We start from the raw sequence: 112964 nt of genomic DNA on the forward strand, positions 1-112964 counted from the left end.
CCTTTCGGCCGCCTTCTCCGAGTCCCCGGATCAGCGTTCGAGCGTTTCGCTGGAAGCCTCGCTGCGACGCGATATCGATCGGGGTTTCGCCGCCCAGATGGGGGCCCGCCTCTCGATCTTGCGGCCATAGGGCCAAACGGGCCGCCTCGCACGCCGGCTCAAATCGCTGCCGTCTCTCAGTCCTCATCCCATGGGGGCGGCAGTCGGCCAGATTTGAACAGGATCAGCGGGTGCTCGTCATAGTCGCCCATTTCCACGTCTGCGGTCACGGAAAAGGCGACCACGCCGAGCCGAAGCGGCGCCAGCCGCTCCGCCTTTCGCCGCGCTTCCTCCGCCGTCTTGCAGCCCACCTGGGGCTCCGCCTTCAGGCTCTGGCCGCGGCCGGCGACATAGGCCTGAAGGATATGAACGGTCTCGCTCGGCATGGTGTGGCAAAGACCACATCCGGCGCCAGATAGCCATCCCAGCCAACCGCTCGCGCCTGAATCGGACCCGGCCGCTTCCCGGCTCCCGTCGCCCGAGATGTCCGCTGTCGAGCGCCCCCAATATTTCAGTTGGCCACCTGCAGCGGCCGCTCATCGCGATCCCACGACCGAACGGACACGGCCTAGGATCGCCGCTTGGCTTTTTCGGCGGCGGCTACGGCGAAGAGCCCGCCCAGCGCGAAGTCGACCAGGTGCTCGATCAGGTCCTGGTCGCCGCGGCCTTGCGGGTCCGAGGCCGGCAGCAGATGCGCCATCAGGTCTCGAGGGGCGATGAGCATTACCTGACATGGCGTGATCACGCTGAGGCAGCTGCGCGCCACGGCGGGATGGTCGGGCGGGAGCTCCATGATCTGGCCTATGATCGATCGCAGGATGGCCAGCTTGGGCAGACCCTCGGCCTCGACGAGCAAGCGCTCAAAAGTCGGCGACAGCGAAAGGGCTTCACGCCCTATCAGCCGCAGAACCCAGCTGCGCGAGGCCGGGCCCGACAAGGCGGTGATCGCCAGCTGCATGATCGCCCGCAGCTTGGACCGCGGATCAGTGTCCGCCGCCGCGATCGCCGCCAGATCGCCGATCCTGGGCAACCGGTCGCGCGCTTCGATCAGCACCGCCTCATAAAGGCCGTCCATGCCGCCGAAATAATAGTTGATCGCCGCCGGGTTCATCCCGGCCTGCGCGCAGATGTCAGCCCCCCGCGCGCCGTCGAATCCCTTGTCGGCGAAAACCTCTCCTGCGGCGTCGAGCAGCCGCGTGCGTGCGCTCGGCCGATCGGTCGCCGGCCCGGGATCCGCCCTGTGCGCGCTCCGTTTGATAGGCGTCCTCATGACTCATCATACGACAGCTTTGATCATCGTTCAAAATTCAATTTAAAATTTGAATTTGACAACACGCGGCCGGGGTAGACTATCGTCGCGCTCGAGGTGACGCATGAAACGAACTCCGGTGGTCATCGCCGTGTCGGCGCTCCTGCTAATGGGCGGCTTCTTCTGGTGGCGAAACCTCGATCACAAGCCGGCCAGCGAAATCACCCTCTATGGCAACCTCGACCTGAGGCAGGTCGAACTGGCTTTCAACGGCGCCGAACGCATCGACGAGGTTCTTGTCAGCGAAGGCGACCATGTCCATCGCGGCCAGATCCTGGCTCGGCTCGATACGGGCCGCCTGGCGCCGCAGGCCGCCCAGGCCCAGGCCCAGGTCGCGACCCAGCAACAGGTCGTCGATCGGCTGCGCCACGGCAGCCGCCCTGAGGAGATCGCGCAGGCGCGCGCCAACCTCGTCCAGGCCGAAGCCGAAGCCGTCAGCGCCAAGGCGCGCTACGAGCGCATGCGGGACCTGGCTCAGAACTCGAATGGGCGGGCGCTCAGCCGCCAGGACCTGGACGACGCCAAGGCCGCCGCCGACGCCGCCGCCGCTCGCGCCGAGGCCAGCCGCCAGGCGCTTCGCCTCCAGGTGATCGGCCCGCGCCGCGAGGATATCGCCCAGGCCCAGGCCCAGTTGGCGGCGAGCAAGGCCCAGGCCGCGCTGCTGCGCAAGCAACTGGCCGACGCTCAGCTGGCAGCGCCGCTGGACGCTGTAGTCCGCTCTCGCCTGGCCGAGCCGGGCGAGATGGCCTCACCGCAGAAGCCCGTCTTCTCCCTGGCGATCACCGACCCCAAATGGGTCCGCGCCTATGTCAGCGAGACCGACCTTGGCCATGTGCATCCGGGCATGGCCGCCACGGTCACCGTCGACGCCTTCCCGAAGCAGGCTTTCAAAGGGTGGGTCGGCTTCATTTCGCCGGTGGCCGAGTTCACGCCCAAGACCGTCCAGACGCCCGACCTGCGCACGAGCCTGGTCTACGAAATCCGGGTGTTCGTGAAGGATCCGCATGACGACCTCCGGCTCGGCATGCCCGCCACCGTCCATTTGCCTTTGCACGCGGGGGACACGGCGCGATGACCGCCCCCGCCCCGGGCTTGCCGGTCGTTGTCGGCCGCGATCTGCGCAAGCGCTTCCAGCAGGACAAGACCGAGGCTGTTCAAGCCCTCGCCGGCGTGTCGCTGGAAGTCGCGGCCGCAGGTGTCTCGGCCCTGGTGGGCCCCGACGGCGCCGGCAAGACCACCCTGATCCGCATGATCGCCGGCCTGGTCACGGTCGAAGAGGGCCAGTTGACCGTGCTCGGGCTCGATGTGGCCAAGAACCCGCAGGCGATCCAGGACCAGATCGGCTACATGCCGCAGCGCTTCGGCCTCTATGAGGATCTTAGCGTAAGGGAGAACCTGGACCTCTATGCCGATCTGCACGGCGTATCCGCTGCGGAACGGGCGGAGAAATATCCGCGACTGATGGAGATGACCGCGCTGGGCCCCTTCACCCGGCGGCTCGCGGGCAAGCTTTCCGGCGGCATGAAGCAGAAGCTGGGCCTGGCCTGCACCCTGGTCCGCTCGCCCCGGCTGCTGCTGCTGGACGAGCCCACCGTGGGGGTCGACCCGCTGTCGCGGCGCGAGCTCTGGGAAATCATCGCCGCCCTGGTTCGCGACGAGCAGGTCCCGGTGCTGGTCAGCACCTCCTATCTCGACGAGGCCGAGCGCTGCGACCACGTGGTGGTCATGCACAGGGGCGCCGTGCTCGCCCATGGCCGTCCGAGCGAGGTGACAGCGATGGCTCAGGGCCACACCTTCGCCGCCGCTCCGCCCCGGGATGAAGCGCCGCGCCGGCTGCAGGCGCGCCTGCTCGGCGATCCAGGCGTGACCGACGCATCTCCCGACGGCGGGCGGGTTCGGGTCGTGCGTAGCGCCCACCCCGGCGGTCCAGCCCTCGCCGAGCTTGATCTCGCCGCGGTCCGGGCAAGGTTCGAAGACGCCTTCATGATCCTGCAGCAGTCCGCCGATGCGCCGGCGGCGGATGGCGACGCTGCGCCGGCAGCGTCTCTGCGGCTGGAGCGGACGGTGACCGGAGCCAGGGACGAGGTGGTGGTCGAGGTCAGGGACCTGGTCAGGCGCTTCGGCGACTTCGTGGCCGTCAATCACATCGACTTCCAGGTGCGGCGCGGCGAGATCTTCGGGCTCCTGGGCCCCAACGGCGCCGGCAAGACCACCACCTTTCGCATGCTGTGCGGCCTGCTCACCGCCACCGCCGGCAGCCTGCATGTCGCCGGGGCCGACCTTCGCCGCAGCGGGGCCCGCGCACGGCGCAAGCTCGGTTATGTGGCGCAGAAGTTCTCGCTCTATGGCCAGCTGACCGTGGACGAGAACCTGGACTTCTTCGCGGCCGCCTATGGCCTGCACGGCGCCGAGCGGCGCCGTCGGATCGACTGGGCGATCGAAGAATTCGCCCTGCGCCCGATGCTCGACATGCTCGCTGGCAAGCTTCCCGGTGGGTTCAAGCAGCGACTGGCCATGGCCGCGGCCCTGCTGCATGAGCCGGAGATCCTGTTTCTCGACGAAGCCACCAGCGGCGCCGATCCCGTCGCCCGCCGCGAGTTCTGGCGGCGGATCAGCATGCTGGCCGACCAGGGCGTGACCGTGATCGTCACCACCCATTTCATGGCCGAGGCGGAATATTGCGACCGTATCGCCATCCTGGATTCGGGCCGGGTGCTGGTTCAGGGACCGCCCGCCCAAATTCGGGCGCTCGGAAAATCCGCAGGCACCCCTGACCCGACCATGGACGACGCCTTCATCGCCGTCATTGAAAAGGCGCGCGCCGAAGCCCCGCGGGAGCACGCCGCATGACTGCCCCCGGTGGTGCTCGCCTGACCGCCAAGGGGCGGCGGATCTGGGCGCTGGTGCGCAAGGAAGGCCGGCAGGTCGTGCGCGACCCGTCCAGCTTCGCCATCGGCGTGGTGCTGCCGTTGATGCTGATCCTGCTGTTCGGCTACGCCATGTCGCTGGACGTCAAGCATGTGCCGATCGCGCTGGTGATTGAGGACCGCTCGACCGAAGCCGCCGAGATCGCCGCCAGCTTCCAGCTCTCCCCCTATTTCGATGTCCATCGCGCCGGGTCGACGATAGAGGCCCGAGAGATGATGCTGGCCCAGAAGGTCGATGGCATCGTCGATGTGCCGGCCGACTTCACCCGCCGAGCCGCCAACGGCGACGCCAGCGTCCAGATCCTGGTGCACGGCGTCGACGGCAACCGCGCCCGGATCATCGAGGCCTACGCCGCCGCCGCCGTCGCCCAGACCAACGCCCGGCGCGCGGCCGAAGGCGAAGCGGGCGGGCCCGGCGGCGGTCGGGCGGTGGTCGAAAGCCAGCTGTGGTTCAACGCCGCCAACGACACCCGCTATTTCCTGGTGCCCGGCCTCATCGTGCTGATCATCACCCTGATCGGCGCCTTCATGACCTCGATGGTGGTCGCCCGCGAATGGGAGCGAGGTACTTTCGAAGCCCTGTTCGTCAGCCCGGTGCGCACGGACGAGATCCTGATCGGCAAGACCATCCCCTATTTCCTGCTGGGCATGGGCGGCCTGGCCCTGTGCATGCTGTCGGCGCGGTATCTGTTCGACGTACCGTTTCGCGGCTCGCTGTTGACCTTGATCGGCGCCTCGATGCTCTACCTGCTGGTCTCGGTGGCGACCGGCCTTTTGATCTCCTCGACCTTCAAGAGCCAGTTCCTGTCGAGCCAGGTCACCCTGGTCGCCACCTTCATGCCGGCCTTGATGCTGTCCGGCTTCATCTACGACCTGCACAGCGTGCCGACCGCGGTGCGGCTGATCAGCTATGGCGTGCCGGCGCGCTACTATGTCAGCCTGCTGCAGACCCTGTTCCTGGCGGGCGACGTGTGGAGCGTGGTGCTGCCGAACGCCGCCGTCCTGGCGGTCGTCGCAGCCGTCATGCTGGGCCTGACCCGCCGCGCCACGCGCAAGCAGCTGGGCTGAGCGGTCATGTGGGATTCAGTCCGCCGCGTCTTCGCCCTGATCCGCAAGGAGCTTCTCGCCGTCCTCAAGGACGCGCGCACCCGCAATATGCTGATGCTTCAGCCCGTGCTCCAGTGCCTACTGTTCGGCTACGCCGCAACCCTCGACCTGAGCAATGTCCCCTACGCCGCCTTCGACCGCGACCACAGCGAAGCCTCCGCCGCTCTTCTGGCCAAGCTCGACGGCTCAGGCGCCTTCCACCGCATCGCCAACCTGACCGAAGCGGCGCAGATGGCGCGGCTGATCGACAATCGGCGGGTGCTGATCGTGGTTCAGATCGATCCGAACTTTCAGCGCCGGCTCTCCGCCGGCGAGGATGCGCCCGTGCAGGTGATCGCCGATGGGCGCAATTCCAGCACCGCCGGCACGGCCATGGGCTATGTCAACACCGCGGTCGAGAGCTTCAACGCCGACTGGCTCCGCGACCACGGCCTGCCGCCGCCGCCCGTGCAGCTCGTCGCGCGCGCCTGGTACAACGCCAATCTGGAGACCCGCTGGAACCTGGTGCCGGCCCTTGTGGGCACCATCACCATGATGTCGACCCTTATGCTGGCGGCCCTGTCGGTGGCCCGCGAGCGCGAGGAAGGCACCTTCGACCAGCTGCTGGTCGCGCCCTACAGCCCCACCGAAATCATGGTCGGCAAGGCCATTCCCGCCATGCTGATCGGGGTCGTCCAGGCGACCAACGCCTTGCTGGTGGCGCAACTGTGGTTCCGCATCCCCTTCGCCGGCTCCTACGTCACCCTCTATGTCGGCCTGGTGCTGTTCCTGCTGGCGGCGGTAGGAATCGGCCTGTTCGTCTCGTCGATCGCGGCCACCATGCAGCAGGCCATGCTGTTCGCCTTTGTCGTGATGATGCCCTTCGCGCTGCTGTCGGGCATGACCACGCCGATCAGCTCCATGCCGCCGATCATCCAGAACTTCACCCTGATCAATCCGCTGCGCTACGCCATCGATCTGGTCCACCGGGTCTATCTCGAGGGCGTGGGCCTGGACCGTCTGGTTCCCGACCTTTGGCCGATGGCGATCATCGCCAGCGTGACCCTGGCGGGCGCGGCCTGGATGTTTCGCAATCGGCTCGAGTAATCGCCATGAGCAAGCCCGCCCTCCGCCGTCTCCTTTTCACCCTGCCGCCGATCGCGCTGCTGGCCGGCTGCGCGGTCGGGCCGGATTTCAAGGCGCCGAGGCCGGATGTCCCAGCGACCTGGAGCGCCAGCGCTTCCGCCGCTGGGGTCACAACCGCGCGGGCCGATGCGGCCGCCGCCTGGTGGACCAGCTTCAACGACGCCGAGCTGACCTCGCTGGTCAGCCGCGCCCGCGCCGCCAACCTCGACGCCCGTCAGGCCATGCTGCGCATCGCCGAGGCGCGCGCCCAGCGCGAGATCGCCGGCTCCGCCCAGTGGCCCCGCCTGACGGCCAACGCCTCGGCGCAGGACAACCGGTTGAGCGAATCGACCCCGACAGGCGGCCTGTTCAGCAAGATCGGCCAGTTTCCCGGGCTCAAGGGCGTCAGCATCCCCAACCCCTACAGCCAGTACCAGCTCGGCTTCGACGCCTCGTGGGAGATCGACCTGTTCGGGCGCGTGCGCCGCTCGGTCGAGGCCGCTAAGGCCGACACCAGGGCCTCGATCGAGGATAGCCGCGCCGTCATGGTCTCGACCCTGGGCGAAGTCGGCCGCGCCTACGTCGACCTGCGCGGCGCCCAGGCCAAGCGCGCGGTGCTTGAAGAGAGCGTCATTACCGCCGCTGACCTCGCCGCCCTGGCCGGCCAGCGCAACGCCGCCGGCCTTTCCAGCGACATCGATCTGTCTCAGGCCCAGGCCCAAGCCAAACTCGCCGAAGCGCAGATTCCGCTGCTCGACCGTCAGATCACCCAGGACATCAACCGGCTCAGCCTGCTCCTGGCCCTGCAGCCCGGGGCCTTGCGCGCCGAGCTGGACGCTGCGGCCCCGGTCCCGCCGGCCCCGCCGTCGGCGCCCATCGGCCTGCCGGGCGATCTGGCCCGCCGCCGACCCGATATCGGCGCGGCCGAAGCGCGGCTGCACGCCGCCACAGCCCGAATGGGCGTGGCCGTGGCCGATCTCTATCCACGGGTCACCTTGGGGGTTCAGGGCGGCTTTCAGTCCGAGGAGGCTTCCAGCCTGACCGACTGGGCCAGCCGCTTCTTCAGCGCCGGCCCCCAGGTCCAGTTGCCGATCTTCGACGGCGGCCAGCGGCGCGGCGCGGTCCGGCTGGCTGACATCCACGCCCAGGAGGCCGCGCTGGATTATCGCCGCACGGTGCTGGACGCTCTGCACGAGGTCGGCAACGCCCTGGCCGCCTGCGCCGCCGATCAGAGCCGCGACGCCCTGCTCGCCGCCACCGTCGCCCGCAACCGCGACGCGCTCGACCTCTCGCGCCAGCGCTACGCCAGCGGCCTGGCGAGTTTCATCGAGGTGCTCGACGCCGAACGGACCCTGCAACAGAACCAGCTTTCCCTCGCCGACGCGACCACAGCGGTCTCGACCGACCTGATCGGGCTCTACAAGGCGCTGGGCGGCGGCTGGTCATAGGATCACCCCTGGCCCAGGTCCCCGCCGAGCGCCTTGTAGATCGAGACCACGTCGACATTGGCGTTGACCTGGGCCTGGGTCAGGGCGTCCTCGGCCTCGAGGCGGCTGCGTTCGGCGTCCAGCACGCGCAGGAAGTCGATACGGCCCTCCTTGTAGCGGATGTGGGCCAAGTCGGCGGCCCGGCGGGCGGCGTCGACCTGCTGCGACAGGCTGACCACCTGCAGCTGGCGTTCGCGATAGGCGACGATTGCGTTCTGCAGGTCCTCGACCGCGCGCAGCACGGCCTGCTGATAGGCGGCCGCGGCCTCATCCTGGCGCGCTTTCTGGGCCCTCAGGCGTGCTCGGACCGTGCCGAGGTCGAGCCCGGGCCAGGACACCGCCGGGCTGACCGACCAGGCCTGGGAGCCCTTGCGGAACAGCGACGAGACGTCGCCCGACAGGAAGCCGACGAAGCCGGTGACAGTGATGCGGGGAAAGAGGTCCGCCGTCGCCGACCCGGTCCGCGCCGTCTCGGCCGCTAGCCGCCGCTCGGCCGCGCGCACGTCCGGCCGCCGGCGCAGGAACTGCGAGGCCTCGCCGATCGGCACGGCCGCCGGCGCGGCGGGCCCGACCGCCGACGCGGCCAGTTCCGCATCCAGCGCGCCCGGGCGCACCCCGGTCAGCACCGCGAGCCGCTGAGCGGCTTCGGATTCGGCGGCGCGCAATTCCGGTATCGTCGCCTCGGTAGCGTTCAGCCGGGCGCGGGCGCTCTCCATGTCCACCGGATCGCCGGTCCCGACATCCATACGCACCTGGGTCAGGCGCAAGGTGTCGCGTGAGGTCTCTGCGTTCTCTTCAGCCACCGCCCGCCGCGCCTGGGCGCCCCGCAGAAGGAGGTAGTTGCGGGCGATCTCGGCGGCGACGATCACCTGCGTATCGCGCAGGTCTTCTGCCGAAGCCTGGGCGTCGGCCCTGGCGGCCTCGACCTGATGCCGGACCCTGCCAAAGAGGTCGATCTCCCACGCGGCATCCAGGCCCAGCTGGGCCTGCTCGCCGTCGACCGGCTTGGTGATGAAGCCTGGAACCTGCTCGCGGCTGCGAGCATAGGCGCTGTCCGTGGTCACGTGCGGCGCCAGGTCCAGCTCGGCGCCGCCGAACAGGGCCCGCGCCTCGCGCACATGGTCTAACGCAACGCGGATGTCGAGGTTGGAAGCGAGGCCGCGGGCGATCAGCGAGTCCAGCTCCGGATCGCCGAAGGCGCGCCACCAGCCGCCGGCGGGCGCGGCGGCGGCCGTCAGGCGCGGGTCCGCCGGCGCCAGCGCCACCGGCGCTTCCTGCGGCGCATGATAGGTCGGCCCCACGCTGAAGGGCGCGGCGCCGGCCGGCGATGCGGCCAGGCTCGCAGCCAGGGCGGCGGCCGGGAAGAAACGGCCAGATCGGTTCATGGACAAAGCTCCTTGCATGGCCCGGCTCATTCGGCCGGAACCAGGACGTCGGACTTGGGCGCGCTAGCCTTGGTTCCACCATGGGTCTTGTGGCGGGAGCGGGTCAGGCGGCGGACGGTCCAGTAGAAGACGGGGGTCAGGGCGAGGCCGAACAGGGTCACCCCCAACATGCCGGAGAACACTGCCACGCCCATGGCCCGGCGCATCTCCGCCCCCGCGCCGGTGGAGACCGCCAGCGGGGCCACGCCCATGATGAAGGCCATCGAGGTCATCAGGATCGGCCGCAGGCGCAGGCGGCAGGCGTCGAGGATCGCCTGCAGCAGCGGCTCGCCCTCCTTCTCGCGCTCGCGGGCGAATTCGACGATCAGGATGGCGTTCTTGCAGGCCAGGCCCACCAGCACGATCAGGCCGATCTGGGTGAAGATGTTGTTGTCCCCGTGGCTCAGCTGGACCCCGACCAGGGCGCATAGCAGGCACATCGGCACGATCAGGATCACCACCAGCGGCAGCGTCCAGCTCTCGTACTGGGCGACCAGCACCAGGAAGGCCAGGAGCACGCAGAGCGGGAAGACGAACACCGCCGTATTGCCCGCCAGAATCTGCTGGTAGGTCAGTTCGGTCCATTCGAAGCCCATGCCGGGCGGCAGGTCGCGCTGGACGATCGCCTCCAGGGCCTTCTGCGCCTGGCCGGTGGAATGACCGACCGAGGGGCCGCCGCTGATCTCCGCGGTGAGCAGGCCGTTATAGTGCGCGGTCCGTTCCGGCCCCGTCGCCTCATGGGTGGTGACGAAGGCGCCCAGGGGGATCATCTGGCCGGCGGCGTTGCGCGTCTGCAGGCTGAGGATGTCCTCCGGCTGCAGGCGGAAGCGCTGGTCGGCTTGCACGTTGACTGGATAGGTGCGGCCGAAGCGGTTGAAGTCGTTGACATAGAGCGATCCCAGATAGACCTGCATGGTCTCGAACAGGTCGGTCAGGGAGACGCCCTGCGCCCTCGCCTTCTCCCGGTCGATATCGGCGCGGATCTTCGGCACGCCGATCTGGTAGGAGGAGAAAACCCCGGCCAGGTTTGGGTCCTTGGCCGCGTCGGCCGTCACCTTCTGCGTCGCCTGGAACACCGCCTCCGGCCCGAGGCCCGAACGGTCCTCGATCTGCAGGCGGAAGCCGCCCAGCGTACCCAACCCCTGCACCGGCGGCGGCGGGAAGACCGCGATCTGAGCCTCGGGTATGGCCGAGAGCTTCTGGTTCAGCTGGGCGGCGATGGCCGTGGCCGACAGGTCCTTTGATCTGCGCCTGTCGAAGCTCTCCAGCGGGAAGAACACCGCGCCGGCGTTGGGGCTGTTGACCAGGCCGTTGACCGAAAGGCCCGGGAAGGCCACCGCGTGGGTGATCCCCGGGGTCTTCAGGCCGATATCGCTGATCTTGCGCACCACCGCCTCGGTGCGGTCGATGCTGGCCGCGTCCGGCAACTGGGCGATGGCGACCAGGTAGAGCTTGTCCTGCTGCGGCACGAAGCCGCCGGGAGTACGGGCGAAGGCCAGCACCGTCAGGCCGATCAGGCCGGCATAGAGCACCAGCGCGATCGAGCTCTTCCCCAGAAGCCGCGAGACGCCGCCGACATAGCAATGGGACAGCCAGGCGAAGCCGCGGTTGAACGGCCGGAACAGCCAGCCGAAGCCGCGCTCGATCAGGCGTTCCAGACGGTCCTTGGGCGCATGGTGCGGGCGCAGCAGCACCGCCGCCAGGGCCGGCGACAGGGTCAGGGAGTTGAAGGCCGAGATCACCGTGGAGATCGCGATGGTCAGGGCGAACTGGCGGAAGAACTGGCCGCTGAGCCCGGTGATGAAGGCGGTCGGCACGAACACGGCGCAGAGGACGAGCGCGGTCGAAATGATCGGGCCGGTCACCTCCTTCATCGCTTGGCGCGTGGCGTCGGGCGGGGAGAGGCCGAGGGCGATGTTCCGCTCGACGTTCTCGACCACCACGATGGCGTCGTCGACCACAATGCCGATGGCCAGCACCAGGCCGAACAGGGTCAGGGCGTTCAGCCCAAAGCCCAGCATCAAAAGGACCGCGAAGGTCCCGACCAGGCTGACCGGCACGGCGGCCAGCGGTATCAGCGAGGCGCGCCAGTTCTGCAGAAACAGGATCACCACCAGCACCACCAGGGCCAGGGCTTCGAACAGGGTGTGCACGACCGCGTTGATCGACTCGTGCACGAAGCCGGTGGTGTCGTAGACGATGTGGTAGCGGACCCCTTGGGGGAAGTCCTTGGCCAGCCCGTCCATGGTCTTCTTGACGCCATCGGCCATCTGCAGGGCGTTGGTGCCCGGCCGCTGGAAGATCGGCAGGGCGACCGCCGGCTTGCCGTCCAGCAGCGAGCGCAGGGCGTAGCTGTCGGATCCCAGCTCGATGCGGGCCACGTCGCGCAGGTGGCTGATCTCGCCGTGGGGCCCGGCGCGGACGATGATGTCGCCGAACTGCTGCTCGGTCTCCAGCCGCCCCTGGGCATTGATCGAGATCTGGAAGTCGGCCTGGCCGGGCGCCGGCGGGGCGCCGACCTGACCGGCGGCGACCTGCACGTTCTGCTCGCGCAGGGCGGCGACCACGTCGCCCGGCGTCATAGAGCGGGAAGCCAGCTTTTCCGGATCCAGCCAGATCCGCATCGAGTACGGGCCCTGGCCGAACATCTGCACGTCGCCCACGCCATAGCTGCGGGCCAGGGCGTCCTTGACATGCAGCTGGGCGTAGCTGGCCAGGTAGCCCATGTCGTAGCGGGTATCGTCCGAGGTCAGGTGCACCACCTCGACTAGGGTCGGCGAGGCCTTTGTGGTAGTCACGCCCACCCGCTGCACCTCGTCCGGCAGCTTGGACAGCACCTGGGCGACGCGGTTCTGCACCAGGACCTGGTCCTTGTCCGGGTCGGTGCCCAGGGCGAAGGTGATGGTCAGGGCCATGGCCCCGTCGGGGGTCGACTGCGAAGACTGGTAGAGCATGCCCTCGACGCCGTTGATCGACTGCTCGAGCGGGGCGGCGACGGTGTCGGCGATGACCTTGGTGTCGGCGCCGGCATAGGCTGTGCGCACCACCACGGTCGGCGGCACGACTTCCGGATATTCGGCGATCGGCAGGATCGGCAGGGCGATCAGGCCGGCGACGAAGATGACGATCGACAGCACCGCGGCGAAGCGGGGCCGGCCGATGAAGAAGCTGGAAAAGTTCATGGAATTGGCCCCGTCAGGGTGAGCGGAAGGCTCCGGCCGCTGAAAGGCGGCCGGCGCTGGGCGTTCAGAAGAAGAGGTTTGATCAGCCGGCGGCGGCGAGGCTGCCCAGATCGGCGGTGTTGAAGCGGACCGTGCTGGGCTGGGGTTGAACCTCGTCGCCGGGCTTCACCTTCTGCAGGCCGGAGACGATGATCCGGTCGCCGGGGTTCAGGCCGGCCGTCACGATGCGATACTCCCCAACGGCGCGGCCCAGGGTCACCGGCCGGTACTCGACATGGTTCCCCTGCCCCACCACCAGCACGAAACGCTTGCCGAGGTCGGTGCCAAGCGCCTGTTCGGGCGCCAGGGCCACGGATTGCGTCTTCTGGCTCATCAGGCGAATGCGGGCGAACAGGCCCGGGGTGAAGGCGCCGTCGGCATTGTCGAACACCGCCCGGCCGCTGATCGTGCCGCTCTTGGCGTCGACCGCATTGTCCAGGAAGCGCAGCTTGCCGGCGTGCGGATAGCCGGTCTCGGTCATCAGGCCCATATAGACCGGCGCCGCTTCGCCGCGCTGCGCGGCGGCGTACTTCAGATAGGTCTGCTCGTCGGTGGTGAAGGCCGCATAGATCGGCGTGTCGGAGACCACCGTGGTCAGGAGGTCGGCGGGCGTGACCAGGTTACCGCGGGTGATCAGGGCCTTGGACACCCGCCCGTCGATCGGCGCCACGACACGGGTGAAGGAGAGGTTCAGCTGGGCGGCGCGCAAGGCGGCCTCCGCAGCGCCGACGTCGGCCCGGGCTGCGCGGGCCTCGGAAGCCAAGCGCTCGGCCTCCTCCCGGGCGATAGCGTTTTGTGCCAGAAGCCGCTGGCCGCGCTGGTCGTCGGCGGCGGCCAGTTCGGCCTGAGCCCTGGCCCGCTGGGCCGCGGCGGTCAGCCGGTCGACCTCAGCCTGGAACGGTCGGGGATCGATCTGGAACAAGAGCTGGCCCTTGCTGACCCTCGCGCCCTCGGCGAAGGGCGTGGCGATGACCTCGCCCGAGACGCGCGGGCGCAGGTCGACCGTATCGACGGCTTCGAGCCGGCCGGTGAAGTCGTCCCACTGCGGCAAGGCGCGGAACTCGACCGGCGCGATCGAGACGACCGGAGGTGGAGCCGCCTTCGGTGGGGCTTCCGCCGCCGCGCCGCAACCGGCGAGCAGGAGCAAAGACAAAAACGCGAGCGCGCGGCCGGAAGAGGCGCTATTGGACATCGATGTTCCCCGGAGATTATAAGGGGCGGCGTCGCCAGCCCCATTACGTACCTATCGGTATAGATTGGGGTCGCAACCCAGCCTTTCAAGGCCTTCCATATCGATCGATAGAAAAATTCTCGGTTGAGCCTAGCGGCCCGGCCAGAGATCCAGCGTGGTCTCGACCAGGCTGTGCAGTTGTTCCGGCGTGGCGTCGGCCCCGGCCTGCAGGCAGAGCCCCTGGATCACCGCGGTCAGGTAGCGGACCATGCCGTCGGCGCTCACGTGGTCCGGCAAATCGCCCTCGGCCTTTGCCCGCTCCATGCGAGCCAACAGGGCTGCATCGGACGAGGCGCGGCGCGCGATAACCTCGGCCCGCACGCTCTCGGCCTCGGTCCCGCAGGCGACGGAGCTGATCACCCCCAGGCAGCCCTTAGGATCGGAGCGCGACAGCTGCATGTCCAGGGCCCCGCGCAGCAGGCGCTCGGCCACGCCCCGCGCCGTCGGCGCTTTCAGCGCCTCGGTCACATAGGCCAGCTTGTCACGCTCGTAGAGGTCCAGCGCCTTGCGGAACAGGGCCTCCTTGTTGCCGAAGGCGGCGTAGAGGCTTGGCCGGGTGATCCCCATCGCCTCGGTCAGATCGGTCAGCGAAGCGCCTTCATAGCCCTTGCTCCAGAACACGCGCAAAGCCGCCGCGAGCGCCTGTTCGGCGTCGAATTCGCGCGGTCGGCCGCGATGGGCGATGGAGAAATGCTCATTCATACCGATCGATATGTAATGTGCGCTCCGCTCCTAACAATGGCTTGCGCGCAAGCCAGCCTCAGAAATGCTCGTCGCACCTCCAAACGGGGACCACAGCAGCCCATGCGGGGCGACACCGATCGTTGGCGGCGACAAGTCCGGCTTTTTTGGCGCGCCTGTCCAGCGCGTGGGAACGAGCCAGAGCGACGAGGGCGCCGGGAGTTGTCGACCGCGCAGGCTCGACTTGGCGGTGGACCATTCGCCTGCGATCGTGATGGAGTATCGTCTGGTTTCATAGCGAGGCGCCGGTGAGCCATTCAAAGCCATACGATGTTGAAGCCGCCCGCGCGCAGTTTCCGGCCCTGGCGCAAAAGGATAGTCCCGCGCCGCGGGTCTATTTCGACAACCCCGCCGGCACACAGGTCCCGCATCAGGTGATCGCCCGCACGGTCGAGTGCCTGGCAACAAAGAACGCCAACCTGGGTGGATATTTCGCCACCACCATTCAGGTGGGCGAGCTTGTCGACGCCGCCCATCAGGCCTGCGCCGACTTCTACAACGCCGCATCGCCGGACGAGATCGTCTTCGGCCAGAACATGACGACGCTGACCCTGCACATGTCGCGCTGCCTGGGCAGGCGATTCCAGCGCGGCGACGAGATCGTCCTTTCAGGCATGGACCACGACGCCAATGTCGCGCCGTGGCTGTTGCTCGCCGAGGACCTCGGGCTCGAGGTGCGCTGGATGGAGTTCGATCCGGAAACCTACGAGTTTCCCGACGACGCGCTGGAAAAGGTCCTGACGGACAAAACCAGGCTGGTCGCCCTGGGCTATGCCTCGAACTGCACGGGCACCGTCAATCCGATCAAACATTTCGCCGCCCAGGCGCGGGCCGCCGGCGCGATCGTCTATGTCGACGCGGTCCAGTTCGCCCCGCACTACGCGATCGACGTGCAGGATCTCGGCGCCGACATCCTGGTCTCGTCGGCGTACAAATGGTTCGGTCCTCACCAGGGCGTATTATGGGGCCGCGGCGATCTGCTGGCCGAGACCTTCAGCTACAAGGTTCGCCCGGCCGGTGACGAATTGCCCCACAGGTTCGAGACGGGCACCCTCAGTCACGAAGGCATGGCCGGAACGCTCGGCGCAGTGGAATACCTCGAACAGTTCGGCGACGGCGCCTCGCGTAGCGCCCGTCTGAAATCGGCATGGGACGCGATCGCCGCGTATGAGCAGTCCATCACTCGCCGGCTGATCGAGGGCCTGAGCGGTTTCAAGGGGCTGACCATCCGGGGGATAACCTCGGCCAACGCCATGCACCGGCGGGTTCCCACAGTCTCTTTCACCATCGATGGCCGCCATCCCGACGATCTCGCCAAGGCCTTCGCCGCCGACAACATCTTTGTCTGGTCGGGGCATAACTATGCGATCGAACCGATCAGGCGCATGGGCCTGCAGGACCGTGGCGGCGTGCTCCGAGTGGGGCTGGCGCATTACAACACGGCGCAGGAGGTCGACGCTCTGCTGGCGTCCCTCGCGCGGCAGGTCGGGGCCGGATAGGTCGCGGCCACGATTCCGCCGCTTGGCCGCTGTCGGGGGGCTGCACGAGGCGACGTATGGCCGACAGGCTCATCCCAAAAGCTGAGGGACCGGCTGGGAGGCTGGAGTCCCGCGCAACTTTTGAAAGCTGGCATGCACCGTCGCATCGAGGCTGACCAAGCGCTTCGAGCCCCAGTCAGTCCCTCAGGGCGATTTTCCAGGTGTCGAGCGTGGCGCCCAGCTGCTGATCGAGTGTGGTCAGGGCGTCGAGATAGCTGATTTCGGCCGACAAGGCCTGGGTTTCGGCCACGCGCAGATTGGACACATAGGTTAGCACCTCGAAGTTGGAGGTCCGCCCCGCCTGCAGCCGCTCGCGCTCCATCTGCAGAGTCTGGGCCGCCAGGCCGCGCGCGATTTCAGCCGCCTCCACCTGGCGCCAGCTGAGCTCGACCCCCTGGACCGCGTCGCGCACCTCCGCTTCGACCCGCTCTCGCAGGTCGGCCAGCTGCATCTCCTGACTGCGCAAGGCGGTGGCGGCGGTCACCTCTCCCTGCTGTAGGGTGTAGTCGCCCAGCGGAATGCGCAGCTCCAGGCCGAGAGCGCCGCTGGTCCCGGGCAGGCCCGCGACGCCGGTCAGCGGCGTCCCCGGAGCCGGACTGACCACCACCCCACCGCCGCGCTCGGTCTGGCGCTGCACCCCGCCGGTCACCGACAGGGTCCACAGCCGGTCGTTCCTGGCCACGATCAACCCCTGGCGCGCTTGCTCGACGGCCGCTCGCTGCGACAAGTAGTCGGGCCGGGCGTCCAGCGCCATCGACACCGCCCTGTCGACGTCGATGGCCACATGCTCGGCCTTCAGTGAATCGGCGGCGACGATATTGACGTGCAGATCCATGGCCAGCAGGCCAAGAAGGGCCAATTGCGCGCTGTTGCGCTGCTGCTCGGCCTGCAGCAGGGCCACCTGTTGGCTGGCGATGTCGGCGCGGGTCTGCACCAGGTCCGCCGCCGCCATCCGGCCGGCGTCGACCAGGGCCTGGTCCGTCTGCATCTGATCCTGGGCGCGCTGCAGCGACTGGCGGGCGATGCCCAGCTGCTCCTGCGCCTGCAGCAGGTTGCGATAGGCCAGGATGATGGTGCTGACCGTGTCGGTGACGGTCGATTTCAGCTGCAGCCGGTTGATCCGCTCCTGCAACTGCGCCTGCTTGATCGGGGCGGCGTTGACCGCCAACCCGCCGCCGCGCAGCAAGGGCTGGGTGAAGCTGACGCCGGCCACGTCGCTGACCGCGTCCGCGCCGCCGCCGCGGGTCTGCAGCCTGGACCAGGAGAACTGGAACTGGGCCCCGGTGGGCGTGAGCCAGGAGACGGTCGGGTTGAGCGTGGTCGCCGTCCCGGTCACCCCGCCCTGCCGCGTGGCCTCGATGCTGGCCGACAACAGAGCCGTGGGCCGGAAGCGCTGTTCGGCGACGAACAGGTCGAATTTCTGCGCCACCCGCTCGATATAGGCCGACTTGATGGTGCGGTTGTCGCGCAGGCCCAGGAACACGGCCTCGACGAGGCTCATTTTCACCGGCGGCCCGATAGCCGAGGCCTTGGGGGCCGGCGGCGACGCGACCGGCGGATGCAGCGTCTGCCCCTTCACGGCGCCGCCGCCAAGGGCCAGGATCAGCGCCAGGGCCAGGCTGGCCCACGGTTGGAAGGCGAGGTGGCGATGCGCCGAGGACCGAAGTTTCGTGAACTGTCGCTGGCCCTCGCGATCGCGGGCCTTTGGCTCAGCGCCTGCGCGACGCCGCAAGTCCTGCGCCGTCCGCCGGCCGGTCCGGTGATGGCGCCGCCCACAGAGGCCAATCCGCCGCCCACCTATGCTCCGCCAGCCCCTAGCAACCACGCGCCGCCTCAAGAAGATTGAAGCGCGCGCCGGACTGGGCCCCTGATGATCCGAAAGGACGCTGCACGCGCATGGCCCGGCCTCCCCGCCGACACCTGATCGAAACGCCAGTCCGATAACGCTCAAGCCAGGCTTTGGTGCGGCCGATATTTGCGATTATTGAGCGAGCCTTCTACGGGAACGGCCGACGGCCCCGGCGTGTTGTGCAAGCGTGGCCGCCCAATGCGCTCGAGGGCCGCCCGGCGGGCGATCGCATGCTGCAATTGCAGGACGTGACCAAATCCTACGGGGCCGAACGGCCGACGCCGGTGCTGCGCGGGGTCAGCTTCACCCTCCAGGCCGGCGGCTTCTGCGCCCTCTTGGGTCCGTCCGGCTCCGGGAAGAGCACTCTTTTGCAGATCGCCGGCCTGCTCGACCGGCCGTCGGCGGGCCATGTGCGACTGGACGGCGAGCCGGTGGAAGCGGTCTCGCCCGAGGCCGCGGCGCGACTGCGCAACCGCGCCCTGGGCTTCGTGTTCCAGGCCTTCCACCTGCTGCCGCGGCTCAGGGCCTGGGAGAATGTCGCCCTGCCCCTGCTCTATGCCGGGACCCCACGCGCCGAGCGGCGGCCGATGGCCTTGGCGATGCTGGCCCAGGTGGGCCTGGCCGCCCGGGCCGAACACCGGCCGGCGGAGCTGTCCGGAGGCGAGCGCCAGCGGGTGGCGATCGCCCGCGCCCTGGTCCGGCGCCCCAAGCTGATCCTGGCCGACGAGCCGACCGGCAGTCTCGACAGCGCCAACGCCGCCGAGGTCATGGCCCTGCTGCGCCGGCTGAATCAGCAGATCGGCGTGACCGTCCTGATGGTGACCCACGACCGCGACCTCGCCGGCCAGTGCGACCGGCGCATCGAGCTTCTGGACGGCCGCATCGCCGCAGACTCCGCCCCCGCATGACGCTGCGCCGACCGCCGCTGTCCAACTTGCCATTGGGCGAAACCGTGGCCGAAGCCATGGCCAACCTGTTCGTCCAGCGCGAGCGCTCGGCCCTGGCCCTCCTGGGCATTGTCATCGGCGCCGCGGCGATCGTCGCCATGCTGACCATCGGCCACATGGCCCAGCGCGAGACGCTGAAGCTGTTCAGCCACATGGGCGCGGACATGGTGCAGATCCACGCCACCCCGGCGGGCGACGCCAATCCCGTGCTCGACCTCGCGACCGTCGAGCGCCTGCCGCGCAGGGACCCGGACGTGCTGGCGGCCGCGCCCATGGCCATCGACCGGGCAACCGTCGCCGCCGGCGGCCAGACCGCCGACCTGGGCCTCGCCGCGGTGACCCCCGCCCTGGTCAGCCTGATCGGCCTGCAGCCCAGCCAAGGCCGCCTGTTCGGGCCGCTCGACGACAGCGGCCTGGTGGCGATCCTTGGCTCGGATGCGGCCAGCAAGCTGTCGGCTCCCGGGGCCCCGGCCGCGCCGGGCAGCGAGGTCCGGGTCAAGGGCTATGTCTATCGGGTGGTCGGGATCCTGGCGCCGGCCCCGAACACCGCCCTCGATCCGACAGACTTCAACAGCGCCGTGCTGATCCCCCTGGCCGGGGCCCGACGGGTGGTCAATCCACCGGATCCGGTGACCGCCCTGTTCCGCCTCCGGCCCGGCGCCGACACCCCGGCGGCGGCGCAGCGGATCCAGGCCGAGCTCGCCAACCCTACCGCAGCCCTGCAGGTGATCAGCGCGCAGGAACTGATCCGCGGCCTGAACGCCCAGAAGGCGATCCACAGCCGCCTGCTGACGGCGATCGGCGCCATCTCGCTTCTGGTCGGGGGCATCGGGGTGATGAACGTGATGCTGATGGCGGTGATGGAGCGCCGCCGCGAGATCGGGCTGCGCGCGGCCATTGGCGCCAGCCCTCGCGACCTGCAGCTGATGTTCCTGGTCGAGGCCGGGACCCTGGGCGCGGTCGGCGGCCTGGCCGGCCTGGTCCTGGGCCTCACAGCCGCTTTCGCCGCTGCCAGAGCATCCGGCTGGAGCTTCAGCCTGCCGCTCTACGTCCTGCTGCTCGGGCCCGGCCTCGCCGCCGCGGTCGGCCTGGCCTTCGGCCTCTATCCGGCGATCAAGGCCTCCCAGCTCGACCCGATCGAAGCTTTGCGCGCCGAATAGCGGACCCATGCAGCCAAGCTGCCGCTGCTGCGTTTGATCGGTGCTGACATTCTTGTAGATTTGGGCTGTCGAATTTGTCCGGTCTTTCGCCGCTGGAACTGGAGCCATGCACGCCCGGCTGACGACCCTTCAACGGCTGCGGGCGCGGCCCCGTACGATGGCAGCCGTCGGGGGCGGCCTGCTGGTCGTGATCGCCTTGCTGGGGCTCGCCCTCAAGCGCCCCGACACGGCAGAAGCCGACCGGACGCCCCTGCAGAGTCAGGAGGTCGAGCCGCGGCCGTTCGCCTCCACCCTCACCGTGGTCGGCGCCGTCACGCCCGGCGACACCGCGGACGTCGCCGCACCATTCGAGGGCGTGGTCAAGTCGGTCTCGTTCGCCTATGGCGATCACGTGACCCAGGGCCAGGTCCTGGCCGAGATCGACACCACCGACCTTTCCCAACGCCGCGCCGAGGCCCTGGCCGCCTATCTGAAGGCGGCGCAGAGCGCGGCGGAGATGGCGGACTGGTCCAAGGGGCCCGACATGTCCCGCGCCCGGCGGGCGGTGTCGGCGGCCACGTCCGAGCTCGAAGACACCCGCCGCAAGACCCAGGAGACCAAGGCGCTCCTCGATCGCGGTCTCGTCGCCCGGGCCGAATACGAGGGCCTGATCCAGCAGCAGCGCAGCGAAGAAATGAGCCTGGCAGCGGCGCAGCAGGATTTGTCCGTCACCCTCGCCCAGGGCCGCGGCCCCAATCGCCGGGTGGCCGAACTCGAGCTTGCCGGCGCCCGCGCCCAGTTGGCCGCGCTCGACGCCGCCCTGGCCGGGGCGGTGCTGCGCGCGCCGGCGACCGGCGTGATCGTTCGCCCGCCCTCGGACAAGGCCGGCGAGGGCGAGGGCGGCGGCGGGGTTCACGCTGGCCAGCAGTTGTCCAAGGGCCAGCTGATCGGCCAGGTGGCCAGGCCCGGCGGCCTCGCGGTCGCCTTCCGGCTCGGCGAGACCGACGCCGACCAGGTGCGGCCCGGTGACCCGGTCACCGTCAGTGGGCCAGGCTTCGGCGACCTCCAGGTCAAGGGCCACATTGCCTCGGTGGCGGGCGAGGCCTCGCCGTCCTCGGCCAACAGCGGCCCCCTGGCCAGCTTCGCCGCCACGGCCCGGCTGGATCCCCTGCCCCCGCAGCAGGCCGCCACCATCCGTATCGGCATGACCGCCAACATCGCCATCGATCTCTACAGCAATCCCCGGGCGCTGGTCGCGCCGCCGGGAGCGATCGAGGGATCGGGCGCCTCGGCGACGGTCACTCTGCGCCAGGCTGGGACGGGACGGCTGGTCCGCACCCAGGTGCGCCTGGGCCACGTCGCGCCGGATGGGGTGGAAATCGTCTCGGGCCTGAAGCCGGGCGACGTGATCGTCTGGCATGAGCGACCTGCGAACGCCGGCGCCGCACCCGGTTCATAAGCGCAAGACGCAAAAAAGCCCCGGCGAGCGGATGGGGCTCGGCCGGGGCAGATGCAGGCCGTCCGCAGCGCGAGGCGGACGGCCGTGCGAGAGGTCAGGGGCTGACGATCGTCACGTGCGGGGTGGTCTGGACGTTGCCGCTGACCACGCAGTTCGGTTTCAGGGTCGCATTGCTGAAGGTGATCACGCCGGTGCTGCTGACGGTCACCGGCACGTTGCTGGGGCCACAGGTCCCGAAGATCGAGGCGGTGACCTCGGCGTTGTAGACCGTAGCGCCGTGCAGGCTGGTCGCCAGCGCGTGCCAGGGCAGAGCCGCCGCACGGATCGCCGAGCAGGCCGAGCTGCCGCTGAAGCTGGCGGCGGTGATGTAGCCCTTGCCCAGCGAGTCGGTGTGGCCGGTGAAGTGTGCGGTGCAGGGAACCGACAGCAGGCCCTTGGTCAGTTTGGTCGAGCCGACGCCGGTGAAGCTGGTGCTGCGCGGATGGAAGGAATAGGCCGAAGCGGTGGCCGCGAAGCCGAACGAGACCAGCGCCGTAGCGGCGATCGTGGCGAGAACTCTCATGGCGTTTCCTCTTGGGATGTTGAGACGCTTGCAAGCAGGGCGACCAACACGCCAGTCTCTGGTTCGCGGAAGTCACCTATTCAGAAAGACGCCCGCATTGGGCGAAAGGGGGGATCAACAACTCGAATTTTTGAAAATAATTCGATGATCCCGGTACGGATACTTCGATAGATGTTGCGCCCAACGCGCAACGCGCCTCTTGGTTTCTTGAGATAGCTTGAATTCCAAAAAAATTTTGCCGCGGAATGGCGCTAGACCATGACGAGGAGCGCTCGAGCCCGTCATGGCTCGGGGCAGGCCGCCAAGGATGCGCAATCGACGGCCTGCTAGGCCTCCACCCGCAGCACGTCGCTCACACGGTCGCTCGCCCGCCGTAGCAACTCCTTCACCGACTCCCGCGAGATGCCCATCCGGTCGGCGATGGCCGCATAGGTCAGCTCTTCGAAGCGGTGCAGACGGAAGGCCGAGCGGGCCCTCGGCGGCAGATCGACGACGGCGCGGATGGCCCGGGCATAGTCCTGTCGGCCGACCAGAATGCGCTCTGGCGACAGGTGGCTGACCGGCTCCGGCGCCTCCTCCAGCGCGGCGTGCCGCGCCGGGCTCTTGCGCCGCCGACTGGCCAGGACATGCCGCGCGACGGTGAACAGGTAGCGCTGGGCGTCGGCGATGGGCGCGCCGAACCTTGCGGACTGCAGCCTGAGGAACACATCCTGCACCAGGTCGTCGGCTTCGCTCGCCGGCGCCCGGCGGGCGAAATAGCGGCGCAGTTCGCCGCCATAGGCGCCCATCCAGGCCGCCAGGTCGGGCGCGGCCTCACCGGGTCCCTGTGCGGAAGCGATCTGCGCGACGGTCATCGGGCAACCTCCCAAAGAAGCGCCGCCGGACCCCTGCCCCGAGGCCCAGGCGGCCTTAGGGTCAGAATTTCTTGCTGACGCTGAATCCGATCAGGCGTGGGTCGAGGGTGAAGACATTGGTGGTCAGCGCCGTGTCGTCGCTGTTGATGAAGGCGCCGGTGATCGGCGTGTCGTCGAGGAGGTTCTTGACATAGACCTCCATCTCCAGCCCGGCGTCGGGCTTGGCGACGGTCAGGCGCAGATTGACGTTGTACCAGCCGTGCAGCTTGTCGATCGGGTCCTGATAGACCCGCGCCCAGGACTGAGACTGATGATAGACGTCGCCGCGCAGCGTGGCGATCCATCCCCCGCCCACCTCGCGGGTGTATTCGGCGCCCAGCGACTGGGTGAAGTTCGGCGCATTGGGCAGGCTGTGGCCGGTGAGATCGGCGTAGAAGCCGCGCCCGCCGTTCGGGAAATCGGACGCGGCCGGCTGGAACGGCAGGCCCAGGCTGAAGATAGTCCCGGGGCAGATCGCCGCCAGATTGGCGTCGTCGGTCAGGCCGTTGGCGCGGTTATAGGCGAGGATGCTCTCGACGAAGCTCTTCGAAACCACACAATTGGAGGGCAGGAATTCGTTGCCCTTCATTGTCACATAGGCCGGATTGCCCTGGGTGCGGTTCTCCACGTCGATGGAGCGCGAGCCCTTGGCCAGCTGGCTGTGCTGATAGCCGAGAGCAAGGTTGAAACGCAGGTTGTGGGTCGCCTGCCAGACGGATTCGAGCTCGGCGCCCCAGATCTTGGTGTTGAAGTTCTCGTTGATCGCCGTGCGATCTTCGATCTGCGAGACCTGATAGCCGCTATAGTCGTAGTAGAACGCATTGGCGTTGACGATCAGCGTCCCGCCCATCAGCGCATTCTTGGTCCCCACCTCGAAGGCGTTGACATATTCGGGCTTGAAGGTGGTCGGATAGGACAGCAGCTGCACCGTCGGCGGCAGCCCGGGAATGCTGGACTGGCTGCTGTAGCCGATCGGGGGCGGATTGGCGCCGCCGGCCTTGTAGCCGCGATTGTAGAAGGCATAGACCAGGGTCTGGTTGGTGAAGGACAGCTTGGGCTGCCAGTCGATACCGAAGCGGCCGGTGACCGCCCCCCAGCTCTGCTTGATGTCGGGCGAGACGGGATAGCCGCCGTCGACTGTGCCGCCATTGGCCGAGGACAGCAGCACCTGGGACGGGACCGGAGTGAAGGTCTTGGTGTCGGCGGTATAGCGCAGGCCGGCGGTCAGCTTCAGGTCGGGGGTGAGCTTGTAGTAGAGCTCGCCGAACGCTGCCGCCGAGCTCAGCTTGTAGGGGTTTTCGCTGCGGAAGTAGTTGTGCCCCAGGCCGTTGATTTTGCTGAGCTTGTTCGGGTCTATGTAGATGCAGCCGCTGGTCCCGTTGGGTGTCACCGGCCGTGGCGGGCCGTTGCCGTCGTCGCAGAAATTGTAGGCGGCGTTGTTGTTGCCGACCGGGCCGGTGCTCTGGGCGATAGCGCTGATGACATTGAAGAAGACGAAATAGTCCTCGACCGTCTTGTAGGTGACGTAGTTGCCGCCGACGCTGAAATTGAACGGGCCGGCGAACGAGGACTGCAGGCGCAGCTCCTGCGAGAACTGCCGGCTGGTGGCCCGCGACATGTCGAGGCCGACGATGGTGTTGGAGCAGCCCAGCTGCGGGTCGCAATAGACCCCGCCGGGCGTGATGTTCGGCGCGGCGCCCGAGCTGATCGCGTTCAGGAGCCCGGTGGAGTCGTTGAACACGCCGGGCACGGTGTTGAACCGGTTGTAGTCCTCGGTCGAGAAGTAGCGGTCTTCATCGAACGCGGTCTGCGAGGTCAGGGTCAGGTGCGGGGTCAGGTCGAAGTCGGCGTTCAGTTCGATGACGTCGGCCTTCGCGCGATAACGAGGGTCGAACAGCGAGGCGATCTTGCGCAAGTCCGGCGACTGCATCTGGCCGCCATAGGGATCCATCACCTTCAACAGCTGCACCGCATTGAAGGTGTTGGGGTCATAGCCGAGAAACTGGGTGTTCTGGGCCCCGGCCAGGACGAAAGGAATCGACAGGCCGTTAGGCGTGCCATAGGCCGTGGGCGAGTAGAGCGAGGCGTCCTTGCAGCCCTGACTGAAGAAGGCGCCGGCCAGGGGGCTCAGGTCCTGGATCGATCCCAATGACGTCAGGCCAGGGTCGCGGGTGCAGAGCTGTTTGGTGCTGCGTGCGCGGCTGTCGTTCTCGTTGAAGTGCTCCCAGATCAGGTCGGCGCGCAGGTGCTCTGTCGGCTTGAAGCCGATGGTCACCCGGGTCGAATAGAGGTCGCGCCCGTCGATCTTGTCGCCGGTGGTGGTGTTCTCGGCGAACCCGCTGCGGCTGGTCGAGGCGCCGGCGATACGCAGGTCGAGCTTGTCGCCGATCACCGGGATGTTCAGAAACCCGCTGATCCGGCGCGTGTCGTAGTTGCCGACCTCGCCTTTGATGTCGCCCTCGAACACGCCGGTAGGCTTGGCCGAGATCACGTTGACCGCGCCGGCGGTGGCGTTGCGGCCGTACAGGGTGCCCTGCGGACCGCGCAGCACCTCAACCCGCTCGATATCGAAGAATTCCTGTTCGAACAGGCGATTTCGGATCAGGGCGGTGCTGTTGAAATTGACCGAGACGCCAGGATCTGTGGCGACGGAGATCGCCTGGGTGCCGATGCCGCGGATGGTCAGGTTGTAGCCGGCGAAATTGGTCTTGGTGAAGCTGACATTGGGCACCGCCTTCAGAAGGTCAGGCCCGCCCTCGATTTTTTCCGCCTGCAGGGTCTTAGCGGAGAAGGCCGAGATGGCGATCGGCACATGCTGGGCCATTTCCTGGCGCCGCTGGGCCGTCACCACGACCTCGGTCACCGCGCTGGGGCCGGGGGCGGTCTTGCTCTGTTGAGCCAGGGCAGGTCCGGCGCTCAGGGCCAGCGCGACAGCCGAACTCCCAACCAGCAGGCAAGCTCTCACCGTCGGTTGATGCCCCATGGCGCCCTCCGTTTCGACCGGACCTAGGCCCGGCGCCTGTCGTTTCCATGCCGCTCGATGGTCGTGCGAGCCCGCCGGCGGCTGGGACGTGCTCCTCGGCTAACCATGCCACTATTCACTTGCATGTCAATAGCTATTAACGACAATGTCGATTGTCAGAGGAAGGTGGGCAAAAGATGGATCGCGATGCGCCGCACGGAATCGCGATCACGGCCCAGCATGTCGCGCAAAGGCCCGCCGATAATGGCGTCGCCGAAGGCGCACAAAGAGATCAACAACAGAGCCGAGGAAATGTGCCGTGGGGGATCGTCCGGCGTGGCGCGGACCTGCTCGTCCAGGGCGCTGACAAGGTCGCGAACCGCGTCGCGAACCGGCTCCAGATGTTCGTAGCGATTGGACAGGGCGATCCAGGCTGCAAGCTGAGCTGCACCGCCCTGGTTGAACGCGTCGAACACGATTTCCACTACAGACTTGGCCGCATCGCCGTCTGAGCGAAGGCGCGCCACCGCCACCTGCAACGCTGAGGCGAGATCACGGACCATCACCCCCATCAAGGCCGACTGTAACTGAGCCGCTGAACCGAAGTGATGTATCAAATTACCGTGAGTTACGCCGATATCGCCCGCCACCGCCTGCAGGGTGACCCCGCGCGGGCCGTAGGCGATCAGCCGCCGCCGGGCGCAAACCAGCGCCTGGGCCCTCGCCTCTTCCGGCGACCGGCGCCGCCGACGCGGCGCAGGGTCGGCCTGCGGATCAGAGTTCGCCGTCATGGCGGCCGCACATATTTATATTGATGTTAATGGCAACATGGCGCGGTTCGCGCCGCGGCGCAATCGCAACTGCGAGACCCGGCCGCCGGCGACCGGCTTCAGGCTAATAGAGGAAAGTCGGCAGCAGCCGCGCGACCATTCGCCGGGCGCTGTCCTGGTCGCGGCCGAGCATATCGCGCAAGGGCGGTCCGATCACCGCGTCGCCGAAGGCCGAAAGGGCGATGAACAGCACCGCGGCGGTGATCCGGTGGCGGGCCTGTTCGCCCTCGGCCTGGAATTTCTGATAGATCGCCTCGACAAGGTCGTGGACGGCCCCACGCACCGGCTCCAGAAGCTCCAGGTCGCCGGACATGACGATCCAGGCCGCCAGCCGGCCGGCGCCGCCCTCGTCGAAAGCATCGAACACCTGGTCGACCAGCGCCCGCGGCGCTCCGGCGTCGGAGCGCAGATGCGCGACGGCGGCGTCCAGGGCCTGGATCAGGTCGCGCACCATCGACTCCATCAAGGCCGACTGCAGGCCCGCCGCAGAGCCGAAGTGATGGATCAGATTGGCGTGGGTCACGCCGATCTCGTCCCCCACCGCCTTCAGCGTTATCGCGTCCGGCCCGGACTCGAGCAGCAGCCTTCGCGCCGAGACCAGAGCCTCCTTGCGAGCCTCATCGGGCGCGCGACGGCGGCGCGTCAGCCGCACTGCGGTATCGGGGTCCGGTATTGACATCACAGTAACTTACATTTATGTAGATAGCGCAAGCGAAGCCCTCAGCGAAGCTTTTTCAGGCCCAGCTTGAGCCGATCCCACCCCCGTATTGACAGGGGAGTCTACAAGATGCCGCAAACTTGGCCCAGCCTCCTTGCGGCGCAAGCAGCGAAACGCCCGGATCGGGGCGTCGCCGGCGACAATATCCACGCCCTTTCAAACCGGGAGCTGCTCCATGCGCACGGCCACGCCCAGTGACCTGACCATCACCCCGCGCGACCTGAGCTTCGCCGCCAGCGCCCCCACAAGCCGCTGGTGGTTGGGCGGCGATCCGGTGGCGACCGCCTTTTTCGACGCCCTCTCGGCGACCTTTCCTTATGGGGAGCGCTATTTCATCGAGTGCGTCCGCCGCTATCGGGGCGCTGCGGAGCCGCCGCTTCAACAGCAGATCGCCGCCTTCGTCGCTCAGGAGGCGATGCACACCCGCGAGCACGTGCGCCTGAACGGCCAGATTGCGGCGCATGGCTTCGACGTGGCGGCCATGGAGGCACGCACCAAGCTGCGGCTGGACTATGCGCGCGCCCAACCGCCGCTGAAACAGCTGGGCGGGACCATCGCGCTGGAGCATTTCACCGCCATCCTGGCCCATGCCTTGCTGGCAGACCCTCGCCATCTCGAGGGCGCCCCGGCCGAGGCCCAGGCCATGTGGCGCTGGCACGCCATCGAGGAGCTGGAGCACAAGGCGGTGGCCTTCGACACCTTCGTCGTCGTCGCCGCCAAGCTGCCTCCCTGGCGGCGCTGGCTGCTCAGGGCCTCGACCATGGGCATCGCCACCAGCCTGCTGTTCTCCACCGTCGGCCGCAACATCGCCGACATCTTCACTGCGGGCGGAATCAATCGGCCCGGAACCTGGGCTCGGCTCGCGGCCTACCTGTTGGTGAAGCCCGGCATCCTGCGCCAGGTGTCGGCCGAATATCTCGCCTACTTCCGGCCCGGCTTCCATCCCTGGGCCCGCGACGACCGCGCGCTGGCCGCCGAAGCCGAGCGGGCCTTGCCGGCGATGGCCGAGTTGGGCGTGCAGATGTGATCGGCGCCCTGGCGAGCCTGGCCGTGGCCGCAGCCGGCGCCGACCCCTCCGCCGTGCTGGGCCTCTGGCGTTCGCCGGAGGACGGCGGCGCCCTGGTCCGCATCGAGGCCTGCGGCGCCGCCGTCTGCGGACGCATCGTCACATCGCCCCGCCTGCAGGCGGTTCCGGACCAGACCGACGTCCGTAATCGCAATCCGACTCTGCGCTCGCGCCGGCTTGCAGACCTCTTGATCCTCAAAGCCTCGCCGAAGGCCGCGGGCCGCTGGGGTGACGGCTGGCTCTACGACCCCGAGAAGGGCGGCGTCTACACAGGCACGATGGAGTTGACGCCCGACGGACGGCTGCGGCTGACGGGCTGCATCGTCGCACCGTTTTGCCGGACCCAGGTCTGGACCCGCGCTCGGGCGCTCACGGCCGCTGAGCCCGCCGCAACGGGCGCTCGCACCGCGATCGACAATCGGTGAAGGGTCGCTGCGTTCAATCAGACCTAGCCAAGCTCGTAAGCCTCTGCTGAAGCGCCACCGCCTCATAGCGACGCTCACCAGGGCGGCGACCGACGCCGGCCAAGGTGGACATTGTTCGACTTGCTCAGGATCAACACGGCGAGACCCCAAGCCGGGTAGTAGAGTTTATAGGTCCGCGTGCTTGGGGCTAGATCATGATCAGAGAGGAAATTCTCGATGGGATTGGCGATGCTACGTATGGCCTCGCTGCAGATTGGACGGTCACATTTTTCAATCGGCAAGCCGAGCATTTCTTCGGATACGATCGGAAGGATGTAGTCGGGCGAAGCCTATGGGAGACATTCCCGGCCGCACAAGAAACGAAATTGGCGGACGCCCTCCGCCAGGCCATGAGAACCCGCGAGGCCATTCACCTCGATCTCCTTAGCCCGACCACGGGCAAATATGCCGAGACCCGCATCTTCCCCTTGAAGAACGGCGGCCTTGGCGTGAGCTGGCGCGACATCACCGACAGGAAGAAGCTCGAGACCGCATTGAAGGAGGCGGTCGAAAACCAGGATATGCTGTTCCGAGAACTGGCTCACAGGGTCACGAACAATTTCCAAGAGGTCGCCGCGCGGGTGACTCTCCAGGGCCGGCAACTTGAGGACCCTATCGCTCGTGAAATGTGCGAGAAGATGGCGTCCTCAATCCGCTGCATGGCTCTCGTCCACCGACGACTCTACCGCAACCAAGCGCACATCGATGAGCAGGATTTGGGCGAGTACTTACGCGCCCTCTGCGAGGACCTGTCATCGGGCCTGCCCGACAATATCACCCTTTCGGCGGTCACCGAACCCGGCTTGACGGTCTCGGTCGACGTCGCGACAACCGTCGGCATGATGGTCGCCGAACTGGTGACCAATTCCCGCAAGTACGCGTGGGAGCCTGGAGCATCGGGACGGATGATCGTCACGATGCGTCGCGACGGCGGCGTCGTCGAGGTCGAGCTATGGGACGACGGCAAAGGCGTGCCCCAGGGTATGGACCTGCGCAAGTCCGCCGGGCTCGGCCTCAAGCTGCTGGGCTTACAGATCAGGCGCCTGGACGGGACGTTCACACACCGAAACGTCGAAGGCGGAGCTATTTTCCTGCTGCGATTCCCCACGCCAAATCGCGATCGTCCGCCGCATCCCGGTCGCGCCGTGGAAAGCCGCCTCCGAACCCAGGAAAGCGCTGGGACCGGAGCGGAAGCCGGCGATCAAGTCTTCAGCCCAGAGCCGCTATCGGTGTCTGCAGGAGTTGAGGACTGGCTAAACGCGCTTGACGGCGTTTGTTATCTCGTCGCCAAGGACGGGACCATTCTCGCGGTGGGGGACGAGGGGTGGACCAACTTTGGGCGCGATCTCGGGTCCGCGCCCCCAAAAACCGAGATGGTGGTCGGCCGGCTTCTGTTCGACATGATCGCCGACCCCGAGGCGAAGAGCGCGTTCAGGGCTGTCCATCGGCGGGTGGCGACGCTCGCGACGAGGGCTCTGACTTACGAGTACCGGTGCGACGCCCCCGATCTCGAACGGCTCATGAAGATGTCCGTCAGTGCGCTCACCTGCCAGGAACGCCTGCTCGGCGTGCTTTATCAATCAACGCTGCTCTCCGCCAAGGAGCGCGTGCCGCTGGCCTTTCTGAGCAGCCGAGAAGCAGCGCGCGAAGAGGAACGTGTCGCCAACCTGCCCATCGTCACGACTTGCCAGTTTTGCGCAAATGTCACGACGAAGGCTTGGCGGGGGGAATGGGTGAAGCCAACCGACTACTATCGTCGTGGCGGCAGCGACGCCGTCCGCATCAGCCAAGGCATCTGCCCAGAATGCGCCCGCGCCCGCCTTGCTCCCTTGCTAGGCAAGTAGGGGGGAGGGTTTGTTTGCCTGACTTCCCCAGCAACCCTCAAAATCCGCTCTCTATGGCGAGGCGTATGGCTTCGGCCCCGGATCGAACCTTAAGCGCCTTCAAAAGCGCGGCGCGGTGCATCTTTACCGTTCGTTCGGTCACTCGAAGTTCGCCGGCGATCTGCTTGTTCAACCGCCCGAGCGACATGGCCGCCAGCACCTCTCGCTGACGGGGGCTCAGCCCCTCTATCTTCGCCTTGGCGATTTCGGAGCGGGACGGGCGGGCCTCGGGGTCAGGCGCGGCGCTTTGAGAGCCGAGGAAATAGTCGAGCTCGCCCTCGGCGTCGAAGATCGGCGCTACGAGAACCGCATTGAGGAACGAAGTTCCGTCCTTGCGGTAGTTGCGGATGTCGACCAGCACAGGAATCCGGCTGCGCACGCCCTGGCGGATCTTATCCGACAGCTCAGGCTCGGTTGTCGGGCCCGCGAGGAAGCGGCAATTGCGGCCGAGGACCTCTTTTCGGTCATAACCGGTCAGATCGAGAAAGGCCTGGTTGCAATGCACGATCGGGTTGTCAGGCTGGCGCGGGTCGCTCAGCACAGCGGCGATCGGGCTCGCATCGATCATCTGGGTCAGCGCAAGCGGCGCACCCCGCCTCGATCGCCCCCGCCTGACTTCCCTTTTGGACATGTTGGCGAGGATGAGAGGGCCTCGCATCATTATCAAGCCCGACAGACGCGCAGGTTCGTCACCCGCCGGCGGGCTGAAGAGGCTTCAAGACCATGAACTACATCGCGCCCGATGCGAGGCTGTTCGATAAGGACGGAAAGCTTTTTGTGCCTGAAGAGGTGCTTGACGCCGTCCGCAAGATTATCCGCTGGGCCGGGGACGATCCCGAGCGCGAGGGCCTTGTCGAAACACCGGCGCGCTTTGCGCGGGCCTGGCGGGAATATTGCCAGGGCTACGAGGAGGACCCGGGCGTTCATCTGTCCCGCACCTTTGAGGAAGTCGGCGGCTACGACGAGATCGTGCTGCTCAGGGACATACCGTTCCAATCTCAATGCGAGCACCACATGGCTCCGATCGTGGGCAAGGCTTCCATCGCCTATCTGCCGAAAAACCGGGTCGTGGGCATATCCAAGCTTGCGCGGGTTCTTCAGGGTTACGCCTCGCGGCTGCAGGTGCAGGAGCGCCTGACGGCCGAGGTGGCCCAGTGCATCTGGGATCACCTGCAGCCCCTCGGCGTCGCGGTGGTGATCGAGGCGCAACATGGCTGCATGACCGGCCGCGGCGTGCGAACGCCCGGCGTCGCCATGGTCACCAGCCGCACCCTGGGCTGTTTCCTCGATGACCCGATCAGCCGCAAGGAAGTCATCTCGCTGATGGGACGCTGACCCGATGCGGGTGGCCATCATCGGCGCCGGCCTGGCGGGCCTTTCGTGCGCCAAGCGGCTGCGCTCCGTGGGTCTGGAGCCCTCGTTGTTCGACAAGGGCAAGGGACCGGCCGGACGTATGGCGTCGCGGCGCCTGGCGACCCCGCTCGGCGAGGCGGCTCTGGACATGGGCGCACCGTATTTCACAGTGAGAAACGCGAAATTCGCCGAACAGGTCGCCGATTGGGCCTTGGCCGGATTGGCGGCGCCCTGGCCGGACGCGGCCGCTGACGCCTGGGTCGGCGCGCCCCTGATGGCCTCTCCCCTGAAAGCTCTGACGGAGGGGCTGAACGTTCGCTGGAATGCGTTCGTCGGCGGTCTCAGCCGCAAGCCCGACGGCTGGCGCCTGCATCTTCCCGACCAGGAACAAGGCCCCTTCGACGTCGTTGTGATCGCTCTGCCAGCGGAACAGGCGACGCCGCTCCTGGCGCTGAACGACCTGACGTTCATGAAGCAGAGCGCGCAGTCGATCAGCCTGCCCTGCTGGACGGGCCTGTTCGCTTTCGATCGGGTGCTCGAGACCACCGCCCCGATCCTCCGTGACCAGGGCGCAATAAGCTGGGCGGCGCGCAATGCTGCGAAGCCGGGACGGACGGGCCCGGAAGCGTGGGTGGCTCACGCCAATCCGGTCTGGTCGCTGGACCACCTGGAGGCGGAACCGGCGCAGATCGCGCAGCATCTTCTGATCGAACTGCTGAGCCTGACCGGCGCGGGTGAGGTAAGGCCAATTGCGGCCCAGGCGCATCGGTGGAGGTTTGCGAAATCATTCGGCCTTGGCCATGGCGAGTTGTGGAATCCGCTCACCGGACTGGGCGTTTGCGGGGACTGGTTGCTGGCGCCCGGAGTGGAGAGCGCCTGGCTGTCGGGATTTGGACTCGCCCAAAAGATCATTCATGGCCCGGCGAAGCGGATACGGCCCCATGCCGTGCGAGCCTAGCCGCCGCGAGCGAGATCGGCCGCCGGCCGCAGCACGCCTTCTGGGGTGGCTCGGCGTCGCGCCTTTCCTGGCGCCGGCGGCCGCCAAGCTGCTCGGCGCGCCGCTTTGGGGGCCTGAAATGATCTGGCGTTCCTATGGCGCCATCATCCTGGCGTTCATGGGCGGCGCGCAATGGGGCTTGGCCGTGGGGGCTGATCCTGGAGACGCGCACGGACAGCTACGACGATATTCGATCAGTATCCTCCCTGCGCTGACGGCGTGGGGTAGCTTGGCTTTGGCGCCGCGGCCCAGCCTGGCCGTGCAGCTCTGCGGCTTCGCGGCGCTGCTGGCCTATGATCTTTGGACGGTCCGGATCGGGCGGACGCCGTCCTGGTATGGGAGGCTGCGCATCCAGTTGAGCGCAGCGGTCTCAGCTTGTCTGGCCGTCGGCGTGGTCCGCGGCGGTTGGTCCTGACCTTGGCGGCCCTCAGTTCCATCCCGGCTGGCGGCGTCGCCATCGTGGTCGGCTCGAGCGGCGGCATCGGCGAAGCAGCCCGGTCCGCCCTTTCCGCGACGGGGAGATTTGAGCGCGTGATCGGATGGTCGCGAAGAGGCCCCGATGCCGTGGATATCACTCAGGAGGCGGACGTGGCCCGCGCATCGAGGGCGGCGGCGGATGAGGGTGAGATCCGTCTGGTGCTGGTCGCGACAGGGACGCTGTCCTTCAATGGCGCCAAGGCCGAAAAGGGTCTGCGGAACCTTGAACCCGAGGCCATGATGGCCGCGTTCCGAACAAACGCGCTTGGACCTGCCCTGGTCGCCAAACACCTGCTTCCGCTTTTTCCACGCACCGGCAAATCAGTCTTCTCTGTCCTTTCGGCCAGGGTCGGCAGCATCGGCGACAATCGATTGGGCGGCTGGTACAGCTACAGAGCCTCCAAAGCGGCCCTCAACCAGCTTATCCGGACAGCCTCGATAGAGCTCGCCCGGCGGGCGCCGGACGCCATCTGTCTGGCGATGCATCCAGGGACGGTCGATACGCCGCTCTCTCGCCCTTTTTCCCGGGCGGGCCTGACGGTGCTCACGCCGGCTTCGGCTGCGGCGAAGCTTCTGGAGGTGATCGACTTAGTCGGCGAAGAGCAGTCCGGAGGCTTTCTCGACCAAGACGGCTTGACTATCCCCTGGTGAAAACTGCGGAAAGCCATCAATGGAAATAGGGATTTATTTATATATGCTCGCCTGATGGCAAGCCAATGCACAATTAACTCACTTCAAAGCGAAAACGAAATTCGACTACTGGATCAAATGCCCACAAATATTATTCGCCCCACCAAGATCTGCAAGACTTGTGGCCGACCTTTCAGTTGGCGCAAGGCCTGGAGAAACTGCTGGGAGGATGTGCGCTATTGCTCCGAGCGCTGCCGTCGCGGCTCGAAGGCGGCGGAGAAGCGACCTTGAAGCGCCTGCGGTTGGTTCTCGGCGACCAGCTTTCGCTGTCGATTTCCAGCTTGAAGGATTTCGACCGCGACAGGGATGTGGTGCTGATGGTCGAGGTCGCCGCCGAGGCGAAAGCAGCGCCCAACCACGTCCAGAAGCTGGTGCTGATCTGGTCGGCGATGCGCCATTTCGCCTCCCAGCTCAGGCAGGGCGATATCGCCGTCGATTACGTGCGCCTTGATGATCCATCGAACAGGGGTGACCTGGTCGGTGAACTGGAGCGGGCGGTCGAGCGCATCCGACCGGATGAAGTCGTGGTGACCCGGCCGGGCGCCTGGCGCGTGTACGAGCTGCTGAACGGCGCTGCCGAACGGCTCGGCGTCCCGGTCACGATCATCGAGGACGACCGGTTCTTCTCCTCACCGGCGGACTTTTCGCAATGGGCCGCGCCACGCAAGCAGTGGCGCATGGAACACTTCTATCGGGGCCTGCGCATCCGCACCGGGCTTTTGATGAAGGATGGCGCGCCAGTGGGCGGCGTCTGGAACCTGGACGCCCAGAACCGCAAGCCCCTCGCCAAGGGCCTGCAGACGCCTCGCCGCCAGGCGACGCCACCCGACGCGCTCACACGCGAGGTGATGACCATGGTCACCAAGCGGTTCCCAAACAACTTCGGGCAGCTGGACGGCTTCGGGTGGGCTGTGACGCGGAGCGGCGCCCTGGAGGCCTTGGGGCGGTTCCTCGACGAAGGCCTGGCCAGGTTCGGCGACTACCAGGACGCCATGGCGCGGTCCGATCCATTCCTGTTCCACAGCCTGATATCGCCCTATCTCAATCTGGGCCTGCTGGAGCCACGAGAGGTCTGCGCCGCCGCCGAGGCGGCCTACTGGCGGGGCGCGGCGCCGCTCAATGCGGTGGAAGGGTTCATCCGACAGATCCTCGGATGGCGAGAATATGTCCGCGGCGTCTACTGGGCGCTGATGCCATCCTACCCGCGAACCAACGCCCTCTCCGCCACACGGCCGTTGCCGGGCTTCTATTGGACAGCGGACACCGACCTGAACTGCATCCGAACGACGGTGGTCGACATTCGTCGCAATGCCTACGCCCACCACATCCAGCGGCTTATGGTCACCGGAAACTTCGCGCTCCTTGCCGGCGTCGCCCCCGGCGAGGTCGAAGCCTGGTATCTGGGCGTATTCGCGGACGCCTTCGAATGGGTCGAGTTGCCCAATGTTCACGGCATGGCGCTTTTCGCTGACGGCGGGCGGCTGGCCTCCAAGCCCTATGCAGCCTCCGGCGCCTACATCGATCGGATGTCGGACTATTGCCATGGATGCCGGTTCGACCCGAAGCAGCGAAGCGGCCCCGAAGCCTGCCCGTTCAACTATCTCTACTGGGATTTTCTGATGCGTAATCGTGCGGTCCTTGGAAGAAACCCCCGGCTTGCCATGCCGTATCGCTCGCTGGACGCCTTCGACGCCGGGCGGCGATCGCAAATCACTAAGGAGGCCGCCAGCTTCCTGGCGAGCCTCGACGGAGGCGCCGCCGATGAATAAGGGCTCGAAGACAACGCCTTCCCGGCTCGGCGCCGCGATCTACCCGGCGATCGGCCTGGGCGTTTGGCTCAATGGCGCCGTACTTTTTCGCATGGGCGGGCGCGCGCTTTTTGCCTCGGGGCCGGCGGTGGCGGTCCTGACGGGGTTGGGCGTAGCGGCTGCGGTGTGCGGCGTGTTTCGAACCACGCTAAGTTGGCGGAGGGCCGATCCCAGGAACGCGGTTGCGATAGCGGCCCTGATGGCCACGCCGGGACTGTTCGCCGAGTCTCTTCGAATGCTCCTGCTACACCCGGCGACCGGTCTTGACCCGAACCAGGCGGCGACCTTCGCGTCGGTCATATTCTTTGGCAACGGCGCCCTGTTCGCCTATGCCCTCGCCATACAGCTTTCCAGGGCCAAGGCCCCTCTCTAGACCGTCGAAATGGCCGCTCGCTGGCCAAGTGGAGCGTATCGCGCGCCTTCACTCTCGAGTTCCTGCCCAGTCAGTCAAAATTGATGCTGCTCTCGCAGATCCACTTTCCACGTCTCGACGTAAAAATATCCGGATCGGCCCAACCAGAGGCGAAGATGCTGCGCTATTTGATTTGCTTCGCGCTATGCGCCCTGCTTTTTTTGGGCGCTGACTTCTGCTGGCTAAATCTGGCCAGAGATCGCCTCTATCAGCCGAATATCGGATCGATCCTGGCGGATCGTCCAAATCTCGCCGCCGCTGCGGCCTTCTACTTCATATATATTTCAGGAATAATCTACTTTGCCATAACCCCGACGTCGAAGACCGGAGGCGTGCGGGCGGCGTTTTGGCGGGGATTGGCGCTCGGCCTATTTGCTTACGGCGCCTTCGATTTGACAAGCCAGGCGATCATGAAGGTTTGGTCGACTACGCTAACCGTTGCTGACATGACCTGGGGCGGATTGCTTACGGCGGTCACCGCCGCTTTCGGATATCAAGTCCTCAATTGGTCGAGGGAAAGAACGACGTCTGCAAAACCATTGTGACGCGCCTCGCGAACGGCGTCAGATCGACTGGTCGGCGGAACGGTTCCCCACCAAACGATTGATTTTACTACGCCGAAGCAGCGGCCCTGTCAGCGAGTCGAAAATCCGGGGCCGGCGGCGACATCCCATTGATGATCTCTCGTCGCAGCAGGGCCGATCGCTGCGGGTTGAGAACGCCAGCGACGCCGCGCGCCTCCTCGTCGAGATGGGCAAGCGCCTCCCCATCGACCTCGAAAATGAGATAGTCGAATATGGCCCGCCACTTTGCCTTCTCGGCTGCCGGCAAGCTCTTCAGGCTCAGGAGGGCATGGCGCAGGCAGAGTTCCGGCGCCCCGAACCAGGATGGGGTCTCATCCCACCAATAATTGACCAGGACCCCGAAGCCGCTAAGCGCGTCCACCCCGTGCCACCAGAGGCTTGGGATATAGAGCACGTCGCCAGGCGACAACTCGGCGACCTCCGCGGCGGCCAGCGCCTCGACGAAACGAGGATAGCGGTCCAGGTCCGGCGCCTTGGGATCGACAAGACTGATAGGTTGGCCGGCAGGGGTCAGGTCCAGAGGGCCCATATACAGGTTCGCGGTCTGCTCGGGCGGGAACAGGGTGAAGACCCGCTCGCCCGCCACGCAGCAGGCCAGGTTCTCTGGCCGGTCGAAATGGGGCGAGATTCGCGTGCGGTTGCCGACCCAGATCGACTCCAGGAAGTTCGAGGCGGGAATCATCCGCGCCAGGCTGTTCTCGACGCGGAATGGGGCGAAGTACTTGCCCATCGTCAGGGAGCCGGCATAGAGGGCAGGCGCGCGCGCCTCGCCCGCCAGCGCCTCCAGCCGGCGCAGGAAAGCCTCGCTGGAGCCTTCGTGGCGGGCGAAGTTGAAGCCGTCGAAGCGGTCATTGTAGAAGATGCGCCCTTCGGCCTCGGGCGGGGCCTCGAACCAGGTCAGGGTCGGGTGCGAGCGCCGGGCGTCGAGATAAGCCGCCAGGGCCCCGACCCCCTCACGTCCCGCCGCCACCGCCGGCCAGTCGGCGACCAGGCCCTGGAGAATGGCCGGCCGGCCGAGCGGCTTGATCTCGTTCAGGAACCGTTTGGGGGTGACCTCGGCGAACCGGGGGGTCTTCTTCATGGGCGCGCTCCAGCGCGGAGGCGGGCGGTCAGAGGGCCTCGAACCGCGCCAGATTCTGCAGATACTGCCGGTGAGTCGGCAGCGTGGCGACCATCCGCTTCGCCTGCTCTCTGGTCTCGGCGATCTTTTCCGCCAGTGTCAGGGCCAGGTCGGGTCGGTCGAAAGCCGGGTTCTCGGCGCGTTCGAAGCTCATGCCGTTCAGGACGTAGTGATAGCTGGAGGCCGAGAACAGCTCGTCCGCCCGCGGCAGGTCCAGCCGGTGCGGCGCGCGCTGGGCGAACAGGGCCAACCGATCCGGGAACCCGTCCGGCTGGGTTTCGGCCCGACGGTGGTCGCGCCAGTAGTCGCTGTCGCTGCGCCGGCTGATCGCATAGTGCAGCTTGAGGAACTCCACCACGCCGGCCCAGCGGGCCTGGGCGGCGGCGTTGAACCGAGCGGCCGCCAGCGGCAGGGCGTCCGTGGTCCGCGGCAAGCCCTCGGCCAGATCCTTGGCCGCCATCTCGATCATCACGATCGCCGAAGCCTCCAGCGGCTCGACGAAGCCGGCCGAAAGCCCGACGGCCACGGCGTTGCCGACGAAGGGCGTGGGGCGATAGCCGGGCTCGAACCTGAGGGCACGGGGTGTGATTCCTTCGGCCTGGACGCCCGTCCGGGCCAGATAGGCCCTCAGCGCAGCCTCGGCTTCGACCTCGTCGGCGTGGCCGCTGGAATAGACGCAGCCGACGCCACGACGGGCGCCGAGGCCAATGTCCCAGATCCAGCCCTTGGCCCAGGCGGTCGCGCGGGTGACCGAGGCCACCGGCGCAGCCGGATCGGCATAGGGAACCTGCACCGCCAGGGCGCGATCGTTGAACAGCTGGCCTTTCAGTGAGACGAACGGCGCGCCCAGCTTGTCGCCCACCAGCCGCGCGGCGAGGCCGGTGCAGTCGACGAACAGGTCCGCTTCCAGCCGCCGACCCGCCTGGGTGTTGAGGGCCGCGATACGGCCGTCCTCGCAGGTCACCGCCTCGGTGACATCGTCGCGGATGTGCTCGACCTGCAGCCGCCTGACGGCATGGTCGGCCAGCAGCGCGCCCAGCTTGCCGGCGTCGAAATGGTAGGCGTAGTTGGCGGGCGCCTGGTATTCGCGCGCCGAGAACGGCCGGGGCGCAAGCGACTGGTCGCATAGCGCGGCCTGGAAGCTCAGGTCGTGGGCGAAATCGCCGCCGCCGCTGTCAGGCCGCCAGGCGTCGATCACGCCCCAGCTCTCCCAGCCGAGCGGCGCGGTGAAGGGATGCAGGTAGCGCTCCTCGCCGCCATGCAGCCAGCCGCGGAACTCGCTGCCCTGCTTGAAGGCGGCGTCGCAGGCCTTGAGGAAGTCGAATTCGGAAATCCCCACCCCCCGCAGGGTCGAGCGCAGGGTCGGCCAGGAGCCTTCGCCTACGCCGATGGTCGGCACGCTGGGGGATTCCACCAGGGTGATGGCCATCCCCTGGCCTTCGCGCCGCGGGAAGCGGCTGGCCAGAACCGCGGCGGTGAGCCAGCCGGCCGTGCCGCCGCCGACGATCAGGATGCGCCGGATCTGCCCGTTCGCCATGGGCTCAGGCCGCCGCACCGGCGAGGCGGGCGTTCTTCAGGTCGATCAGCCGCCGCACATGGCTCAGGCTGGCGGCCTGCAAGACGGCCAGCTCCAGAAAGCCCTTGCCCCACAAGCCCATGACCTCGGCCTCCGGCAGGGCGTAGAGCCGCGCGCGGTCCACGCCCAGAAGCCCGGTCAGGGCCACGGTGCGCCCGTCGGCGAGTTCGGCCTCGATCCGCAGGGGCTCGAGCAGGCCCAGGCGGAACAATTCCCCGGCGAAGGCTCTCGCCTGGCCGACGCCCTCGAAATAATCCAGCACCAGACTGCGGGCGGCCTCCAGGAAATCGGTGCGCAGCCCTTGAGCAAAGAACAGCCGTTCCCCCGCCTCCTCGGAGACCCGCGGATGGGCTTCGTCCAGCGCCAGGGACAGGCGCGGCGGCCCATTGGCTTCGCCCGGCGCAGGCGCCAGCAGGAAGGGCTGGCGGCGCAGGTCCATGGGCACGTGGCTGGCCCGCCAGGCCTCGCCTTCCAGATAGAGGTTCTCGTCGGCCTGGAAGCCCAGCAGCGCCACCGGCTCGTGCTCGCCGCTGACGCCGTTCAGACGGAAGGCCAGCGGAAAGGCGGCGGCGGCAAGGGCGAACTCGCGCGGCGTGATGGGACAGAGCCCGACATCCGAACCCAGCGCGCGAGAGTGACCGGTGGCCACGCGCAGGTGACGATGGCGGTCCTTGTCGAGCACGACGACATTGGCCAAGAGGGTCGGATCCTTCAAAACATAAGCGCCAATGCCGGCGGACCGCCCCTGGGAGCGGCCGCCGGGCAGGCTGACGCTAGAACTTATACTTCAGTCCGAATTGATAGCGCGCCTTCAGCACCTGGGCGCCCATGAACTGGTCCTTGTAGCGGCCGTACGTGCGCTGGCCCTCGTTGGTGATGTTGATCGCGTCCATGAAGACGCTCCAGTTCTTGGTCGGGCTGTAGGCCGCGCTGGCGTCGAGCTGACTGCGCGCCTCGACGAAGATCGGCTCGTCGGGCGAGGAGGATTGGCCCCAACCGGCCAGGTAGCTCGAACGGTAGTTGTAGGCGAGGCGTCCCGTGAAGCCGTACTTCTCGTAGAAGGCCACCACATTGACCGACTTGGACAGGCCCGGCAGCACGAACTGGTTGCCGGTGACCTTGGGATCGAAGTGCGGCCCGCCATAGGGCAGCGACACGTTGACCTGTCCGCCGAAACCGCTGTCGCCGAACACGTGCTGAATAGCGAATTCCCAACCGTGGATCTCGGTGGTCTGGGCGTTGGAGGGCTCGGTCAGGTCCCAGACGATCGCCGGATCCGTCGGCAGGCCGGTCAACACCGACGTGCCGGCGTCGGTCTGCATCCGGGCGAAGATCTGCTGCGACGACGGATTGGCGATGCCAGAGGCGATCAGCTCGTTCTGTGCGTTCGTATAGCGGGGCCCGGCCGAAGGGTCGGTCAGGTTCGGGTAGGTGACCTGGCTGGTCTTGGTGATCAGGAAGTTGTTGACGTACTTGCTGAAGTAATTGACCGAAACATAGCTGTTCTTGCCGTAGTACCACTCGGCCGACAGGTCGGTGTTGTAGGACTCGTAAGGCAAGAGGGCTGGATTGCCGGCCGAAATCGAACGCGCGCCTGGCTTGGGCGAGTTATTGAAGGTCTCCGTGCCTACCAGCGCGGTCAGGTCCGAGCGGGTGATGGTCTTGGAGAACGAGGCCCGGAGGATCAGGTTCGGCCGCACGCCCAGGCTCATGTCCAGGCTGGGCAGGAACTCGTCGTAGGACTTGCGGATGTTCGAAAACGAGGTCCCGCCGCCGAACACCGTCTGGTACTCGCTGGCCGAGGTCTGGGTGATGGCGGTCGGCACCTGGACCAGGCTCTTGGCGGTGGTCTCGGTATGCTCGAACCTCGTCCCGACCAGGGCCTTGAACGGCATGCCATTGAACTCGGTGGCCAGGTTCATCTGGACGTAGGCGTTCCAGGTGTCCTCGGTGATGTGGTCGTCATTGGTCGGGGTCGCCGGCAGCACGAAGCTGGAGGAGCCCAGGTACTGAACGGCCTGGTTCATGTTGTAGGAATAGATGTACGGGATCGGATTGGCCGAGCCGCCGCCGGAAAAGCCCTGGAACAGGCCCGAGGTCGGCACCACCGTGTAGGGAATGCCCGAAGCGTTGCCGATCGTGCCGTAATAGTAGGGATAGAGATTGCCGCTGTTGAAGCTGCGGTTGCGGGTGGTCGAGATGGTCTCGCCGCCCCCGAACCTGATGCTCTCCAGCGCGCTGTCCGAGCGGTTGCGCCAGACCAGGTTGCCGCCCCACTGCTGCACTTCCGAGCGGAAGATGGTGCCGTTGTCTTGGCCGAACAGTTCGGAGGCGTTGGCCGCCGAAAGCTGATTGAAACCGGATATGCCGCCGTTGCCCCCCGCGGCAGGGGACAGCACGTTGTTGAAGGCGTAGGTCACCGTCGGGATCTGCAGGTTGCAGAGGCAGAAGGTCTTGGTGGCGAAGATCGGATTGCCGTTGGGCGCGCTGTTGAAGCCCATGATGTTGAAGCCGCCGTCGCCTTCCGAGCCAGGGTCGCCCGAGGTGGCGATCGCGTCGTCGGCGTCGAAGGTCAGGGTCACGTTGTCGGTGGCGTCCCACTTGGCGTTGACGCCGATCTCGTTGGTCGAGGCTCGGTAATGCTGGTAGGCCGACTCGAAGGCCAGGTCGTTGCCGGCCGCAACCATGTTGGTGACCGTGCCCTCTCTGTTCACCGTGGCGGTGCGCAGGTCGTTGGGCATGCTGAACCAGGCGCCCACCTGATGCTGCTCGGTGGATTCGCGCAGCAGGGCGTAGGTGTCGTCGATGGTGAAGGTCATCGAATCGATGGGGCGATACTGCAGCACCACCTGACCGTTCTCGCGCACGCGGTTGGCGTCGGCGTAGAACCAGTTCTCGCCCTGCGGCGACCAGATGTGGCCAGCGGGATTGGTGTTCGAGCTGGTCACCCCCGGCGTGGTGTTGGTCAGCAGGTCTTGCTGCCAGCCGTTGATGTTGACGTCCTGCAGCTGCGACTGGCGCTCGGAGTAGCTGCCGCTGACCAGCAGACCGAGCTTGCCGTCAAAGAAGGTGTCGGACAGCAGGCCCGAAACCTCCGGCTTTAGGCTATCCTTGGGCGAGCTGGTGTCGTCGGTGCCCTTGACCTGAAGGGTCGCCTGCAGGCTGTGATAGTCGAAGGGCCGCGCGGTGCGGATGTCGACCGTGGAGCCGATTCCGCCGGACTGGATGTCGGCGCGGCCGGTCTTGTAGACCTCGACCCCGCTGATGCTGTCGGCCGAAAGGTTTTCGAAGTCGAACGAGCGGGTCACGCCCAGGCCCGAACCCAGCGGCGGGTCGGCCGTGCCGGGCATCACCCGTCCGTTCAGGGTGACCAGGTTGTACTCTGGCCCGAAGCCGCGAACGGTGATGCGGGCGCCTTCGCCGTTGTTGCGGTTGATGGTCACGCCAGGAATGCGCTGGATCGATTCCGCCAGGTTGGTGTCCGGGAACTTGCCGATGTCGTCGGCGCTGATCGCGTCGACCACGCCGCTGGCGTTCTCCTTGATCTTCATGGCGTTCTGCAGCGAGCTGCGCAGGCCGGTCACCACAACCTCGCCCACCTGCTCTGGCGCGGCGTTGGTAGCAGTCGCGCCAGCGGCCTGCTGAGCCGCGGCGGGCAGGGCCGCGCCGAACGCCGCGAGCGCCAAGACGGCGATCGAGGCGGTGTTGGATAGGCGGGTCTTCATCAGGTCTCCCCTCTTGGATTGTCTTGCCAGTCCCCGGGCGGCCCTGGCCTCGGCGCCGGCGCGATCGCGACGGTCCTGGCCTTGTTCGGCTGTGTTCAGTTGCAGCTGCGGGCGCAGGAGGGCGCGAACGATCGTCCGGCCGGCGCTCTGACGGCGCTGGGTCATGACTGGCCTCCCCTTTCGTTTCACCGTTCCTCAGCAAGGTCCGGCGAGCGCCTGTGACCGGCGCGCTTCGCAGCTGGCGATCTTGTAACGCCCGACTGACAACCTTGTCAATTTATCAGGCCAAAAATCTGACAACTGGACATAAAAATTGAGAAATCCCCCAGGAAACCTCGCTGAAGCGCCGAAAGCGGGTCAATGGCGGGGACGTTTTGCCCTCAAAGCATCCGAACCGACGCCACCAGGGCCTAGCCCAGCCACCAGAGCCCGGGGCAAAATGAGCCAAATAAGACAACGAAGCCCAATTGGCCAGGCAGCGCCAGAGAGCAGGATGCAAAACTTACTTTCTGTTTTTATTGATATTTTTTCAGGCTCGGCAGAGGCGGTCAACTTCGCCCGACCTCTTTCGCTTTACATTTGTCCGGCCTAGCCATACGGATAAGGTCAATTTTCAGACAGGAGAGCTCTACGATTTCGGCCAAAGACGGTCAGTCGTCCGCGGCCGCACTTCCGCCGGCGCCCCTCACCCCCGGGCGGGCGCCGGCGCTTTTCCGATCAATTCGACGACAGTTCCGCTTCAGAGAGCTCGCCCTCGCATGCGCCGCATCCGCTCCGCCCTTCTCGCTGTCACGAGCAGCCTGGCGCTCTGCGCCGCGCCGGCGCTCGCCCAGTCGCCGGCGCCGGCCTGGCCCCGGGCCGAACGGCCGGTGCGAGCCGACGACGCCAAGGTCGAGGCGCGGGTGCGCTCGATCCTGTCGCGGATGAGCCTGGAGCAGAAGGTCGGCCAGATGATCCAGGGCGAGATCAAGGCCATCACGCCCGAAGAGGCCGGCGCCTATTACCTGGGTTCGATCCTCAATGGCGGCGGATCGCCCCCCGACGGGCACGCTCATGCCTCGATCGACGATTGGCGGAGCCTCGCCGACCGTTTCCGCGCCGAGAGCCTGAAGGGCGGCGGCGTCCCGATCCTCTGGGGCACGGATGCGGTGCATGGGCACAACAACATGTTCGGCGCGGTGCTGTTTCCGCACAACATCGCCCTGGGGGCCGCGAATGATCCTGGCCTGACCGAGCAAATCGGCCGGGCCGTCGCCGCCGATGTGCGTTCCAGCGGGATCGACTGGGCCTTCGCCCCCACCGTGGCGGTGGCCGACAATCCGCGCTGGGGCCGCACCTATGAAAGCTTCTCCGAGGACCCGGCCATCGTGCGCCGCTTGGCAGAGGCCATGGTGCGCGGCCTGCAAGGCGCGCCGGGCGCGCCCGACCAGTTCGGAGCTGACCATGTCATCGCCACGGCCAAGCATTTCATCGGCGACGGGGCGACACGTGACGGCGTGGACCAGGGCGACGCCCAAGTCTCCGAGGCCCTGCTGCGGGACCGCTACGCCGCCGGCTACTACGGCGCGATCAGGGCCGACGTGCAGACGGTGATGGCCTCGTTCTCCAGCTGGAACGGCGAGAAGATGCACGTGCAGAAGCATCTCCTGACCGACGTGCTCAAGGACCAGATGGGCTTCGACGGCTTCGTGGTCAGCGACTGGAACGCCATCGGCCAGGCGCCGGGCTGCAGCAATTTCGACTGCCCAGCGGCGATCAACGCCGGCATCGATATGATCATGGCCCCCAGCGACTGGAAGGCGGCCTATGAAAGCCTGCTGACGCAAGCCAAGAGCGGCGCGGTGCCGCTGAGCCGCATCGACGATGCCGTCAGCCGCATCCTCCGGGTCAAGATCCGCGCCGGCCTGTTCGAGGAGGGTCCGCCCTCCACTCGCAGCGGCGCCCCCCGGACAGAGGCTCCCGGCGGAGCAGCCGAGCGGGACCTGGCGCGGCAGGCCGTGCGCGAATCCCTGGTGCTGCTGAAGAACCGGGGCCATGTCCTGCCCCTGTCGCCCACCTCGCACATCCTGGTTGTCGGCGAGGCGGCTCGCAGCATCCCCCAGCAGGTCGGCGGCTGGTCGCTGACGTGGCAGGGCTCCGAGACCGTCAACGCCGACTTCCCCGGCGCCACCAGCCTTCTGGCCGGGATCGAGCAGGCGGCCAAGGCAGCCGGCGGACAGGCCGCCTTCAGCGCCGACGGCCGCTTCGAGCATCGCCCCGACGCGGCCGTGGTCGTGTTCGGCGAGGAACCCTACGCCGAGGGCCGCGGCGACGTTCCCGACCTCGCGGCGCCGCCTCAGGCCGAGCAGGCCCTGGCGATCATGAAGCGGCTGAAGGCGCAAGGGGTGCCGGTGGTCGCGGTCCTTCTTTCAGGCCGGCCGCTCTATGTCAGCCCCGAACTCAACGCCGCCGACGCCTTCGTCGCGGCCTGGCTGCCCGGCGCCGAGGGCGAGGGCGTGGCCGACATGCTGTTCGCCGGGCCGCGCGACTTCTCAGGCCGCCTGCCCTTCCCCTGGCCGGACCAGCCGGCGCCGCCGAAGATCGTGGACGGCCGCCCGGATCACGCCCTGTTCCAGATCGGCTACGGCTTGACCCTTAAAGGCGCCGAGCAGGGGCCGGACCACGTGGCCGAGGCGCCGCCGTCAGCTGCGCGCCGCGCGGACGGCCGCATCCGGCTCTATGACCGCGGCGCGCTCTCGCCCTACCGCGCCTATCTGGGCGACGACCAGGACCCGGCGGTGGCGGCGTCATCCGGCGAGAGCCACACCCCAAGCCTCAGCCTGGTGGTCACCCCCGCCGACCATCGCGTGCAAGAGGACGCCCTGAAGGCGGTCTGGCGGGGCGACCGGCCGGCGCGTCTCTACCTCGCCGCCGCCGAGCCGCAGGACCTGGCCGCCGCGTCCGCCGGCGGGCTCAGCCTGGTGTTCGAGGTCCGCGTTGAGGCGCCGCCCGCCGGCCCCGTGCGTCTGGGCGTCGACTGTACGGGCGCCTGCCCGAGCGGCCTCGACCTCGGACCGGCCCTGAGCCGCGCGCCGCGCGGCGGCTGGGTCACCATCGCCGCGCCGCTGAAAGGTCTGCTTCCGTCCGGTCCGGTCCGGGCGCCCTTCGTCCTGGCCGCCCAGGGGCCATTCAGCCTGGAAGTCAGCGACGTGCGGCTCGAGGCCGCCCCGGGCGGTGCGGAGGTCTTGACCCGATGACACGCCCGCCCGACCGCCGCCGCCCTCGCATTTGGCGCGAACGAACAGCTCCACTATACCGGGACCAACGCATGGCTATGGACCGCAACCAGGGACGCCCGTGACCCGCAGACCCACCATCAGCGATGTGGCGGAAGCCGCCGGGGTCTCGATCAAGTCGGTCTCCCGCGTAGTCAACGGCGAGCCGCACGTCAGCGCCCGCATGCGCCAGCGCGTGAACGCCGCCGTCAACGCCCTGAACTTCCAGATGAGCAGCCAGGCCCATGACCCGCGCGCCCGCGCCGCCGGCCGCTCGCTGGTGGTCGCCCAGCTCTATGGCGACCGCGGCGGCCACTATACCAACGCCGTGCAGATCGGCCTGCTCAGCCGTTGCCACCACTACGGCTATCATCTCGTGGTCGAAGAGCTCGACTATAAGAGCGCCCAGTTCGAGCGCCGCGCCCGCGCGCTGGTCGAACACCTGCAGCTGGCCGGCGCAGTGCTGACCGCCCCGGTGACAGAGAGCGACATCATTCAGGGCGTGTTGGAGCAGGCCGGCGTGCCCTTCGTCTGCATCTCGCCGCTGAAGGAGGCGGCTCACGCCCCCTCCGTGCGCATCGACGAGCGTCGGGCGGCCAGCCAGATCACCCAGCACCTTTTGGCCTATGGACACCGCCGCATCGGCTTCATCCGCGGGCTCGCCAACCATGCGGCGACCCATCTGCGCCAGCAGGGATTCGAGGATGCGATGAAAGCCGCCGGCATCGCCCCCGATCCGCAGCTGATCGAGAATGGCGACTTCAGCTACGCCACCGCATCGATCTGCGCCGAGCGCCTGTTGCGCCGCCCCGACCGCCCGACCGCCATCTTCGCCAGCAACGACGAAATGGCCGCCGCCGTGATCAAGGTGGCGCACGAACTGGGCCTGTCCCTGCCGGACCAGCTGTCGGTGGTGGGCTTCGACGACATGCCGGGCTCGGACATGCTCTGGCCGCCGCTGACCACCGTCCGCCAGAACGCGGTGGCCCTGGGCGAAGCCGCCGGCGACCTTTTGTTCGCCCAACTGCTGGCCGAACTGGACCCCGCGCCGCCACAGCCGCCCGCCCGCCAGATCCTCAGCCACGACATCGTGCTGCGCAGCTCCACGGCGATCTGCCGTTCAAGCAATCCCGCGGCGCCGGACGACCCAACCAGGCAACAATAGGCGGCCCTGATCCCGAGCAGCGCCAGTTCGAGGCGCTGATCGAGGCGTTGGTCGCGACGCCGGAGGAGCCAATGGCAACAACTCTTCCGTTAATGCTCAGCTTCGCCCGCGCCCTAAGGTAGGAGCAGGCAAGGTTCGGCCGTCAAATGTTCAAATTGCGCCGAGAGCCACCTTCTCTTGTTGACTGCACGTGTCCGCGCTGTGTTCGGCCGCTAGCCAGGCCCGCACTGAGATCAGTCCCAACTAAACTGACGTCCCGGATTTTCATGACGCGGATCTCACTGTCCTAGCCGGATCTGTCCATTGCCCAATCGTCGCAACAAGCTTGGCGGGTACGATCGGCTTGGACAGGTGATCGTCCATTCCGGCCTCCAGGCAGGACGCGATATCGGCGTCCAGCACGTTCGCCGTGAGCGCAACCACGGGTGTGTCGCAATTGAGCGCAGAGCGCGCCCGAATTTGGCGCGTCGCCTCTAGGCCGTCCATGCGGGGCATATGCAGGTCCATCAGGATGAGATCGAAGCGCAACCGATGAGCGGCATTGACCGCCTCAAGGCCGTCGCCGGCCTCCTCGACCCGGTGGCCCATCGCCTCCAGCATGGCGCGGACCAATTCGCGGTTGGCGGGGACGTCGTCGACGACCAGGATGTCGGCCTGACGCTTCGGCTCGCCGGGCGCCCGGGATGGCGGCGCGGCGCGATAGTCGTCTTCCGCCTCCGGCGCGGGAATTGTGAACCAGAAGATCGAACCCGGACCGTCCCGACTTTCGACGCCGATGTCCCCGCCCATCAGGTCGACGAGGCTCTTGCAGATCGCCAGACCCAGGCCGATGCCGCCATGGCGGCGGGTGTTGGAGCCGTCGACCTGCGAGAAATGCTGGAACAGTCTATGACGCAGCCGCTCCGGCACGCCCTCGCCCGTGTCCGCCACAGTCACCCATAACCAGCTGCCGACGAGCCCGTCATGGCTGACCCTGACGTCGACCGAACCCGTGTCGGTGAACTTGATTGCATTGACCAACAGGTTGAGCAGAACCTGTCGAAGTCGTGCGCTATCGGCCCAAAGCCGTGGCGGCAGGGCGTCGACCTCGAGCCAAAGGGCGAGCCCTTTTGCTGACGCCTGGTCGGCCACCAGGTCCACGGCTTCACGGACCAGCGCGGCCGGATCGAAGCTGTGCGGCTCCAGGCGTGTATGACCGGCGTCCAGTTCGGAGAAGTCGAGCACGTCGTTGACGATCGCCAACAGCGCCCGACCACTTTGGCTGATGCGCATCACATGGGCGTGCGACTTGGGCGAAAGCTCAGGCGCCCGTTCCAGCAGTCCGGCGAATCCGATCACGGCCGTCAAAGGGGTCCGGATCTCGTGGCTCATATTGGCCAGGAATTCGGACTTGGCGATCGACGCGGCTTCGGATTCGAAGGTCCGACGCAGCAGCGCCTCCTCCAGCTGCGCGCGCCTCGCGACAGCGGCCGCAACCGGCAACACCAGCAGCGTCGCCGCGGCAAGGAACAACTGCAAATCGACGACGGCGTCGCTGAAAGGCATCCGAGACAAGGGTTCGGCGCGCAGGCCGACAACGGTTGGAATAAGCACCGCAAAGGCCGTGCACAAAAGGGCGAGAGCAGCGCCCGTCAGCTGAAGGTCGAACGCGACGTAGACCAACGCGCCCGGAACCAGGAACAGCGCCGGAAAACGCGTCTGGCCGAACACCAACGCCAGACTCAGCACCAGCGAGAGGATGGCCAGCGCGCCGCGGCCGCTGCGCACTAAGCGCCAAAGTTCGACGAGCGCTGGCGGCGTCAGCGCCAGCAGCGCCGGCGTGACGATCAGCAGCCCCAGCCCGTCAGCCGTCCACCAATCGATCAAATCGCTTATGAAGGCGTCGTCCCGCCAAGTAGCCAATACGGATACGGCGAGCAGGCCGGACGCGATCGGGGCGATCAGTCCCGCCGACGCCACAAAGATGCGCAGGTGGCTCGGGCGCGACAGATCCACTTGGGCCCCGGCGAACCGCCTGACGATTTCGGCGCATATCCAGATCTCCACGCTGTTGGAGATCGGCAGAACGAAGCTTGGGATGAAGTGACTTCCAATGATCAATTTGGCGGCGACATTGCCGACCAGACTCGCCGCCAGGACTTGCGGCCAGAGGCGCTTTGGGGCCCGCAGCAGAACGGCCGTCACAACGGCGTTGGCAGGCCAGATTGCGGCGAGCCGACCGAAATCCTGGCGTGCAACCAGGCTCATCAGAGAGAGCCCAAACACGGCCGCAGTAACGCCTGCAGTCAATAGGATCGCGCGCCGATCTCGCGCGAAAGCAAGCGCATCAGCCTCCATGGCGCATTCGATCTCCGGCGCGCTGAAAAATCACTGACGGTGAAATTGATGGATTGGCCGGACGCGGGGCGCGTCCGGGCCTGCGGTTCTGCGCCAACAAAGCCTTCAATCCATGTGATCCGGCTTGTAGCCCGGCGTCGGCGTGAGCCCGACCATCAGTTCGAGGCCGGCGATCGCGATCAGCCAGCTTGCGGCCACCTTGACGGCGACGCCGCGGCCGCTGACCGCAAGCCAATGGCTCGGCAGGCAAAGCAGCAGCAAAGGCAGGGCGATCATCAGCGTCGGTCCATCGCCGCCCGCCTTGGCCACCATGCCGGCCCAGACCCCGCCATTGACCGCCAGCAGAACCGCGCCGGGCAGGCCTATCCTGTGCGGAAGATGCACACAGGCGGCGCTCAGCGCGACGCTGATCCAACAGCCGGCGAAGATCAGATCCGTCCAGGCCTGCGGAAGCGACAGGATCGACACCGCCGCTGAGACGGCGGTGACCACGAGGCAGGCCAATAGCCCGGTCCGCCACGGCGCATAACCCAGCGCAAGGCCGATCGCCGCGCACAACAGGGCGGGAGGGAGCGGACCTCCGCGCATCAGGCGAGCACGCGGTAGAGGAACACCATCCCAGCCAGGGCGATGCCGCCGCCAAGCCCGCGCACCATGATGGCGCCGTCCCTACGATCGTTCAGCGCGCCCAGGCCGATGCCGGCCACATGCAGCAGGCCCGTGCAGAGCACAAATCCGGTGCTATAGCCCACCGGGTCGGCCGCCGAGGGCAGCTCGCGCCCGTGGGCGTAACCGTGGAACAGGGCGAAGCCGCCGACCAGGATGCAGGCCAGCCAGACCGGCGCCCGGGCGCCGAAGGCGATCACTGCGCCCAGCACCAGGACCGAGACCGCGATGCCGAGCTCGACCGGCGGCATGGGCGTATTCAACATCCCGAGCGCGGCGCCCGCGGCCATCATCGCCGGAAAGATCACCGGCAACGCCACCAGCAGCGGCCGTCCGAGAATTGCGCCCCAGAGCCCCACCGAGACCATGGCCAACAGGTGGTCCAGTCCGCTCAAAGGATGGAGGAAGCCGGAGACGAAGCCGCCGGCCAGGCCAGTACCTGTATGGGCCTCGGCCGGGCTGGCCGCCAGGCTAAGCGCGAAGGCGGCGGAAGTCGCCGCGACCGCCAGTCGCCGCACGTCGAGGTGAGGCGCCCAATTGGAATTTGCGCGCCCATGCGCCCGGATCGCTCCCGCCCTCGTATTTCCGTCGACGATCGACTGAGGACTCCGCAATGACATCTTCGAACTCCGGCAGGGACAATTCGAACAGACCTACGGGCCAAGACGGCGGATCGACGCATCGACCGCGATGGATCTGGCGAGGCCGCGCCGGCCAGCTCCGGACGCTGCTGGCGCTGACCGCGGCGATCGGTGCGCCGACCTTCGCCGCCGCCCACGACTTCTGGATCCAGCCGGCCGCGTTCTGGCTGTCGCAGGGCGGGACGACGACGATGACGATCCTGGTCGGCCACGGGCCATACCGCGAAAAGTCGCTGATCCCCGCCGATCGCATCACGCGATTTGAAAGCTTCGGCCCCGACGGTCGCTCCGATCGCCGTGGGGAATTGAGGCTCGGCGCGGCGAATATCGACACCCAGCTGCCTTTTGCGCGGCGCGGGGAATATGTCCTGGCGCTGGAGACCAATCAGACCCAGAGCGAACTGCCGGGCATCCGCTTCACCGACTACATCAAGGCCGAGGGCCTGACCCAAGCCATCGAGCTGCGCGCCCGCAACAAGACCACTGAAGCGCCCGGCCGCGAGGTCTATAGCCGGCGAGCCAAGGCCATCGTTCAGGTCGGCTCAGCGGAGCGCCAAGGCCAGCCGGTCGCCACCCAGCGGCTGGGCCTCAGTCTCGAAATCGTGCCGGAGGCCGATCCCTACGCGCCGGGCGCCGGCGAGGACCTTCCGGTGCGCATCTATTATGAAGGCCGCCCCCTGGCGGGCGCGCTGGTCAAGCTCAACAACCTGGATTTCGACGCCCGGCCCATGGCCTCCCGCCTAACCGATCAGGCGGGGCGCGCCTTTTTCAAGGTCCCACGCATCGGGAATTGGCAGTTCAACGTAGTCTGGACGAAGCCGATCGTGGGCGATCCGAGGGCGGATTTCGAAACCACCTTCTCCAGCCTCACCCTCGGCTTCCCGCGCACACCTCCGCCTCGCCCGAATTCCTAGGCCGGCGCGGAGCGAGCGCGGCAGACCAACGGTGCGTGGTCGGGGTCGATCCGAGCGCCTTTGACAGGGGTCTTTCGATGAACCGCATCCCCGCCAGGATGGGAGCGTTGGCGGTCGGCCTGATCGTGGCCGGTTGCGCCCAGGGCGCCTCAGCCCAAGTGATCGAAGTGGGCGCCGACGGCGCCGTGGCGGTCTTTGACCGACCGACCGCCTTCACGGCTGACGGAGCCCGGGTCATCGCCCAGTCACCCGAGCGTCCGCTCCCTCGATCGGCGCCTGCCCCCGTTCGGGCGGCCCAGGCCGCCCAGGCCGCCGGCCTCAGCGCTCAGCTGATCGAAGCGGTCGCCTGGCGGGAATCTCGCTTCCGGCCGGGCGTGGTCTCGCGCGCCGGCGCCATTGGCGAAATGCAGCTGGTGCCGGCCACCGCCCGGGCCCTGGGCGTCGATCCGTTCGACTCGGCGCAGAACTACCTGGGCGGGGCGGCCTACCTGGCCGGACTGATGCGTCGCTACAACGGGGACCTGGTCCTCAGCCTGGCGGCCTACAACGCCGGGCCGGGCGCCGTCGATCGCTATGGCGGCGTCCCCCCCTTCAAAGAAACCCGCGCCTATGTGGCGGCGGTGCTCGCCCGCCTCAGCCAGAGCCAGGCGCCCGCTGTCGGCGTGCAATCCGGAACCACCCAAAAATGAAACTCCGTCCCAACTCCCGCACCCTCGCGCTAAGCCTTCTGATGGTCGCCGAAGCCGGCGCCGCCCACGCGCAGTCCGCCGCCCTCGACCCGTCCGGCTCCGGCGCCATCGTCTCAGCGGTGGGCTGGATCCAGGGCACGCTCCTGGGCAATGTCGCCACCTCGCTGGCGGTGATCGCCGTGGGGGCCACCGGCCTCGGCATGCTGACGGGGCGCATCGACTGGCGACGCGGCGCGACGGTGATCCTCGGCTGCTTCATCGTGTTCGGCGCGGCGGCGATCGTCGCCGGGATCAAGACTGCGGCTTCCGGGACGGGCCTCTGAGATGAGCCGTCTCGACCGAGATCCGGTGTTCGTCGCGCTGACCCGCCCGCAGATGTTCGCGGGCGTGACCTACAGCTATTTCGTGCTCAACGCCGTGGCCAGCATGGAGGTGTTCCTGGTCACCAAGTCGTTCTGGACACTCGTCGTCTCGGTCGCGATCCACATCGTCGGCTATCTGGGATGCCTGAAGGAGCCGCGCTTTTTCGACCTGTGGCTGATGCGGCTGGCCCAATGCCCGCGTGTCCGCAACCACGCCTTTTGGCGCTGCAACACCTACGGCGCGTGACCGATGCTGGCGCGAACGCCAAAACCTGGACTGGCGCTGAAGCCCGGCCTGGAACAGCCAGCGGGCGCACGCCTGCCCTATGCTCGCCACCTCGACGAAGCCACGATCCAGCTTCGTGACGGGCGGCTGATGCAGGTGCTGCGCCTGCGCGGCTTTCCCTTCGAGACCGCGGACAGCGACGAGCTGAACTACCGCAAGACGGTGCGCGAGACCATGTTGCGTGGCGTCGGCAATCCACGCTTCGCTCTCTATCATCACATCGTCCGCCGAGAGGTCGAGCCCCAGTTCGACGGCGCCTTCCCGGATTCGTTCAGCCGCTCGCTGGATGCGGCCTGGCGGGCGCGGCTGTCGGTGCGCAAGCTCTACGTCAACGACCTGTTCCTGACCCTTGTTCGCCGGCCCGCCCCCGGGCGGCTGGGCTTGCTTCAGGGCGCGTTGAACGGGCTCGCCCGGGCGAGCGATCGCCATGAGGCCGCGGCGAGCCAGGCGCGCGAACGGGCGGCGCTGAATGGGGCCCGCGACCTCTTGCTGTCCGCACTGGAGCCCTACGGCGCGCGCCTCTTGGCCGCCTATTCGAGCCCCACCGGCCGATGCTCCGAGCCGCTCGAGTTCCTTTCGCTGCTGTTCAATGGGGAGCTGCGCCCGGTGCTGGAGCCGAGCGGCGACGTCGGCCTCTACCTGCCCTATCGGCGGGTCAGCTTCGGCGCGGATACGCTGGAGCTCGGCCCGTCCGGCGATCTGGCCAGGAGCTTCGCCGCCATGGTTTCGCTCAAGGACTACCCGGCCCAAACGGCGCCGGGGATGCTGGACGACCTCCTGCGGCTGCCGGCCGAAATGGTGATCAGTGAAAGTTTCGCCTTCGTCGACCGTCAGGCCGCGCTCGACCGCATGAACCTCGCCCTGCGCAGGATGCGGGCGGCCGATGACGAAGCCCTCAGCCTCCGCAACGACCTGACAGCCGCCAAGGACGATGTGGCCGCCGGCCGCTCGGCTTTCGGCGAGCACCACCTGACGGTGATGGTCCGCGGCGACAGTCCGGAAGCGGCCAGTCTTGCCGCCGCAGACGTGCAGACCGCCTTCACCGAGCTGGGCGCCATTTCGGTTCGCGAGGACGTCAACCTCGAGGCCGCCTTCTGGGCCCAGTTTCCCGGCAATTTCAAGTTCATCGCCCGGCGGGCGCTGATTTCCAGCGGCAATTTCGCCAGCCTCGCCAGCGGCCACAACTTTCCAGTGGGCCAGGCCCAGGGCAACCACTGGGGGCCGGCGGTCACGCTCCTGGAGACCACGTCGGCCGGACCCTACTATTTCAACTTCCACAAGGGCGACCTCGGCAATTTCACCGTGATCGGCCCATCCGGGGCCGGCAAGACCGTGGTGCTGGCGTTTCTTCTCGCCCAAGCTCAGAAGCTCAGTCCACGAACGGTCTATTTCGACAAGGATCGCGGCGCCGAGATCTTTCTGCGCGCCATCGGCGGTCGCTACGACCTGATCAGGCCCGGCCGGACCACAGGCTTCAATCCGCTCCTGCTGGCGGACGGCCCGGAAAATCGGCGCTTCCTCTGCGAATGGGTGGTCAAGCTGGTTTCGCGCCAGGGGGAGATCCTCAGCGCCGAGGATTTGGCCCAGGTCGCCGACGCGGTCGACGCCAACTTCGCTCAGCCGCCCCAGCTTCGCCGGCTGCGATATTTCGCCGAGCTGTTCCGCGGCCGCAGCCGACCGTCCGCGGCCGATCTGGCCGCCCGCCTCGCCCCCTGGTGTGAGGGCGGCGACTACGCCTGGCTGTTCGACAACCCGGAAGACCGCCTCGATCTCGACGCGAGCACCCTGGGCTTCGACATGACCCAGGTGCTGGACGATCCCGCCGCCCGCACGCCGGTGATGATGTACCTGTTCCATCGGGTCGAGCAGCGGCTGGACGGGCGGCCGACCATCATCGTCATCGACGAGGGCTGGAAGGCGCTGGACGACCCCGCCTTCGTCCATCGCATCAAGGACTGGGAAAAGACCATCCGCAAGCGCAACGGCGTGGTGGGCTTCTGCACCCAGAGCGCATCCGACGCCCTGTCCAGCCAGATCGCCAGCGCGATCATCGAACAGGCCGCGACCCAGATCTTCATGATCAACCCCAAGGCCCAGGCCGAAGACTATTGTGGCGGCTTCGGTCTGACCGCCCACGAACTCGACATCATCCGCACGCTGCCGGACGCCGCCCGGTGCTTCCTGATCAAGCACGGGACCGACAGCGTCGTGGCCCGGCTCGATCTTTCGGGCATGCCCGGGCTCTTGACCGTTCTTTCAGGGCGGGAGAGCTCGGTGCGGCGGCTGGACGAGATCCGCGCCGAAGTGGGCGACGACCCGGCGGCCTGGCTGCCCCTGCTGCAGGAGCGAGCGTGATGTCCAGCGCCTGCGCGGTCCCCGCGGCTGACGCGCCTCTGGTGCGCAGCCTGTTGTCGCAGTCCGACTGCCACGTGCGCGAGCTGGTTCACTCCGGCTACGCCTCGCTGTTCCAGGGCTCGGGCGGCCTGGCTCCGGCCCTCACCACGCTGATGACCCTGTTCGTCGCCCTGATCGGCTATCAGCTGATGCTCGGCCGCATGGAGCTGCGGGTCGGCGAGGTGACCCTCGCCGCGATCAAGCTCGCCGCGGTCACCGCGTTCGCCAGCCAATGGGACAACTACCAGGCCCTGGTGTTCACGAGCCTGTTCGATGGTCCAGCCCAGATCGCCACCGCCATGCTGCGCAGCATCGGCGACAACCCCGGCGACATCTTCGACGGCTTGCAGGCCGCGATCGACGCCCTGACCGCGGCCTCGGCCGCCTATTCCCAGCACGCCGGCCTGGCTGCGGCGGTCCTGGTCGGTGGCGGCGGCTTCGCATCGACAGCCCTGACCGCCGCGGCAGGCCTGCTCCTGCTGTCGAGCCTTGGCGTGGTGCTTGCCGCAAAGATCGTTCTCGGCGTGCTCCTGGCGGTCGGCCCCATCTTCATCGCGCTGGCCCTGTTCGACGCCACCCGCGGCCTGTTCGAAGGCTGGCTGAGAGCGGCGCTCGGCTTCGCTTTCGCCCCGCTGTCGGCGATGCTGCTTCTGGCGGTGATCCTCTCGATCCTCGAACCGAACCTGACCCAGCTTGCCGAACTGAGGGCCAAGGGCGATTTCAGCCTGGCGCCGGTCTACAGCATCCTGACCCTGTCCATCGTATTCGCCGCCGTCACCGCCGGATCGATCGCCGCCTCGGCCATCGTATTCGGGGGCTTCCGCCTGCCAGCCAAGGCATGGCCCGGCCGGTCGCCGGCGCCCGCCGCACCGGCCGTACAACGCGCACAGGCTGACCCGGCCGCATCGCGCTCGACCCGGCTGGCCGCCGTCGTATCGGCGCAGGTCCGTCGCGAACAGATCTTCGTCTCGGATCGACATGCCACCGCGGGCGCGTCGTCGACCATTGGCGGGATCGGCGCCGCCTCCGCCGCCGGCCGCGGCGCAGCACCCGCCCCCTTCGCCGAGCCACGCCTGGGCCAAGCCCCGCGTCGCCGTGCGGCGCCCCGCACCTCAGGGCCCAGGAGGGCGAATTGAGAATGACTGGATCTTCCTTCATGCGCTTGCTCGGGCCGGTCGCCGATATCGGCGGTGACGGCTGGAACGACGACCCGGTCGAGCGGATGCGGCGTTCGCGTCGCGCCGCGTTGACGATCGCGGCCGCGGCCGCATCCGTGGCCGCGCTCGAAGCCGTCGCCCTGGCCGCCATGGCTCCGCTCAAGACCGTGGTTCCGTACACGATCGTGGTCGACCGTCAGAGCGGCTATGTCGAGACGGTCAGGGGCCTGCAACCCGGCCCCCTGCCCCAGGACCAGGCGCTGACGCAGTCGGCCCTCGTCCAGTACGTGATCGCGCGCGAGACCTTCGACGCCACGGACCTGCGGGAGAACTATCGCAAAGTCACCCTATGGTCAGACGGCGAGGCGCGCCGCCAGTATCGCGACAGCCTGGACAAGGCCAATCCCGCCAGCCCGCTGAAGCTCTATCCGCCGCAGACCGTAGTCTCCACGACGATCAAAAGCGTCTCGCTGCTCGGCCCCGGCAGCGCCCTGGTGCGTTTCGACACCCTGCGCCACGACGCCGGCGCCCAAGGCGGGGAGCGGCGGGACTGGACGGCGGTGGTCGGCTTCCGCTTCACCGGCGCGCCGATGCGGATGGAGGACCGGTTCCTCGATCCGCTCGGCTTCCAGGTGCTGAGCTATCGCCGGGACGCCGAGACCATCGCGCCGACGCCTGTGCGCTTCGACGGCCCCCTGGGCGCGCCGACGCCATGACCCGCGCGCTCGCCCTGGCCCTGGTCGCCATAGCCGTGGCGGCCGCGCCGCCCGCCCTCGCGGTCGAGGCTCCAAAGCCCGGAGCCGTCGACCCGCGCATCCGCACCCTGCCCTACGACGCCGACCAGCTGGTGCTGCTGCGCGGCCAGCTGGGCTTCCAGATGATGGTCGAATTCGCCAGCGACGAGCGGATTGAGAACGTCTCGATCGGCGATGCGCTTGCCTGGCAAGTGACCCCGAACAAGCGGGCCAACCTGCTGTTTCTCAAGCCGCTCAGCGCTGGAGCCGTGACCAACATGACTGTCGTCACCGACCAGAGGCGCTACGCCTTCGAACTGGAGACGCCCCGCTCGAAGCCGGCGCGGAACACGGACCGCACCTATGTGGTCCAGTTTGTCTATGCCAAGCCCCCAGCCGCGCCCCCTGCCCCGCCGGCCGCAGCGCCCGCGCAGCCGGTTCGCGCCAACACGCGCTACAGCTATCTCGGCGGGCGCGCCCTGTTGCCGTCGGTCGTGTTCGACGACCAGCACTTCACCTATTTCCGGTGGCCCGAGGCCACACCTACGCCGGCGATCTTCGCCGTCGCCGGCAAGGGGGGCGAAAGCCTCGTCAATTACGGCGTGCGCGACGGCTACCTGGTGGTCGAACAGATCGCGCCGCGGTTCGTGCTGCGTAATGGCCCCGACTCGACGACCGTCATCAACGACGGCTGGCGCGAACCCGACCCCGGCCCCGAAGCGCCGAAGCCGCATGTCGCCGCAAACGCCAAGGCCACGGAGATCGAACCATGAGCGGGCCGGGCCAGCCGCAAGGTGACGACGTCGAGGCTTTGCGACCTGTCGTAGCCGCCTCCCGGCCCCAACGTGGCGGGGTTCTGCTGATGGCCAGCGCCGGCGCACTCGGCCTCGCCGCTTTCCTTTGGCTGAGCCATCAGCGCACGCCGGCGCCAGCGGGCCACGCCGCGAAGCCGGGCGCCGTGCAGATCGCGGCCCTCGACCCACCGCCCGGGCTGGACCTAGCGGAAGCTGCGGCGCGCGGGATCGCGACCACTTCGCCGGCGGCTCCGCCCGCGCCGCCGATCGCTTTCGGAACGCCAGTGGCGCAGCCCTCCCTGGCCCTCGGCAAGCAAGCAACCTCGCCCACCGCCGCTGAGCTTGCGGGAGAGGCCGACCAACAGCAGCGCCTGAGATCTCCAGCGCTCATCGTCGACTTGGCGCCGCCCGGCGAAGGCGGATCGGCCGGAGCTGCCGCAGCTGGCGCGCCCCAGGGCTCGGCCAAGAGCGAAACCGGCAAGGCGGCGGACAAGGCCGCCCGACTTTCCGGCGACGAGCAATTCGCCGCGCGAATCGGCGGCGCCGAGCCCGACCAGGCCCACGCCACCCTGCTGGGCGACACGGCGCACGTGGTGCCGCAAGGGGCGATCATCCCGGCCGTGCTGGAGACGGCGCTGAATTCCGATCTGCCGGGGTTCGCCCGCGCCGTGGTCAGCCGGGACGTGCGCGGCTTCGACGGCTCGACCGTCCTGATCCCCCGCGGCAGCCGCCTGATCGGCCAGTACAAGAGCGGCGTCGCCCAAGGCCAGTCGCGCGCCTTCGTCATCTGGACGCGGCTGATCCGGCCCGATGGCGCGTCGATCCAGATCGGCTCGCCAGCCGCCGACACGCTGGGACGCACGGGATTGCAGGGCGCCGTCGACCGTCACTTCATCGAACGCTTCAGCAATTCGGTTTTGCTGAGCGTGGTCGACGCGGGCGTGGCCTCGCTGTTTCGCGGACCGAACACCCAGATCCTGGTCGGCTCCAGCCAGGAAGCCGCCGGGCTCGCCGCAACGATCGCGACGCCGGCCGCGATTGCGCCGACCATCAAGGTCCCTCAGGGCGCCCCGGTGCGGGTGTTCGTCGCCAAGGATCTCGATTTTTCCACTGCGAGCGGGGCCAAGCCGTGATTGTCACGAAGGTCGGGGCCTATCTCGAAGCCTACCTCCGTCCGCTGGCGCCTTGGCTCGAACGGGAAGACATCACCGACATCTTCATCAATCGGCCCGGCGAGCTCTGGGCCGAGACCCTTGGCGGCGGATGCGAGCATCATGCCGAACCCGACCTGACCGAGGTCGCCCTATGGCGACTGGCGACCCAGATCGCCGCAGCCACACACCAAGGCGTCAGCCGCGAGCATCCCCTGGTCGCGGCGACCCTGCCGGGCGGCGCCCGCGTGCAGATCGTCGCGCCGCCTGCCACCCGTGGCCCCTTGGCCATGGCCATCCGCAAACAGGTCGTGCGCGACCTGTCGATCGGCGACTATGCGGCCGCCGGAGCCTTCGCTGCGGCCATGACCGACGCCGATCCGGCGGCGAGCACGGTGGACGACGCCCTCGCCGCCCTGCTCGCCAAGCGTGATCTTGCGGAATTTCTGGCCCTGGCTGTCCGGGCGCGGAAGAACATCCTGATCAGCGGCGGCACCTCGACCGGCAAGACTACTTTCCTCAACGCCCTGCTTAAAGAAGTTCCCGCGCAGGAACGCCTGATCACCATCGAGGACACCCCGGAGGTTCGCACACCTCACGCCAACGCCATCGGCCTGATCGCGGTCCGTGGCGAGCAGGGCGAGGCCAGGGTGACGGTGGAGGATCTGCTGCAGGCCTCGCTCCGGCTTCGCCCCGACCGGATCATTCTCGGTGAGCTGCGCGGCGCCGAAGCGTTCAGCTTCCTGCGCGCCGTCAATTCCGGCCATCCCGGGTCGATCACCACGGTCCACGCCGACAGCCCTGCTGCGGCGATCGACCAGATCGCCCTGATGGTGCTGCAGTCCGGCGCGAACCTCGGCCGCGCCGAGATCGGCCAGTACGTGCGGGGCGTCATCGACATCGCTGTGCAGCTCGGCCGCGTGGACGGACGTCGCATCGTCAGCCAGGTGACGTTCCGAAGGGGCCCGGAGGCCTAGGCCCTCGGCGTGAATGGGTCCCGTCCCCAGGGTCAGACTGGGGCTCAGTTCCGCGGCCGCGAACCTGCCTGTCACCTCTGGCAAAATATATGGCGGCGCACCGTTCTACGGGTGCGCCGCCTTGGTTCTTGGTTATCGGATGATCGGGCGCCTCGCCGCGGGGAGGCTACGAGGCGCCTTTTGATCAATGCAGGTTCGTAGCCGGCGTCGCGGTCGGATCGACCGGGACGACGTCGCCGGATTTCACCGGATTGGGCGCCGCGCTCGAACTGACGTGGAAGTCCGTATCGAAGCCTGCGCCGAACTGGGCATGCGGCGACGGCGGCGGCGGAGGCGGCGCCGGGGGATTACCGCTCTTGCAGGCCGAAAGGCCCACAGCCAGCGTTGCCACCGCTCCGAGTAGCGCTATTCGTTTCATGGCTTTGCTCCTTCCGCGGACCGGGTCATTCCCCGATCCGATGGGCCGAAAGGGGCGAGCCGCCGAGCGGAGCATTCAGATAGGGGAAGGCGTTCTGAACGTCCGTATCGTGGATCGGGGCCCCGTCGGTGTAAGGCACCTGGCCGGTCGGCGCGTCGGCGGGCTTGCACAGTCCAAGATCGGTCGGCGCGCCATTGGCGCCGATCGGCACCGGATAGCAGAGCGCGCCCATGGCCACGCGCAGGGTGATGTCGACGGTGTCGTCACCTGGGCGGCGGCCGTTTGGATAGCCGGCCAGGTCACCGCCGGCCACGCCGAAGGTCGACTGGCTGCCTCGCGGCGTGACCGGGACGCCCATGTTCAGGCGGGTCATCTCCGACGGGGTCACCGTCGAGAGCTGATTGAGCCCCGGGAACCCTTTCAAGAACGTCGTGACCAGGTCGTTTCGCGGGAAGTTGCTGGGAGCCAGGTTCGTGAAGTTAGCGCCGGCCAGTTGGTTCACCGGGGCCAGGAACAGCTGGTTGAGGATCGCCGGATAGGTCGGGTTGGTGACATAGGCCAGGAACTGGCCATCGTCCTTGGGATCCGAGCCGTTGAACTTGTCCTTGTCCGGCAGGCCGATCACCAGTTCGTTGACCAGGGGCATGCCAAGGCGCGAGACCTGGGTGTAGGCGCCGCCCGACGGCGTCGGGTTGGCGTAGCCGGGTTTCGGATCGATCAGCCGGGCCTGCGGCAGGCTGGCGGTCTGCCATCCGCCGATCACGCCGTTTCCGGTCCCCTTCAGGCAGCTGATCGGCACTTCGAGGGCGATGCTGGTGACGTTCTTCTTGCCGACCAATTCGTCGTTGGAGCGGCTCTGGGTGATCCCGTGCGGGAAGCCCTTGCCGTCGCCAGCGCCCGGCGCGCTGTCGCCTTCGATCGGGACGATGTTCACCAGGTCGAAGATCGAGCCCAGGTTGACGGCGAAGGCCTCGGCGCGTTGGCCGACGAACACCCTGCCCTGGGTCGGGCAGCCGGGGATGTTGACGTTGTAGATGAACTGGTTGGCGTAGGCGTTGTAGTTGGAGAAGGTCTTCAGGCCGGTATTGTCCAGCGGCTTGGTGAAGGTGCTCGTCCCGTCGGCCGCGTTGGTGATCGCCTCGCGCTTGCCGCTGTGACGGTCGCCAGTGATCTGGGTGACGGTATAGGTCTCGACCTCGCCGAGGTTCGCATCGCCCGCCTTGGTGACCGGCCCGTTCTGGCGCAGAGCGATCGCGTTGGTCGTGCCGCCAATGTTGAGGGTGATGCCGGTCTGGTTCTGCAGCGTGTTGCTGAATTTGAACTGGTAGGTCAGATGCTCCTTGGCGTCGCCGACGTTGTCGACGTGGATCTCATAGACGGCGTCGGGATCCATGGTGAAATAGTTCGGGCCGCCGCCCGGATCCTGCAGCGGGATGTAGTTGGCGATGAAGGTCACATATTGGTCCCGGCCCGGCTCATAGCTGCGGAACATGTAGAAGTCGGTCGAGTCGGTCTTGGGCAGTTTGGTGATGCCAGGGGCTTCACGGTGGCTGGACGCGAAGCTCGGCGATGCGCCGATCAAGGCTGTCCCGGCCAGGAGGAGGGTTAGTCCTCCGCGGATTGGTCTCTTCACAAGTGCCTCCTGATCGCGAGCGCGATCCTGAAATTGACGACCCCTGTCGCCGTTACGGACGGAAGACGGATTGGGATGTCGCCCACGCTCAGAAAGCCGTGCAGGCCCTCAGCGAATCAGGTCGGACCATCGCCATTGGCCGGACCCCACAGCGAGCAGGGTCGCCGGGACGCTGGGCGCGAAGAAGAACATCGGGCCGTTGTTCAGCTGGTCGCGGCAATCGGGGCGAGCTGCTCCCACCTCGCGCGCGACGAGCCCGCGGAGCAGAGCCGAACCCTGGTCGGGATGCGAGGGCCAGGACCCGTTCCAGAGCAGCACGGTGTTGGAGACCGACCTGGCCGAGGCCGGGATCAGGCTCACCCCCTGCCGGGCCAATGCGCTGGCCTGAAAATCCTCAGCCAGGTTCTTGGCGAGGTCGCAAGGCCCGTCGGGAGGGCCCATGGCCGAGGCAGGCTCGAAGGCCGCCATGGCCGTGGCGATCTCGGCCGCCTGCGCCTGATCGGCGGCTTGCTCCGCCTGGGCGTCGGCAGGTCGGGAAGCGCTGGGAGGCGGCGGCTCGGCCTGCTCGGCTTCGGCCTGCGGCGGCTCATGCTGCGCCGAGGCCTTGGCGGACTTTGGGCGAGGGAAGGACGCAAAGCCGACGATCATCGCATCCGGTGTCGTACTGGCTTCGCCGGCCGGCGGATTCGGAGCGTGGAGCCAAAGGCTCGACAGCAGGAGCAGGTGAAGGCCGACCGCGCTGAGGGTCGCGGCCGCGCGAACTTGGCGGCGGCGTCCAAGCAGCCTCGCACTCCTTCCAACGCGGGTGCTCTGCAGGTCGGCGGGGCTGCGCGGCCAGGTCATGGATATGGCTCGAGCTGTCGAGGAAATTCGAGTTGATCCCTGGAATACGAAATAGCCGGTCCGGCCGGATGCGCCTTACCCGCCTCGGACGCGCCGAACAGCGCCGGCCGGAAATATTCAACCGCCAGCGCATCCCACGCCGGGTTCGGCGCGTAGCGGAATAGCCTGACGGCCAATCGGCTGTCGGCGCCTCGACACTTCCATGGACGCCGGGGCGAAGACTGACGCTCCCGACGCCGGGCGCCGCGATGCAGGTCTCGACCCCCCAAAGGCGTCGTGATCGCCCGCGCGTCGACGGCCCGTCAGGGACGCGGGGGGCGCAAGCCCTCCGCGTCCGCACCTGCAGCTCCCAGCCAGGGCCAACCATTCGAATTTCAACGCGGCGGGCATCTGTCGCCAATTCCCCAGCCGTAGGTTCGTCGGGGTCGTCATACACGACGCAGGCTTCACCCCCTGCGTCGCCAAATGCAAAGCCGCCTCGATGACGCCGCCCAGCTTGCGCTCGACCTTTTCCCAGTGCGCCTCGCGATGAACTCCCCTCGCAAAACCGACGCACTGCAGACCGGCGACGAACAGATCGCCATCGACCTGGCGCTCGGACTTCTATCGGAAGACGACGTGAAAGCGATCGAACGGCGCGTGCGCGCCGAGCCCATCTTCGCCCGGTCACTGAGGTTGCGCCTGGGCCGCCTCGCCGAGATGGGGCGCGCCTTCGGCGACGCACGGCCGTCGTCGACGCTGTGGGACCGGATCGCCGCGATCATCGCCCGGCTCGACCAGCAGAGTTGACGTTCCAACCCGGGGCATCCGGGCGGCGGCGCGGCCCGTATCGCCGAAGCTATCTCGCAACCACGCCGAGGATCCAGATGACCGCCGGGCGCCACACCCATTGGCGGCGCGCGTCAGCGTCAGCGTCAGCGCTCGCGGTCGCCTTGGCTACGGCCGGCGGCGCGGCGCGTGCGGATACCGCCGCTGCCGACATCGACACCATCGTCGTCACCGCCAAGCTCCGCGACGCCATCGGCGGACCCGACTCGGCCAGCGCCGGCGTCGTCGGCGGGGTCGAACTGTCACAGCGGCCGATCCTGCGGCAGGCCGAAATCCTGGAGGCCGCGCCCGGCATGATCGTCACCGCCCACACCAGCGGCGGCAAGGCCAACCAGTACTATCTGCGCGGCTTCAACCTCGACCATGGGACAGATTTCGCCTCCAGCGTCGATGGCGCGCCGGTCAATTTAGGATCCCACGCCCATGGCCAGGGCTATATGGACCTGAACTGGCTGATCCCCGAACTCGTGGCGAGCGTCAGTTATCGCAAGGGTCCCTATTATGCCGACGCCGGCGACTTCGCGGCGGCCGGCGACGCGGCCGTCACCTATCTGCCCAAGCTGCCGAGCAATTTCGTTCAACTCGAAGGCGGAACGGACGACTACGCCCGGGTGCTGATCGCCGGCTCAGGCGATCTGGGGCCTGGGCGCCTGCTCTATGCCGCCGAATATATCTACTATGACGGCCCGTACCGGGAGCCGGGCGCCTATCGGCGTCCCAACGGCGTCCTGAAATACACCTTCGGCGACACGAGCCGAGGCGGCGGCCTGACCTTCCAGGCCTATGACGCCCATTGGACCGCCAGCGACCAGATCCCTGTCGCGGCGATCCCGACCCTGCCCAGCGGCCAATATGGCGCGATCGATCCCACCAGCACAGGCGCTACCGACCGGTACAGCGCGGTCGGCGAGTGGCATTGGCAGGAGGGTTCGATCAGCCACCAGGTGCGGCTCTACGCCATCAAGTACGGCCTGAACCTCTATTCCGACTTCAGCGCGTTCATCGACCAAGCCCACGGCGACCAGTTCCGCCAGTTCGACGACCGCTACATCGTCGGCGGGGCATGGAGGACGACGATCTCCGGCGACTATCTGGGGGAAAGCGACATCGACGCCGTCGGCTTCGAGACACGCAACGACTTCGTCAAACTCGAGCTGGATCACACCCAGGCCCGGCGCTTCCTGCAGAACTATCGGACCGACAGGGTCAGCGTGAACTCGGCCGCCGCCTGGTGGTCGAACAGCGTCCGCTGGACGCCCTGGCTTGCGACGCAAGCCGGGTTGCGCCTGGAGGCCTTCCACTTCAACGATCACAGCAACACCGCGGCCAATTCGGGCGACACCAGCATCCTGCGGTCGGCGCCGAAATTCGGGATCACTGGCTCCCCGCGTTCGGGTATCGACCTCTACGCCCAGGCCGGGATCAGCTATCGGAGCAACGACGCACGGGGGATATTCGACGTGGCGCCGTCCTATCGCGGCGGCCCCGTCCCCAACCAGAAGTCAAAGGCGATCGTCCGCTCCGAAGGCGTCGAAGTCGGCCTTAGATTCAAAGCGGCTCACGGCCTGACCAGCACTGTGGCGGTCTGGTACCTGCAGAGCAACTCCGAGGCCTTCTTCTCGGGCGACACGGGCTCCAACACCGACACCGACCGGCCCGGCCAGCGCTATGGCGTCGAGTGGAACAACATCTACAAGCCGACCCCATGGCTGACCATCGACGCGGACGCCGCTCAGTCCCAGGCCTTCTTCGCCGATCACGACAAGGCTGTCGGCGATCGCATCCCGGAGGCCATCAAGACCTCGGTGTCCGCATCGGCCACAATCCATGACCTGAACTTCGCGCCAGGCCTCACCGCGAGCCTGCGCCTGCGCTACTTCGCGCCGCGGGACCTGACCCAGGACGGCGGCCAGCGGTCCGCGCCATCCACCGTGGTCAATGGCCGCGTGACCTATGATGTCTCACGAAACCTGACTGTCGGCCTGGAGGCCCTGAACCTTCTGGACGTGAAGTACAACGACGCGGAGTACTACGACGCCTTCCGGCTCAGGGGCCAGCCCGCCAATCCCGCCAGCGCCGACGGCAGCTATCAGGGCCACGTCATCCACGCCGGCGAGCCGCGCGAGATCCGCGCCAGCCTCACCGTGAAATTCTGACAAACCCGGCCGCGGTCAGACGCCCGCATACCACTCGTAACCCCGGTCTTCCCAATAGCCGCCCTTGCCGCGCCCGATACCGGCGAAGCTGTCGACGGCCTCGATACGCATCACATATTTGGCCATCTTGTAGCCGAGCTGGCGCTCGACCCTGAGCCGCAATGGCGCGCCGTGAGCGATCGGCAGCGGCTGGCCGTTCATCTCGTAGGCCAGAATGGTCTGCGGGTGATGGGCGTCGATCAGATCGATGCTCTCATAGTACTGGCCAGTCCCGTCCAGGGTGACCTCCAGGCTGTCGGCGCAATAGAGCACCACGAACCGCGCCGCCGGCTTCAGCCGGGCCTCGGCGAGCAAAGGCCCCAAGGGCGCGCCAGTCCACTCGGCGACGCCGCTCCAGCCCTCGACGCAATCGTGCCGGGTGATCTGGGTGCGAGCGGGGCGATGGCGCAGTTCCGCCAGCGACAGGCGCAGCGGGCGTTCGACCAATCCGCCCACCTCGAGCCGCCAGTCGGCGAAGCCGGCCGCGGCCAGGCGCCGATAGTCGTCATCGTCCGGATCGGTGGTCCCGTTGGCGCGGAAGTCCCCCGAAATATCGGCTCGCGTAAACTCGGCGGCCAGGGCTGTGCGCGGGACAAGGAACCGCTGAGCCCGACGCGTCAGGGCTTCAGCCCGACCGAGCCCGGAGATGACACCCGGGGAACTCGACAGGCGGTCGCAGCCGGAGAGCGCCGAGGCGGCCAATGCGGCCAGGCCCCTCCAGGTCTGGCGGCGGTCAGGACCAGCCATGGTCGTCCTCGTCAGACACGTAGAGGGCATAGCGCCCGGTGATGATCGCCCGCAGATTGTTGAGCGGGCCGGAGAGCGCCACCATCGCCAGGTGAACAGCGACAAACAGCCCGATGCTCATGGCGCTCAGAAAATGGATCGTGCGGGCCGTCTGTCGGCCTCCGAGCAGCATGGGCAGCCACGGCGCCGCTGCGTCGATCGCCGGCGACATGGCCAGGCCACTGACCAGCATCAGCGGCAGAAGCCCACCGAGCACGGCTGAATATGTCAGTTTCTGCAGCACGTTGTAGCGCCAGGCCTCTGGCCCATGCGGGAACCGCAGCCGCAGGTGATCCCAGATCGAAGCGCCGATCCGGGACAGGTCGCTCCGGGTCGGCGCCAAGGTGCGCCTGAAGCGCCGCGTGAGCACGCCGTAGGAGATCAATACGGTAAGATTGGCGGCGAACAGCCAGGCGAAGAAGAAGTGCCAGCGCCGCCCGAGAGCGAGGTCCTGGAAGCCCGGCAGGGTCATCCAATGCGGAAACGCCCGGGCTGTCGGCGATCCGTCCGCTCCGGGCGAGACGCCCAGGACGCCCGTGGTCTGGACAGCGACGCCCAGCAGCCTCAGATGGCCCCTGGCCGCGCGGCCGGCCGGCAGGTCAGAGGTTATCGCCAATACCGGGCGGCTGAAGTTCGAGGATTGGCCGAGATAGAGCGCGGGGTGGGCGTTGAAGATCTGCAGCCCGCTCGCCAGCAACACCCCGACGCAAATCGCATTGACCCAATGGGTCACACGAACGGCGACGGGATGCCGGTAGATGTCGATGCGCCGACGCCGCCCTGTCCGCTCCTGTGGGTCCGCCATGAATTCGGCTCAGCGATGCAAAGGCGAACCGGCGCCCGCGACCGCGGGCGCCGGTCCATCGCCTGGGTCAGCCCGGCAGCAGGACGGTGTCGACCACATGGATCACGCCGTTCGACTGCAAAACGTCGCCGATGGTGACGTGGGAGACTCCGCCTTTGGCGTCGGTCAGCAGGATATGCTTGCCCTTGGCGGTGACGGTCAGGGTCGCGCCTTGGACGGTGGTCAGGGTCGCAGTCCCGCCGCCCTGCTTCACCTTGGCCAGCAGGTCCGCCGCGGTCAGACGTCCCGCCACCACGTGATAGCCGAGCACGGCGGTCAGCTTGCCCTTGTTCTCCGGCTGCAACAGGGTGTCGACCGTGCCCGCCGGCAACTTGGCGAAGGCGGCGTTGGTGGGGGCGAAAACGGTGAAGGGCCCGGCGGTCTGCAGGGTGTCCACCAGGCCGGCCGCCTTGACCGCCGCGACCAGGGTCGTGTGGTCCTTGGAGTTGACGGCGTTTTGAATGATGTTCTTGGAAGGATACATCGGCGCCCCGCCGACCATCTTGGTGTGTTCCTGGGCCATGCCGCCCATCGCGCCCGACATCTGGGCGTTGGCGGCGGCGCCGGTCGCGCCGACGACCAGGATCGCAAGGCTGGCCGCAGCGATGCGGCCAAGGGTGTTCGTGTTCATGTGATGAGGTCCTGTCTGAGCCTCCCCTCCTGTGGGTGGCCTGCCGCCTCTACGACCTGCCGCCACGATTTGGATGCAACCGGGTCCGCCAAGCGGGGCTGAAATTTTCTGCCATGGACCGTGCATCCGAAATCGCGCGATCTGCGTAGCCCGGTGCAGGCGCCTGGCTTGACTTGATCTGTGGCTATGGCCTTTCTCGGCGGATCGCCACCGGGGATGGTCCAGGCGCCGCCTACTGATTGGAAGGGTCTTGGTCCTATTATGACCGACATGCATGACACGGACGCACACGACGGCGATCCGGCCTTCGAGGCTCTTGCAGCGCTCTGGGATCGGCGCCTGGCGGAAGCGGGCGATGCCCTCGACGCCCATGAGCCCTCGCCCAAGGTATGGGAGTTGATCAGCGCGCGGATCGACCATCTGCAGGCGTCTCAACCCACCCTCACCGTGCCCAGCAGTGAAGGCGTTTGGGAGTATTTCGCGCCTGGTGTGCTGAAGAAGGTCCTGCACGTCGATGCGGACGCCGGATGGCAGGCCTACCTGGTGAAGATAGAGCCGGGCGGAGGCGTTGCTCCGCATAGTCACTCTCGGCTCGAAGAATGCTTTGTGTTGGAAGGTGAATTCCAGATCGGCGGCGCCACTGTCCGAAAAGGCGACCTGCATCTGGGCTTCGCCGGTCACGACCATGGCGCTCTGGTCAGTCCAGCGGGGGCGCTACTTTACATCCGCGGCCAGATCGACGGCTGATCCGGCAGGCGCTTCGGCTCGTAGACCTTGCCGGCGCTGGGACGAAACGCCTCCATCCACTGACGATCTGGAAATCGAAAACCTGGTGTTGACTGGAAGCAAGATTTAATGTCATGAATAGTGACATCATTTATGAGTCGATGCTGCGACTTGCTGCCTTGAGCTTCGGCAGCGTGACGCCCTGGCGTCCATGCTTGGAAAAGGTGGAAAGGTGATGTCGAAATCCCAGCCGAACCTTGCAGAGCCCGTCCCGGAAACGTCTCCGGCGGAGCGCGAGGCCTCTCCCGCGCCGGAACTTTCCGCGCTCCTGGTTGCGACCGCGGCAGGCGACCGCCGGGCCTTCAAGGCGCTCTACGAGGCCACGAACCGGAAAATGTTCGGCGTCGCCCTTCTCATCCTCAAGCGTCGCGAAGCCGCCGAAGATGTACTTCAGGACGCCTATGTCCGTGTCTGGACGGAAGCTCGCCGATATGATCCGGAACGAGGCCCTCCCCTGCCTTGGCTGTCGCGCATCGTCCGCAACCTGGCCATCGACCATCTGCGCCGGGACCGCGGCCTGACCGAGGACATCGCCGATCAGGCCGAAATCCTGGCTGCGCCAGCCCTGCCCGTCGCCGAACGGGCGGACCTCAATCGGGGGCTGGCCCGGCTAGGCGCCGACCATCGCGAGATCCTGACCCTGGCCTTCGTCCACGGCTATACGCACGAGGAGCTCGCCGACCGCCTTGGCCTGCCGCTCGGCACGGCCAAGTCCCGGGTCCGTCGCGGGCTCCAGCAATTGCAGGCCTACTTTGAGGGCGAGAGTTCCGGGGCTGGCGTTTTGAGAATGGCGTGACAGCCAGTCGATTTAGCGTCACAATCCATGACATGAATACCGAAAGCCGGCGGGCGCGCTATACCAGCCTTCTGAGAACGCGCCAGAAGGGACAGACGACGGTCCTGATCCTTGAGGCGGTGGCGAGTATCCTTCGTCGCGCCGACGTGTCCGCCGTGACGATCTCGGAGGTCGCTCGTGTGGCCGAGGTGACCGAGCGCACCGTCTACAGGCACTTCAAGACCCGCGATGAACTTTTGAAAGCCTTCTGGCCCTGGCAGCTGGAGCAGATGGGCGGACCGTTCACGAACCGGCCGCGCTCCCTAGAAGCCTTTCTCAAAACCCTGCCGGTGCTCTACGCGGGCTGGGAGCGAGAAGAGGGGTTGGTGAGGGCCATATTCTTCTCGGCCGAGGCGCGCGCAATCCGTGGCCCCGTCACCGCCAACTATATGAACCATATCAGCGAATTCCTGTCTGAACTCCTGCCTGACGCCACGCTCGACGAGCGCCGCCAGGTGGCCGCGCCGATTGTCTTTCTCTGCAGTGTCGCCAATTGGATCTTCATGCGCGACAGCTGCGGCTACACGGGCCAGCAGGCGGCCGAGGCTACCGTGCGCGGCATCAAGTTGATCCTTGAAGGCGCCCGTCGCGAGGGGCGAGCGGCCTAGGTTTTTTTCAAGGCGCGCTGCAAAAGCCGGGACCATCACGGTGGAGCCCGCCGCATCTAAAATCGCGTTCGCTGCGTAGCGACCATGCGGGCCAGCGTGTGTGCTGAGCCTCACCGGTCGATGTCGGCGAGAGTGGATTCATGTCTTGGTCAAAGCGGGCCCGCGGCGTCGCACTTGCAGGCGGGTTTCTGATTTGCGGAACAGCCCACGCCGAGAGTTCCCTATTCGATAGCGGCAAGCTGCTTTTGACAGGCGGACTGAGCAGCATCGAGGGGTCAGGAGGCGGCGGAATCGCCACCTGGGCGACCATCACCGGCTATGGGACCGACCACGGCGTCGGGGCCAACGTCCATGCCACCTATGTGCATACCGCCGGCTATGACTTGCGCGACTACGGCGCATCAGCCGGGCTGTTCAACCGGGTGGAGCTGTCTTACGCCCGCGAGGAGTTCGACACCGGCAAGACCGGCGGCATGCTGGGCCTGGGAGAGGGCTTCACCTTCGACCAGGATGTCTACGGGGCCAAGGTCCGCCTGCTGGGCGACGTGGTCTACGACCAGGACAGCCTGCTGCCGGAAATCTCTGCAGGCCTGCAGTACAAACAGAACGACAAGGGCGCGATCATCCACGCGGTTGGTGGCAAGAACGACAGCGGAACCGACTACTACATCTCGGCGACCAAGCTGTTCCTGAACCAGAATCTGGTGGTCGACACTACGGTGCGTTTCACCAAGGCCAACCAGACTGGCCTTCTGGGTTTTGGCGGCGACCGGCGCGATGCGTACCAGCCCGAATTCGAAGGCTCGGTGGGCTATCTGGTCAACAAGCACCTGGCGCTGGGCGGCGAGTATCGCACCAAGCCCGACAACCTCCGCTTCGCCCATGAAGACGACTGGTACGACCTGTTCGCCGCCTATGCGATCGACAAGCACCTGTCGGTGACCCTCGCCTACGCCGACCTCGGCGACATCGCCACCATCCGCCGCCAGAACGGCGTCTATCTCTCGCTGCAGGCCGGCTTCTGAGCCCCTTGCCCTTCCATTCCTGGACCTTCGACATGAGCCAATCCATGACCATGCTTCGCCAGCTGGCGGCGGCGAGCCTCGCCGTGGGGGTGATAGCGGCCGGGCGGGCCTGCGCCCAAGACCAAGCACCGGCGCCTGCGCCGCTTTCCCCGCCAGCGCTGGGCCCCGGGGGCGCCGCCGGCGCGGCACCGATCGCCGGCGACGCGGTCTACAAGGCATTCCACGAACAAGCCGGCATACAAAGGGTGATCGACGACTTGATCGCCCGGGTCACTACTGACCCCAGGATCGGACAGCATTTCAAGGGCGTGAACCTCAAGCGCCTCAATCTGCTTCTGACCCAGCAGGTCTGCTACCTGACCGGCGGGCCCTGCCAGTACACAGGCGATGACATGCGCTCGGCGCATGCGGGGCTAGGGCTTCGCAACAGCGACTTCAACGCGCTGGCCGAGGACCTGCAACTGGCCATGGACAAGGAGGGCGTCGCCTTCTCCGCCCAGAACCGGCTGTTGGCCAAGCTCGCGCCCATGCAGCGCCAGATCGTCACCAAATGACCAATCGACACACGCCTGGAGACCGGACCATGCCGGCCGATGACCCGCGCCATTTCGATCGACGCCACATCCTGCGGCGTGGCGGCGTCCTTTTCGCCTTTGGCGCAGCTTTAACCACAGCCTCGCATGCGACCGCCGCAAGCAAGGTCAGCAAGGAATTCGTCAAGTACCAGTATTCGCCGAAAGACGGACTCAGCTGCGGGGTCTGCGCCTCGTTCGTTTTGCCCGATGGCGGAACGAATGGCGCGACCGGAACCTGCAAGATCGTCGAAGGACCTATCCCTCAGACCGGATGGTGCGAATTCTTCTCAAAGCCCAGGCGCCCGGCGCCGTGATCATCGCCGTCTTATCGTCCCTGCCATCCAGCATCGCCGACAAGCAAAAACCCTTCGGACGGGATCCGAAGGGCTTGGGTGTTTAGCCTCTGGGAGACTTGCAAGTATGGTGGGTGCGGGGACCCGCACTGGTCACGACTTGCGACTAGCTCTCCATGTCCAACCGCACCCTATCAAATGGATCGCCGGCAGCTCGCCATTTGCTGCGCGGGCCTGAATGGGCTCAGCGACCCCTGCCTCGTAACGAGCGAGATGCGCCATGAGCGACCGTCGGCCTGTGAGCGGAAACTTGCCGCTGGGCCGGCTCTCGGCGCCGATTGGAAACGTCCTGCGCGACGAGAGCATCATCAGGATCACGGTGGTCAGCCTTCGACGTTGCCGCGATTCTCCCTGTCAGCTTCGTAGGCTTGCCAGTGGACATTGAAGAGAGCTGTCTGAGCAAAGGGATTGGAAGCCCCTAGCGAACGCGCGACCGGCGACATCTCCGCCCGAAGCGCCGCCAGGGGATGGGCGGCGATCCTCTTCGCGGTTTCGATAGCCTTAGTCTCCAGGGCGTCGTCGGGCGTCAAAGCATTGACCAGATAGGTCCGCAGCGCCGTCTCCGCATCGATGGGATCGCCGGTGAGACAATGGTATCGTGCGAGACTAGCCGGAATGGCTCGCGTCAGGCCCGAGCTATCCCCTGCTCCGCCCATGCCGTATTTGATTTCGGGAAAGCCGAACTGCGCGTCGGGCGTCGCATAACGGATGTCGGTGAGCCGCAGCAGATAGCTAAGGCCTTGGCCGAGGCAGTATCCCCTGACAGCCGCAACGACAGGCTTGTCTCTCGGCGTCAGGGCGAGAACCTCCGCCCAATCCGGTTCGTCGCCAAACGGCAGGTCGAATTCCGAGATATCGTCCCCAGCGCTCCAGGATTGCCCGGGCGCAGAGGTGAGCACCGCCACGTGGAGACTATCGTCGCGGAGAAAGCGCAGCATCGCCCGGCAAAGGCGCTCATGGATCTGGCGCTGGTAGACGTTCAGCCGACCACCCCGGATCCGGATGATGGCGACGCGGCCCTGGACTTCCCAGTCGATGTCCGTCGCCGCCACGTTTCCCTTGTCGCCTCTTGTCACGATTGTATCTCCAGTTTCCGGGCTGGCGATCAGACTGAGTGGGTCTGGACCCGCCAAGCGGCCATCGACAGTGGTCGCCACGTCGTCTTCAGATGGACGGCCGGCGCGTATGCCAATCGGTCGTCGCTTCGTAAGCCGCCGCGGCTCTGAGCACGCCTCGGTCGTCGCGCTGGGGGCCAGCGATCTGCAGCCCCACCGGCAGGCCCGCGGAGGTAAAGCCGCAGTTGATCGTGATCGCGGGATGGCAGCTGTGACCGAACGGCTCGGTGTATCGGAAAAAGTCGGTGACCGGATATTTGACCTTCTGTCCCTCGATCTCTTCGGGACCCAGCGCGCCATTGTGGATCCAGGCCGGCACAGGGCTGGTCGGCGTGAGCAGTACGTCATAGCGCCGGAACAAGGTCGCAAACGCCATGAACGTCGCTTGGCGCGCCGAGGTGACGACACGCCACCACTCATCAGCCGGTTGGCTGGTCATGCCCACGCGCCGTTCGCTCAAAATGGGGTAGCGCTCCCAGAGTCTGGCGACGCCAGGCTCCATGTCCCGGACACTGGAGACCTGTGGCGCCCAAAAGGTCTCGAAATATTCCATGGGATCCGGGATTTCGATCTGGACCTCGTCTACTCTCGCCCCCAGCGCCTGCTCGAAGTGCTTCGCCGCCCGGCTTATGATTTCGGCGACTTCCCGGTCCACGGGCCCGTGCCCGAGGTCCGGACTGAAGGCGATCCTCAGGCCGCGCGAGGTCGACGCCCTCAGTTCCGCCACATAGTCCACGCCCTCCTCGGGCAGCATGTAGGGCTCCTCTTCCACGGGCCCCGCCATGACCGACAACAGCAACGCTGCGTCGGCGACCGTGCGGGTCATCGGACCGAGGGCGTCGACGGTCTCGAACAACTGCGCCTCGACGCCACGCGGAACGCGGCCGTGGGAGGGCTTGTGACCGACGACCCCGCACAGGGCGGCCGGTAAACGGATCGAACCGCCGCCGTCGCTGCCGGTCGCCAGGGGTCCGACGCCAGCCGCTACGAGTGCGGCCGAACCGCCGCTCGATCCGCCGACCGAACGCCGAACATCCCATGGATTGTTCGTGCGACCGATCAACTCGTTTTCGGTCACGCCCAGCCAACCGAATGGGGGCGACGAACTCTTGCCGATCAAGACGGCGCCGGCTTCGCGGATGCGGCGGACAATCGGCGCATCCTCCTCCGGGACGTGGTCGGCATATTCATGGACGCCAAAGGTGGTCCGGATGCCGGCAGTCGGCGTCAGGTCCTTGATAGAGACCGGAATTCCTGCGAGCCGACCCAGGCTCTCCGGTCCGTTCGCCATCAGTTGGCGCTCGACCTCCACAGCGGCGTCCCGGGCCAGATCGAAACTTTCGGTGATGAAGCCGTTGATCGCCGGATTGACCGCCTCTGCCCTGGCTATGACGGCGTCGACCACTTCGACCGGAGAGATCGCCTTGTGACGGATCAGGGCTGCGAGTTCCACGGCGGGCTTAAAGCAAATGTCTTCGCTCATGGCGGCTCCTAGCGTTGGATTTGGTCGCGCGCGTCCCAGGCGCCCGCGCGAAGGTCGTCGACGCCGGCGGTAAGCTGCTTCTTGGCCACCTTTTCCGACGGGGTGTAGGGAAACTCATCGACGAAGGTCAGGTATCGGGGGACCTTGAACGGAGCCAAACGCTCGCGGCAGTGCGAAAGAATCTCTTCGAACGATGGCGGTTCGAGATTGGGCGCCATCAGAATATAGGCCTTCACCTCTTCCTCCCGCTCGGGATCGGGAACAGCGACGACAGCGGAGTCGAGCACACCGGGAAAATCCTTGATGACCTGCTCGACTTCGAGGGCGGAGATATTCTCTTCCGACCTGCGGATCATGTCCTTGATGCGGCCGACGATGCTGTAGTAGCCGCGATCGTCCTGGACAAAGAGGTCGCCCGTACGGAACCAGCCGTCGGCGAGAAAATCGGCGTTGGCTTCGGGCCGCTTCCAATAGCCCTGCAGAAGGCCGTCGCCGCTGACCCAGAGTTCACCGACCTCGCCAGGGACGGCCTCGCGCCCGTCTTCACGAACGATGCGGAGGCGCCTGAACGGCAACGGCACGCCGCAGGTGCCCAAGATCGCAGGATCCTCGACAACGAGCGGTACGGCCGCACCGCCGCCAAATTCGGTGGCGCCATAGAGCTCCCGCGTCGGAGCGCCGAAGCGCTCCAGTGTTCTTTTGATGGTCTCGACGGACTGACTGTAGCCGAGGAAGAGCTTCACGCCCGCCGCCCTCTCTTCGGGGCGCGGGGGCAACTCCAGGACCTGTTCGGTCAGCCAGGTCACGCTGGTCTGGTTCTGGTAGAGCCAATCGACGAACCTGTTGATCGACGGCCGCGGCGAAAAATCGACCCGGGCTCCGCTATACAGCGCCTTCAGGGCGAAAGCCTGGGCGTCGATATAGTAGAAGGGCGAGACGGAAAGCGCCGAAACGTGATCAATGCCGAAGAACTCCATCGTCGCCGCGGCGCCAATGATCCAGTAGCGATGGGACAGCATCGCCCCCTTCGGCAAGCCCGTCGTTCCGGATGTGTACTGAATGTTGACCGGATCATTCGCGGTAGGCGCTCGGAGCGGCGCAAAGTCCGCTGAGCCCTGAGCGACAAGAGTGTCGTAGCGAGGCGAACTCCTATGCTCTTCCACGGGCCCGACGAAGATGACGTTTTCCGCAGGCGGCAGGGGCCCCTCGCCCGGCCGCATGCTCCGCGTCCTCAGTTCCGGCTCTTCCACAACAAGGAAGCGAGCCTCACAATCGCTGATGAAGAAGTGGATCTCGCGAGGCGTCGAGGACAGCACGATCGGCGCCATCACCGCCCCGATCTCGGCGAGCGCGAGCCACGTGATCGGGTATTCGATCCGGTTCGAGAGCATCACGGCGACATGGTCGCCATGGCGAATCCCCAGTTGTTGCAGCGCGTCGGCGAGGCGGCGAACTTCCACCCGCAATTGGGCGAAGGTCCGCGTTTCGCCCCGATCAAAGAAGTTGTAGGCGATCTGGTTGGGCCAGCGGCCGGCGGCCTCCGCGAGCATGTCAGGAAGGGTGTTCGGCAGGGACAGGGCTTCGATCCGTTGGTTCCGCTCCCACCAGCTCAAGCGGATGTCGTCGTCTTTCATTCGGAGCATCGCAACGTCCTTTTTGTGATCAGCGCTTGGCGGAGCCGCGCTCGGAGGCGCGTCGCACCGGTATTGGTTCGCGACGAGCGCCTTCGCTTAGGGGGAAGGGCCGGTTGGCCCGGCTCGGTTTCAGACCAGTTGAGGTGGAGGGCTTTGCGCGCAGGCGGGCCGCGCCAGATGCGGGTGTGTGGCCTTCGCCAACCAGTAGCCGCCCGCGGTTGCGAGGGCTGCAAGCGCGATCGAGACGCTCTCCATGGCGAGTTCAGGACCGTAGCCGTGGCCGAAGCCAAGTAAGTACGCGCCTAGCGCCGGCCCCAAGGCCTGGCCGACCCCCTGGGCCGCCGGAACCAGCGCGCCAATGCGGCCCGTGCGATCGACCTGGGCCACGAGGCTCAATTGCAGCACAACCGCGACGGCCAACAATTGGAAGTAGACCATCGTCCGCGCCCAGTAGCCAGCCGCTCCGTCGGAGGTGCTCCAGGTGGCGAAGATCAGCGCCACGGCGAGAAAAGCCAGGATCTGCGGCTTGAACACGCCCCACCTGCGTCCGATCCAGTAAGCGGCGAGGCAGGACGCGGCGCTTATCAGATTGGCTGCGCTCAGGGCCGCCGAAATTTGCTCCTGGCTGACGCGGCCCGCCAGACCCAGACGCTCTGAATAGGCCCAGAAGCTGGTGAAGCCGAGATTGTAGAAGAAGACGCCCCCGAGCAGCAGCCGGCCGAGCCAAGCGCCCGAGGAGCCAGAACTCTCCGAAAGGCTGACCGCGTCCGAGTGCGGCAGAGCGTTCGGTAGGAAGGGCGCCAGCACAGCCGCTGCGACCAGGCAGAGGCCAAGAAACCCGAAGACTCCCGGCAAGCCCATTTTGGCTTCCGCCACAGGCAGGGCGTACAACAGAATGGAACCGCCGAGGATGACCCCCGCTGTGAAGCCGCTTGCGTTTTTGGTCGGATCGCCGAACGCTGTCAGGCGCGCCAGCGCCACGGAATAGCAAACGCCCTCGCCGCACCCGGCAATGGCGCGAAGCGCAAACAGCCACGCCGCCGAGTGCGCGCCCCCCGACAGCGCATCCGCCAAGGCCGCGACCAGGATCGCCGGCAAGACCAGAGCCCACGTGCGAACGCGCAAGAGCCGGGTCGCCAGCAGCGAACCGCCCATCAGCGCCAACAATTCGGCGGACGCCAGCCAGCCAAGCTGGGCGTCACTCAACAGATGAGCTGCGGCAAGGGCGCCGAGAATGACAGGAAGGCCAAGGAATGCCCCGAAGCCCGAAGCGCCCAGCACGACGATCGCGGCCAGATGCATGTAGTCAGAGCGTTGCGGGGGCGGCATCGGACCGGTTGTTTCCGTTGAGCGTCGTTGGCCGAACGCTCGGACAATGCCGACCGACAGTCAAGCGCCGCGAGGACTATCTAGTGTAATTGTCCGGTGCAAAATATGCCACTCGACAGAGCATAAAACGCACCACCTCGTTATCGTTGAGATTATGCATATATTCTTGTGAATAAATTTCGTTTTTGACTTTCTATGACGACAATATTAGGTCGATCGATATTCTGAACCGCGCCAAATCCACAACCCGAAACGCAGTGACGATTCCCACTCCTGCGACGACAAGGAATCCGAGATCGATGAACTGCCAATGAGAGACAGCGCCGCCGCCACAACAGAGAGGCACTCCACAGGTTCGGCCGACGTCCATCGGCGCGAGCGCCGGCTCTTGCTGCTTTCGGCGTTGATGACCGTCAGCCTTTCGTGCCTTGGGGTGGGGTTGGGCCTCCTCGCGCGCTCGAAAGCGCTTTGCTTGGACGGCTTTTACGGCCTGGTCGACACGATTATTACTGGCCTTTCCATCGCCGCCCTCAGGTTGATCGAGCGCGGCGAGGATCAGCGATTTCAGTTCGGCTATTGGCATTTGGAGCCCATGCTGGCGACCGCGAACGCGGCGGCCTTAACCTCAGTCTGCCTCTATGCCGTCGCCGACGGCCTCGCCGGGCTGCTCAATCCGGCGCCCACCGCCAACTTCGGGCTGAGCGCGATCTACGCAGGCGCATCAACCCTGGTCGGCCTTGCCATGCAGTTCTATATGCGCGGCTCAAACCGTGCGCTTCGGTCCCAGCTCCTGCGCGTCGATGCTCAGTCATGGCTGGTTGGCGCGCTGCTTACCCTGGGGCTGTTCGTGAGCTTTGGCCTGAGCTGGCTCGTCAGTTCGTTCGGGCGCCCCGGTTGGCTGGCCTATATCGATCCCCTCGTCTTGATCGCCGCGGGGTTGGCGCTTTTGCCGACACCCTTGTCGACGCTGCGGCGGTCAGGGGTGGAGTTTCTCGGGATCGCCCCAGCGGACCTGGACCAGCAGGTCAGGGCCATTGTCGCCGAGGTGGCCCGTCGGCATGACTTCGCCCGCGCCAATACTCATGTATCGCGGGCCGGGCGACTGCAGTTCGTGGAGATTGTCCTGGTCGCCGCCTCTGGCGAGCGCACCGTGTCCTTCTCGCTGATGGACCAGATCCGCGCCGAGATCGCCGAGGAGCTTGCCAGCGCATCTCCTCGCTTCTGGTTGACGGTGGATTTCACGGCCGATGTGCGATGGTTGTGACCCTGGGGGGCCCGTGCGAGCGGTCGCCTATTCCGGTACGGCGGCGGCTTCGGCCAATATCCAATCGCGAAACTCTTGGATCGGGGTCTGGGTCCAGCGCGATTCCAGGGCCAATAGCCAATAGGCGCCGCCACCTACTGGAAATCCGCGGGCTTGCGGCGGCCCTACGGGGACAAGACGGCCAGCTTCAATGTCGTCGCGAACCAGAAAACGATTGGTAAGGGCCACGCCATCGCCGCCGCGAGCCGCTTCAAGCACCGCGTTTGATTGCCAGACCACGGTGCCAGGCAGCTCCTGCGACGACACCACGCCATTGTCCGCCAGAAACTGGCGCCACTGCGCCGGGTCTTCTTCGTGGACGAGATTGCAGTTCAAAAGGTCCGCAGGCGTCAGGATTGGATCGATGGTGCTCAGATAGGCGGGGCTTGCAACGGCGAAGCCAGGACGCCGGGCGAATTCCTGCGCCTCGACCGCCTGGGAACGGGCCGGTCCGCCAGGTTCGTCGGACCAGGCGATAGCGACATCCGCCTCGCGGCGTTCCAGATCCACGTCGTCGTCGGTCGGACGAAGCTGCAGGTCGATATTGGGGAACCGGGCGCGAAAGGCGGGCAATCGGCTCGCCAACCAGTTCACGGCAAAGCCGGGCGTCGCGCAAATGCGTAGCTCTCCGGGGGACTGGCCGGACATCACCTCCCGGGTCGCGCCGGCTATCTCACGAAACGCTGCCGAAATGCGCGCATGGTAGCGTCGCCCCTCGAACGTCAGCCCGCCCGTATGGTCTCGGTCATAGAGGCTGACCCCCAGCCAGGCCTCCAGTGTGCGCAGGTGCCGCGAAACTACCGTGTGATCGATCCTCAGCTGGGCTGCCGCCTTGCGAATTCCGCCGCAGCGACCGAAGGCCTCGAAAGCGCGAAGCGCGGCGAATGGGGGCAGATCAAGCCGCTCCGCCCCTTGCGCCGACGAGGTCAAATTCGACGACAATATCCAAGCTCCGGGGACGACCCACCTTGTGGTGCATCATATGCACCACATCGTCCCCCGGCAAATTGCAAGGCCCAAAGCGGCGCCTTGCGCCTAGAAGCTGCGGCTCAGGTCCAATCCGATCGTGCGCGGCCGGTTGGTGGCGTACCGGTCGAGACCGGGAACGTTGATCACCAGAGAATAGGGCGCGTTCATCAGCACGTGCGCATCGGTCAGGTTGTCGACGAACAGGCTGGCCTGCCAATCGTCGTGCTTCAGGCCCACCCGCAGGTTGGTCAACGTGTAGCTGGGCAGTTCGAAGCGCACCGACGCATCGGCGACGGACCGCCCGACGTAGCTGGCGTCAATGCGGCCGTATGCCGACAGGGTATCGGTGATGGATCGTTCGTAGCGGAGGGAAACGCTCGCGGTCCATTCGGGCACGTTGAGCAGTTCCTGCCCCGCGATCGTGCCGGTATTGACGTTCGATCGGTCAAACACCGCATGCGATCGAGCCAGGCTTTGTTCCAGGGTCAGCCCGTCGAACAGCTTTTCTCTCGCCTCGACTTCAAAGCCTCGGACAATCGCGTCGCCCGCATTGGCGGTGTAGACATAGCCGCAGTTGGGCAGAATGACGGCCTGCTGAACCCCACTCCAGTGCTCGTAATAACCGTCGAAATTGAGTGTGACGCGACGATCGAAAAAGCGGTTCTTGCTTCCGAGCTCGTAGCTCCAGACCGTATCAGGACCGTAACGGGTCGGCGATTGGGTCAGTCCCAGCGATGCGAGATCGGCCTGGCAGAGACTGGCGGGCACGGGCTGTTGGGCGGCGCCGTCACGAAAGCCCTTTGCCGCCGTGCCATAGACCATGTGGTCCGGGTCGAATGTGTAAGACACGTTGTACATCGGGTTGAAGCCCGATGCCTTCGCCTTGGTGGCCTGTGACGTGGGCGGCGCGAAAGCCCCGGTGCTATCGCCATTGGACCGATCCCAGGCCCGGAACTCGCGCCCGCCAAACTGCACCTTGAGTTTCGAGGTCAGGTCGTAGGTCAGGTTGATGAACAGCGCCGCCTGTTCAAGCCGATCTGGGAGATGAGCGGTGTAGATATTTGTGGAGCCCAAGATTGGCGCAGCTTGCGGCGCCAGCTGGCTGTCGACATAAGCCGCCCTCAGGTTTTGATAGTAACCGCCGACCAGCCAATGAAACGGCCCCTTGCCCTCCGATTGCAGCCGGATCTCCTGGTTGAACTGACTGTTCGGATCATACTCGGCGGATGAACTTGGGCCTGCCCCCCCTTGGGCGGGATCGAAGGCCGTCACACCTTGGTCCCCCAGGGACTTCTGGAAGAGTTCGCTCGCGTCCTGGGTCACCCGCACATTGCGGTACGAATAGCTGGTCGCCGACACCAGACTGGCGAAGCCGAAATCGTAGTTCATCTTTACCGCCGCCACCCAGAAGGTGTCGGAAAGCGGCTCGGCGATATCATAAGGCTGGTAGTGGGCTAACGTGCCGGGATTGGCGTCGTAGTAGTCGGGGCCACCCTGGGTCAGGCGCTGATAGAAGACGCTCGGCGTTACCGTCAGCCGATCGGTCGGCCGGATCACCAAGGCAGCGCGAATGCTCGCCATGTCTTCCGAATTGACGTCTTTGTGGCGGATCAGGACCGGAGCTGTGACCACATCGCCGCGCGGAGCCGTAAAGTAGCTCCCGGTCGAGGCGACGTCCGGAAGCGGGAAATCGCTCAGAACGACCCGGTCGATCCAGCCGCTCTCGTGATCCAGCGTTCCGATCACACGCAGAGCGACCTTATCCTGCACGACCGGGACGTTGATCATGGCGTTCAACGTACCGTTCGCGCCCCCGCCCTGGGTCCCAGAGCCAATGGCCTCGATGCTGGCGGCGTAGCGCGTCGGATCCGGCGCATTCGGAATCAGACGGATCGTGCCGCCCATCGAGCTTGCGCCGTAGAGCGTCCCCTGCGGCCCGCGCAGCACCTCGACGCGCGCAAGATCGTACAGATTAGGATCGATACTTACCTTCCCGAGGCTGGCTTCGGTTGGTGGGCTGACCGGAGTCTCGTCCAGGTAGAACCCCACGGTCGGCGCGACGCCTCCCGCCGATGACAGACCGCGGATCGTGAATTCCGACTCAGCCCCGCCCGACGACCGGATGCTGAGACCGGGAACTTCGCCCGTCAGCTGAGCGATGCTGGTGACCCCTCTTTCCTGCATGGCTGTCGCGGTTACGGCGGTGATGCTGATCGGCGTGGCTTGAACCGTCGAGCTGCGCTTTTCCGCGGTGACGACCAACTCCGGCAGGGCGTTGGCGTCTTTCGACTGTGCTAAAGCCATTCCGGCGGGGGCGAGCGCGCCGGCGATCGCCGTTGAGACGAGCAACAATCGGACAGTTCTACGGTTTACTTGGGAGTTAGACCTGATTTCAGTCGCCTCGCCGGAATGCTCATCGAACTCAACTAGACAATTATCTCGCATTGCGATGCCGACTTCCCAACCTGTGGCGGGCCGCCTAGGCGGCTCGCTTCCTTGCGTCGAAACTCCCTGAGTCTTGAGCCTATTGGGAGCTGGAGGCGGCCGGGAGATGTCAAATAGGAGACACGCCGGTGCATGGTATGCACCACCCGGTGTTCCCGCTGCCGGTGCTCCGAAACGACCTCTCCGGTTGGTTCATGCGGTTGGCTGGATGACATTTCGCCTTCGGCTGGTTGGGCTCCGCCAATCGTCGGAGGCGAGCCATGGCACAGTTCGATCTCTTCAAGACTCGCAAGCGGCCCTGGAACTCGGGGCGCATCATTGGGCCCAAGCCGCCACTCAAGCCCAAACACATCTGGGGCATCCGCCAGCAGCTGAAGGTCGCCGGCAAGGTCCGCGACCTGGCGCTGTTCAATTGCGCGATCGACGCCAAACTCCGCGGCTGCGACCTGGTCAAGCTCCGGGTCGGCGACGTCGCGCCGGGCGGGGTGTTGCGCCAGCGGGCGACGGTCATTCAGCAGAAGACCGGGCGGCCAGTCTTGCTAGGCAGGACGCATCAACGCTGGCCATATTTGGCTGTGGGGCGCAGGCCGAAACCCACCTTCATGCGCTGATGCACGTGCGACAGATCACCCGTGCGCTCGTTTGGGGTCGCTCGTTCGACCGGGCGCAAGCCTTTGCAGAAAGGATGAGTGGATCGTCACCCATCCAGATTGAGGCTGTAGAGCAAGGCGAGGTCGCAGCGGCCCAGGCCGACATCATCTGCACGGTTACCGCGGCGGACACACCTATCCTGTTTGGTGACTGGGTCCGACCGGGAACTCACGTCAATATAGTGGGTTCGAGTTACGTCGGGCCTTGTGAAATCGACACCGACCTGGTTGTACGCAGTCGCTACTTTGCAGACAATCGTGCTTCAGTAGAGGCCGCCGGGGCCGAATACATCGGCGCGCGCGACAGCGGCTTGATCACGAACATCCATATCTTGGGTGAGTGCGGCGACGTAATAATCGGACGCGTGGACGGCCGCATCTCAACACACGATATCACGGTCTACAAATCACTTGGACACATTATCCAGGATCTTGCGGCCCTCAAATATCTTGTAGACCGTTGATATTTCGACAGCTACGCCGAAATTGCGAATGCGGTCCGGCGTGAGATTTGATCTTCCTAGGTTTCTCGCAGATATCAACTGCGAAATTTGTGTCAGGACGAGGTCCCTCGTATTCATCGACAAAATTAGTCTGCGGCGGCCATAGCTTGGTCGATCTGAACGTCCCCGCCTTGGTACTGGCGGTCGACTGGGAGGGCAGGACCGACCTGGCAGTACAGACCCCCGATGGCGTGAAGGAGACTAAGTATCGCCGCTCCACGATCGACATCAACTTCTGCTCAGATCACCCGCGACAAGCATTGATGAGCCTGGCTCCGGCCTATCTTTTTCTGAAGGCCCCGCCAAGGGTGAAGTGCCCAATGAACAGCCGGTTGGTTTCTCGACATGAACTCAAGGCTCCTGGCCGGCGACCACCAGCGCCGGAAGCCGCCGTTATTAATGGCCGCTACCAGTAAAAACTCGCCGTCCTTCAGCGGATGGGTGTGGCCCTAACTCATGGCGAAGCGGGTCACCGCCCAGCCGTAGCTGAGCACCCGCCAATCGCCGTGCTCGTTGACCAACACGAACGCCCAGCCACCATCTTCCTCGAAGCGGCGACCGTCGACTGTGCCGGACCAATGCGTCGGCAGCGAGAAGTAGGCGCGGTCCTCGGTGATGGAAAAATCGCAGGCTGGCTCAAACCGGTGCGCCAAGTTCGTCAGGCGAGTTGTGTGAGCACGCATGGCTTCGGCCCATCGCTGGGCCGCCGCTGGTCCCGTGAACAGGTACGGCGCGAAGTTCTCGACGATCGTCACGCCGTCGTCCGCAAAGGCCGATAGGCAGGCTTCCTCGCCGCCAGCGATGAACCGCGCGATGCGCTCGATGGGCGCCATCATGGCCGGACCAGGTTGGCTGCTCATTCCTGCTACAAACTCCAGCTATCACCGCATTGGAGCGCCACGCGGCGCTCGCTCTCGAGCGTGTGTCGCCAGCGACGGCTTTCCGACTTGGCTGGGCGGCTCATCGATTTTGCCAAGCGATTGAAGCCGATGCAGGCTGCTTTGCTCATCAGCCGGACGCAAATCTCAAGCGCGGCCGCTTTGGCAGCCGCACTCTTCCAGGGCATCGCCTCGATCTCCTCGCCGCCGGTCCACCCCGGCAGGCGGCGGAGCACGCGCCGCCCGTCCCGGCCCTGCAACGGCTTCGCCGTCCTCCGCTCCGCTTCGGCCCGAGCCCCTTCAGGTCTCGCGTGCAAGCCCGGTCCTTGGCCGGCGCTGGAAGGGCTCCGCCGCCGGGATGGGCCCGGCGGGACAGGAGTTCAAGGTCATGTCCGCTTCCAACCGCTGCGATGTCTACGCCCGCGTCACCCAGGAGATCATCACCGCCATCGAGACAGGCGATTGCCAGTACCGCATGCCCTGGCATCACGATGGCGCCGCCACCACCCGCCCGGTCAATCTCGTTTCCGGCCGAGCCTACCGAGGGATCAACGTGGTCTCGCTCTGGGCCGCCGCCGAGGCGAACGGATTTGCGAGCGGCGTCTGGGCCACCTTCCAGCAATGGCGCTCCAAGGACTGCAGCATCCGCAGGGGCGAGAAGGCCAGCCTCGCGGTCCTCTGGAAGGAGGTCTCCCGCGACGACGACGAACCCTCCGACGACGCCGATCAGGTGGGCAGCCGGCGGCGGATGTTCGCCAAAGCCTTCCACCTCTTCAACGCCGATCAGGTCGAAGGTTACGAGCCTCCGGAGCCGCCTGCGATCTTGCCGGAGAGCGAACGCCTGGCCGGGGCTGAGGCCTTCATCAAGGCCCTCGGGATCTCCACCACCTTCGGCGCTGGCAGCGCATACTACCACCTGGTCCAGGACGAGGTGTTCCTGCCGAACTTCTCCGCCTTCCGAGACGCCCACGGCTTCTACGCCACCTGGCTGCACGAATGCGCCCACGCCACCGGCGCCAAGCACAGGCTCGACCGCGACTTCACCGGCAAGTGGAGCAAGGATGCGCTGGCCATGGAGGAGATGACCGCCGAACTCGCCGCCTCCTTCCTCCTGGCCGATCTCGGCATCGCCTGTCATCCGCGCGAGGATCACGCGGCCTACGTCGCCTCCTGGCTGAAGGTGCTGAAGGATGATCCCAAGGCCATCTTCACCGCCGCCAGCAAGGCCCAGGCCGCTGCGGACTGGATGCACCAGCGCCAGCCGCCGAGCTGATGGCGCATCGCTCAGCCGACCCGGTTTACCCTCACAAGCCGACCGGGTCGCCTTCACGCTCCGCCCCCTTCCCGCTCGAACGCCCGCCTCCCCGCCCGCCGCCAGAGCGCCAGCGTCTCGGCTCGGTCCTCGGCTTGAAACATGGTCGCGAGCGTGAGGAACGCGCCCAGCAGAACGGCCCGATCGTCGTTTGTGAGCTCGACCAGACCCGCCTTCTGCACCAGGCCGCCGAGTTCGATCAGATGGTGCGTCCGCTCGCGCCGCTGCATCACCCAGGCCCTCGTGTCGGTCCTCGACCTTCTCAGCTCAAGCCGACGCCTGGCCGCAGTCGCTCGGTTCTGCGCCGTGATCGTCGCCAGAAGCGCCGCCGCCAGCATCACGGCCACGTCCCTGAAAGAACGCCTGCCCCTTCTTCCTCCACCCCTCCTTTCTGGCCGCGTCAGTGATCTGGACGAGGCCCAGGAGGCCACCGGCCAGCACCTCCATGTCGAGCGTATCGGCCCCGGTAGCGATCACCAGCTCCCCCAGCTGCCGGACCTTCCGCTCTTTGAGGGTCTTCGCCTTGGCCTCAAGCGCTTTCAGTTCAGCATCGAAGTCGATCGGTTTGCGCATCGGAGACTCCATCGGGATCTGATGCGCTGATCATAAATCCGAGGCCGCCTGAATGCTCTGAGGTCGCAGGAACGGGGTGAGACGACCCGGTCCCTCCCGAGATTTTTTCTTGGGAGGGCGCGCTTATACGTCGTGCCGACGTTCGCTCTAGAGCGTAGTTGGATCGCCGTTATGGCGATCTATCATTTCTCTGCCAAGGTGATCAGCCGCGCATGTGGCGCCAGCGCCGTGGCCGCGGCCGCCTATCGCTCGGCCTCGCGGTTGCGCGATGCGCGGCTCGACCGCAGCCACGACTTCTCCAGCAAGGCCGGCGTCGTCCACTCCGAGGTGATGCTGCCGGACGGCGCGCCCGAGGAATGGTCCGACCGCGAGGCGCTTTGGAACGCGGTCGAGGCTGCAGAAGTCCGCCGCGACGCCCAGCTCGCGCGTGAGATCGAGTTCGCCATTCCGCGGGAGATGGAGAAGGCCGACGGCATCGAGCTCGCGCGCGACTTCGTGCAGCGCGAGTTCGTGGATCGAGGGATGGTCGCCGATCTCAATGTGCATTGGGACATCGGCGCCGACGGCCTGGCCAAGCCGCATGCCCACGTGATGCTGACCATGCGGTCGGCGGATGAGGAGGGTTTCGGAGCCAAGGTCCGAGACTGGAACCGCACGGCGCTGGTCGAGCACTGGCGCGAGGCCTGGGCCGATCACGTCAACGAGCGCCTGGCCGAACTCGACATCGACGCCCGCATCGATCATCGCAGCCTTCAGGCACAGGGCATCGAGCTGGAGCCGCAGCACAAGATCGGGCCGGCCGCTCAGCGCATGGCTGATGAGGGCCTGGAGGCTGATCGGCTCGACGAGCATCGCGAGATCGCGCGCTCCAACGGCGAGCGGATCGTCAAGGACCCTAGGCTCGCGCTGGACGCCATCACCCGGCAGCAGGCCACCTTCACCGAGCGGGACCTGGCGATGTTCATCCATCGCCATTCCGACGGCCTGGAGCAGTTCAATGAGGCGATGGGGGCGGTTCACGCCTCGCCGGATCTGGTGGCCCTTGGCCATGACGGACGTGGTCTCGACCGCTTCACCAGCCGCGAGATGCTGGAGGTGGAAGAGCGGCTGATCCGCAGCTCGTCCCTGATGGCCGAGCGCGAGCGGCATGGGGTGAGCGACCGGGATCGCGAGCGCGCCCTGGCGCAAGCGGAAGCCCGCGGCCTCAGCCTCTCCGGCGAGCAGAAGGACGCCTTCGAACATCTCACCCAGGCCAAGGATCTCGGCGTGGTGGTCGGTTACGCCGGGACGGGCAAGTCGGCCATGCTGGGCATAGCCCGCGAGGCCTGGGAGAGCGCGGGCTATGAGGTCCATGGCCTGGCCCTCTCCGGCATCGCCGCGGAGAATCTGGAGAGCGGATCGGGGATCGCATCGCGGACGATCGCCAGCCTTGAGTATGCCTGGGCGCAGGGGCGCGATCAGCTGTCCTCGGGTGATGTGCTCGTGGTCGACGAGGCCGGAATGATCGGCTCGCGGCAGATGGAGCGGGTGCTGTCAGCGGCGCAGGACGCCGGCGCCAAGGTGGTGCTGGTCGGCGATCCTGAGCAGCTTCAGGCGATCGAGGCCGGGGCCGCCTTCCGCGCCATCGCCGAGCGGCATCCGCATGTCGAGATCACTGAGATCCGGCGCCAACAGGAGGCCTGGCAGCGGGAAGCCACACGGCAGCTCGCGACTGGCCGGACGGCCGAAGCGCTGGAGGCCTTCGACGCCCATGGCCGGGTGCATGTCGCCGAAACGCGAGTACAGGCGCGAGAAGACTTGGTGGATCGCTGGGATGCAGATCGCACGGCGGCGCCGGACCAGAGCCGCATCATCCTCGCCCACACCAATGACGATGTACGCGAACTCAATCTCCTGGCCCGCAATCGTTTCCACCAGGCCGCCGCGCTCGGCCTGGATGTTGAGGTCCTGACCGAGCGCGGCGACCGCAGCTTCGCGGCCGGCGACCGGGTCATGTTCCTCAAGAACGACCGCGGCCTTGGCGTGAAGAACGGCATGTTGGGCGAGGTCATTGAGGTCTCGCCGAGCCGGATGAGCGTTCACCTCGATGCTGGCCGCGACGTCGCCTTCGACCTGAAGGACTACAACCAGGTCGACCACGGCTATGCCGCCACCATCCACAAGGCCCAGGGCGTCACCGTCGATCGCACCCATGTGCTGGCGACGCCGGGAATAGATCGTCATGGCGCCTACGTCGCCCTCTCCCGCCATCGCGGCCAGGTCGATCTGCACTACGGGCGCGACGACTTCGAAAGCCACGATCGGCTTGCTCGCACGCTCGGCCGCGAGCGGGCCAAGGACATGGCCACCGACTTCGCCGAACCAGCGCAGCCTCAGGCGCCCAAGCGCAGCATCTTCTCCGGGTTCAAGCCGGCGGCGCCGGCTCGGGCGCCGGAGATCGCGCCCATGGATCGAGGCGAGATCGCCCGGCGCCGCGCGATCGAGCGGCACGCCAGGGCTGCGGCCGATGTCGAACGGATGCGAGCGCGCGGCCTGCCCGCCCTCGCCCACCAGCGCCAGGCGCTGGACCAGGCGCGCGAGGCGCTGAACCCGATCGATCGGCACGCCGCGCGGGACCTGGAACAGGCCTATGCGCGCGAGCCGGCGCTGCTGGCGGAGACCGCGAGCGGCAAGACCCAGCGGGCTGTGCGGGTGCTGCAGCTGGAGGCGGAGATCCGCAGCGATCCAACCCTGCGCGCCGAACGCTTCGTCGAGCGCTGGCAGGGGCTGGAGCGGCAGCGCACCGCCCTCTGGGCGGATGGCGATGTCGCCGGGTCCAGCCGCGTGCGCCAACAGATGGGCGCCATGGCCAAGAGCCTGGAACGCGATCCGCAGGTCGACTCGCTGCTCGCCAACCGGCGGCGCGAGCTGGGGATTGAACTTGAGCTTCGGCGCGGCCTCAGCGTCAGCGACAGCCTCGCCCAGTACCTCGGCCTTGGCCGTGGCCGGACCATCGGCCTTGGCCTTTGATGGAGACGAACGATGGATCAGCAATCAGAGACCGTTGAGCCAGCGGATGCGGCGGCCCTCGCCTTCGAGGGCCTTCGGCGAGAAGTGGCCCTACTCAATGTCGCCATGGGCGGGCTGGCGGCCGAGCGAGCCTCGGCGCCAGACTACAGCGAGAGCCTGGCCGAGATCGTCCGAGAGGTCAGCCGCATCGCCGGCGGCATGAGCAAGCTCTACGCAGCGCCGGCGCTGCAACTCACACCCGACGAGGTGGGGCGAAGGATCCAACTGGCCGGGACGGAAGCGCGACGGCAGGAGCAGGCGGCCCTGCAGAGAGCGGAGGCGAGCCTTGAGCGGGCCGCGGCCGATCTGCGCGGCTGCGCCGCCACGGCGCGCTTGGCTGACGTGCAGAAACGGCGGCTGCTGCAGGTGGGGGCCGCGGCGCTAGCGGTTGGCGCTGTGCTCGGCATTTTCCTGCCGGGCGTCGTCGCCAGGAGCGTTCCAGAGCGCTGGGCCTGGCCGGAAAGGATGGCGGCGGGGCTGCTGCACCGGGACCTGTGGTCCGCGGGCGAGCGGCTGCTGTCGGTGGCCGATCCCGATCGTTGGGGACGGATGCATGCGGCGCAGGCGTCAGCACAGCACGACTCTGCTAAGGCCGAACCCAGTGCTCCGCCCCGCTCTTCCCGGTCGAAGCGGTCGCGGTCTTCACAAGCCCAGGCGCCGCGCGCCGAGGCTGTGGATACCCGCTGATAGCCGCTGGACAGGTCGGCATGGAGGGTGTGATGTCGTTCTATATTTGTTCCAGTGGAGCGCAGAATGCTGACCCAAAAGATCGATGGAGCGCTGGACGCCATTCTGGCCTGCATGATGCGTGTGCCGGCGTTGCGGGATGCCTACCGCCCCGGCACGCCCGAACGGGCCGCTCTGGACGATCTCCTGGCCTCGCTGCAGCGAGCCGATGCGGTGCTGTTCCACCGCGGGCCTGATGCGCCCTCGCCTGCCGCCCTCGGCGCCGCCGAAGCGCCTGGCCGCTTGCAACCCTGGCTCGAACGCCGGACATAAGGGGCCGATGAAGACCGAGCTCGACCATCTGCCGGAAGCCAAGCGCCGCGAGCTTCAGCGCGTGGTCGAGATCCTGTTCGCCGAGTTCCAGGGCGCCATCGCGCTCGGCACCCAGGCGCACAAGAAGCAGGGCCGGATCCTCAAGGTGATCCTCTACGGCTCCTATGCCCGCGGCGACTGGGTCGACGATCCTGTCGGCGGCTACAAATCCGACTATGACCTCCTGGTCGTGGTCAACCACGACCGACTTACCGACATGGTGGAGTACTGGGCCAAGGCCGAGGACCATCTCATGCGCGAGATGGCCATCGACCACCGCCTGACGGCGCCGGTCAGCCTGATCGTCCACACCCTCTCCGACGTGAACGCCCAGCTAAAGCGCGGCCGCCCGTTTTTCGTCGACATCGTCCGCGACGGGATCGCGCTCTACGACGCGCCGGGCCACGAGTTCGTGCATCCCGAGCCGCTATCGCCAGCGGAGGCGCTCAAGGAGGCGCAGGGGTATTTCGACGAATGGTTCGAAAGTGCGGAGGATTTCCGTTTGGCCGCAACGGAGCAAGAGGCCAAGGGAAAGGCGAAACTCGCTGCGTTCCTACTCCATCAAGCCACCGAACGTTTCTGTCACTGCGTCCTGCTCACGCTGACCCTGTACGCGCCTCGCAGCCACAAGCTGAATTTCTTGCGCTCGCAGGCTGAGCAGTTGGACGCGCGGCTCGCATCGGCCTGGCCGCGAGCGACCAAATTCGAACAGCGCTGCTTCGAGCTGCTGCGGCGCGCTTACGTGGATGCGCGCTACTCGCCGCAATACAAGATCACCGCCGAAGAACTGGCCTGGCTCGGCGAGCGGGTTGCGGCGTTGAAGGCGCTCGTCAAGCAAGTCTGTGAAGATCGGTTGGATATTTTGCGGGCCGAGGCCTGAGCCGGCCGCGACGTTGAGTTCGATGACACCGGGCCCTTGATCAGGCTATTTCCAGGGCGTGAAACCGTTCATCGAGATCGCCGGCGCATCCGGCTCTGTCTATCGCTTTCAATGGGTCAGCGGCCCGTCGAAGCTGCCGGCGACCGCCGGCAATTTCATCTTTTTCCGCTCCGCTCCCGACGGCGATGAGATCGTTTGCTGCGGAACTGCGCGCAGCTTGGTGCTCGCCGCCAGCGCCTGGGAACAGGCCCGGCACCAGCACGGGGCCACTTCAATCTACGTCCGCCTCAACGTCTCCCGAGTGATCCGAAGCACGGAGCACAACGATATTGCGGCCAAGCAGGCGCCGATGGTGACGATCACGGAGCCAGGTTAGTTCGGGGCTGTGGCGGATGCTCGTAATGCGGCCGTCACCGGTTCCCTGCGCACCGCTTAAGGGCGGTGTCGTCCCATAAGCCGCCCTCCAGAGTACCGGAGATTCCACTCCGGCCAGGTGCTACAAGCAGACATTTCAAGATCGGGAGCTTGACGAGACGACATGCCATCGTCCTTGGCAGCGCGCGCATGGGATTGCTAGCTGACCTGCCTGCGAACCACTAATACTGGGCGCCCGCCCCTGGTCTACCGGCAGACTTGTGCAAAGATTGCGGTCGATGCTTGTAACTCAAACCCTGTCGTCCGGCGTGATCATCCGGCAGGACTTTACCCAGTCTGTCCGGCTCCCTTTCTATGAAACCGACCACGACGAGTGGGTCTACGCGACCCACGGCGGTACGGTGTTCTTGGTTGTGTTTCACGGGCGCCCCTATGGCCTGACATGCCGCCACGTGTTCGGCGATTTCGACCCTGATCGCCTGTTCATCGCCCAAGACAAAGCCGCGCGAAAGGGCACGCCGCCGGGGCGGATCGCCGGGTTCGCCTATCCCTCGGCGCCACGCGATGGAGCTGTCGGTACGGACATCGAGGACCTTTGCGTGATCTACTTCCGCCCCGAGGTCCGCGCAGACTTTTTCACAGGTGCCTACGTCATTGACGACCGGACCATTGCTGACAGCCAGGCGGGCCACCGGCTGCGTGTCGCCGGAGCGTTGAAGGACAAGACGACTATTGTCCCGCCGGACATCACGGCGGGCTACGCACAACTCGAATTTCAGGATGACGGGCCCTTCGTAGACCCATTTCTCCGCACGGCGAAGGCTAAGTTCGATGCCGCGAACATAACCGAGATTACAGGGATGAGTGGATCGCCTGTTTTCAGCGACACCGCCAAGGCGTTGTGCGGCATGGTCGTGCGCGGCGGCATCTCGGAAGGCCTGTGCCGCATATATTTTATGGAGGCCAGCGACATCGTCCGATTTTTGGACGCCGTCAATCGCGGGGCTGCCAGCAACTATTATCTCAAGTCCCAACCGCGGCGTTGATCCGCACGCCGCCACGCGCAACAGGGCGAGCTCGGCGCCTAGCGCGCTGGCGACCTCGCAGTCGTTGAGCCGCTTGAGATCGAGCTATGGCCTGTCAACCGCCTCGTGCAGCGGTCGCTCACCTCTGCAAACGGCGGACACGCGCTGCACTTCGAGCGCGAACTTCACCTAGTCGCTGTCATCTTTGCTATTCAGCTCGCGAACTAGGTCCGCGTCAGGAAATTTCGGCAGCTTAGGCAGCGCCTTACGCTTGCGTTGCAAGGCCTCTAGCCGCTTCGTTTGGTCCGGAACAATCTTGGTTCGTAGGTCTTCGATGCTGAACGGGATAAATTCGCGGGTCCGCTCGTCCATGCGGCCCGGACGCTGTGCGTCAGTTTCAATTCGAAATAGAAGGTCAATCTCGCGTAGTTCTTCGAGCAAGAAACACATAATTTTGTAGAGCGTCGACAAGGCGTCCAGCGAAACCAATATCTGATATGGCGAATTTGATTCGTCTATATAGCTCCCAATCCCTTTTTCATGATCGTAGATGTGATGATGGACGATCGCATTTCGGTAGGATCGGCACTGATCTATCTGCGTAAAGCAACTAGATATAGCACTTTTGGCACGATCGTTGAGCAGCTCGCCGCGCGCCGCGCACTCTCTGAGTAATTTTAGCTTTGTTCTCTCCCCCATCACCTTGTCTGTGGCAAGCCTCAGCCAGAACGGCGTTTTAGCGAATAAGATTTGGGAACCGACAAAATCAATATGTGCCTCAATTTGATTCCACTTGAGTGCAATAGCTCCAATATCCGCCAGCTGCTCCGGCGTGTAAGCCCTTTTCGGATCAAATTCATACTTGGCCGGGCGTAGGCTGAGATGTTGCGGCGAGCGGCGTTTCATCGTCTCACTGCCGTCCGGCGACGGCTTTGCCGCCTTCGGCGCTGTCGGCCGCCGGGGGTTCATGGCCGCTCGTCCGCGCGCCAAAACCAGCAGTCGCGCGACACCGTCCCGCACCAGTGACGACGCAACATCGACTCTTCGCGGATCGCCGCCACATCCGGAACGGCGAGCACGAACCGCTCGCGCCCCGAACGTATCGTGCCCCTTTCGAAGACGGTGGGTGGCGATTGGTCCATTTTGGATCCGTCAATGCCGAGCGTCACCTTGTGTGCGACCATGGCCCCCTCAGGCGAACAGAATTACGTTCTTCTATCACGGCCTGGTGAACCGCAGCTAACCACCCCCGCTGCAGCTCGGGATGTCCTCGATCTGGAAGCTGGCCTTGCCTTAGGCCGCTCACCTCGCATGACCGCAGTTGGGACTTAATGCCAGGTTCAACTACATGTGGGCAACCTGCCGATTCTATCTTAACGCTAATTCGCTTACTGGGCCGCAGCTTTCATCAGCGACTAGGAGGAAGATTTGGAGCAGTTTCGAGTGTTATTCGAGGAGACTGGCGAAATTCGCTCAGTGTGGGGTCGGCGGGAGCCTTCACGTCATCTTCGCGGAGAGCGCGGTCTCCCTGTCGACAGCGCGCCCGGGCGCGTCCACATTGAGATACCCGGCTATGCGGTGACCGCGCCAGAATTCGATCATCCGGACTATGACGCAGTCGCGCAGAGGTTCTAATCTGGGCTGCGCCACTCGCCTGATCCGCTCATCAAGCTTGACTAGTGGCAACCTCAAGTGGCTGATTGGCCCATGAGCACATCTTCTCGCTTCACCAAGTTCCTGGAAAACATCCAGCTTACTGATGTTCAGGTGTCCAACGGGAAGGCAAGCCGTGAGGCTGTGGTCGGCACGCTGAACAGCACCTACTACGGCAGCACCAGCAACACTAACAACTCTGTCTATGTCGGATCCTGGGCCAAGTTCACCCGGATCAGGCCACCGCGTGACGTCGACGTGCTCTACGATCTGCCGAAAGCCGTCTACGACCGCTTTCAGCTCCGGACCGGCAATCGACAGTCGCAGTTACTGCAGGAGGTGAAAGCGGTTCTGCTGGCCGCCTATCCAAACACCTTGATCCGGGGCGACGGCCCTATCGTGATCGTCCCCTTCGCTACATTTAGCGTTGAGGTAATCCCCTCATTTAAGCTCACCGACGGCAAGTCGTGGGTCTGCCTCACAGAAGGTGGCGGCCGCTACAAGACCGCTGACTATGCCGCCGAGGCGTCGTACATTGCCGACTCGGACACCGCGACGAACGGGAAGACGCGCCACCTGGTGCGGATGATGAAACGCTGGCAGGCCGAATGTAGTGTACCGATCAAGTCGTTCCATATCGAGTTGACCTCGGCCCTATTCTTGGCGAATTGGGTGCACAAGGGTGAGTCGCGCTCCTACTATGATTGCATGGTCCGGGATTACCTGGCTTATCTCGTCAGCCGCGCGAATGGTCATGTCTACGCGCCCGGCACGGGCGAGCAGATGGCGCTCGGCGAGGCATGGTTAAGCCGCGCAAAGACCGCCCTCGATCGTGCTACCAAAGCCTGCACTCATGAGCTGACGCCTGCACCGGCATGGGCCTGCGAAGAGTGGCGCAAAATCTTTGGCGCTGACTATCCGAGCAACGACTGATGGACAAGAAGGCCATTGCACTGGTTGATGAATGCCAGAGACAGTTCGATTCCTGCCGCTATTCGGCAGCTTCGCTCTTCATCTGGCTGAAGTATGCTCGCTGGTGGCGCACGGCCTTTCTGGTCATCCCTATCATCATCGGCGGGGCGGCGAGCTCGCAGATCCTGACCGATTTTGGGGGCACGATTGGCAAGAGCGCCGCAATACTCTGTGGCGCGCTGGCGGGCTTCTTCCCCGCCATCTATGTGGCGCTCAATATGGACATGAATCTGCTAAGCATCTCCAGGGCCGCGACGGAGTTCACGAACCTGCGCGACAGGTTCCGCCAGGCGGCGCTGGTCAAGTCGGCCGAGCCGTTCGAGGAATTCAATGCGGTGTTCGAGCAGCTGATGGACCGCATGGACGCCATTCGATCAAGCGCGCCGCCGTCCCCCGAATGGTGCTTCAAGGAAGCGCAAAAGAAAATCGGTGCCGGGGACTACGATTTTGCTGTCGATCTTGGAATTAGGCCAAAGGCAGAAAAAGCCCCCTCAGAGATTCCTTCGTGAGCGAGCCAGCCTGATCGTTTGGGCCGCTTTTGGAGAGGGGCCAACTGACCAAGCGAACATCAGATCGCGGGACGCATCAGACTAGCGCACTCGCCACCCGGCCACGCCATAGATCCCGGTGACGGAAAAGGATCCGTAGGCTCCAATGACGATTGCTCGATAGATGACGGACGCGACGGCTTGTGCCACAACCCAAACGGCATGAAGCGCCGGTAGGATGCGAGAAGGTGTACGGTCAAGATGGGCTATCTGCTCAATTCATTGTCGAACCTCCCTGTCGATGACGAGGTCGACTTCTATATCTTCGTAATCAACGGCCAGTGGGATGAACCACTGTACGGCATGATGGAGAAGAACTTCGCCTCCGTCGCCAAGAATATTGGCAACAACGCAGTCATCGCTCGGGGGCTCGACCCAGCGGAGTTCGTTGCCGAGGTGCAGGAGAAATACCTCGGGCACGGTCAGGATGATTTGTGGAGCCTGTTGCCTGCCCTCTTGATCACCGACCGCCACCCCGACAAGCTAGACGACAATGCCATGCGGCTTGTCATTCCGCTTCGCGACGCGGACACGCGCTGCGGCGGCTGGCCCAATTTCTTCCGCCTTCTGTCCGACTTCGTCCAGTTTCGAAGCGACGAATTCCTGAGAAAATTTCAGAAGAAAGAGGATGTGGTCGGCGATCTAAATCGCTTCATCGAGATCAAACCCGAGTTCTTCGGCATCTCGTTGAACGTCAACGAAATCGTCGCGTGGTGGCGTGATCGCGCCGCTAGGCCAACCGGCTAAACGGGAGAATATCTGGGGGGCCTGTTCCCAGAACTTCTGATGCCGTTGAGCCCCGGTTCGGCCTGAATCCGGCGAGAGAATCCTCTGCCGAACGAGTCTGCGCACTTGCATGCAATCGTTCATTGGATGCCAGATCCATGTGAGATTCGAGCCTCCAGGAGCTTCGCTTCACATTCCCTCGACCGATCCCAATGACCGCTAACCGGAATCCACCGTTAACGTAGGCCGTCCCGTCCGGATGACTGCAAAGGCGAGGCCCGGCTGGGCCAGGCGAACGGCGAGTTTGCGGCAGGGCGCCAATTCGTGCTGTCGACCCGTTGCTGCCCTTCCGCTCGACGTCTATGTGCGTTGGGAAGCGAGGCCGTTCACGCGCGAGGTGAGGACATGAGCAAGTCGCCGCTGAAAGGGCGAAGCTATCGCATTGCTTTCCAACTCTATAGCGAGGATGGGTCGCGATCCGTGGATATCTTGGAGTTCGAAGGCGGCGAGGTATTTCTCGACGAAAAGGAAAAGGTTGGAACCGGTGGTTTCGAAAACCGACACTCCGGCAGCTTGGTAGGCCCCTTCGCCTCGGCGGAAGCGGCGGAATCCTTCATCGTTGGGACATCGTGGTTTAGCGGAAGGTAGACCTAGACGTCGGCTCTCCACCCGATTCATCCGGTCGCGGCGGCAGCTTCCGACATCAAGGGCACCAGCGGCCCCAACGGTGGCTTTGCGCCCGGAGGCCGATCAGCGAAACCGACCCTTACGAAAACCGTGGACGATGTGTCGAGCCCGCCGCTTCCAACGTCTTGTCGTCAGCCAATGCGACCACTCCTGAAGCCTGGGCGACTTCGGTGGAATTCAGCAAGTTTGGGCGCGAAGTTATCAAGACAATCTAATCACGCTTCAATTCACAAGATGAAATTCAAAATGAGGGTGTGTTGATAACCACTCCACAAAGCCAACGCTGATCACTGTGAACCAAATTCCTGTTACAGCCCAATACAAGAACGGGCTGTCTTTCCTATATATTCCTCTGCTTAGTAGAGATCCGCCGCCGGGAAAAAATCCCGTGACGAGAATAAATATGGTTCCTAAAAGTGCGCAAGAAAAGAAAAATGCGCCCACTAATCCTTCTTTGGCGATCGGCAAAAGCGTACCTTCCTGCACCCTATTTTTTCATCGATTCCGAATTTCATAATGTATCGGAGACGGGGTGATTCGATATTGAATCTCTCGCGCGCCGCGACGCTTCTACGGGAGTAGCACCAATAGGTTGCTGCCTGGTTAGCCGGATGACCTTGCGGTTTCCACCCCCTCCCGCCGCTTGGAGCGGCGGCTTTCCGCCCTGGAGCCCGCCGCGCTGCCAAGGTCGTTTTGCTGGCCGGGCTCGCGCGACAACCCGCGCCCCCTTGCGGACACCAGCAAGGCCCACCAATCAGAGGTCGCTTAGAGCAGCCTTTGCGGCTTCCTTGACCCTGCCGCAAATCGCCTTGGACTGCACAGGGCATGAGGAACTGGCATGTCCAATGACCTGCTTGAGGTCGGCCTCGCTCGTAGTAGCGTCTATGTGCTGCAAAACGAAGGCAACAAATACCGCGTCAGCGTTGCGCTGGTACAGTTCCACAATTGATTGATTCCAGTGCCCGGCAAGTCGCACGACCACCGCGTCGGAAATCTCCTCAGAAAGCCCACCGCCCGCGCAGCCGGGAAATTCTTTCTTGATATCGAATATTTCAGCTAACGACCGTGCCGCCCCGAGCTTCCCGCTAGCAAGCTCGTCTTGCGCATTGGTGCAAGTGTTGGTGAGGGCTGCCGCACGATGAGGCGCGAGGCAAACCGAGAACAGCAGCGCGAGACAGAGGATTGCATTCTTCATCTCGCGGTCGACCTTGCCGGTGCGTCGTCATGTGACAGCAGACTAGCTAAGAGCGCGTGACCGATGATCGTTAAGGTCCGCTCGCCACCCCAAATAGTCGTTGGTTGTGTCCGCTTGCTGAAATCTACGCGCCCGACACCAGCGAAAACTCGGACTTTTTTCCCATGACGTCGAGATGGATTTGCGCGCCGCTGATCGAGTAGTCCCATGGAGGCTCGACCAGCCGACTCCACAGTCTCTCCCCCTGAAGCGAGTAAGCCGCCAGCTCCAATTCGGCGCTCATCAACACGATGTCGGCGTGGCGGCTCCACCGCCAGAAGCCGCACATCGTTGAATCCTCCCAGAGTTTGCGTGGTGCCTTCAAGTCATAGGCGAGCAGGCGCTCTCCGGAACCGATCAACAATACGTCAGTCTCAGGAATGAGAAACACGCCGGGGTTAAAGCCCGCGATCGGCATGCACCGAAGCGAGAGCGCTAGGTACGGCCAACCGGCATCATCCCGAGTCACCGCAATGAAGACCGGCTCACCGTCAGCCTCGCCGACGCCGAAATTGTCATGCAGCTCGGCGCGCTCAACAATCTCGTTGTAGAGAATAGGCAAGGCACCAACGGCGCCTTGGATATTGTAACGATCAGCGCCAACCGCCAGCATAGTCCGCTCCGCCAACGCAGCCTCGCATTGCCTTGCTCGCCTATTCACCTTGCAGCGGAGCTTTGCAATGCCGCTTCGAACGTGAAGGTCCGCTCGCCACCCCAAACGGCCGGTCCCGACGGCAGCTTGCGGCTTCGACGCTGCTGGCGGCGCGAGCGGCGACTCGCCGTCCCCAGGCCAATCAGCGCTCACGACCCTGAGCAGACTCGCGCGAGACATTAGGCCCCGCCTTATCAGAAGTTGACGGCTTTGCTCAAACAACCAATAGTCCACGCCAAGCCGCGCCCGTCGGAAGCCAGGAGAGCGCAATCGTGTATGAATTGCCGCAACCTTTCCATTTGTCCGCGCTGCCAATAGTCAGACGATACCGGCCAATATCTGCCATTTTTCTTCAAGTCGCCCTATTTGTCATTCTTGTCGCTGTCACAGGGCCGTTCGTCTGGTTTTCGTACAAGCAAGAGCATAGCTTTTTGAATTTGTATTCAATAGGAGCAGTCGCTGTTGACGCGATTCCAATTTCCCTCATTTTTTATTTCGTTAGTCTCGGCGGATCGACTCTGACTATCGACAACACGGGCGTGCATCAGAAGCTGGGCCGAAGCCAACAGGATTTCCTCTGGACTGAGATCTCGGGAACGCAAATCATTGAGAAGAGTGAAGGCGGGGGGCGGGGTCCCGCATGGAAATCCAAGCAGGTCCAACTCCAAACCTTCAACCGGCGCGACTACGACAATCGCACCAATCTGATTTCGGGAATATTTGGCATTACAGCCTCTGATTTGGATACAGTAATCCAGGCTGGCTTGGATCGGTGGGGTGGCGCCCAGAGTAAGCCGGCTTCAGCCGGACCCACCCCAACGGCGCTGACCAGTTAGGTCCGGCTTCCACCCAATCCACCCGGTCGCGACGGCAGCTTGCGGCATCGAAGTCCTGGGCGATCCAAGCGGCGGCTCGGCGCCGGAATGCCGGCGATCGAATGGGATCCATTGCTAGCGCTCGACCAAGAACGCAGATTGGGCGGATGGGCAGAGTTCGAAAACGTATATGTGCGCTCGGTCTTGCAATTGGGTGCGCCTCTTGCCACGCGGCCCAGGAACCGCAACTGCGACTTAGAATGGGCATGGCAATCTCGGAGTTGAATGTAGAATTGGAGAAGCTTGGACCGAAGAGCCATCCGGCCATGCCAGACCAGGCAGGTGGTTGGCTGGGTGCGGGCGGCCCGTTCAATCTCGATGTGCAGCTTAGCGCAGGCACTCTTCACGTGCCGGTTTCAGAGCATGGCGGGCTACAGCTAGTGACCAGCCGCAATGATCTGGACTTCATCCAAGCCGATCTCGCACCGCAGCCGTTGGACGCCGCCGAGGCGCATCGCGTCGCAGAGCGACTCTGCATTCGGGCGCGCGAAGCGGGCCTCACGACTGAGTTAGCTACGCGCGGCCTCAGCTACGGCGGCGATGGCAAGGGCGTTTGCTCAATCCGAGATCGGGTGCAAGCGATGGGCGTTTGGATAGATCGTTTTCAGCTTGAGGAGAACGGAAAGTACAGGGTGCTCTTCAGTGTAAGTTCGGTCGGTCCGCATTGAGGATGCGGGACGTCCGTTTTCCACCCCCTCCTGCCTTTGACCGGGTCCGGTCTTGGCGTCGGAGCCCAGGCCGACGCCAATGGCGAGTTGTTGGCCGTCACCGGGCGACGGCGCGCGACCGAGGCCGTGGAAAAACGCGATTGCTGGGTTGGGGGGCTGGTCTGCCGTACTTTCAATGATCGAGTTGTGCTGTTGAGCGGGGATTTTGAAGAGGGTCAGGCGGGGTGATCAGGCTCTTATCGCCGCCATCAGCGGCCTGGCGCCGAAGATCTGGATCATTCTCTTGATGTTGTAGGCCAGAACGTGGAGGCTCATCTCCGTTCGGACCTTTTCGAGGGTCTTGGTCAGGAAGTGCATGCTTCCCATCCATGCCTTGAGCGTGCCGAAGGGATGTTCGACGGTCTGGCGGCGAACCAGCATGGCGTCGGGCATGTGGTCGAGCCTGGCCTGCATCTTGTCGAGCACGCCTTCGTGCTTCCAGCGCCTGAATCTCTTGAGCTTGTCCGGTGTGCATTTTGGTTTGAGCGGGCAGGTGAAGCAGGCTGTCAGATGACGGTATTCGTCCATATCGTCTTGGCGGGTCGGTCGGCGTCGGCTCTTGGTCAGCTTTTGGCCGGCGGGACAGGTGTAGTGATCGTTCTCGGCGTCGAAGACAAAGTCATGGCGGGTGAAGAAGCCGCGCTTGGCGGCGCTGGAGGTGTCCGTCTTGGGCACGCACGGCAGGACCCCGGTCCCCTCGCACGCCAGCACCTGCTCGCCGTTGAAGTAGCCGCGATCGGCCAGGGCGGTGAGTTCCTCGCATCCCGTCGCCGCCTGCGCCTTGCGCGCCATGGGCTCCAACTGGGTTCTGTCGTAGCCCAGGTTGGTCACCTCGTGCGCGACAATCAGATGGTGCTCGGCGTCGACCGCTGTCTGCACATTGTAGCCGACCACGCCGGTTCCGCGGCCGCTGGTCGCCATTGAACGCGCGTCGGGATCGGTCAGCGACACCTGCTTGTCCGGCGCGTCCTGGACCTGCTGCTCCATCGCCTTCAAGGCCTGCATCTGCCGGCGCAGGCCCGCAATCTTGTCCTTGATGCGGGTGGTCCTGGCTTCGGCGATGTCGCTCTCTTCGCGGTCGGCCCGGTCCAGGGCCGCCAGGTAGCGCGCGATGCTGGCCTCGACCTGCTCCAGCCGCTTGGCGACCTTGACCACGGTGAAGTTCTTGTCGCGATTGTTCACCGCCTTGAACTTGCTGCCGTCGATCGCGACCACCGCCCGGGTGAACAGGCCCAGCTGTCGGCACAGGACCACGAACTGCGCGCACACCGCCCGGATCGCCGGGCCGTTGTCCCGGCGAAAGCTGGCGATGGTCTTGAAGTCCGGCGCCAAGCGCCCGGTCAGCCACATCAGCTCGATATTGCGCTGGGCTTCGCGTTCGAGCCGGCGGCTCGACTGCACCCGATTGAGGTAGCCGTAGAGGTAGATCTTCAGCAGGGTCGAGGGGTGATAGGCGGGCCGACCCGTCGATGCCGGCTGAACGCCCTCGAACCCCAGCGCGCCGAGGTCCAACTCGTCGATAAAGACCTCGACCACACGGACCGGGTTGTCCTCGGCCACGTAATCGTCCAGCGACTGCGGCAACAACAATGATTGCCGTCGGTCGTCACCCTCGACAAAGCGCTTCATCGACGGCTCCAAAGCTGCGTCGATGCCAGATTCTAAGCTGCTTCGCCGTTTTTACACAGGCTGGACCCAAAGCCCCCGCAATCTGAAATGATGGCCGGTATCGGCAATCCACAGATCGTTGTCGCGAAATTCACCGCTGTCACCCTTTGCATCCCAGCGGCTTTCGAAATGATGTTCACCCCACGAGCGTGGTTGCGCTGTGACCCGCATAGGCTGAGCCGAAATCGTGGCGACAACGATGCCGAAGAATGCAGCAGTTCTCATGCGCTTCGCGTTCCCCCGTAAACCTCGGGACCATGTCTGAAGTTAACGGTGACGGCAACGACGGCTCACCACCCCGAACTGCCGGTCCCGATGGCAGCTTGCCAGCCCGAGGTCGGCCGGCGTCTCTGCCCCTGGCCGCCCCTTACGGGAGTTGGCGTCTTGCCGACTCATAGGCAGCTTTAAAACGAAACAGGGCTGCGCCCGCCTTAATCCGTTGGCCGTGGCTGAAGTAGAACATCGGCATCAAATTATGCGCGGTCATCGCCTGCCCGACGTCAAAACTGGCCGATCCTTCGCGAGCCGGGACAATGCCGTTGGGAAGGGTCACCAGGCAATCCACGCTGCAATCTTGCACGTCGAGCACGCGGGTGGCTCCAGGGACCAGCTTCACCGTCCAATTGCCTGACGCGTCCTTCACAGTATCAGCGAAGGTCACTGCGAAGAACTCACCCCTGTCCGCATCCGGTGGGAGACGAAACGTGACGGACGCCACCTTGCCCCCAGGCTGAAGCGTAACGACGATGGACATGCGGCGCGAGGGCTCCCCCTCGCCATGCACAATGTCGCCGATGATGGAACAACTCTGCGCGTCGCACGTGGACTTCCAGGTCTCCCCCAGCGCGGGCACGTCCTGCGCCTGCGCCGGCAACGCCTCTGAGAGCACCGCAGCGAAGGCCGCGCACGTCACTAGCGATCTCTTTGTTGCGGCACGCGTCATCCAATGTCCCCAGCGCGAAGCTTCCTTTCCGCCGTCGATGCCCGACAGCGGCTTGAACCGCAAGGTCCGCTCGCCACCCCCTGCTGCCGGTCGTAGCGGCAGCTTTCGGCATTGCGGTGATCGCCATCGTCATCGGCGAGATGCCGCTCCGGCGCCAACCAGCGAGAACGACCGGTCGCAGATGTTCGCTACGTCCGCTCGGGGCGCCAATCGCTTTGAAAACGTGGCGCTGGGCGATGGAGTCAGTTTCGACAGGTCAGAGCGCTGGGGTCGGTTGGCACGGTGATCCCGCCGCATGGGCCGGTCGGGCCTGGCGGCCTGGCTGGCGTGACGGCTCTGTCCCTGGATGATGCGCTGGTGCTGCGAGGGGGCTCCACGTGCCTCGTGATCGGCCCCGGCCCCGTCGGGATCGCCGCGCACTGCCTGCCCTGCTGGATCGCGGCCTGGATCGCCAAGCTAGCAAGGGTGGGAAACATCGGTTCAACCGCCGCTCTGGCTGCGGCGTTCGCCTTTGGGCTCGCATGAACTGTCATTGCGTCGAGCCATGCTTCGCGGTCGCTGCTGCAGCGCGCCAGGAGCTTCTGTTCGAGCGCCTGGCTGTCCCGGGAGGGATGCATTTCCACCGCCTGGGAGAACAGGCAGTTCTCATAAGCCTCTTTCGTCGAGTGGATCCTGGCGAGCATGCCGTCGATTTCGGGGTCACCGCTCGAACCGATGGCGAGCGCCGCAAGGCCAGCGAGAATCATTTCGTCAGAGCCCTTCCCCCGGAAGCGAACACAATCTTAGCCGCAACCAGCAGCTGGGCAGTCAGCGGCGGGGTGGCACGAGCTGGTGGTGCGCCGAATCCGGTCATTCCAAGCGGTGGCGGAGGGTGGTGGGCTGTCGCGAGGTTCCTCCCGGAAAGTTGCCGTTCATCCTCGCTTTCAAACCGTCGGTGAAAATTTACCGCATTCTTTTCAGGGTTGTGAAATCATTCCCAATCAAGCTGGCGGAGATCAACTGCGGACCCATCGATATGCCTTCGACATCGAGATTCGGACGACGAGGTATTGCATCGCCTGACGCACCGCCGAAGGCGGCTGGCGATCCCGGGCTTGAACGCCAGTCAGGTTCAAGTGCTTCGAGCTTTGTTGGGCTGCTATTCAGCTTCGAAGGACGCGTTCCGCGATTGAGTTATTGGCTAAGTCAAATTGGCTGCATCATCGTCTCCCAACTCGTCGCATTTTTGTGCCGCATCCTGAATGAGGGGCTCCATCGGCAGGGTGAGGGTGCATCCGCATCATTGGGCATAGCCTCGCTCGTCTTGATCGTGATGTTGATTCTCCTGGGTGTCCTTGCCTTGGCCTTCTGGATCAGTTTGACTTTCGTCGTCAGGCGCTGGCACGACCGCGACAAATCCGGAGCGTGGGCGCTCCTGGGCTTCATTCCGATCATCGGCTGGATGTGGCAGGGCATTGAGTGCGGCTTTCTTGAGGGATCCTTGGGCCCGAACCGGTACGGTCCCTCGCCAAAGGGGATCACTGGGGTGACCTTCGAAGATTTTGGCCCCGCACCGGTCGCCTAAGGCCGCTCAAGGCTGCGATTCTGGGCGGGTCAGGGCCAGAACCGGCCATTCCGAGCGGCGCAGTTGGGTCGTGAACGCTGATTGGCCTCAGGCCAGAAAGTCGCCGTTGGCGACGCCGGTGCGGTCGGGGCCGTAAGCTGCCATCGGGACCGGCTGTTCGGGGTGGAAACCGGCCGCTGGTGATTGGCTCGCTCAGCCAGAGATTCGCACGCGGCGAAAATAGGGGCCCAATCTGCCCTGGCTAGACAATGTTTCGGTACTTAGCCGATCGCCAACCGCAATCAGTTCCGTAGCAGGTATTCGAATTACGACAACCGTGCCTTCGTCGAAATCGGCCCGCCACGTGTGATTACTATAGTTGCCATACCCTTCAAATTCGCGGGTGAGCATCTCGCAAAACGTATTTGTCAATGCTCGCAATTTTATCTGTCGCATTCTGGGCTTGAATAACTGCTTTCACTCTGGAGGCCCAACTTCGACGACTTCAAACATTTCCAGACCCGCCTCATTTACAACCCACCTCGAAATCTAAAGGAGTTTCGGCCTAGGTCGAAACATTCTCGCCTGACTGAAGGCCGCTGAGGGGTGGTTTTGCTGCCTTGCCTCCGGGCGCCAAGCCGCCGTTCGTGTTGTCGACGACCTCGATGCCGCAAGCTGCCGCCGGCACCAGTCGAATGGGGTGGGGAGCGGACAGCTCTATCGGATGAGGTGGCGGGCAATCTCAGGGCCCATGAGTGACGATGCAATAGTCGCCCCGGTTAGGTCTGCGCCCTGATTCAGCGCGTTGCTCGCAGCATCAATGTCGGCGCTGCTTCCGGCGATGAGCTTGTAGACTTCGTGATCCATGACGCCATATTGTCTGTGAGCGCGAGCCAGCTTCAGACCAGCAGCGTATTCTGGCTGCCGCATCAAATTCGCTTGGACAAGTTTTCCATCCGCCGCCTGGGCAGTCACCGTCTGAACGAAATGACGCATACCTAGCTCTTCAAGCACTGGCCGGCCAAACGCGATTGGAAGGAGTGCTACAAGCCTCCAGGCCTCACCCTCGTCGAACCCGTCGCGCATGAGGGCAGCGACTTGTTCATCGCCGCCAAGCTCGAAGGTCTGCGCAAGCGTCTCGGCGGCCCGAATGAGCCGCGCCTCGGACATCTGTTCAGGTCGCCACCACAGCCACATTCATCGAACCTATGATCGAAGGACCCATGTCTGCAACGGGTCGCGAGCGCTGGTTGGGCTCGTGCCAGGAAGTCGCCGTTTGCGACGCCGGCGCCGTCGCAGCCGAAAGCTGCCGTCGGGACCGGCCGTTGAGGGTGGAAACCCGCCGTGGGCGGTCAGTCGACCCGATGGTCGGGTTTTGCCAGCGCTGTGACATTCCAAGTCGACGCCCGTCACTCCGGGTCTAATTTCCGCCCCGCATGCCATTTTGTTCTAAATTGGCCCAAACATATATCTAATATGTTGTTGCCGCTTACATATCTTACCACATCAGACGGCGGGTTGTTCAAAGATGTATTGGTTCGATTTTGAAAATATGTTTTTCCGCCGAATCGAAACCACTTCACGCTATTCTCATCGCACGTCTTCGGGGAATCTGAGTCTTGCAATGTATTGAGCAGGTCGTGTTCATTGCCCTCCAGGGTGGGTTTACCGTTTTTCACTGGCTCGTAGAAATTGTATATACATTCGACATTTCCGCCGGGGGTAGATTGCAGTAACGCTAGTTTCGCGCTTCTGCCGGTATTTCGAAAATCAACGGTTGAGTATCCTACCACGTGCGTTGCGCTTAAATCTGAGACCTCTTCGTATTTTTCTGGCGGTATGGTGTCTATCTCTGCAGATTTTACGTTTCCCATTGCCACTGCCCGGCATATCTCGCTACCTTCGCTTCGAACGGGCCGCAGCGTCTCTTGCTCAGTCGAAGTGAAATCACACGCGACGTGCTCAATGTTGTCAGATGCTATATAGCCCAGATAGGTAGCATGCCGAAGGCTTTCGGTTTCGAAATGGAGGACGTAGGTTCGCCCTCGATGACGGAACCAGCGCGCGCCAAAGTCAGCCGGACCATTCCATTTCGACCTGGGCGTGATAGTGGCGGCCGGTGAACCCGGCGGGGCATTAAGGTCATGGTACTCAACCTGCTCACCACCTCTCATTCCATCCACTCGGCCAATGGAAGCAACTTTTTTCGTTTTGGTATTGGTCACGTCGAAAATGCCATGAACCACAAGTTCATGGGCGATCGCCGGCCCCCGTGCAGCGACGTAGGAACAGGCTTCGCGGGTTTCGGCGAGGCTCGGAGCTGGCGATGATTTCGAATTCGCGGGTTGGCTGATGGCCAAATCCGATCCAACGAGAGCCACTACGACCAATAGCCAGAACGTTCTCAACCAACCACCACCCGCATTCACCGGAATGAACGACACCAACCGTCATTACCTCAACAGGCCATTGCCCGTCATTGGCGAACTTGCGGTAACGGCCGCTATAGCGAATGGAACTCGGTTCTGCGGCCCCTGAGGAAATCGGCAGCTACGGGTCGCGAGCGTTTGTCCGCCCTGGGCCAGGAAGTCGCCGTTAGCACCGCCGGCGCCGTCGAAGCCGCAAGCTGCCGTCGGGACCGGCCGTTCGGGGTGGTTAGGGGACGTCACGACCCTGGCCGCGACCCGCGATCTGAATGTGCGTCACCGTCAAGCGCGCGATGCGCCGCGTCACGAAGCAATGGGGCGAGGCCGGTTTCCTTGCCATTTGAGAGGATATCCTCGCCGCAATCGTCATAGGCGTCCAACTGGATCCTCACGCCCGAGCTATTCATGCCCGCGTACTGCACCCGAGTGACTGGCACGAAATCCAAGCACACGTTGCTGACCATGGTTGAGCGGGTTTCGTCGGGTAGGCCCGAAGCGTACGCCTGTGCGGCGAGGATGGTTGTCACAGCGCTTCGAAGCTTGAGGAAGTCGCCGTAAACTATATGCCCTTTGCGCATTTCGAGCATTCGCCAGACGCCATCATCACGGGTCGCCTTGCCCGATGTGACTTCGACCGTCTTCAGGTCCCAAACGAATTCAACGAACCACCAGACATGAGCCCGGCCCTCCTGAGCAAGTCCGTAGGCGCGCAGGACCTCAGGTCGCTTTTCCAGATCAGGAAGCTTGAAGATCGAAGGCAGCGGTGCGGGCGGCGGAGTCATGGCCGCATCTGCACTCGCTATTTCGGCCGCGAGTGTAAGCGTCGCGACGAGTCCAACCTTCACGAATGTCTTGAACATTTTCGCCCCGCCCACTCCACCCAGAAGGCTCAGACTAGACTGTGAGACTGGGGCCAGGAAGGCCGGCTTCGGCCGAATTGGAGCGCTGATGCGATCCGGTGACCAAGTAAACGGACCGTCTCCTTTGGGTCGTGACCCGGAATTGGCTCCCGCCCAGAAAGGCGACATTCGCATGGCCGAGGGCCTTGGCGCCCGATAGCGGACCTCGCGATCGGCTGCAGAGGGTGGAAAGCTGCCGGTAGTAATGCGCCCGTTGCCATGCGAGGTTCATCAGATGCGAAGCTTAGCTGATGCGCCCGCTGCCTCGGCCGACCTCACGAGACGGACCCGTTGGTACTGGGGCATCGGTGTCGGCCAGGTCTTGGCGACCATCGCCTTGGTGCTCGGAGTGAGCCTGTATTCAGGGTTGGCCGCGTCCTACTTGTTCCTTCTCTCTGCTGCGACTTACCTGCCCGCCTACGTAGCCGCTTCGATTTGGCTAGCACGCTTCAAGTGCCCTCGCTGCGGCCATCGCTGGTTGAGGTTGGTTGGCGGCATGCCTCCGCCGTTCACCACCAAATGCAGCCACTGCGGCCTGCCGCGGGGCTGACTGCCCGATGCAGATGGGTTGGATGGCTCCCGCTCCCGACCTCAAAGGGCCAATGTGGTTGCTGTCATGACAACCTGAGCATTGGGAGCCACCCGAGATGGAGATTACCACCCTCGGCCTCGACCTGGCCAAGAACGTCTTTCAGGTCCACGCGATCAGCAGCACGGGCGAAGTCGTGGTCCGTCGAGCGCTGAGACGGGCGCAGGTGGTCCCGTTCTTCAGCAAGCTGGCGCCCTGCCTGGTGGGCCTGGAGGCTTGCGGAACCAGTCACTACTGGGCGCGAGAGCTGACCGGGCTGGGCCACGAGGTGCGGATGATGCCGCCGGCCTACGTCAAACCCTATGTGAAGCGCGGCAAGACCGACGCTGGCGACGCTGAAGCGATCTGCGAAGCCGTGCGGCGGCCGACCATGCGGTTCGTGCCGATCAAGTCGGTGGACCAGCAGGCAGCTCTCGCGCTGCACCGGAGCCGCGATCTGCTCGTACGCCAGCGCACCCAGCTGGTGAACATGATCCGGGGCGTGCTGGCCGAGTTCGGCATCGAGATTCCGAAGGGGATCACCTACGCCTTGGTCTTCATCCGGCGGGTTGTGGCCGGGGAAGCGCAGGACATCCCTCAACTCGCCGCGAAGGTGATCGGGGCCTTGGCCGAGCACGCGCTGGAGGGACAGGCTCGAATACGCCAACTCGAGCGTGAGCTGCTGGCCTGGCATCGCTCCAGCGAACTCTCGCAGCGCATCGCCACCGTTCCCGGCGTGGGCTTGCTCGGGGCGACGGCGTTGGCGGCCACGGTGACCGATCCGGCGCAGTTCCGCTCCGGCAGGCAGTTCGCCGCCTGGCTCGGGCTGACCCCGCGACAGAACTGCAGCGGCGGGAAAGAGCGCCTGGGGCGGATCTCCAAGATGGGTGACCAGTACCTGCGAAGGCTGCTGGTCAACGGCATGACCTCGCTCGTCGCCCGCAACGTGCGTCGCCCTGACATGGCCGACCCACGGGTCGCCGCGCTGCTCGCGCGTAAACCGTTGCGCGTGGCCACGGTGGCCATGGCCAACCATGCTGCGAGAGCGATCTGGGCGATCATGGCCCGCGGCGAGACCTATCGCGCGCCGAGACCGTTCGAGGCGGCGGCCGCGTGAGACCGGGCGATCGGCCCGAACAGGCGGCTTGAGAGTTGCGAGGACGATGTGAAGTGATGGCGAACCGGTCAGACCGGAGACGAGGACAACCCGTGGAAGGTCCAGGGCGTCATAGCCCGCTAAGCAGGTAGGGACCTTCGTCTGCGGAAACCATCAGGGCCAGCGGTCGATGACCGCGCGAACAGGTCGAACACAAGACGGCATCCGACCACCACGCCTACGCTCACATCAGGACTTGCAATGCGGGAGCCATCCACACAGGACCTTCCGAATGGACGAGAAGGGTGGAAAGCGGTCTTCGAATTGTGGAGGCTTAAATGGTTGCGGCCTGTTGAGCGGACCTAGGAGCATTTTTGATCAAGTGCACAAAACATCTTAAATGTATAAAATGCAATAGGAAGCCAAGCCGCCGAAAACAAGGTGTATTTGCTGTCCATATACAGCGTGTCACCCTTGCGATTAAGAATATGAAGACCCATACCGACGAGCGTCCCGCCATAAATTAGTATACTTGACGCCACGGCGCGCGGAAAGAATGCCAATGGTAGGTATAGTATCATCATTGGAATGCCCCCGAAGAACATAACTGGAATGCCCACGGGCGGAAAATTCATCGCTACTGCGGCCACAAGAGCGGTCGCCACACTAAAACCAAAATAACGCATCTAATTCGGACCCGTTTGTATCGCCTGTTGAGACCGTGTTGTTCACAACATATAAGCAGCATGCTCAGCTGTTCCAGTATAACATACAATGCGTCAACGATTGGTTGAGCTGCAAGTGGAACTTGCTAGCTTTCGAGTCAACTCCATAGGGTGTTCATTCCGGGGTATGGAACGGGAGAATTGGTGCTCGGAGATTGCTGTGCTGCGCGCCGCAGAGTCCGCTCAGGGTCCAGCCTGTGTAAAAACGGCGAAGCAGCTTAGAATCTGGCATCGACGCAGCTTTGGAGCCGTCGATGAAGCGCTTTGTCGAGGGTGACGACCGACGGCAATCATTGTTGTTGCCGCAGTCGCTGGACGATTACGTGGCCGAGGACAACCCGGTCCGTGTGGTCGAGGTCTTTATCGACGAGTTGGACCTCGGCGCGCTGGGGTTCGAGGGCGTTCAGCCGGCATCGACGGGTCGGCCCGCCTATCACCCCTCGACCCTGCTGAAGATCTACCTCTACGGCTACCTCAATCGGGTGCAGTCGAGCCGCCGGCTCGAACGCGAAGCCCAGCGCAATATCGAGCTGATGTGGCTGACCGGGCGCTTGGCGCCGGACTTCAAGACCATCGCCAGCTTTCGCCGGGACAACGGCCCGGCGATCCGGGCGGTGTGCGCGCAGTTCGTGGTCCTGTGCCGACAGCTGGGCCTGTTCACCCGGGCGGTGGTCGCGATCGACGGCAGCAAGTTCAAGGCGGTGAACAATCGCGACAAGAACTTCACCGTGGTCAAGGTCGCCAAGCGGCTGGAGCAGGTCGAGGCCAGCATCGCGCGCTACCTGGCGGCCCTGGACCGGGCCGACCGCGAAGAGAGCGACATCGCCGAAGCCAGGACCACCCGCATCAAGGACAAGATTGCGGGCCTGCGCCGGCAGATGCAGGCCTTGAAGGCGATGGAGCAGCAGGTCCAGGACGCGCCGGACAAGCAGGTGTCGCTGACCGATCCCGACGCGCGT

Annotated in this window: 107 protein-coding genes and 1 pseudogene (1 of these 108 cut by a window edge); 60 read left to right on the top strand and 48 right to left on the bottom strand. The window is 65.5% G+C overall.

Annotation, left to right across the window (positions count from 1 at the left end; translation table 11 throughout):
• Positions 1-176: 176 nt before the first annotated feature.
• Together KCG34_RS07825 and KCG34_RS07830 are read right to left on the bottom strand one after the other, a co-directional pair.
• A complete protein-coding gene (locus KCG34_RS07825; RefSeq protein WP_211939820.1) occupies positions 177-425 on the bottom strand; it encodes a hypothetical protein in 249 nt (82 codons plus the stop codon).
• Between the two features lie 182 nt (positions 426-607).
• Positions 608-1309: a TetR/AcrR family transcriptional regulator gene (locus KCG34_RS07830; protein ID WP_211939821.1), complete on the bottom strand. Its 702-nt coding sequence runs from the start codon at positions 1307-1309 to the stop codon at positions 608-610.
• A gap of 103 nt (positions 1310-1412) precedes the next feature.
• Here KCG34_RS07830 and KCG34_RS07835 point away from each other — a divergent pair, with 103 nt between their 5' ends.
• From KCG34_RS07835 to KCG34_RS07855, 5 genes are read left to right on the top strand one after another with little or no spacing between them, the layout of a single operon-like run.
• Positions 1413-2423 (top strand): HlyD family secretion protein, encoded by a 1011-nt coding sequence (locus KCG34_RS07835; RefSeq protein WP_211939822.1) that lies wholly within the window; start codon positions 1413-1415, stop codon positions 2421-2423.
• On the top strand, positions 2420-4198 hold the full coding sequence (locus KCG34_RS07840; protein ID WP_211939823.1) for an ATP-binding cassette domain-containing protein: 1779 nt from the start codon (positions 2420-2422) through the stop codon (positions 4196-4198). Before KCG34_RS07835 ends, KCG34_RS07840 begins: the two co-directional genes overlap by 4 nt.
• The gene (locus KCG34_RS07845) at positions 4195-5343 is read left to right on the top strand and encodes an ABC transporter permease (RefSeq protein ID WP_211939824.1); all 1149 of its coding nucleotides are present in this window, start codon (positions 4195-4197) and stop codon (positions 5341-5343) included. The genes KCG34_RS07840 and KCG34_RS07845 overlap by 4 nt, the downstream gene beginning before the upstream one ends.
• 6 nt (positions 5344-5349) lie before the next feature.
• Positions 5350-6468, top strand: a complete 1119-nt coding sequence (locus KCG34_RS07850; protein WP_211939825.1) for an ABC transporter permease — start codon at positions 5350-5352, stop codon at positions 6466-6468.
• Positions 6469-6473: 5 nt separating this feature from the next.
• On the top strand, positions 6474-7934 hold the full coding sequence (locus KCG34_RS07855; RefSeq protein ID WP_211939826.1) for an efflux transporter outer membrane subunit: 1461 nt from the start codon (positions 6474-6476) through the stop codon (positions 7932-7934).
• A gap of 2 nt (positions 7935-7936) precedes the next feature.
• Here the strand turns inward: KCG34_RS07855 and KCG34_RS07860 are convergent, their stop codons facing one another.
• The 4 genes from KCG34_RS07860 to KCG34_RS07875 all read right to left on the bottom strand — a co-directional run bounded on the left by KCG34_RS07860 (position 7937) and on the right by KCG34_RS07875 (position 14551).
• Entirely contained in the window at positions 7937-9358 is a 1422-nt protein-coding gene (locus KCG34_RS07860; protein ID WP_211939827.1) for an efflux transporter outer membrane subunit, read from the bottom strand.
• Between the two features lie 26 nt (positions 9359-9384).
• Positions 9385-12579 (bottom strand): efflux RND transporter permease subunit, encoded by a 3195-nt coding sequence (locus KCG34_RS07865; protein ID WP_211939828.1) that lies wholly within the window; start codon positions 12577-12579, stop codon positions 9385-9387.
• A gap of 82 nt (positions 12580-12661) precedes the next feature.
• Entirely contained in the window at positions 12662-13810 is a 1149-nt protein-coding gene (locus KCG34_RS07870; protein ID WP_211939829.1) for an efflux RND transporter periplasmic adaptor subunit, read from the bottom strand.
• 129 nt (positions 13811-13939) lie between these two features.
• Entirely contained in the window at positions 13940-14551 is a 612-nt protein-coding gene (locus tag KCG34_RS07875) for a TetR/AcrR family transcriptional regulator (protein ID WP_211939830.1), read from the bottom strand.
• 287 nt (positions 14552-14838) lie between these two features.
• On the opposite strand from KCG34_RS07875, the gene KCG34_RS07880 reads away from it, so the two are divergent.
• Complete coding sequence (locus KCG34_RS07880; protein ID WP_211939831.1) at positions 14839-16089, top strand: cysteine desulfurase-like protein; 1251 nt, start codon at positions 14839-14841, stop codon at positions 16087-16089.
• Between the two features lie 175 nt (positions 16090-16264).
• On the opposite strand, the gene KCG34_RS07885 is transcribed toward KCG34_RS07880, so the two are convergent.
• On the bottom strand, positions 16265-17860 hold the full coding sequence (locus KCG34_RS07885; RefSeq protein ID WP_249138261.1) for a TolC family protein: 1596 nt from the start codon (positions 17858-17860) through the stop codon (positions 16265-16267).
• 347 nt (positions 17861-18207) lie between these two features.
• On the opposite strand from KCG34_RS07885, the gene KCG34_RS07890 reads away from it, so the two are divergent.
• The 3 genes from KCG34_RS07890 (at position 18208) to KCG34_RS07900 (ending at position 21522) form a co-directional block, all read left to right on the top strand.
• Entirely contained in the window at positions 18208-18885 is a 678-nt protein-coding gene (locus KCG34_RS07890) for an ABC transporter ATP-binding protein (RefSeq protein ID WP_211939832.1), read from the top strand.
• A complete protein-coding gene (locus KCG34_RS07895) occupies positions 18882-20084 on the top strand; it encodes an ABC transporter permease (protein WP_211939833.1) in 1203 nt (400 codons plus the stop codon). The genes KCG34_RS07890 and KCG34_RS07895 overlap by 4 nt, the downstream gene beginning before the upstream one ends.
• A 157-nt stretch (positions 20085-20241) precedes the next feature.
• Positions 20242-21522 (top strand): efflux RND transporter periplasmic adaptor subunit, encoded by a 1281-nt coding sequence (locus tag KCG34_RS07900; RefSeq protein WP_211939834.1) that lies wholly within the window; start codon positions 20242-20244, stop codon positions 21520-21522.
• 94 nt (positions 21523-21616) lie between these two features.
• Here KCG34_RS07900 and KCG34_RS07905 read toward each other — a convergent pair whose 3' ends face one another.
• The 5 genes from KCG34_RS07905 to KCG34_RS07925 form a co-directional block, all read right to left on the bottom strand.
• Positions 21617-22084: a PraA/PraB family alkane oxidation protein activator gene (locus KCG34_RS07905; RefSeq protein WP_211939835.1), complete on the bottom strand. Its 468-nt coding sequence runs from the start codon at positions 22082-22084 to the stop codon at positions 21617-21619.
• 326 nt (positions 22085-22410) lie between these two features.
• Complete coding sequence (locus KCG34_RS07910) at positions 22411-22938, bottom strand: RNA polymerase sigma factor (RefSeq protein ID WP_211939836.1); 528 nt, start codon at positions 22936-22938, stop codon at positions 22411-22413.
• Between the two features lie 61 nt (positions 22939-22999).
• On the bottom strand, positions 23000-25960 hold the full coding sequence (locus tag KCG34_RS07915; protein WP_211939837.1) for a TonB-dependent receptor: 2961 nt from the start codon (positions 25958-25960) through the stop codon (positions 23000-23002).
• A gap of 155 nt (positions 25961-26115) precedes the next feature.
• Entirely contained in the window at positions 26116-26502 is a 387-nt protein-coding gene (locus KCG34_RS26100) for a hypothetical protein (protein WP_367576023.1), read from the bottom strand.
• Positions 26503-26833: 331 nt separating this feature from the next.
• A complete protein-coding gene (locus KCG34_RS07925; RefSeq protein WP_211939839.1) occupies positions 26834-27448 on the bottom strand; it encodes a TetR/AcrR family transcriptional regulator in 615 nt (204 codons plus the stop codon).
• Between the two features lie 214 nt (positions 27449-27662).
• On the opposite strand from KCG34_RS07925, the gene KCG34_RS07930 reads away from it, so the two are divergent.
• From KCG34_RS07930 to KCG34_RS07940, 3 genes are all read left to right on the top strand, one after another.
• Positions 27663-28514, top strand: coding sequence for a metal-dependent hydrolase (locus KCG34_RS07930; protein ID WP_211939840.1), 852 nt, complete (start codon positions 27663-27665; stop codon positions 28512-28514).
• On the top strand, positions 28511-28978 hold the full coding sequence (locus KCG34_RS07935; protein ID WP_211939841.1) for a DUF2147 domain-containing protein: 468 nt from the start codon (positions 28511-28513) through the stop codon (positions 28976-28978). Before KCG34_RS07930 ends, KCG34_RS07935 begins: the two co-directional genes overlap by 4 nt.
• Positions 28979-29172: 194 nt before the next feature.
• Complete coding sequence (locus KCG34_RS07940) at positions 29173-30861, top strand: sensor histidine kinase (RefSeq protein ID WP_211939842.1); 1689 nt, start codon at positions 29173-29175, stop codon at positions 30859-30861.
• 37 nt (positions 30862-30898) lie between these two features.
• Here the strand turns inward: KCG34_RS07940 and KCG34_RS07945 are convergent, their stop codons facing one another.
• The gene (locus KCG34_RS07945; RefSeq protein ID WP_211939843.1) at positions 30899-31468 is read right to left on the bottom strand and encodes a PAS domain-containing protein; all 570 of its coding nucleotides are present in this window, start codon (positions 31466-31468) and stop codon (positions 30899-30901) included.
• 155 nt (positions 31469-31623) lie between these two features.
• Between KCG34_RS07945 and folE the strand changes: the two genes are divergently transcribed.
• The 8 genes from folE to KCG34_RS07985 all read left to right on the top strand — a co-directional run bounded on the left by folE (position 31624) and on the right by KCG34_RS07985 (position 37182).
• A complete protein-coding gene (gene folE / locus KCG34_RS07950; protein ID WP_211939844.1) occupies positions 31624-32235 on the top strand; it encodes a GTP cyclohydrolase I FolE in 612 nt (203 codons plus the stop codon).
• A 4-nt stretch (positions 32236-32239) separates the two neighbouring features.
• Complete coding sequence (locus KCG34_RS07955; protein ID WP_211939845.1) at positions 32240-33211, top strand: NAD(P)/FAD-dependent oxidoreductase; 972 nt, start codon at positions 32240-32242, stop codon at positions 33209-33211.
• Positions 33195-33665, top strand: coding sequence for a DUF3429 domain-containing protein (locus KCG34_RS07960; protein WP_211939846.1), 471 nt, complete (start codon positions 33195-33197; stop codon positions 33663-33665). Before KCG34_RS07955 ends, KCG34_RS07960 begins: the two co-directional genes overlap by 17 nt.
• Before the next feature lie 2 nt (positions 33666-33667).
• Positions 33668-34378 carry an SDR family NAD(P)-dependent oxidoreductase gene (locus KCG34_RS07965; RefSeq protein ID WP_249138262.1) on the top strand — a complete coding sequence of 237 codons (711 nt, stop codon included), beginning with the start codon at positions 33668-33670 and terminating at the stop codon, positions 34376-34378.
• Between the two features lie 117 nt (positions 34379-34495).
• Complete coding sequence (locus KCG34_RS07970) at positions 34496-34648, top strand: DUF2256 domain-containing protein (protein ID WP_211940751.1); 153 nt, start codon at positions 34496-34498, stop codon at positions 34646-34648.
• The gene (locus tag KCG34_RS07975) at positions 34645-36186 is read left to right on the top strand and encodes a cryptochrome/photolyase family protein (RefSeq protein WP_211939847.1); all 1542 of its coding nucleotides are present in this window, start codon (positions 34645-34647) and stop codon (positions 36184-36186) included. The genes KCG34_RS07970 and KCG34_RS07975 overlap by 4 nt, the downstream gene beginning before the upstream one ends.
• Positions 36179-36598, top strand: coding sequence for a DUF5367 family protein (locus KCG34_RS07980; protein ID WP_211939848.1), 420 nt, complete (start codon positions 36179-36181; stop codon positions 36596-36598). The genes KCG34_RS07975 and KCG34_RS07980 overlap by 8 nt, the downstream gene beginning before the upstream one ends.
• Before the next feature lie 83 nt (positions 36599-36681).
• Positions 36682-37182, top strand: coding sequence for a DUF2177 family protein (locus tag KCG34_RS07985; protein ID WP_211939849.1), 501 nt, complete (start codon positions 36682-36684; stop codon positions 37180-37182).
• A 67-nt stretch (positions 37183-37249) separates the two neighbouring features.
• Here KCG34_RS07985 and KCG34_RS07990 read toward each other — a convergent pair whose 3' ends face one another.
• Genes KCG34_RS07990 through KCG34_RS08005 form a run of 4 tightly spaced genes read right to left on the bottom strand, consistent with a single transcriptional unit; the run spans position 37250 to position 43807 of the window.
• Positions 37250-38302, bottom strand: a complete 1053-nt coding sequence (locus tag KCG34_RS07990) for a cupin-like domain-containing protein (RefSeq protein WP_211939850.1) — start codon at positions 38300-38302, stop codon at positions 37250-37252.
• A 28-nt stretch (positions 38303-38330) separates the two neighbouring features.
• Positions 38331-39878 (bottom strand): tryptophan halogenase family protein, encoded by a 1548-nt coding sequence (locus KCG34_RS07995; RefSeq protein WP_211939851.1) that lies wholly within the window; start codon positions 39876-39878, stop codon positions 38331-38333.
• A 4-nt stretch (positions 39879-39882) separates the two neighbouring features.
• Complete coding sequence (locus KCG34_RS08000; RefSeq protein ID WP_211939852.1) at positions 39883-40632, bottom strand: SapC family protein; 750 nt, start codon at positions 40630-40632, stop codon at positions 39883-39885.
• Between the two features lie 58 nt (positions 40633-40690).
• Positions 40691-43807: a TonB-dependent receptor gene (locus tag KCG34_RS08005; RefSeq protein ID WP_211939853.1), complete on the bottom strand. Its 3117-nt coding sequence runs from the start codon at positions 43805-43807 to the stop codon at positions 40691-40693.
• Positions 43808-44400: 593 nt separating this feature from the next.
• Between KCG34_RS08005 and KCG34_RS08010 the strand changes: the two genes are divergently transcribed.
• On the top strand, positions 44401-46878 hold the full coding sequence (locus tag KCG34_RS08010; protein WP_211939854.1) for a glycoside hydrolase family 3 protein: 2478 nt from the start codon (positions 44401-44403) through the stop codon (positions 46876-46878).
• A 100-nt stretch (positions 46879-46978) separates the two neighbouring features.
• Positions 46979-48061: a LacI family DNA-binding transcriptional regulator gene (locus KCG34_RS08015; protein WP_211939855.1), complete on the top strand. Its 1083-nt coding sequence runs from the start codon at positions 46979-46981 to the stop codon at positions 48059-48061.
• 264 nt (positions 48062-48325) lie between these two features.
• On the opposite strand, the gene KCG34_RS08020 is transcribed toward KCG34_RS08015, so the two are convergent.
• The 3 genes from KCG34_RS08020 to KCG34_RS08030 all read right to left on the bottom strand — a co-directional run bounded on the left by KCG34_RS08020 (position 48326) and on the right by KCG34_RS08030 (position 51582).
• Complete coding sequence (locus tag KCG34_RS08020) at positions 48326-50398, bottom strand: hybrid sensor histidine kinase/response regulator (protein ID WP_211939856.1); 2073 nt, start codon at positions 50396-50398, stop codon at positions 48326-48328.
• Positions 50399-50503: 105 nt separating this feature from the next.
• Entirely contained in the window at positions 50504-50986 is a 483-nt protein-coding gene (locus KCG34_RS08025; RefSeq protein ID WP_211939857.1) for a hypothetical protein, read from the bottom strand.
• Complete coding sequence (locus tag KCG34_RS08030) at positions 50986-51582, bottom strand: HupE/UreJ family protein (protein ID WP_249138263.1); 597 nt, start codon at positions 51580-51582, stop codon at positions 50986-50988. The genes KCG34_RS08025 and KCG34_RS08030 overlap by 1 nt, the downstream gene beginning before the upstream one ends.
• A 95-nt stretch (positions 51583-51677) precedes the next feature.
• On the opposite strand from KCG34_RS08030, the gene KCG34_RS08035 reads away from it, so the two are divergent.
• From KCG34_RS08035 to virB11, 10 genes are all read left to right on the top strand, one after another.
• The gene (locus KCG34_RS08035; RefSeq protein ID WP_211939859.1) at positions 51678-52619 is read left to right on the top strand and encodes a DUF4198 domain-containing protein; all 942 of its coding nucleotides are present in this window, start codon (positions 51678-51680) and stop codon (positions 52617-52619) included.
• Between the two features lie 77 nt (positions 52620-52696).
• Positions 52697-53308 (top strand): lytic transglycosylase domain-containing protein, encoded by a 612-nt coding sequence (locus KCG34_RS08040; RefSeq protein ID WP_211939860.1) that lies wholly within the window; start codon positions 52697-52699, stop codon positions 53306-53308.
• Positions 53305-53631: a TrbC/VirB2 family type IV secretion system protein gene (locus KCG34_RS08045; RefSeq protein ID WP_211939861.1), complete on the top strand. Its 327-nt coding sequence runs from the start codon at positions 53305-53307 to the stop codon at positions 53629-53631. Before KCG34_RS08040 ends, KCG34_RS08045 begins: the two co-directional genes overlap by 4 nt.
• Position 53632: 1 nt before the next feature.
• The gene (locus KCG34_RS08050; protein WP_211939862.1) at positions 53633-53917 is read left to right on the top strand and encodes a VirB3 family type IV secretion system protein; all 285 of its coding nucleotides are present in this window, start codon (positions 53633-53635) and stop codon (positions 53915-53917) included.
• 3 nt (positions 53918-53920) lie between these two features.
• Positions 53921-56311 (top strand): VirB4 family type IV secretion/conjugal transfer ATPase, encoded by a 2391-nt coding sequence (locus KCG34_RS08055; RefSeq protein ID WP_211939863.1) that lies wholly within the window; start codon positions 53921-53923, stop codon positions 56309-56311.
• Entirely contained in the window at positions 56311-57486 is a 1176-nt protein-coding gene (locus KCG34_RS08060; protein WP_211939864.1) for a TrbL/VirB6 family protein, read from the top strand. The genes KCG34_RS08055 and KCG34_RS08060 overlap by 1 nt, the downstream gene beginning before the upstream one ends.
• Positions 57487-57488: 2 nt before the next feature.
• A complete protein-coding gene (locus tag KCG34_RS08065; protein WP_211939865.1) occupies positions 57489-58223 on the top strand; it encodes a VirB8 family type IV secretion system protein in 735 nt (244 codons plus the stop codon).
• A complete protein-coding gene (locus KCG34_RS08070; protein ID WP_211939866.1) occupies positions 58220-59014 on the top strand; it encodes a TrbG/VirB9 family P-type conjugative transfer protein in 795 nt (264 codons plus the stop codon). The genes KCG34_RS08065 and KCG34_RS08070 overlap by 4 nt, the downstream gene beginning before the upstream one ends.
• Positions 59011-60168 (top strand): TrbI/VirB10 family protein, encoded by a 1158-nt coding sequence (locus tag KCG34_RS08075; RefSeq protein WP_211939867.1) that lies wholly within the window; start codon positions 59011-59013, stop codon positions 60166-60168. Before KCG34_RS08070 ends, KCG34_RS08075 begins: the two co-directional genes overlap by 4 nt.
• Entirely contained in the window at positions 60165-61163 is a 999-nt protein-coding gene (gene virB11, locus KCG34_RS08080) for a P-type DNA transfer ATPase VirB11 (RefSeq protein WP_249138264.1), read from the top strand. The genes KCG34_RS08075 and virB11 overlap by 4 nt, the downstream gene beginning before the upstream one ends.
• 184 nt (positions 61164-61347) lie before the next feature.
• Here the strand turns inward: virB11 and KCG34_RS08085 are convergent, their stop codons facing one another.
• The 3 genes from KCG34_RS08085 to KCG34_RS08095 form a co-directional block, all read right to left on the bottom strand.
• Positions 61348-61581 (bottom strand): hypothetical protein, encoded by a 234-nt coding sequence (locus tag KCG34_RS08085; protein ID WP_211939868.1) that lies wholly within the window; start codon positions 61579-61581, stop codon positions 61348-61350.
• Between the two features lie 25 nt (positions 61582-61606).
• Positions 61607-63214 carry a DUF4331 domain-containing protein gene (locus KCG34_RS08090; protein WP_211939869.1) on the bottom strand — a complete coding sequence of 536 codons (1608 nt, stop codon included), beginning with the start codon at positions 63212-63214 and terminating at the stop codon, positions 61607-61609.
• Between the two features lie 108 nt (positions 63215-63322).
• Complete coding sequence (locus KCG34_RS08095) at positions 63323-64057, bottom strand: hypothetical protein (protein WP_211939870.1); 735 nt, start codon at positions 64055-64057, stop codon at positions 63323-63325.
• A 465-nt stretch (positions 64058-64522) separates the two neighbouring features.
• Between KCG34_RS08095 and KCG34_RS08100 the strand changes: the two genes are divergently transcribed.
• Together KCG34_RS08100 and KCG34_RS08105 are read left to right on the top strand one after the other, a co-directional pair.
• Positions 64523-64846 carry a hypothetical protein gene (locus tag KCG34_RS08100; RefSeq protein WP_211939871.1) on the top strand — a complete coding sequence of 108 codons (324 nt, stop codon included), beginning with the start codon at positions 64523-64525 and terminating at the stop codon, positions 64844-64846.
• 77 nt (positions 64847-64923) lie between these two features.
• Positions 64924-67041, top strand: coding sequence for a TonB-dependent receptor (locus KCG34_RS08105; RefSeq protein WP_211939872.1), 2118 nt, complete (start codon positions 64924-64926; stop codon positions 67039-67041).
• Positions 67042-67056: 15 nt separating this feature from the next.
• Here KCG34_RS08105 and KCG34_RS08110 read toward each other — a convergent pair whose 3' ends face one another.
• From KCG34_RS08110 to KCG34_RS08120, 3 genes are all read right to left on the bottom strand, one after another.
• On the bottom strand, positions 67057-67827 hold the full coding sequence (locus KCG34_RS08110) for a molybdopterin-binding protein (RefSeq protein ID WP_211939873.1): 771 nt from the start codon (positions 67825-67827) through the stop codon (positions 67057-67059).
• On the bottom strand, positions 67814-68671 hold the full coding sequence (locus tag KCG34_RS08115) for a cytochrome b/b6 domain-containing protein (protein WP_211939874.1): 858 nt from the start codon (positions 68669-68671) through the stop codon (positions 67814-67816). Before KCG34_RS08115 ends, KCG34_RS08110 begins: the two co-directional genes overlap by 14 nt.
• A 67-nt stretch (positions 68672-68738) precedes the next feature.
• The gene (locus KCG34_RS08120) at positions 68739-69341 is read right to left on the bottom strand and encodes a fasciclin domain-containing protein (RefSeq protein ID WP_211939875.1); all 603 of its coding nucleotides are present in this window, start codon (positions 69339-69341) and stop codon (positions 68739-68741) included.
• Positions 69342-69602: 261 nt separating this feature from the next.
• Here KCG34_RS08120 and KCG34_RS08125 point away from each other — a divergent pair, with 261 nt between their 5' ends.
• The 6 genes from KCG34_RS08125 (at position 69603) to KCG34_RS08150 (ending at position 73484) form a co-directional block, all read left to right on the top strand.
• Entirely contained in the window at positions 69603-70088 is a 486-nt protein-coding gene (locus KCG34_RS08125; RefSeq protein ID WP_211939876.1) for a cupin domain-containing protein, read from the top strand.
• Between the two features lie 214 nt (positions 70089-70302).
• Positions 70303-70923: an RNA polymerase sigma factor gene (locus tag KCG34_RS08130; protein WP_211939877.1), complete on the top strand. Its 621-nt coding sequence runs from the start codon at positions 70303-70305 to the stop codon at positions 70921-70923.
• Positions 70924-70955: 32 nt separating this feature from the next.
• The gene (locus KCG34_RS08135; RefSeq protein ID WP_211939878.1) at positions 70956-71570 is read left to right on the top strand and encodes a TetR/AcrR family transcriptional regulator; all 615 of its coding nucleotides are present in this window, start codon (positions 70956-70958) and stop codon (positions 71568-71570) included.
• A gap of 245 nt (positions 71571-71815) precedes the next feature.
• Positions 71816-72595, top strand: a complete 780-nt coding sequence (locus KCG34_RS08140; RefSeq protein WP_249138265.1) for a DUF3034 family protein — start codon at positions 71816-71818, stop codon at positions 72593-72595.
• A 44-nt stretch (positions 72596-72639) separates the two neighbouring features.
• Complete coding sequence (locus tag KCG34_RS08145; RefSeq protein WP_211939880.1) at positions 72640-73149, top strand: group I truncated hemoglobin; 510 nt, start codon at positions 72640-72642, stop codon at positions 73147-73149.
• Positions 73150-73178: 29 nt separating this feature from the next.
• Positions 73179-73484 (top strand): hypothetical protein, encoded by a 306-nt coding sequence (locus KCG34_RS08150; protein WP_211939881.1) that lies wholly within the window; start codon positions 73179-73181, stop codon positions 73482-73484.
• Positions 73485-73846: 362 nt separating this feature from the next.
• On the opposite strand, the gene KCG34_RS08155 is transcribed toward KCG34_RS08150, so the two are convergent.
• The 4 genes from KCG34_RS08155 to KCG34_RS08170 form a co-directional block, all read right to left on the bottom strand.
• Complete coding sequence (locus KCG34_RS08155; RefSeq protein WP_211939882.1) at positions 73847-74599, bottom strand: enoyl-CoA hydratase/isomerase family protein; 753 nt, start codon at positions 74597-74599, stop codon at positions 73847-73849.
• Positions 74600-74687: 88 nt separating this feature from the next.
• Entirely contained in the window at positions 74688-76121 is a 1434-nt protein-coding gene (locus KCG34_RS08160; RefSeq protein WP_211939883.1) for an amidase, read from the bottom strand.
• An 8-nt stretch (positions 76122-76129) separates the two neighbouring features.
• The gene (locus tag KCG34_RS08165) at positions 76130-77755 is read right to left on the bottom strand and encodes a class I adenylate-forming enzyme family protein (RefSeq protein WP_211939884.1); all 1626 of its coding nucleotides are present in this window, start codon (positions 77753-77755) and stop codon (positions 76130-76132) included.
• A gap of 129 nt (positions 77756-77884) precedes the next feature.
• A complete protein-coding gene (locus KCG34_RS08170) occupies positions 77885-79057 on the bottom strand; it encodes an MFS transporter (protein WP_211939885.1) in 1173 nt (390 codons plus the stop codon).
• 337 nt (positions 79058-79394) lie between these two features.
• Between KCG34_RS08170 and KCG34_RS08175 the strand changes: the two genes are divergently transcribed.
• Positions 79395-80348 (top strand): cation diffusion facilitator family transporter, encoded by a 954-nt coding sequence (locus KCG34_RS08175; RefSeq protein ID WP_211939886.1) that lies wholly within the window; start codon positions 79395-79397, stop codon positions 80346-80348.
• Between the two features lie 27 nt (positions 80349-80375).
• Here KCG34_RS08175 and KCG34_RS08180 read toward each other — a convergent pair whose 3' ends face one another.
• Together KCG34_RS08180 and KCG34_RS08185 are read right to left on the bottom strand one after the other, a co-directional pair.
• On the bottom strand, positions 80376-81329 hold the full coding sequence (locus tag KCG34_RS08180) for a LysR substrate-binding domain-containing protein (RefSeq protein WP_211939887.1): 954 nt from the start codon (positions 81327-81329) through the stop codon (positions 80376-80378).
• Between the two features lie 93 nt (positions 81330-81422).
• A complete protein-coding gene (locus tag KCG34_RS08185; RefSeq protein WP_211939888.1) occupies positions 81423-83708 on the bottom strand; it encodes a TonB-dependent receptor in 2286 nt (761 codons plus the stop codon).
• 353 nt (positions 83709-84061) lie between these two features.
• On the opposite strand from KCG34_RS08185, the pseudogene KCG34_RS08190 reads away from it, so the two are divergent.
• The 3 genes and pseudogenes from KCG34_RS08190 to KCG34_RS26105 all read left to right on the top strand — a co-directional run.
• Positions 84062-84379: pseudogene (locus KCG34_RS08190) on the top strand (site-specific integrase); the annotation flags it as partial.
• Positions 84367-84915, top strand: a complete 549-nt coding sequence (locus KCG34_RS08195; protein ID WP_249138325.1) for an ornithine cyclodeaminase family protein — start codon at positions 84367-84369, stop codon at positions 84913-84915. The pseudogene KCG34_RS08190 and the gene KCG34_RS08195, both read left to right, overlap by 13 nt.
• A gap of 146 nt (positions 84916-85061) precedes the next feature.
• A complete protein-coding gene (locus tag KCG34_RS26105) occupies positions 85062-85370 on the top strand; it encodes a hypothetical protein (protein ID WP_211939889.1) in 309 nt (102 codons plus the stop codon).
• 33 nt (positions 85371-85403) lie between these two features.
• On the opposite strand, the gene KCG34_RS08205 is transcribed toward KCG34_RS26105, so the two are convergent.
• Both KCG34_RS08205 and KCG34_RS08210 read right to left on the bottom strand, forming a co-directional pair.
• The gene (locus KCG34_RS08205) at positions 85404-85814 is read right to left on the bottom strand and encodes a hypothetical protein (RefSeq protein WP_211939890.1); all 411 of its coding nucleotides are present in this window, start codon (positions 85812-85814) and stop codon (positions 85404-85406) included.
• A 5-nt stretch (positions 85815-85819) separates the two neighbouring features.
• Complete coding sequence (locus KCG34_RS08210) at positions 85820-86068, bottom strand: hypothetical protein (RefSeq protein WP_211939891.1); 249 nt, start codon at positions 86066-86068, stop codon at positions 85820-85822.
• A gap of 152 nt (positions 86069-86220) precedes the next feature.
• Here KCG34_RS08210 and KCG34_RS08215 point away from each other — a divergent pair, with 152 nt between their 5' ends.
• Positions 86221-87105 (top strand): ArdC family protein, encoded by an 885-nt coding sequence (locus KCG34_RS08215; protein ID WP_211939892.1) that lies wholly within the window; start codon positions 86221-86223, stop codon positions 87103-87105.
• A 53-nt stretch (positions 87106-87158) separates the two neighbouring features.
• Here KCG34_RS08215 and KCG34_RS08220 read toward each other — a convergent pair whose 3' ends face one another.
• Together KCG34_RS08220 and KCG34_RS08225 are read right to left on the bottom strand one after the other, a co-directional pair.
• A complete protein-coding gene (locus KCG34_RS08220) occupies positions 87159-87374 on the bottom strand; it encodes a conjugal transfer protein TraD (RefSeq protein ID WP_211939893.1) in 216 nt (71 codons plus the stop codon).
• Between the two features lie 37 nt (positions 87375-87411).
• On the bottom strand, positions 87412-87717 hold the full coding sequence (locus tag KCG34_RS08225) for a conjugal transfer protein TraD (protein ID WP_211939894.1): 306 nt from the start codon (positions 87715-87717) through the stop codon (positions 87412-87414).
• Positions 87718-87888: 171 nt separating this feature from the next.
• Here KCG34_RS08225 and traA point away from each other — a divergent pair, with 171 nt between their 5' ends.
• From traA to KCG34_RS08255, 6 genes are all read left to right on the top strand, one after another.
• Positions 87889-90726: a Ti-type conjugative transfer relaxase TraA gene (gene traA, locus KCG34_RS08230; protein WP_211939895.1), complete on the top strand. Its 2838-nt coding sequence runs from the start codon at positions 87889-87891 to the stop codon at positions 90724-90726.
• Between the two features lie 12 nt (positions 90727-90738).
• A complete protein-coding gene (locus KCG34_RS08235; protein ID WP_211939896.1) occupies positions 90739-91452 on the top strand; it encodes a DUF6118 family protein in 714 nt (237 codons plus the stop codon).
• A gap of 66 nt (positions 91453-91518) precedes the next feature.
• On the top strand, positions 91519-91764 hold the full coding sequence (locus KCG34_RS08240; RefSeq protein ID WP_211939897.1) for a hypothetical protein: 246 nt from the start codon (positions 91519-91521) through the stop codon (positions 91762-91764).
• A 7-nt stretch (positions 91765-91771) separates the two neighbouring features.
• Positions 91772-92683 carry a HEPN domain-containing protein gene (locus KCG34_RS08245; protein ID WP_211939898.1) on the top strand — a complete coding sequence of 304 codons (912 nt, stop codon included), beginning with the start codon at positions 91772-91774 and terminating at the stop codon, positions 92681-92683.
• A gap of 58 nt (positions 92684-92741) precedes the next feature.
• Positions 92742-93059, top strand: a complete 318-nt coding sequence (locus KCG34_RS08250; protein WP_211939899.1) for a hypothetical protein — start codon at positions 92742-92744, stop codon at positions 93057-93059.
• A 277-nt stretch (positions 93060-93336) separates the two neighbouring features.
• The gene (locus KCG34_RS08255; RefSeq protein ID WP_211939900.1) at positions 93337-94104 is read left to right on the top strand and encodes a hypothetical protein; all 768 of its coding nucleotides are present in this window, start codon (positions 93337-93339) and stop codon (positions 94102-94104) included.
• A gap of 168 nt (positions 94105-94272) precedes the next feature.
• Here the strand turns inward: KCG34_RS08255 and KCG34_RS08260 are convergent, their stop codons facing one another.
• Together KCG34_RS08260 and KCG34_RS08265 are read right to left on the bottom strand one after the other, a co-directional pair.
• Positions 94273-95052 (bottom strand): hypothetical protein, encoded by a 780-nt coding sequence (locus tag KCG34_RS08260; protein ID WP_211939901.1) that lies wholly within the window; start codon positions 95050-95052, stop codon positions 94273-94275.
• Complete coding sequence (locus KCG34_RS08265; protein WP_211939902.1) at positions 95049-95267, bottom strand: hypothetical protein; 219 nt, start codon at positions 95265-95267, stop codon at positions 95049-95051. The genes KCG34_RS08260 and KCG34_RS08265 overlap by 4 nt, the downstream gene beginning before the upstream one ends.
• A gap of 523 nt (positions 95268-95790) precedes the next feature.
• Between KCG34_RS08265 and KCG34_RS08270 the strand changes: the two genes are divergently transcribed.
• From KCG34_RS08270 to KCG34_RS08285, 4 genes are all read left to right on the top strand, one after another.
• Positions 95791-96669, top strand: a complete 879-nt coding sequence (locus KCG34_RS08270; RefSeq protein WP_211939903.1) for an SMODS domain-containing nucleotidyltransferase — start codon at positions 95791-95793, stop codon at positions 96667-96669.
• Positions 96669-97217, top strand: a complete 549-nt coding sequence (locus KCG34_RS08275) for a hypothetical protein (RefSeq protein ID WP_211939904.1) — start codon at positions 96669-96671, stop codon at positions 97215-97217. The genes KCG34_RS08270 and KCG34_RS08275 overlap by 1 nt, the downstream gene beginning before the upstream one ends.
• A 240-nt stretch (positions 97218-97457) precedes the next feature.
• A complete protein-coding gene (locus KCG34_RS08280) occupies positions 97458-98003 on the top strand; it encodes a hypothetical protein (protein ID WP_211939905.1) in 546 nt (181 codons plus the stop codon).
• A gap of 384 nt (positions 98004-98387) precedes the next feature.
• On the top strand, positions 98388-98630 hold the full coding sequence (locus tag KCG34_RS08285) for a hypothetical protein (RefSeq protein WP_211939906.1): 243 nt from the start codon (positions 98388-98390) through the stop codon (positions 98628-98630).
• Between the two features lie 261 nt (positions 98631-98891).
• Here the strand turns inward: KCG34_RS08285 and KCG34_RS08290 are convergent, their stop codons facing one another.
• The 3 genes from KCG34_RS08290 to KCG34_RS08300 all read right to left on the bottom strand — a co-directional run bounded on the left by KCG34_RS08290 (position 98892) and on the right by KCG34_RS08300 (position 100516).
• Positions 98892-99155, bottom strand: coding sequence for a hypothetical protein (locus KCG34_RS08290; protein WP_211939907.1), 264 nt, complete (start codon positions 99153-99155; stop codon positions 98892-98894).
• A 268-nt stretch (positions 99156-99423) separates the two neighbouring features.
• A complete protein-coding gene (locus KCG34_RS08295; RefSeq protein ID WP_211939908.1) occupies positions 99424-99864 on the bottom strand; it encodes a hypothetical protein in 441 nt (146 codons plus the stop codon).
• 124 nt (positions 99865-99988) lie between these two features.
• Entirely contained in the window at positions 99989-100516 is a 528-nt protein-coding gene (locus tag KCG34_RS08300; RefSeq protein ID WP_211939909.1) for a hypothetical protein, read from the bottom strand.
• Positions 100517-100827: 311 nt separating this feature from the next.
• On the opposite strand from KCG34_RS08300, the gene KCG34_RS08305 reads away from it, so the two are divergent.
• Positions 100828-101391, top strand: a complete 564-nt coding sequence (locus KCG34_RS08305) for a hypothetical protein (protein WP_211939910.1) — start codon at positions 100828-100830, stop codon at positions 101389-101391.
• A gap of 239 nt (positions 101392-101630) precedes the next feature.
• The gene (locus tag KCG34_RS08310) at positions 101631-102098 is read left to right on the top strand and encodes a hypothetical protein (RefSeq protein WP_211939911.1); all 468 of its coding nucleotides are present in this window, start codon (positions 101631-101633) and stop codon (positions 102096-102098) included.
• A gap of 228 nt (positions 102099-102326) precedes the next feature.
• Here the strand turns inward: KCG34_RS08310 and KCG34_RS08315 are convergent, their stop codons facing one another.
• From KCG34_RS08315 to KCG34_RS08330, 4 genes are all read right to left on the bottom strand, one after another.
• Positions 102327-103766, bottom strand: coding sequence for an IS1182 family transposase (locus KCG34_RS08315; protein WP_211939912.1), 1440 nt, complete (start codon positions 103764-103766; stop codon positions 102327-102329).
• 51 nt (positions 103767-103817) lie between these two features.
• A complete protein-coding gene (locus tag KCG34_RS08320; protein ID WP_211939913.1) occupies positions 103818-104030 on the bottom strand; it encodes a hypothetical protein in 213 nt (70 codons plus the stop codon).
• A gap of 142 nt (positions 104031-104172) precedes the next feature.
• Positions 104173-104811, bottom strand: a complete 639-nt coding sequence (locus KCG34_RS08325; protein WP_211939914.1) for a hypothetical protein — start codon at positions 104809-104811, stop codon at positions 104173-104175.
• A gap of 179 nt (positions 104812-104990) precedes the next feature.
• The gene (locus KCG34_RS08330) at positions 104991-105494 is read right to left on the bottom strand and encodes a hypothetical protein (protein ID WP_211939915.1); all 504 of its coding nucleotides are present in this window, start codon (positions 105492-105494) and stop codon (positions 104991-104993) included.
• Between the two features lie 158 nt (positions 105495-105652).
• Here KCG34_RS08330 and KCG34_RS08335 point away from each other — a divergent pair, with 158 nt between their 5' ends.
• On the top strand, positions 105653-106312 hold the full coding sequence (locus KCG34_RS08335; RefSeq protein WP_211939916.1) for a DUF805 domain-containing protein: 660 nt from the start codon (positions 105653-105655) through the stop codon (positions 106310-106312).
• Between the two features lie 696 nt (positions 106313-107008).
• Here KCG34_RS08335 and KCG34_RS08340 read toward each other — a convergent pair.
• The 3 genes from KCG34_RS08340 to KCG34_RS08350 all read right to left on the bottom strand — a co-directional run bounded on the left by KCG34_RS08340 (position 107009) and on the right by KCG34_RS08350 (position 109577).
• Positions 107009-107461 (bottom strand): hypothetical protein, encoded by a 453-nt coding sequence (locus KCG34_RS08340; RefSeq protein WP_211939917.1) that lies wholly within the window; start codon positions 107459-107461, stop codon positions 107009-107011.
• A gap of 239 nt (positions 107462-107700) precedes the next feature.
• A complete protein-coding gene (locus KCG34_RS08345) occupies positions 107701-108735 on the bottom strand; it encodes a hypothetical protein (RefSeq protein WP_211939918.1) in 1035 nt (344 codons plus the stop codon).
• A 221-nt stretch (positions 108736-108956) separates the two neighbouring features.
• Positions 108957-109577, bottom strand: coding sequence for a hypothetical protein (locus KCG34_RS08350; RefSeq protein ID WP_211939919.1), 621 nt, complete (start codon positions 109575-109577; stop codon positions 108957-108959).
• A gap of 686 nt (positions 109578-110263) precedes the next feature.
• Between KCG34_RS08350 and KCG34_RS08355 the strand changes: the two genes are divergently transcribed.
• Positions 110264-111301: an IS110 family RNA-guided transposase gene (locus tag KCG34_RS08355; RefSeq protein ID WP_211939920.1), complete on the top strand. Its 1038-nt coding sequence runs from the start codon at positions 110264-110266 to the stop codon at positions 111299-111301.
• Positions 111302-112259: 958 nt separating this feature from the next.
• Positions 112260-112964, top strand: partial view of an IS1182 family transposase gene (locus tag KCG34_RS08360; RefSeq protein WP_211939912.1) — the start only. It continues 735 nt past the right edge of the window; only the first 705 of its 1440 coding nucleotides appear in the window; it begins with the start codon at positions 112260-112262; the stop codon falls past the right edge of the window.

Source organism: Phenylobacterium montanum (genome assembly GCF_018135625.1).
In the GTDB taxonomy this organism is placed as follows: Bacteria; Pseudomonadota; Alphaproteobacteria; order Caulobacterales; family Caulobacteraceae; genus Poindextera; species Poindextera montana.

Excerpts from the sequence above, each read along its gene's own strand:
- KCG34_RS08045 (WP_211939861.1), top strand. The coding sequence starts at position 53,305 with ATGAAACTCCGTCCCAACTCCCGCACCCTCGCGCTAAGCCTTCTGATG.
- KCG34_RS08005 (WP_211939853.1), bottom strand. The coding sequence starts at position 43,807 with ATGACCCAGCGCCGTCAGAGCGCCGGCCGGACGATCGTTCGCGCCCTC.
- KCG34_RS08300 (WP_211939909.1), bottom strand. The coding sequence starts at position 100,516 with ATGCTGGCGGTTGGCGCTGATCGTTACAATATCCAAGGCGCCGTTGGT.
- KCG34_RS07835 (WP_211939822.1), top strand. The coding sequence starts at position 1,413 with ATGAAACGAACTCCGGTGGTCATCGCCGTGTCGGCGCTCCTGCTAATG.
- KCG34_RS08050 (WP_211939862.1), top strand. The coding sequence starts at position 53,633 with ATGAGCCGTCTCGACCGAGATCCGGTGTTCGTCGCGCTGACCCGCCCG.
- KCG34_RS07875 (WP_211939830.1), bottom strand. The coding sequence starts at position 14,551 with ATGAATGAGCATTTCTCCATCGCCCATCGCGGCCGACCGCGCGAATTC.
- KCG34_RS08160 (WP_211939883.1), bottom strand. The coding sequence starts at position 76,121 with ATGAGCGAAGACATTTGCTTTAAGCCCGCCGTGGAACTCGCAGCCCTG.
- KCG34_RS07830 (WP_211939821.1), bottom strand. The coding sequence starts at position 1,309 with ATGAGGACGCCTATCAAACGGAGCGCGCACAGGGCGGATCCCGGGCCG.
- KCG34_RS08225 (WP_211939894.1), bottom strand. The coding sequence starts at position 87,717 with ATGCGCAAACCGATCGACTTCGATGCTGAACTGAAAGCGCTTGAGGCC.
- KCG34_RS07915 (WP_211939837.1), bottom strand. The coding sequence starts at position 25,960 with ATGGGGCATCAACCGACGGTGAGAGCTTGCCTGCTGGTTGGGAGTTCG.
- KCG34_RS08040 (WP_211939860.1), top strand. The coding sequence starts at position 52,697 with ATGAACCGCATCCCCGCCAGGATGGGAGCGTTGGCGGTCGGCCTGATC.
- KCG34_RS08130 (WP_211939877.1), top strand. The coding sequence starts at position 70,303 with ATGTCGAAATCCCAGCCGAACCTTGCAGAGCCCGTCCCGGAAACGTCT.
- KCG34_RS08285 (WP_211939906.1), top strand. The coding sequence starts at position 98,388 with ATGAGCAAGTCGCCGCTGAAAGGGCGAAGCTATCGCATTGCTTTCCAA.
- KCG34_RS07850 (WP_211939825.1), top strand. The coding sequence starts at position 5,350 with ATGTGGGATTCAGTCCGCCGCGTCTTCGCCCTGATCCGCAAGGAGCTT.
- KCG34_RS07900 (WP_211939834.1), top strand. The coding sequence starts at position 20,242 with ATGGCAGCCGTCGGGGGCGGCCTGCTGGTCGTGATCGCCTTGCTGGGG.
- KCG34_RS08170 (WP_211939885.1), bottom strand. The coding sequence starts at position 79,057 with ATGCATCTGGCCGCGATCGTCGTGCTGGGCGCTTCGGGCTTCGGGGCA.
- KCG34_RS08265 (WP_211939902.1), bottom strand. The coding sequence starts at position 95,267 with ATGGTCGCACACAAGGTGACGCTCGGCATTGACGGATCCAAAATGGAC.
- KCG34_RS08240 (WP_211939897.1), top strand. The coding sequence starts at position 91,519 with ATGCTGACCCAAAAGATCGATGGAGCGCTGGACGCCATTCTGGCCTGC.
- KCG34_RS08025 (WP_211939857.1), bottom strand. The coding sequence starts at position 50,986 with ATGCGCGGAGGTCCGCTCCCTCCCGCCCTGTTGTGCGCGGCGATCGGC.
- KCG34_RS07910 (WP_211939836.1), bottom strand. The coding sequence starts at position 22,938 with ATGACCGTCGCGCAGATCGCTTCCGCACAGGGACCCGGTGAGGCCGCG.
- KCG34_RS08110 (WP_211939873.1), bottom strand. The coding sequence starts at position 67,827 with ATGGCTGGTCCTGACCGCCGCCAGACCTGGAGGGGCCTGGCCGCATTG.
- KCG34_RS08220 (WP_211939893.1), bottom strand. The coding sequence starts at position 87,374 with ATGCAGCGGCGCGAGCGGACGCACCATCTGATCGAACTCGGCGGCCTG.
- traA (WP_211939895.1), top strand. The coding sequence starts at position 87,889 with ATGGCGATCTATCATTTCTCTGCCAAGGTGATCAGCCGCGCATGTGGC.
- KCG34_RS07945 (WP_211939843.1), bottom strand. The coding sequence starts at position 31,468 with ATGATCGATGCGAGCCCGATCGCCGCTGTGCTGAGCGACCCGCGCCAG.
- KCG34_RS08095 (WP_211939870.1), bottom strand. The coding sequence starts at position 64,057 with ATGACCTGGCCGCGCAGCCCCGCCGACCTGCAGAGCACCCGCGTTGGA.
- KCG34_RS08065 (WP_211939865.1), top strand. The coding sequence starts at position 57,489 with ATGACTGGATCTTCCTTCATGCGCTTGCTCGGGCCGGTCGCCGATATC.
- KCG34_RS08175 (WP_211939886.1), top strand. The coding sequence starts at position 79,395 with ATGAGAGACAGCGCCGCCGCCACAACAGAGAGGCACTCCACAGGTTCG.
- KCG34_RS08120 (WP_211939875.1), bottom strand. The coding sequence starts at position 69,341 with ATGAACACGAACACCCTTGGCCGCATCGCTGCGGCCAGCCTTGCGATC.
- KCG34_RS07895 (WP_211939833.1), top strand. The coding sequence starts at position 18,882 with ATGACGCTGCGCCGACCGCCGCTGTCCAACTTGCCATTGGGCGAAACC.
- KCG34_RS08295 (WP_211939908.1), bottom strand. The coding sequence starts at position 99,864 with ATGAAGAATGCAATCCTCTGTCTCGCGCTGCTGTTCTCGGTTTGCCTC.
- KCG34_RS08245 (WP_211939898.1), top strand. The coding sequence starts at position 91,772 with ATGAAGACCGAGCTCGACCATCTGCCGGAAGCCAAGCGCCGCGAGCTT.
- KCG34_RS07990 (WP_211939850.1), bottom strand. The coding sequence starts at position 38,302 with ATGAAGAAGACCCCCCGGTTCGCCGAGGTCACCCCCAAACGGTTCCTG.
- KCG34_RS08310 (WP_211939911.1), top strand. The coding sequence starts at position 101,631 with ATGGGCATGGCAATCTCGGAGTTGAATGTAGAATTGGAGAAGCTTGGA.
- KCG34_RS08275 (WP_211939904.1), top strand. The coding sequence starts at position 96,669 with ATGGACAAGAAGGCCATTGCACTGGTTGATGAATGCCAGAGACAGTTC.
- KCG34_RS08255 (WP_211939900.1), top strand. The coding sequence starts at position 93,337 with ATGCTTGTAACTCAAACCCTGTCGTCCGGCGTGATCATCCGGCAGGAC.
- KCG34_RS08060 (WP_211939864.1), top strand. The coding sequence starts at position 56,311 with ATGTCCAGCGCCTGCGCGGTCCCCGCGGCTGACGCGCCTCTGGTGCGC.
- KCG34_RS07865 (WP_211939828.1), bottom strand. The coding sequence starts at position 12,579 with ATGAACTTTTCCAGCTTCTTCATCGGCCGGCCCCGCTTCGCCGCGGTG.
- KCG34_RS07955 (WP_211939845.1), top strand. The coding sequence starts at position 32,240 with ATGCGGGTGGCCATCATCGGCGCCGGCCTGGCGGGCCTTTCGTGCGCC.
- KCG34_RS08355 (WP_211939920.1), top strand. The coding sequence starts at position 110,264 with ATGGAGATTACCACCCTCGGCCTCGACCTGGCCAAGAACGTCTTTCAG.
- KCG34_RS08135 (WP_211939878.1), top strand. The coding sequence starts at position 70,956 with ATGAATACCGAAAGCCGGCGGGCGCGCTATACCAGCCTTCTGAGAACG.
- KCG34_RS07995 (WP_211939851.1), bottom strand. The coding sequence starts at position 39,878 with ATGGCGAACGGGCAGATCCGGCGCATCCTGATCGTCGGCGGCGGCACG.
- KCG34_RS08340 (WP_211939917.1), bottom strand. The coding sequence starts at position 107,461 with ATGTCCGAGGCGCGGCTCATTCGGGCCGCCGAGACGCTTGCGCAGACC.
- KCG34_RS08280 (WP_211939905.1), top strand. The coding sequence starts at position 97,458 with ATGGGCTATCTGCTCAATTCATTGTCGAACCTCCCTGTCGATGACGAG.
- folE (WP_211939844.1), top strand. The coding sequence starts at position 31,624 with ATGAACTACATCGCGCCCGATGCGAGGCTGTTCGATAAGGACGGAAAG.
- KCG34_RS07840 (WP_211939823.1), top strand. The coding sequence starts at position 2,420 with ATGACCGCCCCCGCCCCGGGCTTGCCGGTCGTTGTCGGCCGCGATCTG.
- KCG34_RS08070 (WP_211939866.1), top strand. The coding sequence starts at position 58,220 with ATGACCCGCGCGCTCGCCCTGGCCCTGGTCGCCATAGCCGTGGCGGCC.
- KCG34_RS08125 (WP_211939876.1), top strand. The coding sequence starts at position 69,603 with ATGACCGACATGCATGACACGGACGCACACGACGGCGATCCGGCCTTC.
- KCG34_RS08020 (WP_211939856.1), bottom strand. The coding sequence starts at position 50,398 with ATGGAGGCTGATGCGCTTGCTTTCGCGCGAGATCGGCGCGCGATCCTA.
- KCG34_RS08100 (WP_211939871.1), top strand. The coding sequence starts at position 64,523 with ATGCAAAGCCGCCTCGATGACGCCGCCCAGCTTGCGCTCGACCTTTTC.
- KCG34_RS08165 (WP_211939884.1), bottom strand. The coding sequence starts at position 77,755 with ATGAAAGACGACGACATCCGCTTGAGCTGGTGGGAGCGGAACCAACGG.
- KCG34_RS07930 (WP_211939840.1), top strand. The coding sequence starts at position 27,663 with ATGCGCACGGCCACGCCCAGTGACCTGACCATCACCCCGCGCGACCTG.
- KCG34_RS08055 (WP_211939863.1), top strand. The coding sequence starts at position 53,921 with ATGCTGGCGCGAACGCCAAAACCTGGACTGGCGCTGAAGCCCGGCCTG.
- KCG34_RS08205 (WP_211939890.1), bottom strand. The coding sequence starts at position 85,814 with ATGAGCAGCCAACCTGGTCCGGCCATGATGGCGCCCATCGAGCGCATC.
- KCG34_RS07890 (WP_211939832.1), top strand. The coding sequence starts at position 18,208 with ATGCTGCAATTGCAGGACGTGACCAAATCCTACGGGGCCGAACGGCCG.
- KCG34_RS07925 (WP_211939839.1), bottom strand. The coding sequence starts at position 27,448 with ATGTCAATACCGGACCCCGATACCGCAGTGCGGCTGACGCGCCGCCGT.
- KCG34_RS08010 (WP_211939854.1), top strand. The coding sequence starts at position 44,401 with ATGCGCCGCATCCGCTCCGCCCTTCTCGCTGTCACGAGCAGCCTGGCG.
- KCG34_RS07860 (WP_211939827.1), bottom strand. The coding sequence starts at position 9,358 with ATGAACCGATCTGGCCGTTTCTTCCCGGCCGCCGCCCTGGCTGCGAGC.
- KCG34_RS08270 (WP_211939903.1), top strand. The coding sequence starts at position 95,791 with ATGAGCACATCTTCTCGCTTCACCAAGTTCCTGGAAAACATCCAGCTT.
- KCG34_RS26100 (WP_367576023.1), bottom strand. The coding sequence starts at position 26,502 with ATGGTCCGTGATCTCGCCTCAGCGTTGCAGGTGGCGGTGGCGCGCCTT.
- KCG34_RS08075 (WP_211939867.1), top strand. The coding sequence starts at position 59,011 with ATGAGCGGGCCGGGCCAGCCGCAAGGTGACGACGTCGAGGCTTTGCGA.
- KCG34_RS07980 (WP_211939848.1), top strand. The coding sequence starts at position 36,179 with ATGAATAAGGGCTCGAAGACAACGCCTTCCCGGCTCGGCGCCGCGATC.
- KCG34_RS08105 (WP_211939872.1), top strand. The coding sequence starts at position 64,924 with ATGACCGCCGGGCGCCACACCCATTGGCGGCGCGCGTCAGCGTCAGCG.
- KCG34_RS07905 (WP_211939835.1), bottom strand. The coding sequence starts at position 22,084 with ATGAGAGTTCTCGCCACGATCGCCGCTACGGCGCTGGTCTCGTTCGGC.
- KCG34_RS07970 (WP_211940751.1), top strand. The coding sequence starts at position 34,496 with ATGCCCACAAATATTATTCGCCCCACCAAGATCTGCAAGACTTGTGGC.
- KCG34_RS08350 (WP_211939919.1), bottom strand. The coding sequence starts at position 109,577 with ATGTTCAAGACATTCGTGAAGGTTGGACTCGTCGCGACGCTTACACTC.
- KCG34_RS08115 (WP_211939874.1), bottom strand. The coding sequence starts at position 68,671 with ATGGCGGACCCACAGGAGCGGACAGGGCGGCGTCGGCGCATCGACATC.
- KCG34_RS08260 (WP_211939901.1), bottom strand. The coding sequence starts at position 95,052 with ATGAACCCCCGGCGGCCGACAGCGCCGAAGGCGGCAAAGCCGTCGCCG.
- KCG34_RS08315 (WP_211939912.1), bottom strand. The coding sequence starts at position 103,766 with ATGAAGCGCTTTGTCGAGGGTGACGACCGACGGCAATCATTGTTGTTG.
- KCG34_RS07845 (WP_211939824.1), top strand. The coding sequence starts at position 4,195 with ATGACTGCCCCCGGTGGTGCTCGCCTGACCGCCAAGGGGCGGCGGATC.
- KCG34_RS08320 (WP_211939913.1), bottom strand. The coding sequence starts at position 104,030 with ATGAGAACTGCTGCATTCTTCGGCATCGTTGTCGCCACGATTTCGGCT.
- KCG34_RS08215 (WP_211939892.1), top strand. The coding sequence starts at position 86,221 with ATGTCCGCTTCCAACCGCTGCGATGTCTACGCCCGCGTCACCCAGGAG.
- KCG34_RS07960 (WP_211939846.1), top strand. The coding sequence starts at position 33,195 with ATGCCGTGCGAGCCTAGCCGCCGCGAGCGAGATCGGCCGCCGGCCGCA.
- KCG34_RS08085 (WP_211939868.1), bottom strand. The coding sequence starts at position 61,581 with ATGAAACGAATAGCGCTACTCGGAGCGGTGGCAACGCTGGCTGTGGGC.
- KCG34_RS08145 (WP_211939880.1), top strand. The coding sequence starts at position 72,640 with ATGACCATGCTTCGCCAGCTGGCGGCGGCGAGCCTCGCCGTGGGGGTG.
- KCG34_RS07985 (WP_211939849.1), top strand. The coding sequence starts at position 36,682 with ATGCTGCTCTCGCAGATCCACTTTCCACGTCTCGACGTAAAAATATCC.
- KCG34_RS08330 (WP_211939915.1), bottom strand. The coding sequence starts at position 105,494 with ATGATTCTCGCTGGCCTTGCGGCGCTCGCCATCGGTTCGAGCGGTGAC.
- KCG34_RS07870 (WP_211939829.1), bottom strand. The coding sequence starts at position 13,810 with ATGTCCAATAGCGCCTCTTCCGGCCGCGCGCTCGCGTTTTTGTCTTTG.
- KCG34_RS08035 (WP_211939859.1), top strand. The coding sequence starts at position 51,678 with ATGACATCTTCGAACTCCGGCAGGGACAATTCGAACAGACCTACGGGC.
- KCG34_RS08150 (WP_211939881.1), top strand. The coding sequence starts at position 73,179 with ATGCCGGCCGATGACCCGCGCCATTTCGATCGACGCCACATCCTGCGG.
- KCG34_RS08235 (WP_211939896.1), top strand. The coding sequence starts at position 90,739 with ATGGATCAGCAATCAGAGACCGTTGAGCCAGCGGATGCGGCGGCCCTC.
- KCG34_RS07855 (WP_211939826.1), top strand. The coding sequence starts at position 6,474 with ATGAGCAAGCCCGCCCTCCGCCGTCTCCTTTTCACCCTGCCGCCGATC.
- KCG34_RS07825 (WP_211939820.1), bottom strand. The coding sequence starts at position 425 with ATGCCGAGCGAGACCGTTCATATCCTTCAGGCCTATGTCGCCGGCCGC.
- KCG34_RS07940 (WP_211939842.1), top strand. The coding sequence starts at position 29,173 with ATGATCAGAGAGGAAATTCTCGATGGGATTGGCGATGCTACGTATGGC.